This window comes from Streptococcus sp. DFI.7.26, from assembly GCF_022240605.1.
Lineage (GTDB): Bacteria > Bacillota > Bacilli > Lactobacillales > Streptococcaceae > Streptococcus > Streptococcus xiaochunlingii.
Map to the genome: position 1 here is coordinate 1 of NZ_JAKOGN010000005.1, position 92,472 is coordinate 92,472.

Genomic DNA, 92,472 nt, shown 5'->3' on the forward strand with positions numbered 1-92,472 from the left:
GCTCGATAATCCAAAGACAATTGAGAGGCTAGGACTTTTGTCCCAGCCTCTTTTATAGTTTGTTGTTAAATTTCATAGCCGATTAAGAGGCCACCTTCTTCAGCGTAGAAGCTGCAGAGGCCAGAGGTCGGAAGAACTTCGATATCCGCATTGGCAAATTTTTCATGGACCAAGGCAGAGAGTTGTTCTACGAATTTATCGTTGCGACGGTGAGCGATGGTGATGTGTCCACCTTTATAGCCGGCTTTGAGCATTTCTTCAAAAGTAGTGAAAATAGCTTTCTTTTGGCCACGGGCTTTATGTAGGAGCTCAAGGGTTCCAGTCTCGCTAGCTTGGCCGACCATACGGATGTTTAAGAGGCCGACAACCGTTCCGATAATTTTATTGAGTCGACCATTTTTTACCAAATTATCGACCTTAGCTAGGACAAAGATCAGTTTGGTTTTTTCTTGGTATTTAGTGATGACTTCGACCACTTGATCAAAGTCAAGGTCTTGAGCGATGAGTTGATGGAGTTTGCGGACGAGTAGATCCACTTCACCACCAGCTGATAAACTATCAATCACATGGATATTGGTTGCAGGATGTTCTTCTAGATAAAGTTTTTTTGCAACCTGAGCACTATTGTGGCTACCAGACAAAGTACCAGTGATGGTAACAACGATGATATTATCAGCACCCTCAAAGGCTTTCATATAGTCATCGGGACTAGGACAAGCCGATTTGGAAGCAGTAGTAGTAGCATACATATCTTCCATCATTTTATCTGTATCAAGCTTGGCGTCGTCTGTGTAGATGGTCTCACCAATCTGAATGGTAAGGGGAACTGAAACAAAGCTAGTATCTGGTGCAGCACTTTCATAAGTACGATAATCACAGCCAGAATCTGCAATAATTTTCCATTTCATTTTTATTACCTCAAAATGTAAAAAATTGTACATTGACAAGTAGTTAGTCTTTTTTTACAATTATATCATGAAGTTGCATTCTCTGAAAGCAGATACATTCAGATGATACAGATAGAAAGTAAGTGTTATGGCAGAAAGAAAGATATCAGAAAAATCCTTAGCAAATCTAAAGCGATCCAATCAAGAAAGCAATGCCATCACACGAGAATCCTTGGAGATTTCCTTGCTTCAGTTGTTGGATAAAAAGGACTTGAAAAAGATTACCATTTCAGAATTGGTGGAGAGAGCAGGCGTTTCTCGTGCAGCTTTTTACCGAAATTATGAGTCAAAAGAAGAATTGCTCGAATCCATCTTCCAATCAACTGTTTCGAAGATTACCAAGTCTCTGGAAGGCTATAATTTTAAGACCGATTTGTACCAGATTTGGGTCTATCTCTTTAAAGAGGCCAAGAAGGAAGCCCGCATTATCAGCTTGGCCGTCGATTATAATTTTGAGAAACTGCTCACCAAGGCTGTTTATGAATTTCTTGAAAAGAGGAGTAAAAGTCAGAAATCCTCACAAGGGCCAGCTAGTTATTTGAATTCCTTCCTCAGCTCAGCCATTGTCTCTGTCCTGGCCAAATGGATCAAGGATGGCATGAAGGTGCCGGCGGAGAAGATGGCTTCCTTAGGTCTTCCCTTGTTTCCTCAAAAGAAAAGAAAATAAGAAAAATGATCTACTAGATCGAGTGTTTACTTCGATTCCAGTAGATCATTTTTTACGTTATCTAGAAAACAGTCCAGTTCCTTTTGATTCTTGAGCGAGATAAATTTGTCTGGATAGGTTTGGCCGATAGTCTGATAGCGTGTGACCTGTCTGGCTTGGCGACCGTCCCAGAGAATCCAACGGATGAATTCCCAGTCAAAGCGTTCAGGGCAGCCTGCTGCCATACTCTCACGGACGCGGCCTTTATAACGGCGGTATCGTTTCCAGGCTCTAAAGAGGGAGTTCCAACGAGAGAAGTTGAGAAAGATAATCTGGTCGGCTTGCTCCATTCTCTCCTCATAGCAACACCAAGAGTAATTGCCATCAATGACCCAGTCTCTATGATCTCTGAGAAACTGTTTCATCTCTTTCTCCATCCAATCCCGGTCACTGTCTATCCAACCCGGTTGAAATTGAAGGGTATCCATGTGGAGCTTTGGAATGGAGTAGTAACGGGCTAGGTTTTCAGCCAAAGTTGACTTGCCGGATCCTGAATAGCCGATAATCATAATTTTCATGTCTTCTCCTCATTTGGAAGCAACAAAAAAAGCTCCGAGGAGCTCATTTTGTATGCAATGCTTGATTAGCCAAGTTTTGCTGCAAGACGTGCTTTATCACGGCTAGCTTTGTTTTTGTGGATCAAACCTTTAGTTTCTGCTTTATCGATAGCTGAGCTAGCAGCGCGGTAAAGTTCTTCAGATGGGTTTGCTTCAAAAGCTTTGATTGCAGTACGCATAGCTGATTTTTGAGCTGAGTTTTTTTCGTTTTGTTTAACGTTCAATTCAGCGCGTTTGATAGCTGATTTAATGTTTGCCAATTTTTTCACCTCCAATGATAATCTAACTCTCTTATTATATCTGAAAACTTTTCTTTTGACAAGCCCAAACTAATTTTTCTTCGAATCGCTATTTTTTTAAAGATTATTTTGTCTTAAAACTCTTATCTCTTGAGATAGATTTCGTCGATCTCATGGTTGGCAGATTTGTGCAGGATCAGTTCGGCTCGGTTCCGGGTGGGCTCGATATAGTCTTTTAGATTTAAGAGGTTGATTGACTCCCATACCTGATGAGCGAAAGTGAGGACTTCTTCTTCAGGTTGCTTGGTAAAGCGGTGGTAGTAGTTGTTTGGATCATCCTTTGCACGGTCCAACAACTTTTTAAAGCGATCGATATACCAGGATTCAATATTGGCAACCTCAGCATCCACATAGATGGAGAAGTCAAAGAAGTCTGTCATATAGAGCCGATCATTTTGAGGATTCTGAAAGACGTTGATTCCTTCTACGATAATGAAATCCGCAGCTTGGATGGTTTGCTTCTGGTCAGGGACGATATCATAAATCTCGTGAGAATAGACGGGGATTTGATAGCTTTGACCATTTTTGAGTTGGTTGAGGAAATCCAAAAGGAGCTCCATATCATAACTTTCAGGGAAGCCCTTGCGATTGAGAATGTTTTGTTCAATCAAGGTGGCGTTGGGATACAAGAAACCATCGGTGGTCACCAATTCAACAGTGGAACCAGAAAAGGTCCGAGAAAGAAGGATTTGAAGGAGACGACTAGTCGTTGATTTGCCGACAGCCACGCTCCCTGAAATTCCAATCATAAAAGGCTGTTTTTTACTTTCCTGTTGGAGAAAAATGCCTTTTGAGAATGCTAAATCCTCTTTCGCTTTTTTGTAGATTTGAATCAGATGTGTCAAGGGTAAGTAGATATCTGTTACATCTTGCAAGCTAATGAGGTCGTTAAAACTCTTGATTGAATTCAATTCCTCTTCAGACAGAGGAGGGGTTGATTTCCGGTGGAGATTTTGCCAAGTTTGTCGATTGATCTTTTCGAAGTGTAGAAATTCTTTATCCATTGCAAGCCTTTCCTCCATAGTGACCTTTAGTATATCAGTTTTGAGATCTTCTGTAAACGATTTAAAAATAGGTTAAATTATGCTATAATGCTAATATGAGTAAAATGTACTATGACGAACATCCAGATGCCCAACATGATATCCATGAGTTAGATGTGGTTCTTTTAGGGGAGCGGATGAAATTTCTGACGGATGCCGGTGTTTTTAGTAAGAAAATGATCGACTTTGGTAGCCAGGTCCTTTTATCTTGTTTGTCCTTCCAGCAAGGAGAGATGGTTTTGGATGTTGGTTGCGGGTATGGTCCACTTGGTCTCTCTTTGGTTAAGGCCCAAGGGATCCATGCGACTATGGTAGACGTCAATACACGGGCTTTAGATCTAGCTCAGAAAAACGCAGATTTAAATCAAGTTGAAGCAAAGATCTTCCAATCCAATGTTTATGATCAGGTTGAGGGAAGTTTTGATCATATTATCAGTAACCCTCCCATTCGGGCTGGGAAAAAGGTAGTCCATGAAGTACTTTCTGGAAGTTTTGACCATTTGAATCCTGGGGGAGACTTAACCATTGTTATCCAGAAAAAGCAGGGTGCTCCTAGTGCGAAAGCTAAAATGGAGGAAGTCTTTGGAAACTGTGAAATCCTCAAAAAAGACAAAGGTTATTATATTTTAAGGAGTGAAAAAGTCACATGAGAGCTGTAGATATCATTCAGAAAAAACGTGATGGCATTGAGTTGAGTAAAGATGAGATTCATTGGTTGATCGAAGGCTATGTGGCTGGAACAGTACCTGATTATCAAATGGCTGCCTTTGCCATGGCGGTTTATTTCAAGGGGATGACGACCCGAGAAATTTCAGATTTGACCATGAAGATGGTGGAGACAGGGGAGCAATTCGACCTTTCCGCTATTAAAGGCATCAAGGTGGACAAACACTCAACAGGTGGTGTAGGGGACAAAGTAACAATTGTACTGGCACCTCTAGTGGCTAGTTTTGGCGTCCCAGTTGCCAAGATGAGCGGTCGTGGTCTTGGACATACAGGGGGGACCATCGATAAGCTAGAATCTATTAAAGGATTCCAAATTGAGCGGACCCAGGAAGAGTTCATTAAACAAGTACAAGAGATTGGCCTTTCTGTCATTGGACAGTCGGACCAATTGGTCATGGCGGATAAGCTTCTCTATGCACTTCGGGATGTAACAGCGACGGTTGATACAATTCCATTGATTGCCAGCTCGGTCATGAGTAAGAAGATTGCGGCTGGAGCGGATGCCATCCTTCTCGATGTCACCGTTGGAGAAGGGGCCTTTATGAAGACCATTGAAGAGGCGCGTGAACTGGCTCGTACCATGGTAGATCTTGGTAATGCTGTTGGTCGTAAGACCATTGCTGTTTTGACAGATATGAGCCAGCCTTTAGGAACCAGCATCGGGAACCGTCTCGAAATTCTTGAAGCCTTAGATATTCTTCAAGGCAAAGGCAGAGAAGATGTGACTCACTTCATTTGTGAATTGGCTCAAATTATGCTGGAACTCGGCGGGGTAACGGCCAGCTTGGAAGAAATCAAGCAGCATCTGACAGCCGGCAAAGCACTGAAGAAGTTTGAAGAAATGGTCCTTGCTCAAGGTGGAGATTTAGACGATCTCTATCGTCCAGTTCAGGTAAAAGAACAAGTGCCTGTCTATGCAGAAGAGGATGGCTATATTGCAGCCTTGCCTGCGATGGAACACGGACTCTTCGCTATGCGTCTTGGGGCTGGCAGAGCAGTCAAATCAGATGATTTAGATTATGAAACAGGGATTGTTTTTGCTAAGAAAGTTGGGGATCCTGTTCAAAAAGGCGACCTTGTTGCAACTATTTATACAAATTTAGAAATTAGTCAAAAAACCATTGCAGAATTCCAAAAAAATGTTAAAATACTAGACAAGGTTGTAAGCGTTTCAGAAATTATTGAAATTGTTTCGTAATTCATTTGGGGGAGATTTATTAATGAAATTAAACAAATATATTGACCACACATTATTAAAACCTGATGCACAACAAGAACAAATCGAGGCTTTGATCGAAGAAGCGAAAGAATATGATTTTGCAAGTGTTTGTGTCCAACCGACCTGGGTCAACTTCGCTGCAGAAGGACTTCGAGATTCAGATGTAAAAGTGTGTACAGTGATTGGTTTCCCTCTTGGCGCAAATACACCAGCTGTTAAAGCATTTGAAACTCAAAATGCCATCCAAAATGGAGCCGATGAGATTGATATGGTCATCAATATCGGTGCCTTGAAATCAAAAAATCTGACATTAGTAGAAGAGGACATTCAGGCTGTTGTAGATGCAAGTGGTGATCGCTTGGTAAAAGTGATAATCGAAACCTGCTTGTTAACTGAAACTGAAAAAGTAGTGGCTTGCCAGATTGCCAAATTGGCAGGAGCAGACTTTGTCAAAACTTCAACTGGTTTCTCTACTGGAGGAGCAACTGTTGAGGATGTTGCCCTCATGCGCCAGGTTGTTGGACCGGATATGGGAGTGAAAGCATCTGGAGGTACTCGTAGCTATGAGGATGCACAAGCCATGATCCAAGCGGGTGCTAACCGAATCGGCACTTCCTCTGGAGTAGCCATCATGAAGGGAGAAGTAGCCCATGGCGACTACTGAGTTGATTGACCTAGCTGTAAAAACAAGTGAGAATGCTTATGTACCTTATTCTCATTTTCCAATTGGAGCTGTTCTTGTGACAGATGAGGGGAAGATTTATACAGGCGTCAATATTGAAAATGCGAGCTTCGGCTTGACCAATTGTGGCGAGCGGACAGCCATCTTTAAGGCTGTTTCAGAAGGAGAGCGTTCATTTAAGGAATTAATTATTTATGGTCAGACGGAAAAACCAGTTTCACCCTGTGGTGCTTGTCGCCAGGTGATGGCTGAATTTTTCGAGCCAGACCTACCGGTTACTCTGGTAGCCAAAGATAAATCGACGGTCGTGATGACGGTCAAGGAATTGCTTCCATATTCCTTTACAGATCTTACCTAGTAACATCTGTAAAGGCGGTCTATTGACCCTTTCATTAATCCGCAACTTAGTTGCATATCTTATTTAGGAGGTTCAGAAATGAACAAGAAACAATGGTTAGGCCTAGGTCTAGTAACTGTCGCTGCAATCGGACTTGCTGCATGTGGAAATCGTGCGTCTCGCAAAGATTCTTCAGATGCAAAAACTGATTTAAAAGCTGCTATCGTTACTGACACAGGTGGTGTTGATGATAAATCATTCAACCAATCTGCATGGGAAGGTCTACAAGCTTGGGGTAAAGAAAACGGTCTTTCTAAAGATAACGGATTCACTTATTTCCAATCTACAAGTGAAGCAGATTTTGCGAATAACTTTAGCCAAGCTGCTACAAACGGCTACAAATTAGTGTACGGTGTTGGTTACAAACTTGCTCCAGCTGTTACAGCTGCTGCAGATGAAAATGCTGATATCAACTACGTTATCATTGACTCTGTTGTAGGAGATAAAAAGAACGTAGCATCTGCTGTTTTTGCGGATAATGAAGCTGCTTACCTTGCAGGGGTTGCTGCTGCCAAAACAACTAAGACTAACAAAGTTGGTTTCATCGGTGGAGCACGTGGTGAAGTTATCACTCGTTTCGAAAAAGGATTTGAAGCAGGCGTGAAGTCTGTAAACAAAGACATTTCAGTAGACGTACAATATGCTGAAGACTTCAACAACCCTGAAAAAGGAAGAACTATTGCAGCGACACAATACGCTGCAGGAGCTGACGTTATTTACCAAGCTGCTGGTGGTACAGGAGCTGGTGTCTTCAAGGAAGCAAAAGACTTGAACGAGAAGAAAAATGAAGACGAAAAAGTTTGGGTTCTTGGTGTAGACCGTGACCAAGTTGACGAAGGTAAATACACTTCAAAAGATGGTAAAGAATCTAACTTCGTATTGGCTTCAACTTTAAAACAAGTTGGTAAAACTGTTCAAGAAATCGCAACTCAAACTGCTGATGGCAAATTCCCAGGTGGAAAAGTGATCACATTTGGTTTGAAAGATGGTGGTGTTGATTTGACAACTTCTAATCTTTCTGAAGATGCTAAAAAAGCAGTAGAAGATGCTAAAAAACAAATTATCGATGGTAGTGTAAAAGCACCTGAGAAATAAAACCTTCCGGAAGCGATCCATCCTTCTTGGGTCGCTTTTTTATGAGGTGTTGGGACATTTTGTCTCAATAGAACTTACTAACTCGTTTAGCAGGTCCTACTGAAATAAAATATAGTTTTCTAGAAAGGAATATTCGAATGGCACACGAAAACGTCATTGAGATGCGTGAAATTACCAAAATCTTTGGTGAATTTGTCGCAAACGACAAAATCAACCTCGAATTGCGTAAAGGTGAAATTCATGCACTTCTTGGTGAAAATGGAGCTGGGAAATCAACCCTGATGAATATGTTGGCTGGTCTTTTGGAACCAACGAGCGGAGAAATTGTGGTCAATGGGAAGTCTGAAAAACTAGATTCTCCTTCAAAGGCTGCTTCTCTAGGGATTGGGATGGTTCACCAGCACTTCATGTTGGTGGAAGCTTTCACTGTTGCAGAAAATATCATTCTTGGTAGCGAAGTCACTAATAAAGGCGTATTAGATTTGAAAAAAGCTAATGCAGATATCCTTGAATTGTCAGAACGCTACGGCTTGGCTGTGGACCCTACAGCAAAGGTTGAAGATATTTCTGTTGGGGCTCAACAACGTGTAGAAATCTTGAAGACACTCTATCGCGGAGCTGATATTCTGATTTTCGACGAGCCTACTGCAGTGTTAACTCCTGCTGAAATTTTGGAGTTGATGGAAATTATGAAAACCCTTGTTAAAGAAGGGAAATCTATCATCCTTATCACTCACAAACTAGATGAAATTCGTGCCGTTGCAGACCGTGTCACAGTTATTCGTCGTGGGAAATCCATTCAAACCGTTGGTATCGAAGGTGCTACCAATAAAGATTTGGCAGAAATGATGGTTGGGCGCTCAGTTTCTTTCGTAACAGAAAAAGAAGAAGCACAGCCTAAAGAAGTGGTTCTTGCAATTTCTGACTTAGTCGTGAATGAAAACCGTGGTGTTCCTGCGGTCAAAGAGCTATCTCTTGATGTTCGCGCAGGCGAAATTGTCGGGATTGCAGGGATTGATGGCAATGGTCAGAGTGAATTGATCCAGGCTATTACCGGACTCCGTAAAGTCAAATCAGGTAGTATCAAAATTAAGGGACAAGAAGTTGTTGGCCTTTCCCCACGTAAGATTACTGAAATGAATGTCAGCCACGTGCCTGAAGATCGTCATCGTGATGGTCTTGTGCTTGAAATGATGCTTTCTGAAAACATCGCACTTCAAACTTACTACAAAGAACCACTTAGCAAAAATGGTGTATTAAATTACAATCAAATTAATTCCTATGCCCGCCAGTTGATGGAAGAATTTGATGTTCGTGCAGCCAACGAGATTGTGCCAGCAAGTGCTCTATCAGGAGGAAATCAACAAAAGGCCATTATTGCTCGTGAAGTTGATCGGAATCCAGATTTGTTGATCGTTAGCCAACCGACACGTGGTTTGGACGTTGGTGCGATTGAGTACATCCATAAACGTTTGATTGGTGAACGTGATAAAGGGAAAGCCGTCCTCGTTGTCAGCTTCGAATTAGATGAAATTCTAAATCTATCCGACCGGATTGCAGTTATTCATGATGGAAAAATCCAAGGTATTGTGAAGCCATCTGATACCAACAAACAAGAGCTTGGTATTCTTATGGCTGGTGGAGAAATCAAGGAGGCTTCAAATGAATAAAAATACAAGACAAATTGCTATTCCTTTTATTTCTGTAATCCTAGGAATCGTCCTCGGAGCCATTATCATGTGGATCTTTGGTTATGATGCTCTTTGGGGTTATGAAGAACTCTTCAAGACAGCTTTTGGTTCCATTAAAAATGTGGGTGAAATTTTCCGAACTATGGGGCCGCTGATTTTGATCGCTCTCGGATTTGCGGTAGCCAGTCGAGCTGGATTTTTCAATGTCGGCTTACCAGGACAAGCCTTAGCTGGTTGGATTGCGGCAGTATGGTTTGCTTTGTCCTTCCCAGATATTCCGCGTATCCTAATGATTCCTTTGACGGTCCTTGTGGCTGCAATTGCCGGTGGTCTCATTGGTTTAATTCCAGGACTTCTGCGAGCATTTTTGGGGACGAGTGAAGTCATCGTTACTATTATGATGAACTACATCGTACTGTTTGCTGGAAATGAAATTATCCGGAATTTTCCTAAAAAGTTCATGGTCGATTCTGAATCCAGTATTACAGTTGGGGCAAATGCAAGTTATCGTTTAGGCTTTCTGACGGAATTGACTAAGTCACGGATGAATATCGGTATCTTTATCGCCTTGATTGCTGTTGCAGTTATTTGGTTCATTATTAAGAAAACAACACTTGGTTTTGAAATCCGTTCCGTTGGTCTTAACCCCAATGCTTCAGACTATGCAGGGATGTCAGCTAAACGTACCATCATCCTTTCCATGGTGATTTCAGGTGCCCTTTGTGGGATTGGAGGGGCTGTAGAAGGAATTGGTACCTTCCAGAACGTTTATGTTCAAGCTGGTTCCTTGGCTGTTGGATTTAATGGGATGGCAGTGGCTCTCCTTGCTAGCAATTCCCCTATTGGGATTGTCTTTGCGGCCTTCTTGCTTGGAACCTTGCAAACAGGCGCGCCAGGTATGACCACAGCGACTATTCCACCAGAACTTGTCAATATTGTGACAGCTTCGATCATCTTCTTTGTAAGTGCTCACTATATTATCGAAAAATACATCAAGCCTAAAAAACAAATGAAAGGAGTAGAGTAAGGATGAATATTGTTGCTATACTAACGATTCTTGTATCGAATATGCTAGTCTATGCTGCTCCCCTCATTTTCACTAGTATCGGAGGTGCCTACTCCGAACATGCTGGTGTCGTTAATGTCGGTTTGGAAGGAATCATGGTTATGGGAGCTTTCACAGGAGTCGTGTTTAACTTGACTTTTGCTGGCTCTCTTGGAGGCATGACAATCTGGCTTTCTCTCCTTGCAGGAGGTTTGGTTGGTCTTATTTTCTCTGCCATCCATGCGGTAGCGACTATTAACTTCCGTGCTGACCATGTGGTGAGTGGTACGGTATTGAATTTGTTGGCTCCTGCCTTAGCCGTCTTCTTGGTAAAAGCCATCTACGGAAAAGGTCAAACCAACAATATCGATTTATCATTTGGTAAATTTGATTTTCCTTTCTTGTCTGATATTCCTGTTATTGGCGATATCTTCTTTAAGAATACTAGCTTAATGGGATATGTAGCGATTGCATTTTCATTTGTAGCATGGTTTATCATGTTTAAAACGAAATTTGGTCTTCGCCTTCGCTCAGTTGGTGAACATCCTCAAGCTGCGGATACTCTCGGTATCAATGTTTACCTCATGCGTTACTATGGTGTGCTCATCTCTGGATTCTTAGGAGGAGTTGGGGGTGCCTTGTATGCACAATCTGCTTCTGTCAATTTCTCTGCCACTACCATTGTGGGACCAGGATTTATCGCCCTAGCGGCAATGATCTTTGGTAAATGGAGCCCAATCGGTGCCATGCTATCCAGTCTATTCTTTGGACTTTCACAAGCCTTGGCAGTTGTATCAACGCAGATTCCTTTCCTTGCCCATATTCCAGGAGTTTACCTTCGTATTGCTCCGTATGTATTGACCATCATCGTACTAGCAGCCTTCTTTGGTAAGTCGGTTGCACCGAAAGCAGATGGTGTGAACTACATCAAATCGAAATAAAAGCCTCCATTATGGAGAAAGAAAGCACGAGTCATTCGGACTCGTGCTTTTTACATGTTTATGGATTGGTTTGCATTTCTGCAAGTAGGTTTTTTGCTGTCGTAGTCGGTAAGATCCGCAGGCGTTTTAGTGAGTAAAGGCCATCATCTAGACTGGCTAGTCCATTATTGGTCGTTAAGCCCATTTTGTAACCATTGTTTTCTGCTAGTTCCATGGTGAGATTAGAGTAGCGGCCGGAAGGGTAAACAATGGTGGTAGTGGTTTGATGGAGTTTCTTGTCTAATACTTGTTTGGAATTTGCGAGTTCAGTTTCCTGACGAGAGCTATCTGATTGGGCCAAATCTGGGTGAGATACCGTATGACTCTCAAACGTCATACCTTGATCTTTCATTTCTTTGATCTGATCGAAGGTTAAAACACTGGGTCTTTCTTCGTCAGAAAAAGAAGTAATGATATTGTTGGTTGCGGTCATTTGGTATTTTTTTAGGAGAGGATAGACAATGGAATAAAAGTCTGCAATTCCATCATCAAAGGTCAACCAAACGACTTTTCCCCCTTCAGGCAGTTCATTTTTAGTGAGTGCGCGATAGGCTTCTTCAGGCGTCAAGGTGTAGTAACCGGCCTCTTTTAAGGCTTTGAGATGACTTTCAAAAGTTTCTGGTGCCACGATGAGATTGGCATTGGCTTCTTCCGAAGGAGCCATCGTGTGAACAGCGTGGTACATGAGAATAGGGATTTTCACAGGTTGATCTTGTTTCACCCATTTAGTGGTGGAGCCTTGCTGATTCACAGTCCGACTTGTATTTGTTTCTTGCTTGTCTATAACGGGAGTACTAGCAGCTCGTTTTAATAGGAGAAAGCCTAAAATGAAGATGCAAGATAGGAGAAAAGCATTTAAAATTAGTAGCAATCGTATTTTCTTTGGGACACGTCTTTTTCGGTGATTCATAGAGACCCCTTTCTTATTCATTATCATTATATCATAGGGGCAGGAAATCTCTTCAAGACAAAGTTACAAATGGACTAAAATTTTGGGGAATCTCCTTGACTTTTGAAGGAATGGCTTGCTAGTAGGTTTAGTGAGAAGATATAAATCTGAGAAAGTGGAGTTCTTGTAGAGGAAGAAGGCCATAGAACTAGTCAGAAGGGGCTAGTTTTTGATATAATAGACTATATTAGATTTTTAAGGAGACCAACATGTCTGTAAAAATTGCCTTACTAGGATTTGGGACGGTAGCAAGTGGTGTGCCGTTTCTATTAAAAGAAAATGGTGATAAGATCTTCCAAGCTGCTCAGTCTGAAATTGAAGTAGCTAAAGTTCTTGTCAAGGATGAAGAAGAGAAAGCCCGCTTATTAGCTGCAGGGAACGATTTTAACTTTGTAACAAATATTGACCAAATTATTGAAGACGCAGAAGTTTCAATCGTTGTTGAATTGATGGGTCGAATTGAGCCAGCTAAGACCTTTATTACACGTGCTCTTCAAGCTGGAAAACATGTCGTAACAGCTAATAAAGATTTGCTTGCGGTTCATGGAGCTGAGTTGATTGCGATTGCCAAAGAGCATGGCGTTGCCCTCTATTATGAAGCAGCAGTAGCTGGAGGCATTCCAATTCTTCGGACCTTGGTAAACTCTCTCGCTGCTGATAAAGTGACTCGCGTCCTCGGTGTGGTCAATGGAACCTCCAACTTTATGATGACCAAGATGGTCGAAGAGGGCTGGTCTTATGAAGATGCTTTAGCTAAGGCTCAAGAGTTGGGCTATGCGGAAAGTGATCCAACCAATGACGTAGATGGGATTGATGCAGCCTACAAGATGGTGATTTTGAGCCAGTTTGCTTTTGGGATGAACGTTCAGTTTGACCAAGTAGGTCATAAGGGAATCCGCAACATTACTCCTGAGGATGTTGCTGTGGCTCAAAGTTTAGGCTATGTAATCAAATTGGTGGGATCTATCGAAGAAACTCCTTCTGGTCTCTCAGCAGAAGTAACTCCAACCTTCTTACCAAAAGCACATCCACTAGCTGGCGTGAATGGTGTCATGAATGCCGTTTATGTGGAGTCTATTGGAATCGGGGAATCCATGTACTATGGTCCTGGAGCAGGTCAAAAACCAACAGCCACTAGTGTAGTCGCTGACATTATTCGCATTGTTCGTCGCCTCAATGAGGGAACAATTGGAAAAGCCTTTAACGAATACAGCCGTCCTGTGCAGTTGGCTAAACCAGAAGATGTGAAGAGTGATTATTACTTCTCTATTCAAACTCCAGATATGAAGGGACAATTGCTCAAGTTGGCACAAATTTTCAACCAAGAAGATGTTTCCTTTAAGCAGGTTCTCCAAGCAGGTGCCAAAGATTCTGTGGCTCGTGTTGTGATTATCACTCACCAATTGAATCAAACACAATTGCACCATATCATTGAGAAAATTGATGCCGAAGCTGACTTCACCTTGTTGAATACCTTTAAAGTATTGGGAGAATAAGATGAGAATTACAGTACCAGCGACCAGTGCCAATGTCGGTCCAGGATTTGATTCTGTTGGGATTGCCGTGACTCGCTATTTGACCATTGATGTGCTAGAAGCGCAAGAAAACTGGTGGATTGAACATGACTTGGGGGAGGAGATACCAAGCAATGAAGAGAATCTCTTGCTTCAAACTGCTCTCCAAGTTGCGCCAGATATGGCTCCTCATCGTCTCAAGATGACCAGTGAAGTGCCTTTGGCGCGTGGTTTGGGGTCATCCAGCTCTGTTATCGTAGCGGGGATTGAGTTGGCCAATCAACTGGGCAAATTATCCCTAAGTGATGAAGATAAACTAGAAATTGCGACAAAAATCGAAGGCCATCCAGATAACGTAGCGCCAGCCATTTTTGGAAATCTGGTCGTAGCGAGCTATGTGGATCAGCAGACCAATCATTTGGTCCTTCCCTTCCCTGAATGTGCTTTGGTAGCCTTTGTTCCGAATTACGAACTCAAGACCAGTGATAGCCGAAATGTCCTTCCAAGTGAGTGGACTTATAAGGAGGCTGTTGCAGCTAGTTCAATCGCAAACGTGGCCATTGCTGCCCTTGCTAAGGGAGACTTGAGAGTCGCAGGAAAAGCTATTGAAGCAGATCGCTTCCATGAACGCTACCGCCAACAGTTGGTTGCAGAGTTCCCTCAGGTGAAAGAAGTTGCACATCAACACGATGCTTATGCCACTTACCTTTCTGGTGCAGGTCCAACTATTATGACCTTGCTCCCTGTTGAACATGCAGAAGCCTTTGCCAAAGACTTAAAATCTAAGGGCTTAAATGGTCAGGTCTTTTCTTTAAATATTGACACAACTGGTGTGAAGGTAGAGAACAGCGAATCTTGATTTAATAAAAAAATGATTAGATAGGCTAAATTAGTCTATCTAATTTTATTTATCTATGATAAAATAGTTCTATAAATCATTTGTCTATCAAATTATTTTAGGATAATAAACAATTATTCGAAAGATAGATAGAATTGTAAAGGAGATTGTAATTCTAATGAAAGACTTTGAACGTCATCAACTTGCTACGGAACTTGGATTCCAGTATGATCCTGAAACATCATCTATTTATGGGGAAAACTCTGGCTATTTCTTCTTACTGAGAGAAACAGACACAAAAAATGTTTTTACCATTGCGCTTTCTGTGTCGCGTGATGATGCAGAAGAAGCAGCTGCTCAATTGCATCAAATGGTGAAAGACTCTTCTGTTTTGAAGAGCATTAGCCTCAACCAATATGTCACAACTTTCACTGCTAAAGCTGGAATGACTAAAGCAAAAACAATTGAAAACATTCGTCAAGCCTTAACAGAAATATTGCAATTCTTACAAACCAATGGATTCTACACTGTTTGTGGCTACTCTGGTGAAAAAGGACCGGTTGGTCTCTACCAAATCGATGACTCCCTCTTCTTGATGAACGAAGAATGCTTTAAAGAGTTAAGTACTCAACTAAAGATCGAAACCGATTCGTATAATAGTCAGAAAGAAAATGTTCTTATTGGAACAGTAGGAGCTTTTATTGGGGCCATTATTGGAGGGGCAGTAGCACTATTTATCGCTCGTATGGGCTATGTATCCTATATCGCTGGCCTGGTTCTGGGTGTCTGCGTTGTCAAAGGTTATGAGATCTTAGGAAAGAAATTTAGCAAAAAAGGTGCTGTGATCTCAACAGTTCTGATGTTGTTGACCATTGTATTAGTTCACCAATTTGACTATACTCTACATCTTATGAGTGAATATGAATTGAGCTTCGCTGATTCTTTTGATGCGGTTAACGCGACAGTCTTAAATGGGGATGCTCCACAAGAATATTTCATTAACTTCCTCTTGCTGGCTGTATTTACGGGTATTGGAGCATGGGGAGCGATTAGCTCAGCCTTGTCTACTCAAAAATCACGTGGCATTGCACGTAAGATTGGCTAATAAATTAACAATTGTTTAAAAAAATTAAAACAGAATCGGTCCTTTGACTGCTTCTGTTTTTTTACTTCTGAGTCGAAAAGTGAGCTGGTTTTTGTTATAATGGATAAGATAACGTATAGAAGAGAGTTGTGAGATGGAAATCCTAAAGCAAATCAAAGAGGAGTTGGCTGGTATTGAAATTTTGTTCAATGAGCCACTTAAACAATATACCTATACCAAGGTTGGAGGAGCGGCAGATTATTTAGCCTTCCCTCGCAATCAATATGAATTAAAACGAATTGTCACCTTTGCTAATGCTCAGGAAATTCCTTGGATGGTCTTGGGGAATTCTTCCAATATTATCGTCCGTGACGGTGGGATTGAAGGTTTTGTGATCATGTTTGATCATTTCCATGACATCCGTGTCAATGGCTATGTGATTGAAGCAGAGGCAGGAGCTAAGCTCATCGATGTGACTCATGTAGCCCGCTACCATAGCTTAACAGGCTTTGAATTTGCTTGTGGGATTCCAGGTAGCATCGGTGGAGCAGTCTATATGAATGCTGGCGCCTATGGTGGTGAGATTGCCCATATTCTCCAATCGTGTAAGGTCTTGACGCCAGAAGGAGAAATTAAAACCTTAACAGTAGAAGAATTAGCTTTTGGCTATCGCCATTCCAAGATCCAAGAGACTGGTGACGTGGTGATTTCGGCTAAGTTTGCCTTAGCACCTGGCAATTATGATCAGATCGATCAAGAAATGGCTCGCTTGACGCATTTGAGAGAGATGAAACAACCCCTGGAATACCCGTCTTGTGGCTCTGTCTTTAAGCGTCCGGTCGGGCACTTTGCGGGACAGTTGATCAGTGAAGCTGGACTGAAAGGGCATCGAATTGGTGGTGTGGAGGTTTCTGAAAAGCATGCTGGCTTTATGATTAACGTCGATCATGGTACTGCCAAAGATTATGAAGACTTGATTGCCCATGTCATCGCGACAGTTGAAAAATCAGCTGGGGTGACCTTGGAGCGCGAAGTCCGTATTATTGGGAAAGATTAACGGTTCGAGATGGAATAGGGGCTACTCTAGGGTAGACCCGTCCTACTTTAGAAGGGGGGTGAGTGCCTATCGATACTGAAAATAGGTGGGGCAGTCTTATAAGTCCCCGAGAGGTGTTGGTGGTCTGACGGGTTCGCTCGTCAGCCTATGAGACTAGTTGGTTGGTCTCAGAAGGAAACGCATGAAAAAGAAGGAATTTATGTGAATTGAAAAAACCAATTATTGAGTTTAGAAATGTCTCAAAAGTATTTGAAGACAGTGATACAGTGGTTCTCAAAGACATCAACTTTGAGTTGGAAGAAGGGAAATTCTATACCCTCCTCGGTGCTTCAGGTTCAGGTAAATCGACAATTTTGAACATCATTGCCGGTTTGCTAGATGCTTCGACAGGGGATGTTCTCTTGGATGGAGTTCGGATCAATGATGTACCGACCAACAAACGGGACGTCCATACCGTCTTCCAATCCTACGCCCTTTTCCCACATATGAATGTGTTTGAGAATGTTGCCTTCCCCCTTCGTTTGAAGAAGGTAGACAAGGCTGAAATCGAGAGACGAGTGACAGAAGTCCTCAAGATGGTGCAATTAGGAGGCTTTGAGAAGCGTTCCATCCAGAAACTTTCTGGTGGTCAACGCCAGCGGGTAGCCATTGCACGGGCGATTATCAATGAACCGCGAGTAGTCCTCTTGGATGAGCCCTTGTCTGCCCTTGACTTGAAGTTACGGACTGACATGCAGTATGAGCTCCGTGAATTGCAACAACGCTTGGGTATTACCTTTGTTTTTGTAACCCACGACCAGGAAGAAGCGCTAGCGATGAGTGACTGGATCTTTGTCATGAACGAAGGAGAAATCGTCCAATCAGGAACGCCAGTTGATATCTACGATGAGCCCATTAACCATTTTGTTGCGACCTTTATCGGTGAGTCCAATATCCTTCCAGGGATCATGATTGAAGACTACTTAGTAGAGTTTAATGGTAAACGTTTTGAGTCAGTCGATGGAGGGATGAGACCAAACGAACCGGTCGAAGTCGTCATTCGTCCCGAAGACTTGCGAATCACCCTGCCCGAAGAAGGTAAGCTCCAGGTAAAAGTGGATACCCAACTGTTCCGTGGGGTTCACTATGAGATCATCGCCTATGATGAATTGGGTAATGAGTGGATGATTCACTCAACCCGTAAGGCTATCGTAGGAGAGGAAATCGGTCTGGACTTTGAGCCAGAAGATATCCACGTCATGCGTCTCAATGAAACGGAAGAAGAGTTTGATGCTCGGATCGAAGAGTACGTCGAAGTGGAAGAGCAAGAAGCTGGATTGATCAATGCCATCGAGGAGGAAAGAGATGAAGAAAACAACCTCTAACCTCTTTGTGGTTCCCTACTTTCTCTGGATCCTCCTCTTTGTCTTGGCTCCTGTAGTTTTGATTATTTGGCAATCCTTTGTCAATGTCCAAGGACAAGGTTCCTTAGAGAACTACCAAACCTTTTTTACAGCGCAGAATTGGACCTACCTCAAGATGAGTTTTAACTCCATTCTCTATGCTGGAATCGTCACCTTTGTGACGCTCTTGATTTCTTATCCGACAGCTTATTTTTTGACCCAGCTCAAACATCGCCAACTCTGGCTCATGCTGATTGTCCTTCCGACCTGGGTCAACCTCTTGCTCAAGGCTTATGCCTTTATCGGGATTTTTGGTCAAGGGGGATCTATTAACCAATTCTTGAGCTTCATCGGAATCGGTCCGCAACAGATCCTTTTTACGGACTTTTCTTTCATCTTTGTTGCTAGTTACATTGAGTTGCCTTTTATGATCCTTCCTATCTTCAATGTCTTGGATGATTTGGATCCAAACCTCATCAATGCTAGCTATGACCTAGGAGCTAACAAGTGGGATACCTTCCGTCGAGTTGTCTTCCCACTGTCTATGAACGGGGTTCGCTCCGGTGTCCAATCAGTCTTTATTCCAAGTTTGAGTCTCTTCATGTTGACGCGTTTGATCGGAGGAAACCGGGTCATTACCCTTGGGACTGCCATCGAGCAGCACTTCCTTACGACGCAAAACTGGGGAATGGGATCCACCATTGGGGTGGTCTTGATCCTTGCTATGCTCTTAGTCATGTGGGTAACGAGAGAAAGGAGTGAACGATGAAAAAGATTTCACGTATCTATTTAGGATTGATTTTCTTGCTCCTTTATCTACCAATCTTTTACTTAATTGCCTATGCCTTTAATGCTGGCGGGGATATGAATGCTTTTACAGGCTTTACCTTGGAGCATTTCCAAAGTCTCTTTGAGGATACGCGTCTCATGTTGATCCTCTCACAGACCTTCCTCTTGGCCTTCTTGTCAGCCTTGATTGCGACCATTATTGGGACCTTTGGGGCAATCTACATTTACCAGTCTAAGAAGAAGTTTGAAGGACCATTTTTGTCCGTCAATAATATCCTTATGGTGGCACCTGACGTTATGATTGGGGCTAGCTTCCTGATCCTCTTTACGACCATCAAGTTCCAGCTGGGCTTTGCTTCTGTCTTGATGAGTCACGTGGCCTTTTCTATTCCAATCGTGGTCTTGATGGTCTTGCCGCGCTTGAAGGAAATGAACCGTGATATGGTCAATGCGGCCTATGACCTAGGAGCTACTCAGGTACAGATGTTGAAGGAAATCATGCTTCCTTATTTGACACCTGCCATCATTGCTGGTTACTTTATGGCCTTTACCTATTCCTTGGATGACTTTGCGGTGACCTTCTTTGTTACAGGAAATGGGTTTACGACCTTGTCTATTGAGATCTACTCACGGGCTCGTCAAGGGATTTCGTTGAATATCAATGCCCTTTCTGCCTTGGTCTTCCTCTTCAGTATCTTACTGGTGGTCGGCTATTACTTCATCACTAGAGAGAAGGAGGAGACAGTATGAAAAAACTCTATTCATTCTTGCTAGGGATTGTCGTGGTCATCCTCGTGTTAGCGGGACTAAGTGCCCGTCTTGAAGCCAAGACCAATCCAAAAGACAGTGACAAGCTGGTCATCTACAACTGGGGAGACTATATCGATCCAGAATTGCTCAAGGAATTTACCAAGGAGACAGGTATTCAAGTCCAATACAATACCTTTGATTCCAATGAAGCCATGTACACCAAGATCAAGCAAGGGGGGACGGCTTACGATATAGCGATTCCAAGTGAATACATGATCGCCAAGATGATGGACGAAAACTTGCTTGAAAAGTTGGACAAGTCTAAACTGAAAGGCTTAGACAATATCGACCCACGCTTCTTGAACCTGGATTTTGATCCGGACAATCAGTACTCAGTTCCTTACTTCTGGGGGACCCTTGGTATCATATACAACACCAAGATGGTCGACAAGGCTCCAGAACACTGGACTGATCTATGGAGACCAGAGTACAAGAATGACATTATGATGTACGATGGGGCGCGTGAGGTCATGGGGGTTGGACTCAATAGCTTAGGCTACAGCCTCAACTCCAAGGATCCTCAGCAATTACAAGAGTCTGTTGATAAGCTCTATACCTTGATGCCCAATATCAAGGCTCTTGTAGCCGACGAAATGAAAGGCTACATGATCCAAAACAATGCGGCTATTGGGGTGACCTTCTCCGGTGAAGCCAGTCAAATGCTAGAGGCCAATGAGGACCTCCGCTATGTCGTCCCATCAGAAGCTAGCAACCTTTGGTTTGACAACATTGTCATTCCAAAGACCGTGAAGAATAAAGAAGCAGCTTATGCCTTTATCAACTTCATGCTTCGCCCAGAAAATGCATATAAGAATGCTCTCTATGTCGGTTATTCCACACCGAACAAAGAAGCTAAGAAGATGCTACCAGAAGAGGTCCAAGAGGACCAGGCCTTCTACCCAAGTGATGACACGCTAAAGAACTTAGAAGTTTATGAACAACTTGGTAAGAAGTGGTTGGGAGTCTATAACGACCTCTACCTACAAGTGAAGATGTATCGGAAGTAGGATAAAATTCTACAAAAGCTAAAGCAAGTTTTTACCGGTAAAAACCGGATTAAAACTTGCTTTTTTGTGTGAAAAGAAGAAAATTATTATAGGAAAAATTTTGAAAAATTTTTTTAATTGTGGGATAATGGAAAAAAGTTGATTCAGTCGGGAGATAGATTACATGCAGCATAAAATATTAGTAACTGGTGGAGCGGGTTTTATTGGTTCCCACACTATTATTGAATTGGTCAATGCAGGTCATGAAGTTGTGATTATAGACAATTTAGTAAATAGTAATGAGAAAAGTATACAAGAAGTAGAAAAAATCATTGGAAAATCGATAACTTTTTATCATGAAGATATTCGAAATAAATCAAAACTTCTAGAAATTTTTCTAAAAGAAAAACCGACTGGTGTGATCCATTTTGCTGCATTAAAAGCGGTTGGAGAATCAGTACAAATCCCACTCACTTATTATGAAAATAATATTAGTGGAACATTGACTTTACTTCAGGTCATGAAAGAAGTTCAATGTAAAAATATCATCTTTAGTTCATCAGCAACTGTTTATGGAGATCCACATACAGTTCCTATCTTGGAAGATTTTCCCTTATCTGTTACAAATCCATATGGTAGAACAAAACTTATGATTGAAGAAATCCTTCAGGATATTTACAAAGCGGATTCTACATGGAATATTGTATTGTTACGTTATTTCAATCCAATTGGGGCTCATGAAAGCGGGAATATTGGTGAAAATCCAAATGGTATTCCTAATAACCTATTACCATATGTAACACAAGTAGCAGTAGGAAAGTTAGAGTCTGTTAATGTATTTGGGAACGATTATCCAACACCTGATGGAACTGGTGTACGCGATTATATTCACGTAGTTGACCTGGCAAAAGGCCACGTTGCTGCTTTGAAAAAACTTTCCAACGACTCTGGGTTAAATATTTATAATCTGGGTACGGGTCGGGGCTACTCTGTATTAGAAATTATTCAAAATATGGAGAAGGTTGTAGGAAAAACAATTCCATTCAAGATTATTGATCGACGACCAGGGGATATCGCAACCTGTTATGCAAATCCATCCAAAGCACGTAAAGAACTAGGATGGAGTGCCCAATTTGATATTCATCGGATGTGCCAAGATGCTTGGAGATGGCAGAGTAAGCATCCAAATGGATATTGTTAGTCACAATTATTCTGATCGTATTTTGTATGGAGACATGGTTCTAGTAGGGAAGGAAAAGTATGAATAATAGGATTTATAAAGATTGAAAAGAGTAGGTACAAGTCAATATACTTGATTCAACTATACCTCATCTTCTTGATTGGTTTGCTATCTATATTTGTACGTTATCCAATGTCATGGTATGACGAACAAGTTCATTATGCTCGAGTTCTTACCTATTCGAATAATTTGAGTTCCAAAAGTGAGGGATATATTACTAAAAGCGAACAAGACTTTATTCATTTATCAATGACAATCATTTCTAAGTCATTAGCGCAGGAGAGTCAAAAGATAATAAGTATAGATTGGAAGAGTGACTTTAATAATCTAACAGATAGCAAAGAAAAAGTACTCACTAAGGATGGATCTACGGCAGCAGTGTATTCTCCTTTAGTATATTTCCCGTATATTATAACTGCTTGGACTTCGAAGTTACTTAACCTAAGTACTATCAATACATTTTTACTCTTAAGGTTAGTTGGATTTTTATCAGTTTTTTGGTTATTCTTATTAGCGATTCGAAAAATACCATTTGGGAAGGCGACTCTTTTAATCATCGGGTCCATCCCAACTGTAATTTTATCCTTTACAGCTATATCTGCTGATACGCTTACTTATGGCCTTATATTCCTATTTGTTTCATAAATTATAAGCTTATATCAAAAATTAGCTCTTAACAGTGAAATTAAAAAGAGGGAATTTGTTTCTTTAATCTTGTGCTCCATTCTAGTTGTCATGTCTAAAATGCCGGCATTAGCTATCCTAGCGCTTTACTTACCGTTAATTTACATTGGTGTTAAAAGGGTTATGTTATCAAAATCCCAGATTTATTTGTTAAGTGGAAGTTTAATTTACTGTGCCTTATTGACAGTTTTATGGTATTTGAATATCAAAAATATAAACGGGAATATAATTTACTATGGGGCAAAGAATATTGATCAAGGCAGACAGTTGAGTTTTATATTTGCTCATCCGTTAAAAGCGATGAAAACTTTTTTTGAAAGCATCATAAATTTTCCATATTTTGAATTCCAGTTAGGTTATTCCGATCTTTTAAAAATGATGCATGTTCCAATTACAATTTCATTCTTTTCTATATTTTGTATTTTTACTAGTTTTAGAATTCAAGAAAAAGATAGTATTGTGATTGAAAAATCATATCGCATGATTTATAATCTTTTCTCTAATTTGGTATTTTTAGGAATTTTATTATTAATTTTTATTTGCAGGTCACAGAAGTGGGGGCTGATGCAATTAATTGTGTTCAAGGGCGGTATTTCTTTTCTAATTTTACTGATTCCTTTTTCAAATGGTAAGAGTCAATTAGATGAAAAATCTGCAAGACGAATTCTATATTTATCATTACTCCCGTCTATCTACTATATTTTAATCATGTTTTATCAATTGAGAACATAATCATAATAGGATTGAAATAATAAAAAACTAGGGTTTATTCTAGTTTTTTGTTACAATAGAAGGTGAAGAAATCAAGGAGAGAGTTAAATGACCATATCAGTTGTAGTCCCATGTTTTAACGAAGAAGAATCGATTCCATTATTTTATGAAGAGATGGAACGAGTTCGGATCTCCATGGGAGAAGAATTTGAATATATTTTTATTAATGATGGGTCTTCTGATAAAACCTTAGATGTTTTACGTGAACTCAATCTCTTGAATCCTTGTGCCCATTATCTATCTTTTTCACGTAACTTTGGAAAGGAAGCTGCTTTATATGCTGGCCTTCAATATGCTACAGGAGATTATGTGACCGTTATGGATGTGGACCTACAAGATCCGCCAGAGTTATTGATTGAAATGAAGCAGAAATTGGATCAGCAGTCAAATCTGGACTGTGTCGGAACCCGTCGGGTGACCCGTGATGGGGAACCACCGATTCGTTCTTTCTTTGCACGGATGTTTTATAAATTGATCAATAAGATCAGCCAAGTGGAAATGGTCGACGGAGCGCGTGATTTCCGTTTGATGCGTCGTCCGATGGTCGATGCGATTCTCGAATTATCTGAGTATAATCGATTTTCTAAAGGGATTTTTGCTTGGGTTGGATTTGAGACTGAGTATTTAGAGTATAAAAATGTCGAGCGAGTGGCCGGAGAGACCTCTTGGAATTTTTGGTCTCTCTTCAAATATTCTATTGAGGGGATTGTTAATTTTTCAGACGCACCTTTAAATATTGCCTTTATCGGTGGACTTTTGTCATGGATTTTAGCTTTTATAATGATGGTCTTGATCGTAATTCGAACTCTAGTATTTGGAGATCCAACTTCTGGATGGCCCTCCCTCATGACTGTAATTCTCTTTCTTGGAGGATTCCAATTGCTAACCATTGGAATTTTGGGTAAATATATTGGTAAAATCTTTTTAGAAACTAAGAATCGACCAGTCTATGTCATCAAAGAGAAAAGCAAGTAAAAAGCAGAAAACTTCTGCTTTTTTTGCTATAATGATAGGGATAAAGCAATTGAAAGGAATCTACCATGATTTTAATTACAGGAGCAAATGGGCAACTTGGTACAGAGCTTCGCCATTTGTTGGATGAACGAAATGAAGAATATGTAGCCGTTGATGTGGCTGAAATGGATATCACAAATGCAGAAAAAGTAGACGAGGTATTCGCAGAAGTGAAGCCAACCCTAGTCTACCACTGTGCTGCCTATACAGCTGTCGATGCTGCTGAAGATGAAGGAAAAGAGTTGGACTATGCCATCAACGTGACTGGTACAGAGAATGTAGCAAAAGCGTCTGAAAAGCACGGGGCAACCTTGGTCTATATCTCAACGGACTACGTTTTTGATGGTGAAAAACCAGTTGGACAAGAATGGGAAGTAGACGATCAACCGGATCCACAGACAGAGTACGGTCGTACCAAGCGTATGGGAGAAGAGTTGGTTGAAAAGTATGTTTCTAACTTCTATATCATCCGTACAGCTTGGGTTTTCGGGAACTACGGTAAAAACTTTGTCTTCACCATGCAAAACCTTGCCAAGACTCACAAAACACTTACAGTCGTTAATGACCAACATGGTCGTCCAACCTGGACACGTACCCTTGCTGAATTCATGACATATTTGGCTGAAAACCGTAAGGAATATGGTTATTATCATTTGTCAAACGATGCAGCAGAAGATACAACTTGGTATGACTTTGCAGTTGAAATCCTCAAAGATATGGATGTAGAAGTGAAGCCAGTGGATTCCAGCCAATTCCCAGCTAAGGCGAAACGCCCACTTAACTCAACGATGAGCTTGGCAAAAGCGAAAGCAACAGGATTTGTCATTCCAACTTGGCAAGATGCCTTAAAAGAATTTTATAAACAAGAAGTGAAATAATTAAAATGGAAAGATGGTGCGAAACCATCTTTTCATTCGGTAATACAATAAGGGGATTTATGAAAGAGCGAAAACTAAATATAGATATACTAAAATGTATTGCAATAGTATTTGTAGTATCTGTGCATTTTTTTCTTCATACCAATTATTATGGTCGTTCCTATACTTATAAAAGTATATTTTTATCATCTTTTATTTGGATGATTTTTATGACCTGTGTTCCTATATTTATCATGACTACAGGTTATTTAATGAAAGATAAGACTTATAGTAAAACTTACTTTATAAAATTACTACCAGTAATTGGAATTTACTGTCTTGCTGCTTCTATCTATACTTTTTTCGACGTTAGAGTTATTAATATAGATTATCTTGGTAAGTTACTAGTAAATATATTTTCCTTTAGCCACTATGCATGGTATGTAAATATGTATATTGGGTTATATCTAATAATTCCATTTTTAAATGCAGGTTTCAAATCATTTAATAATCGTAGAAATCAAGCTATTGCATTAGGTGTTCTAGTATTATTAACTGTTATCCCGGCTACTCTTTCATTGTTTAATAACAATAAGCAAATTTTTATGATTTTATCGCACCTAATTCCTGATTATTGGAAAGGACTCTGGCCTATTACATATTATCTTGTTGGTGCTTTTATTGCTTCTTTTAAGAAGAGGTCGACCATTAAAGAACTTTTTGTAGTCATTTTAATTCTTGATGTATTAAGCGTTTTGGGATTATCAGCGATATCAGAATCTAGTTTTGGGATAGAATACGGTGTTCTTCCAGTATTTCTATTGTCTTCATTAATCTTTTATTCAGTTATTCAACTACGAGTCGATATTAAAAATGAGTGGCTACAAAAAGTTGTTTTATTTATCTCTAAGAACACTCTTCCTATTTATTTACTATCTGTGATAGGAGATTTATATTGGTATCCTAAAATAGTTGAGAAATGGGGAGATTTTGCAAGCATCTTACCAAAATTTCCTTTGATTGTTTTCTTTTTGTTATGTCAATCCATATTAATAACATACTTATTATTAAATGTTCTAAAATATATACAAACTTTATTTAACAATCTAACAATTAAAAGTAGTAAATAAAATGCTAATTGAAAAAAATCTATGTATATTCTTTATTAACAATGTAGTATCAAAGTATTTTTTTCGATATAACTATAAGCCTTCTCTCTTTAAAAATAGTATTATATAATGAAGAGAAAGTAATTTGTAGGAGAAATTATGATTTCAAAGGATAAAGTTTCGGTTAAAAGTAGTAGACTTAAAAAAATTAATATTTCAAATCAAGACTCATTAAATGTTTCTACAAAACAAAATTATGTTTGGAACTTATTTGGAACAGCTTCTTCGTCGTTAATTTCAGTTATACTGTTACTTTTTGCTTCAAGATTACTTGATTCACATAATTCAGATATTTTTAGTATTGCATATGCTTTGGGGCAACAATTTTTTGTTTTAGGATATTTCCAGATACGTAATATGCAATCTACTGATATTCAGGAAAAATATTCATTTAGGTCTTATCATAATACGCGGATTGTAACAATAATAATGATGATAATAGCTTCTGTTGGATATGTATTTATTCAGGGGTATGATTTTTATAAATCTGCAATAATATTACTGTTGGTATTATATCGTGCAATAGATGCTTATTCTGACGTTTTCCAAGGATACTTTCAGCAAAAAAATCGTTCTGATCTTGCAGGGAAAGTCCAATTTTATCGAAGTTGGATTTGTATAATAGTCTTTGGATTTAGTTTGTTACTGACGAAATCATTAATGATTTCTAGTATCGTTATCTGTTTGATAAATTTATTACTTACAGTTATCTTAGATTATAGAATTTCAATTAGGAATTTCAATACAAGTTTTTCCCCTTCATTAGCAAAAGATTTGAGTAGTATATTTTCTATTTTAAGAGAAGCATTTCCTTTATTTCTAAATGGTTTTTTAATTACCTACGTCTATAATGAAGCTAAGATTGATATTGATTTGCTTTTAACCCAGGGACATTTTTCCAATGGTATTCAGCGAGACTTTAATGTGTTGTTTATGCCTGTCTTTGTTTTATCCCTTTTATTTTTTATTTTAAGACCTTTGACGACGCAATTATCGATTTATTGGTATGAACAGAAATATGAGTTGTTTTTTAAGCAAATTCGTCTCTTGTTTGTTGTTATGACAGCTTTAGGGGTAATCATTATTGGTCTAGGTTATCTAATAGGTACAGAGATACTAGGTATAGTCTACGGAACATCCCTGGTAGAATATAAAGTGCCTTTTGCAATTCTTCTGGCGGGAGGTATTCTTAATGTGTTGGCACTTGTTATTGATATCGTTATGACAATTTTTAGAAAGCAGGCCTATCTTGTCATTGCATACATTGCTACCTTTATTGTGGCCAAATTTATCACAATACCATTTGTAAAGGGAGAAGGTATTTTGGGTGCATCATTGTCATTTTTTATTTCAATGATTATCTTTTTTAGCACTAGCATAATAATTTATATTTGGGTAAACAATAACGATAAAAGAAAGAGAAGTTAATGAATATTCTATTTACGTTAAATAACGCTTTTGTTCCTCAAGTTGCAACATGTATGTGTTCAATTTTTGAGAATAATAAATCAATGGATGAGATTAATATTTATTTACTAAATACCGATATATCTGAGGCTAATAAATCAAAACTACAAGAATTCACTAAACTTTATGGTCGTTCAGTTCATTTTATTACTCTACCTAATCTGAGGAGTCTGATAGATTTTGATTTTGATACAAATGGTTGGTCCCCAATTGTGTTATCACGCCTTTTAGTTGACAAGCTTTTACCAGAAGATATCGATAGAATTTTGTATTTAGATGGTGATACTTTGGTATTGGAGAGTCTGGAATCTCTTTGGAAATTAGATATGGGTAACCGTTCAATCGGAATGGGGCCGGAATCTACAGTTGACGCAGGACGAAGAGAATTTTTAGGTTTGGAAAAACAAATGTATTGTAACGCTGGGGTCCTACTTATTAATTTGGAGAAGTGGAGAGAGCGTAAACTCGGAGAGAAAGTTCTAGAATATTATAAAAAACATGATGGTAATCTTTTTGCTAACGATCAAGATGCAATTAATGGATCTTTAAAGGATGACATTTATGTTTTTTCTCCAAAATATAATTTCTTCAATATTTACTTCTTTTACCCTTATAAGGTGTTAAAAAAACTTTCTTTACCTGCTGAGTTTATTAGTAAAAAAGAGTTGCAAGAATCTATTAAAGAGCCAGTTATTGTTCATTATCTGGGAGAAGAACGTCCTTGGAGAAGGGGAAATACCCATAAACTAAGAAAGCAATATCTTTATTATTTTGAAAAGACACCTTGGTCTGAAACTCCTATGGAAACAGGTTGGGAATTATACTTTATTTGTTTTAGGACATTTAATATAATTATGAAACCTTTTCCAATGTTGAGATATAAGATTATTAACTCGCTGATACCGGCATTTATGAAATACCGAAAAAAACAGCTCAAAAAAAATAAAAGATAGACGTTAAAAACAGAAAGAATTAGAATACATGAAAGTATTAATGATAATTCCTGCCTACAATGAGGAGGAAAGTATTTTCGATACGGTAACGAGCATCTTGAATTACCGCAAGAAGGTTGATTTTGATTTGGACTATGTGGTTATCAATGATGGATCAACAGATATGACAAAACAAATTCTTGAAGAGAACCATTTTAATGCTGTTCATCTCGTGATGAATCTTGGAATCGGTGGTGCGGTTCAAACAGGATATAAATATGCACTGGCGCATGATTACGATGTTGCTGTTCAGTTTGATGGTGATGGTCAGCATGATATCGAATCCCTGTCAGATTTGCTAGAACCAATTAGAAAAAACGAAGCAGACTTAGTTATTGGATCTCGTTTTGTTGGTGATGTTAAATCAGAATTTCAGACAACTTTTATGAGACGCTTTGGTATAGGAGTTATTTCTAACTTGATTAAGTGGACAACAGGTCAAAGGGTCTTAGATACAACTTCGGGATATCGATTAGCTGACAAAGTTGTGATCAAACAATTTGCTAGACGTTACCCAATCAAGTATCCAGAACCTGAAACAATTGTTCATATTTTGAAACGTAAATATAAAGTTGTGGAAAAACCTGCTAATATGTTTGAACGGACAGGTGGCGTATCCTCAATCACCCCTATCAAGTCTATTCGTTACATGCTTGAAGTATGTTCATCAATTTTAATCGCAGCCTTTATGAGGGAGAGTGAATAATGTCAGTATTATCTATTGTTATGTTGGTAGCTTCAATCTTTTTCCTTTATCTAGTCATCAGAAATATCAACAAAAATAATATCCTATTTGAACAGGCATTCATGTGGATTGTAATCAGTTTTTTCATGATTATTATTTCCATTTTCGATGTCATTCCTGATTATTTTGCTAGATTACTTGGGTTTGAATTGACATCGAATTTTTTACTATCGCTAGCTATATTTTTCCTTTTAGTTATTTCTTTTTTACAAACTATGACCTTATCGAAACAGAAAGAGAAGATGAAACATTTGGTTCAAGAGTTGTCTATTTTAAAAAGCCATATAGAAATGAAAGAGGAGAAGAATGAAAGATAATCACACCTGGGTGATTTGTGCATATGGAGAAAGCGAATACTTAGAAGCCTGTATTCAATCCTTGAAGAAACAAACCCTCCAATCACAGATTATCTGTTACAGTTCAACACCACTGAATTCGATACAGGAACTTTGTCAGCGTTATGATATTCCTTTTTATACGAAGCAAGGTGGAGGAATTGGCAAGGATTGGAACAATGCTATGTCTTTTGTAGAGACAAAGTTTGCTACCATTGCACATCAAGACGATTATTATGAGCCAGAGTATGCTGAGAAAGTTTTGGCTAAGATGGAAAAGCATACGGATGTACTAATTGGGTATTCTGATTATTTTGAAGAAAAAGATGGCCATAGAATTCCTGCGAATACAAATCTGAAGATTAAGTCATTAATGTTAAAAACCATGAATCTTTTTCCAGCAAGTCATTTCTGGCGTAACCGTGTGATGGCCTTTGGAAATCCGATTTGTTGTCCAGCAGTTACTTATAATCGAGAAAATTTGAAGAATTTTTATTTTGATGAAGCAATGAGGGTGAGTTTAGATTGGTACGCATGGTATAAGATTAGTGAGTATAATGGTCGTTTTGCTTATGTATCTGACAAACTTATGTGCCACCGTATCCATGAAGAGTCTGAAACATCAAAAACCATCGCTGACAATACTCGTAGTAAAGAAGACCTATACATGTACCAACTCTTCTGGCCTAATTGGATCGCCAAGTTGCTAATGAGACAATATGTGAAGAGTCAAAAGACGAATAATTGATGGAGAAATAAAAATAGATGAAAAATAATATCGTTAATAGAGTCAAACCTTATTTGATCATGATAGTGTTTTCACTTGTTTTTATTTTTCCTTTTTTGTTTTCAAAAGGAAGTTTATATGGTGATAATTTACATTTTCACTTGGATAGAATGCTAGGCTTGTCAAATATTTTTGATAGTCCAATTAATTTTAAAACATTCTACAATAGTGGTCAGGGGATTAATTTCTTTTACCCATTTTTAATCTACTATCCTTTTTATATAATTTTTAGTTTTGTTCATAGTATATGGTTTTCGTGGTACATTTATCTGTTTATCATAACATTTATAACATTATCTATTTCTTTTTACTCAGCAACTAGTGTTTCAAATTCAAAAATTGTCGGTTACTTATTTGCAATTATATATACATTTAGTACATATCGTAGTTATAATATTCTAATTAGGTTTGCCACAGGTGAAATTTTAGCTATGGCGTTTTTACCCCTGATATTTGCAGGAGCATACCAAGTTTTTAAAGGTGATTATAAAAAATGGCCGATGCTATCTATTGGTATGACTTTGCTTGTTTACTCTCATTTATTATCTGTTTTTATAGCTACCTTTTTACTTACAATTTTCCTTTTCATTTTTTTGATTTGTGCTGATGAGAGAAAAAAGCGAATAATTGCTCTTATAAATTCAGTATTATCTTGTACTTTGATGTCATTATTTCAAATAGTTCCTCTGATTGAACAAATTCTATTTACGAAGTTGTCTTCCCCAGTTACTTTTCCATTAAATAATCAACTGTTTAATTTTAAACAGTTGATTATGGTTAACTTAGCCAATCAATTAGATAAGCAAGTTGGGCTTGTTCTTTTTATTTCTGTAGTGGTTATCTGTATTAGATTTCGATATATAGAAAAAATGTGGCGTATACTTTTTGTAATTAGCTTATGTTTACTTTTAGTTACTACTTGTTTAGTGAATTGGGAGAAATTCCCTTTAGCCTTGCTCAAAGTAATACAATTTCCGTGGCGTTTAAATGGCTTTACAACAGTATTTTTATCTTATTTATTAGCTGTTGTTCTTTTAAAATTAAAGAAATATATTTATGTTTCGTTTATTATTCTAGCCATATTTATGAATACTTTTAGTGTGATGAAGACATGTAACTTTCTTGCTGAAGAGCCAGTTAAAGTTGCTTTTAGAGAATTATCAAAGAGGAATGATTATTATAAATTAACACATTCTGTGTTTGTTCCGGATTATACAAATGAAATAAGTGAAGGAACTAAAACAAATATTATGCCAGAGGATCCAAGGTGGAGAGTTGTTCAACACGAAATCTATCTAGGTAAACAGTTGGTTAATAGTGAACAGAGTATTTATTCAGCTAGTACCGCTACCTTCCAGTTTACTAATAGTCAAAACAAAACAGAAATAGCTTACCTTCCAGTTTATTATTATAAAGGTCAAAAAGTATATTTAGATGGTCAAAAAGTATTGAGTTCGTTAAGTGAATGGTCTTCGACTGCTGTAGAAGTCCCACCGGGAACTCATATCTTAAGAGTGACTTATTCCTATACTTTGTTAGCTAAACTTTCATTTATTATTTCACTATTGTCGACATTTATATTTTTATTAATTTATATAAGGACTAAAACAAAAAAATATTTTATAAATGAATGACACAGAAAATCAATATAAAGCAGAATCGATCTGCTTTTTTTACTCAATATTAAGAGGACTTTTTCTTTTTTGAATAAACTATAGTATAATTAAAGTAGTATGCACTTTCAAAGATTAATCTAACTAATAATCTTTGAAGCTTAGTAATATTAGTAATTATCAGATACTAATTGAAATTTTATTAAACAAACTGGATGGAAAAATGAATGATTTAATATCAGTAGTTGTAACATGTTACAACCATGAAAATTATATTGAACAATGTTTGCGAAGCATTTTTAACCAAACCTATCGAAACATTGAATTAATTGTTCTTGATGATGGTTCGACAGACAGTTCTAACCAAATTATCCAAGAGGTTTTGAAGGAATCACCTTTTGAGACAAGATTTGAAACTCATGAAAATCTTGGGGTAGTAAAGAATCGAAATTTAGGACTCGAGCTTATTCGAAGTGATTACTTGCTATTTGTAGATAGTGATAATTACCTTGATGAAGATTATGTGGAACAGTTGTACAGTAAGTTGGTGGAAACAAATGCTGACATCGTTTACTGTGATCTTTTTAACCCAGAAAAAGAAGAGTTCTACCTCAAAAGCCGTGAATTTGACCTAATTGCATTTCTAAATGCTAGTTTTATTGATAACTGTTCTTTGATTCGTAGAAGTATTATTGGAAAAGCTTGTTATGATGAGAAGTTAAATCGAAAAAAGCTTGAAGATTATGACTTCTTATTGAACTTGATTATTAATAACGGTGCTAAAGCAATTTATAAGCCAAATACTAAGCTTAATTATCGTGTCTTTGAAACAGGATCAATTTCTGGACGTGACTCCGTTCGCTACCATTATGAAATCTATCTTGACATTCTAGAGAAATATCTTGATAAGATTCCTCATGAAATATACAAAGCAGTTTGTGATAACCTCATGGTTTTGGAAGAGCGGTTGGATAGCTTGATTAAACATCACGATGAAGTAACAGACTATGTTAACCGCTTGAAAAAAGAACGTGATCAACTTGAACGAAGAAAATATACGCAGTCTAAACAACTGAAAGACGCTCAAGAAGAAATTGAGCTTATCCGAAGTTCGCTGTCATATCGTTTGGGGAACGCCCTTATTACTCCAATCAAGACAGTAGGAGTAATTGCTAAGAATCCCAAAGCTATTAAAGGTTATTTGAGAGCTTTAAAAGTCAAAGTTGTGCAGCTACGTCGTCGTATGACACCACTTAAGGTTCGTCAGTTACGCCGTCTTAGAAATAGTCAACGCTCTGCCTTATCATATAATGGTAAAAAAGTGCTGGTTTATGTTATTTTTGAGTCTGAAGCTCGTCTTCAAGAATATAAATTACGTTTCTTGCAAGCCCTGTCTCCATTAGTAGATGATGTTATTATTGTTGTGAATGGCCACCTTCATGAAGATGACATCAATACTCTCGATACTTATGGTCGAGTTTTAACTCGTGACAATAAAGGATACGACACTGCAGCCTTTAGAGAAGGAATTTTTGCCTTTGGTAAGGACAAGCTTAAGGATTACGACCAGCTCCTCTTGGTGAATGATACCAATATTGGTCCGATGAGAGATTTGTCTCAAGTATTCAAGGAAATGGCTGATAAGCAACTAGATTTCTGGGGGATTTCCTTTGGCGAAGAACAAGAAGATGTTACTAAGGAGAATCCTTATGGTTATATTCCTAAACATCTTCAATCTTATTTCTTAGTTATTGAAAAGCTTATGCTAAATGATGATGCCTTTTATGAGTACTGGACGCATTTGACGGATACAGATTCTCGTGATAAGGCGATTGGTCGACATGAGACACGTTTTACCAAGCATTTTGCTGATTTGGGTTATCGTTTCGATGCGGTCGTGCAAGAATACGAAGATTCTGCCATGTATATTCACCCACTTAAGATGCTCAAAGCAGGTAGCCCTTTGGTGAAATACACAGCTCTGAAAAATTATGATGAAGACCAGTTCTTGTGGCAAGGTCTGGATCGTGATTCAGAAGTCCCTGACTTGTTGGACTTTGTTGCAGAAAAAACGGATTACCCTGTGGCAATCTTGGAAGATATTGTAAATAAATTTAAGACTGTTCCACGTGATCAATATATTCTATTGATTGATGGGGTTGAAAATATTATTCCGCAATGTACCCGTTATCGTGTCTTGAACAAGGCAGAACAATTACGCAAACATGGCTTTGCAGTCAAAGTTGTTAACCTATCTGATTTCCAATTATCGGTGGCTCAAAATGCTAGTCACATCATTATCTACCGTTCCCCAATATCACCTGAACTTTTGCGTCTCTGTCATTTGGCTAAGGAATATGGAAAACCTGTCTTCTTTGATATTGATGATTTAGTCTTTGATACGGTTTATACAGATCAATTGAGTTATACGCAGGGGTTGAATTCGGTTGAAAAAGGAAACTATGATGCAGGTGTTCGAAATTATGGCTATATGCTAGAAAACTGTGATGGTGCCATTACTTCAACTAACCAGTTGCAGGAGGAGTTGTATAAGTACCAAAGTAAGGTTTTACTTAATCGTAACTTGGCTTCTGATGAATTAATCGCTATTAGTAGTCAATATATCAAAGATTACTCTCAAACATCTAATATTGTTAAGATTGGTTATTTCTCTGGTTCAATTAGTCATAATGAGAATTTTGAATTGATTAAACCAGCTATTAAGCAACTGCTTACAAAATATAGCAATGTCCAATTACATATTGTCGGGATTCTCGATATCCCTCAGGATATGAAGCCCTTTGAAAATCAAATTGTAACTCACGATTATGTGGACTGGGATAAATTGCCTGCCTTGATTAGTGAGGTTGATATTAACCTAGCACCGCTTGTAGATTCTATCTTTAACCGTGCGAAGTCAGAGATTAAGTGGATTGAAGCTGCCTTGGTGAAGGTACCAACAGTAGCAAGCAAGATAGGAGCTTTCTCAGATACGGTTGTTGATGGTGAAACAGGATTGTTGGCTACTGATGAACAGTGGTTCGACAAGCTTGAAGACTTGGTTTTATCTCCAGAATTAAGACAGAAAATTGCAGATGCTGCTTATCGGGCTGTTCTTGAAAACTGTACCTTAAGCAAGAAAGATGATATGGTGACTTATTTTGAACAAAAATAAACAAATAAAAGTTGAAAATTTATTTTTCATCTTAGCAACGATTTTTATTTTTTCATTTATGTTAGTATTTCCAATTAATCGTGTGCCAGACGAAACAAACCACGCGCGTATGACTTGGGAAACTGTCCACAAACCAACTCTACAGTCCTTTAAATGGATGAACGAGATTTCGAGTGATGCTCATGTAAACCCTACTGACTATGAAAAGGTTCTTAATAAAAAACTTGATATGGAAAAAGAACCGTATCAAGTCACTCTAAACCTTAAATCTCTTTCCTTCCTTCCTCAGTTGGTTGGTATGACATTGGGAAGTTTGATAAAGCCAACAGTAGGCATGATAATCTATATGGGCAGAATTTTTAATGCCTTAGCTTATATTATAGGTGTTTTTTGTTTAATTAAATATTTTAAATATGGTAAACTAGCTCTATTCTTTATTTCGTTACAACCAATAATGGTTCAACAAGCATCTTCTTTATCTTATGATGTAATGAATTATTTAGAAATCATGCTAGCAATCGGTTTTATAACGAATCTAGCATACAAAAAGACTTTTTCAAATAAAGATGGATTTTTATTAGTACCTATATCGTTATTGCTTTTAGCTACTAAACCAAATAACTTTTTATTACTATGTCTTATTCCGTTTATACCATTAAATTTTGAAGGTGTCTTTAGTTTTTTAAATACGCCCTTAAGAGTGATTAAACAGACTATTTCAAAATTTAAGTATGTGTTTTATTTAGTTCTATTACTTGCAATCTTCGCTGTTCTATATTATTTAATGAGAGATAACGGTGGAGTAATCCACTACATTCGAGTGTTGTCGAATACATTATTAAAACAACATATGAACGGTGACCTAAATACTATTTTGACAATAGGTATGTTTGGTTATTTTGGGAATTTCACTATTCAGCTTCCATTATGGCTTATTTTTGTAAATATTTGCGTATTATTTCTTATATTTTTATCAAGCGAAGAATACTTCTTCACTAAAGATTTTGCAACGGTCTCTTCATTATTGTTTCCAATACAAGTGCTTGCCACTGTAACGGTCATGTATCTACAATGGACACCTATAGTGTTAGGAAAAGGGGCGAATATTTCTGTTGGAAGCCAGGGGAGATATTTCACTCCATTTCTCATCTTATTTTTGCCCATAATTGCAAATTTAGGTAACCTTAAAATGAAACAGCATAAGTTGCTAACTATTACTGTAGTTACCTTATTATTCAATTATCTGATTTCTCTTTACTTATTAATTCCATTTTATTGGGTATTTTAGGAGTTGCGATGACTAAAACAATTTTATTTATTTCACCTACTGGAACAATGGATAATGGCGCCGAAATTTCAATTTTTAATTTAATGAAATTTTTAGTTAGTAAAGGCTTTCGAGTCTTAAACGTTTTCCCTGATTATCGTGTACCAGTTCAAAAAAATTATTTGGAGCAGATGAAGAAAGCTGGAATTCAAGCTATTGGTATTCCAGCAGTTAAGTGGTGGTGGGAAGAAGCTCCAGGTGGATTACCTGGGACACATTATCAGCGAGTAAAAAGTTACGAGGATAATATTAAAAGAATTCGAGAGATTTTGAATCAGAATAAAGTTGATTTAGTTATTAGTAATACAGCTAATGTCTTCCAAGGAGCTTTAGCTGCAGCTGAAGAAAATATTCATCATTTTTGGTTAATTCATGAATTCCCTGAGGGAGAATTTGGTTATTATAAAGAAAAACTTGAATTTATTGAATATTATTCTGATCAAATTTTTGCTGTGTCTGGTTCTTTGCAAAAGGAATTATCACAATTATTAACTGATAAGAATATTTTAAGTTTTATACCATACTCTGAAATAAGTGGTACAAATTTAAAAACCTCTAATTCTCATAGGATTATTCAGATTGGAAGAATAACTGAGAATAAAAATCAGTTGGAATTAATCAAAGCTTATCACAATTTAAATATTTCAAATATTCCATTGATATTTATTGGTGCAGAAGATGAAGAATATGCAAAAAGATGTAAAGATTATGTAAAAAATAATGGCATTCAAAATGTTCATTTCATAGGTTTTCTTGAAAAACCTTGGGAATTTTTAACAGATAAAGATATATGTGTATTTACATCAAAAATAGAAACGTTTGGAATGGTATATATTGAAGCACTAATAAATAGCATTCCAACAATTGTATCGAATAACAAGGGATATAGATCTGTTAAAGACCTCTTTATACAAGGAGAAATGTACTGCTTGGGTGATATACCTGATTTATCAAGACATATCTTAAATTTATTGACAAATTTTTCTATGAAGAAAAATGAAATGGTACAAAATAAAGAAAAAATAACAGCAATATATAATTTAGAAACTGCTTATAAGTGTATATTGAAACATGTAAATGAGGATGTAGAGATTAATGTAAAGGAAAAAGATAAATTTTTAAATATTAAGGGTGTAAAATCATCTAAAATTGATGTATTTAAAAATTTTATTAAAAAATTATTTGTATTAAAAAAGTTATAGAATGATTGCAGACAAATACCGTCACTACAAATGGTTATACAAGCTTTCCTTAAAATGGTATAATTGAACAGACTGTAAATTATTAGAAAGGGAATATTATGCAACACGTTTTTATTATCGGAAGTCGTGGTCTTCCGGCTCAATATGGCGGTTTTGAGACTTTTGTGGACCAATTGGTCTCCCATCAAGTGTCTTCGGAAATCCAGTACCATGTTGCTTGCCTTTCTAATGATCAAGCCTATCATCATTTTGACTACAAGGGTATCGATTGTTTTACGATTAAAGCCCCGAAAATTGGGCCTGCGCGTGTCATCGCCTACGATATGATGGCCATCAACTATGCCTTGAAGGTCGTTAAGAAACAAGGAATTGAACAGCCGATTTTTTATGTTTTAGGCAATACAATTGGAGCTTTTGTGGCGCCTTTTGCGCGTAAGATCCATAAGATGGGTGGACGATTCTATATCAATCCAGATGGACTGGAGTGGAAGCGGGCCAAGTGGGCTAAACCGATTCAAGCCTATCTCAAGTATTCTGAAAAAATCATGACACGCCACGCTGACTTGGTAATTTCAGACAACCCAGGTATTGAGTCCTATATCAAGGAAGCCTATCCTTGGTCCAAGACGACCTATATTGCCTATGGGACGGACTTGTCTCCGACCAGCCTGACCAGTCAGGATAATAAGGTCCGAGAATTCTATCAGAAATGGCAGACACAGGAGAAGAACTATTACTTGATCTTGGGCCGCTTTGTGCCAGAAAATAATTATGAGACTGCCATTCGTGAATTTATGACCTCTTCCAGCAAGCGGGATTTGGTGATCATTTGTAATCATGAAGGCAATCCCTATTATGAAGAACTCCGTGCTCGAACAGGATTCGATCAGGATCCTCGCGTTAAGTTTGTAGGAACGGTTTATGACCAAGACCTCTTGAAGTATATCCGTAAAGAAGCCTTTGCTTATATCCATGGTCATGAAGTGGGCGGAACCAATCCGGGTCTCTTAGAGGCTCTTGCTCACACGGATCTGAATTTAGTTTTAGGAGTCTCCTTTAACCAAACAGTTGCCAAGGACACAGCTCAATATTGGACCAAAGAAGCTGGGAATTTGGCGCATTTAATCAACCAGGTTGATTCTTTAGAAGATGTATCTGAATGGGGTCAATTAGCTAAAACCAATATGAAGCAAAACTTTACCTGGGAAAAAATTGTAGGTGAGTACGAGGAATTATTCTTATCATGAAAGTAAATATCTTGTTGTCCACCTATAATGGTGAACAGTATCTAAAAGAGCAGGTCAAAAGTATTCAAGACCAGACTTATCAAGACTGGCAACTCTTGATCCGAGATGATGGGTCAACTGACGATACGGTAAAGATTATTCAAGAATTGGTGGCCCAGGATGAGCGTATCTGCTTTGTCAATCAAGGAGCCATCGTAAATCTGGGTGTCATCAAGAGCTTCCATGCCCTCTTGAAATATGAAAAAGCTGATCTTTATTGCTTCAGTGATCAAGATGATGTCTGGCTTCCTGAAAAAATTGCTCTTCAAGTAGCAGAAGCGTCCAAGCACCCTCAAGAAGTCCCTTTGCTGGTCTACACAGATTTAAAAGTGGTCGATGAAAACTTGAACGTGCAACATGAGAGTATGATTCGCACCCAGTCTGATCATGCCAATACAGAACTGATTCAAGAGCTGACGGAAAATACGGTAACTGGTGGTGTAGCCATGATTAACCACGCGTTGGCTGACTTATGGACAGGCCAAGAAAAACATGCGCTTCTCATGCATGATTGGTATTTAGCCTTGCTGGCAACTGCTTTTGGAAAGCTCATCTATATCGATCAGCCGACAGAATTGTACCGGCAGCACAGTAGCAATGTTCTGGGTGCTCGAACCCTTAGGAAACGGTTTAAAAATTGGGTTCGCCCTCATATTCTGTTTGCTAAGTATTGGAAGCTCATTGAATCCAGTCAAGAACAAGCAAAAAATTTATTGGAACTGCCAGTCAGCCCCCAAAATAAAGAAATTATTGAAAACTTTGTGACCATTATGGACGTTCCACTGAAAGAACGTCTGAGACGGATTCGTCAGTATGGTTATCGCAAGAACAGGGCTTTTCACACGTGTGTGTTCACGACCTTGATTTTAACAAAGTTTGCATTTAGAGGTGGAAAATAATGTTTGATGTTTTTAGTCAGAAAAATCGAATTTTATTACGAGAATTAATCAAAACAGACTTTAAATTACGCTATCAAGGCTCAGCTATTGGCTACCTTTGGTCAATTCTGAAACCCTTGATGATGTTTAGTATCATGTATGTGGTATTTGTTCGATTCTTAAGATTTGATGATGGAACTCCGCACTACGCAGTTGGATTGCTTTTGTCGATGATTTTTTGGAGCTTTTTTACAGAAGCGACAAATATGGGGATGTTGTCTATTGTTTCAAGAGGCGATTTGTTGAGAAAGTTGAATTTTCCAAAACAGACTATTGTTGTTTCATCGGTACTAGGAGCAGCTATCAACTTCTCGATTAATTTATTAGTTGTGTTCACTTTCGCCTTGATTAATAATGTCTCATTTGGGATTCATACTCTTGTTATCATTCCTTTATTTATTGAGATTTTGTTTCTTTCCTTAGGCTTTGCTTTTATCCTATCGGCTCTATTTGTTAAATACCGTGATATAGGTCCAGTTTGGGAAGTAGTGCTACAGGCTGGAATGTATGCGAGTCCAATTATTTATTCAATTACATATTTATTACAACGAAATCATACTGATGTTGCAAAACTATTGATGATGAACCCAATTGCACAAATTTTGCAAGATATGCGTCACTATATTATTGATCCAGTCAACCCTCGAGGTTGGGAGTTATTTGATAATAAGTTAATTGCATGTATTCCATATTGTATTCCAATAGTTGTATTTATTATTGGAGTTATTGTATTTAACAGAAATTCTAAACGATTTGCGGAGATTTTATAATGTCAAGTAATATTGCAGTTAAAGTTGACCATGTCAGCAAATACTTTAAGTTACCAACTGAATCGACTCAAAGTTTACGAACAACTTTAGTAAACCGATTTAGGGGGATTAAGGGTTACAAAAAACAAGAAGTTTTACGTGACATTTCTTTTGAAGTTGAAAAAGGAGATTTCTATGGTATTGTAGGACGAAATGGTTCTGGAAAATCTACTCTATTAAAAATTATTTCTGAAATTTATGTGCCAGAAAAAGGCACAGTCACTATCGATGGGAAACTGGTGTCCTTTATTGAGCTTGGAGTGGGCTTTAATCCAGAACTGACAGGTCGGGAAAATGTCTATATGAATGGAGCCATGCTGGGCTTCTCAACAACTGAGATTGATGCCATGTATGATGACATTGTAGACTTTGCCGAGTTGCATGAATTCATGAACCAGAAACTCAAGAACTACTCATCAGGGATGCAGGTTCGTTTAGCCTTTTCGGTTGCCATTAAGGCTCAAGGGGATATCTTGATTTTGGATGAGGTTCTAGCGGTTGGAGACGAGGCTTTTCAACGTAAGTGTAATGATTACTTTATGGAACGCAAAAAATCAGGTAAGACGACAATTCTTGTTACCCATGATATGAATGCTGTAAAAAAATATTGTAATAAGGCTGTTTTAATTGAAAATGGGTTAGTTAAAGTAGTTGGAAATCCTGATGATGTTGCAAATCAATATAGTTATGATAATGCAGCAAATCAAAAAGTTTCAAATGATGATGTTACAATTGAGGATGTAGCTGTAAGCAATTTAAATATAAAATTGCTTTCGAATAAAATGTCAAGTCCTGAAGATCCCATTGAGTTTGAGGTGTCATATGATGTTAATCAGGACATAAAAACTTACATAGCTTTCTCGCTAACTGAAATTGATCGCGGTCTTTGGGTATATAATGATAATTCTTTAGATTTATTAACTGATGGAAAAGGGAGGAAGAGTTTCCGCTATTCTTGTAGTTTATCAAGCTTGAATGATATCAAATTAAAACTTCAAGTTTCAGTAAGAGATAGTTCGAATACAATGCTTGCATTTGCAAAGGGAGATAATTCACCTATAATTTTATTAAATCGAACAGATATTTTAGATGATGATTTGTCAGCGAAAGATTCTGCTACCGGATTATTGCAAAGGAATGGGAAATGGGAGACGATGTAGATGAATAGAATTCTACTTTATGTTCACTACAATAAGTCTGATGATTTAAGTAGTCATGTTTTATATCAATTGGAAAAACTTTCCCCACTTTTTTCGCGTATTCTATTGATATCGAATAGTTGCTTATCAACTGAACATTTAAAATCCCTACGAAAAATTGGCATTAATGAAGTTGTTCAACGAGAGAATATTGGGTATGATTTTGCTGCCTGGCGAGATGGTATGAATTATATAGGATTTAATTCCTTGGTAGATTATGATTCGGTTACCTTGATGAACGATACATGTATTGGTCCCTTGTGGGATTTAAAAGAGTATTTTGAAAAATTTGAAAAACAAGTAGATATTGATTTTTGGGGAATGACTAATTTTAGAAAAACAAAGTATTTTAAGGAACATCTTCAGAGTTATTTTGTTTCTTATTCCCGTCAAGTTGTGTCGTCAAAAGTTTTTCAAAAGTTTTGGACAAGTATTAGGGATTATGAAAATATAAGAAGTGTGATTGATCGTTACGAGACAAGATTTACTGGTATTCTAACTAAATCTGGATTTAAATACGGTGTGGTTTTTAATACTATAAATGAAGACGCAGGTAATCTAATTCACCCTGATTTTTCTTATTATAGGCCCGAAGAAATTCTTAATCAACAAGTACCATTTATAAAAGTTAAGGTATTTCAAGTTAATTCTGAACAGACTAATTACATAAAGAGTCAAATCAATAATTTAACTGATTTTCCTATGTCGGTTTTAAATGAACAATTGATTTCAAATGTATATTGTATAACTGATGCGACGGTAGAAAATAAAGATTTTATTTCCAGAATAAAAAAGTTAGTTAGGAGAATATTTAGAAAATAAGATGCTTAACTTTATTAAAAACCAATACATTAAATTATGCTTATTCTTAGTGAGCTTTATTTTATTGTTAATTGTCAATTTTAATTATTTTCTACCTTTCAATTCCACTCATTCAATTTTATATTTTTCGTATTCTCATTATGCTCCCTTACTCTTTTTTATAAGTATTAGTTTTATATCCGTTGTCCTTTCGAAAATTTGGTCAAGATACTTTTTTATTAAGAGTGCTATTATATACTTATTATACTTATTAGGGTCGTATATTATTGAATGTAGTAGAAATGTAAATGTTTTAAAATATAATATTTTTTCTTTTAAAGCGAATGACTTTTTTCAAGTTAATTTTCTCCTATTTCTTTTCTCTATATTTTTAATTGCATTTATTTATCATTATGTAATCTCAATTTATTGCCCTATTTTTGAGAATAGGCTTATTAAAATTTCTGAGTACAAGGAATATTACTCAATATTATTCCACAGCTTCATGTTAATAGGTTTTTGTCTAACTGATTCAAAAATTTATAAAATATTACCGGAAACTGGTTATTTAAGAGATTTATTTACAGACGGTCTGATTAAAAACCAGTTTTCATATTTAATGGAATTAGATAAATTTATTATTCTTTTAATTATCATACTTTTTCCTTTTGTTTTTTGTAGTATTATTGGTATTGATGAATTATACAGAAATAGACCTAAATTCGGTGCTGCCTTAGTCTGTAGTTCTTTTTTTGCTATCACCTTTAATTATACGATTCAAAATAGTATTAGAACAGATGTTACTATTTTAGGTAGAAATTTATTTCCTGGTGCAACCGCCTTTCAAGTACTTGTATTTTTTGCATTATTTTTACTTATTTATTGTTTATTTAATGAGTTTTTATTAAGTACTCTATTAAGTGTATTTTTAATCATTGGTATATCAATAGCTAGCTATTTTAAGTTTCAATATAGGCAAGAGCCTATTTTGCCAAGTGATTTAAGTTGGTTGATGCATCCAGGTATTATGTTCGATTCGCTTGGGCCTCAATCGTATTTTTATGTGTTTTTAATAGTTGCAGTATTTTTGGGTTTGTACTTGTTTTGTAGAAAAATATTACTTTATGGGAGAGTATTGGAAAATTATTATCTAAGAGGAATTGTAATAATTTCTATCTTTTCATTCTTCATTGGTATTTATAGTGTTTTTAAACAGAGAAGAGATGGTAAGGTTGATGACAGTATACCTGTAATTGGTATTTTAAACAATCAACATGATATTTCTTGGTTTGGAAATACAACGAATGCTCAAGTTAAATCATTATCATATGTTTGGTTTTCTCATTTAACATCAGAAGTTATGATAAAACCAAAAGACTATAGTAAAAGTTCTATTCAAAAAATTGAAGAAAAGTACAAAAAAGTTGCGGGTGATATAAATCTAACCAGAAAAGAGAATATAAACGAACAAACAGTCATTTATGTATTAAGTGAAAGTTTTTCTGATCCTTCGCGTATTGAGGATGTGAAAGTATCATCTAATCCAATTCCTAAAATCCAAGAAATAAAAAAACGTACGACAAGTGGTTTAATGAAATCGGATGGCTATGGAGGTGGAACTGCTAATATGGAGTTTCAAACCTTAACTGGTTTACCTATGTATAACTTATCTCCTTCCATTTCTATATTATATACACAAGTTGCTCCAGTCATGAATTACTTTCCTTCAATAAGTAATTCTTTCAATTCTAATAATCGGATTGTTATACATATAGCTAGTCCTAGTAATTATTCGCGTAATATTATTTATGGAAACCTTGACTTTGCTAAATTTATTCATTATGGTAATAAAGGAAAAGAGGGTTACAATATTGGTGGGAATTATAGTGATGAGTCCACTTACCAATTAGTACTAAAAAATATGAATAAAGATAGTCAATTCTTTTCAGTAATGACGATGCAAAATCATACACCATGGAATGAACCTAATCCAATTGATATGAACGCATCTTATCCAGGATTTTCTGATAATGCAAATAATCAATTATCTGCATACATCAGAATGTTATATCATACTGACAATGCCACCCAAGACTTCCTAGAAAAGTTATCCAAAATTGATAAAAAGATTACGGTTGTCTTCTATGGAGATCATTTGCCTGGTTTGTATCCAGAATCTGCCTTTAAGAACTATCCAGAAGGTCAGTACCAAACGGATTACTTTATTTGGAGTAATTTTGAGACTCCTAAATTAGACTATCCTTTAGTCAATTCAAGTGATTTCTCTGCTATGGTCTTTGAACAGACCAACTCTAAAGTCTCACCTTACTATGCTCTCTTGACGGAAGTTTTGAAGAAAGCAAGTGTAGACAAAAAAGCTTTAGAAGGAGAAGCGAGGGAGATTGCTGAAGATTTGAAGATGGTGGAATATGATTTGATCAGTGGTAAAGGCTATCTATCCAAAGATTTCTTCGAGGTACCATCGGCGAAAAATTAATGGAAAGAGACCAGCTTTCATCAATCTGTCATTCAGTGATTTGATCACTAAAATTATTAAAAATAGAACAGGCTTTCCTGTTCTATTTTTGTTGATTTTATGCTAAACTAGTAGAAGGGGGTTCCGCATATGATTAAGATTTTTGGGAAAATCCGATACCATTGGCAGCCTGATTTATCCATGCTAATTACCTATTGGTCTTTATCGGTTATACCCGTCTTTATTGGACTAGCTCTGATGTATGAGAGTTCCAGTATCCCGACGGTGGTACTCTTTTCATTCTTTCTCTTTATGGCCTTGCTGGCTGTAGGAGTTCATCGCTATTTTACCATATACGATGATGGGTTTTTACGGATTATCACGGCGAATCCATTGACTCCTATAAAAGTTCCGATTTCATCGATTGAAAAAGTGGAAGTTACAAAGAATTCCATCAAGTTGATTTTCAACGATGGATCAAGAAGTCGGACCTTCTGTATGCGTAAGTGGCCCAAAAAATACTTTATCAATGCCTTAGCCTTGAATGATTATTTCAAAGGTGAGATTGAGTTGACAGATAACTTTATCCATGTGGACTATTATCAACTCTACTATGCAGATAATGAAAAAAGCTCTTAATCTTTGATAAGAGCTCGGGTTGGACAATTTTTAACCGCTTCTTGGATAGCAGCATCGGTAGGAAATTCCTTTTCCAATCGTTTATCCTCAGAGGCGAACTTAACGATACCATTATCGTGATAGTCGAAAATGTCCGAATATGTTTGGCAAAGGCCACATGCGATACAACGTTCAGGTATTAAGGTTATTTTCATATCTATATTGTAATGATTTTTAGTGGAAAATACAAGGAGGAAGTCATGGCAAAAGAACCATGGGAAGAAGAGATTTATGATGATGGAGAAGAAACATTGAAACGAACAAACAAATTAAATGGGATAAAAGCTGATCGCTTGTTGACCATCTTGGCGATTATTTTCTTTATTATTATTGTAGCGATGGTCTGCTTCTTAGTTTACCTTTCTACAGGTGGAAGCGATAAGAAGAAACAAATGAGCGGTTTCTACAATGGTGAAACAACAGTCGTTTCATCTAGTAGTGCAGCTCCTGTAGCCAAAAGTTCAGAAGCTTCAAGTGATGACGAGTCAGGAGAAGAGACTATCACAGTTCTTGCTGGTGAAGGAGAGGCAGCGATTGCGGCACGTGCTGGAATTTCGATCGCCCAATTGGAGCAATTGAATCCATCTCACATGTCTACTGGTTCCTGGTATGCGAATCCAGGTGATGTGGTCAAAATTCGATAAAGGATAGACTATGAAACAAATTCAAATCGCAATTGATGGTCCTGCATCCAGTGGGAAATCAACTGTTGCTAAGATTATTGCTAAAAATTTAGGCTACACTTATCTCGATACAGGTGCCATGTATCGTGCAGCGACCTATTTAGCTCTTCGTCATGATCTGACTGAAGCAGATGTTGACCAGTTGGTTGATTTGCTGAACCAATATCCTGTGAGCTTTGGGCGCTCTGAAGACGGGCAACAATTAGTCTTCGTAGCTGATGTCGATGTGACTCATCCAATTCGTGACAATGAAGTGACCAACAATGTCTCTTGGGTATCTGCCTTGGCTCCTGTGCGTGAGCGCTTGGTTGCCCAGCAACAACAGATTGCTGCTCAAGGGGGAATCGTCATGGACGGTCGCGATATTGGGACGGTTGTCTTACCAAATGCAGAATTGAAGATTTTCCTAGTGGCTTCTGTAGAAGAACGTGCAGAACGCCGCTATAAGGAAAATTTGAGCAAGGGCATTGAAACAGATTTAGAAGTATTGAAAAAAGAAATTGCTGAGCGGGACTATAAAGACAGTCACCGAGAGGTTTCGCCATTAAAACCAGCAGCAGATGCCATTCATTTTGATACGACTGGTGTCGGGATTGATCAAGTGGTTGCATTTATTGAAGAAAAAGCAAAAAAAATCCTTGACAATCCATCATAAACTTGATATCATATAAAAGTTGAGAAAAGCAGAAGTGAGAACTTCTCGCCTTGCAACTAACGTTGTCTGGCCCCTACGGATCAAGTTTCAGAAATGAAATATAATCATGTAGTGCGGGTTTGCGTTAGCAAGTCCGCTCTTGTTTTTCTCTAAAATAAAAAAAGAGGTGAAAACCATAGCAAAGCAAGACTTATTCATCAATGATGAAATTCGTGTACGTGAAGTTCGCTTAATCGGTCTTGAGGGCGAACAATTGGGTATCAAACCACTTGGTGAAGCGCAAGCACTTGCGGACGACGCTAATGTGGACTTGGTTCTCATTCAACCTCAAGCTAAACCTCCTGTTGCGAAAATTATGGACTACGGTAAGTTCAAATTTGAGTACCAGAAGAAACAAAAAGAACAACGCAAAAAACAAAGCGTTGTGACCGTGAAAGAAGTTCGTTTGAGCCCAGTTATTGACAAGGGTGATTTCGATACAAAACTTCGCAATGCTCGCAAGTTCCTTGAAAAAGGGAACAAAGTGAAGGTTTCCATTCGCTTTAAGGGTCGTATGATCACCCATAAAGAGATTGGGGCAAAAGTTTTAGCCGACTTCGCTGAAGCAACTCAAGATATTGCTATCATCGAACAACGTGCTAAAATGGATGGTCGTCAAATGTTCATGCAGTTGGCACCAGCAACTGACAAGAAATAATCTGTCAGAAAGTTAAAAAAAGGAGAAAATATCATGCCAAAACAAAAAACACACCGCGCATCAGCTAAACGTTTCAAACGTACAGGTTCTGGTGGACTTAAACGTTTCCGTGCTTACACTTCTCACCGTTTCCACGGAAAAACTAAGAAACAACGTCGTCATCTTCGTAAAGCATCTATGGTGCATGCAGGAGATTTCAAACGTATCAAAGCAATGCTTACTCGCTTGAAATAATCGCGTATTTGTAAGTAAAGAATTCTAGGAAATATTGGAGGAAATATAAATGGCACGTGTTAAAGGTGGCGTTGTATCACGCAAACGTCGTAAACGTATTCTTAAATTAGCTAAAGGTTACTATGGAGCTAAACACATCTTGTTCCGTACTGCAAAAGAACAAGTAATGAACTCTTACTACTATGCATACCGTGACCGTCGTCAAAAGAAACGTGACTTCCGCAAATTGTGGATCACACGTATCAATGCGGCAGCTCGTATGAACGGACTTTCATACTCACAATTGATGCATGGTTTGAAATTGGCTGAGATCGAAGTTAACCGTAAAATGCTTGCTGACTTGGCTGTTAACGATGCAGCGGCTTTCACAGCTCTTGCAGATGCAGCTAAAGCAAAACTTGGTAAATAATTAATAAAGAGATCCGCATGGATCTCTTTTTCTTTGAGTGAAGGAATCGGCTGTGACAGTGTCATCTTTTTTTCTTGCTGATTTCGTGCTATAATGAAAAAAATTAGAAGGTTTTTGAAGGAGGACAAGACTGTGGGACATAAACGATTAGCTTGGGATGAGTATTTTGCGGCACAGGCTTTGTTAATATCGAATCGGGCAACCTGTAAGCGGGCCAAGGTGGGTGCTGTATTGGTCAAGGATCATAAGGTGGTTGCGACGGGCTACAATGGCTCTGTCTCTGGTACAGAACATTGCTTGGATCATGACTGTCTCATGGTGGAAGGGCATTGTGTCCGGACCCTCCATGCAGAGGTCAATGCTATTTTACAGGGAGCGGAACGGGGGATTCCCAAAGGTTTCACAGCCTATGTGACCCATTTCCCTTGCCTCAATTGTACCAAGCAGCTACTTCAAGTTGGTTGCAAGCGGGTTGTTTATATCCATCAATACCGCATCGATGAGTATGCCGAGTATCTCTACCGTGAAAAAGAAGTAGAGCTAGTCCATCTTCCATTGGAAGTGGTCAAAGAAGCTATTGCAGAGGCAGACTTTATTTAAGAATGGCTTGTTGTCTCACTAGCTACAATTAAAAAGAAAGCTCGTTTTTGAGTTCACGCTTCACTGATTCGTCTAGAGGAAGGAGATTTTGATGAACCGTAAAATTTGCTACCTCATTCTCTTACTAGTCCAGGTTCTTGGAGCTCTTTTTCAAGTATTTATGATCTTATCCGGAGAGCCTGGAAATGGAGAGAATCCCTCTATCATCTGGTTGTCAATCCTTCAGATTCTTTTATGGCTACTTATTCAAGTCTTTCTCACAGTAAAAATCTGGAAAGACCAGGGGAAGCAGGAAGGGCTTCTTATATATGCTCTCTTCCTAGTTCTCAGCATCTTTTGGCCACAAGAGGTTCCTATTGCTTTGTTTGGTACTGAGGTGGTGATGAGACTTTCTCAACTTCCAACCTTAGCGATTGTCTTGATCATGATTAATAAGGTGGAGTGGCCTCGTCTTCATTCTTTGGTTGGTCAGGAAGGAACCTGGTATCCAATCGTTCCATTGGTTTCCTTGGGGATCAGTGTCTTACAATTGGTAGATCGGATTCCTGTTGTCCTACGCTTGTGGAATATATTGGATCATTCAAAATCTGACTTTTACTGGAGATTATTTGAAGGTGTGGATCAAGAAGTCCTGCTTATCATCTTGTTGTCTAGTTTCCTCATCATTAAGAATCAGAAGGTCCTATTTGTGCTCAGTTGCCTTTATGGTTGTTACTATCTCCCTTCTGTCATGCTAGACCTGCTCGTTTTAAAGACGACTGCACCCATTCCTTTTTACCATTCTGTCATTTCCGTTTACCTGATTTATAAACAGAAGGAAAGTTTGCAGAAGCTCTTTGGGGCTCGGTCAAGCGCCCTTTCGGACCAAGAAGGTGTTGCAAGTGGAGATGAAGAAGAGGTAGCTGAGCGGTTAGAAAGTCAAAGAGGTTCGGATGAAGTGAGCTCCGGAAATAAGGAATCTTCTTCCTTATTATCCGATTTACTTTCTTACCCAAAACGATATGGCTATCCTAATGTATTCGTCTTGATGAAAGAAAAATTAGTCATCGCTCCTCTTGTTATGTTATTTGGGAACCAATCGAGTGATAGAAGTGAAAGAGTAGTAACAAAGGGCTTAGTGGCTGGGCAAGAAAGGCCTACAGTGGATGTGACAGTTGAGCAAGACAACAATAGCAAGCAGTCACTTGAGACATCCAGAGAGCCTGTTAACGGTGAATTAAGCAAGGAAGAAAATGCATCGTCTCCTAATTCCTATCTCTTTGCTCTTCCAAAATGGCTCGGTCTTACTTATTATGGCTTGGGCTTCGTCGGACTCATCTTGACCGGCCCTTTTGCCTTCATGATTTTTTATGCAACGAGTATCCATTTGATCCTATTCACCATCGGCTTTGTCTCAACCCAGTTCGCTTTGGCGATAGATTCTCGACTACTTTGGGCATCAGCATGTATTTTCTACGGTCTATCAGCTGTTTATGGCTTGCTGTGGCCACTACAGCTCCTCTCTGTCTGTTTAGCCATCGATGTCCTACTAGGTACTTTCTTTTGGGTGAAACGACCAAAGGATACTAGGGAAAATAGTTTTTGACAAGAAAAAAAGGCTCTATCATTGCGATAGAGTCTTTATTTGTTATTTCACTTCGCCACCTTCAACAACGAGGTCATCTGCTTTTGCAGCATCGCCGTAGGTTGGGTGAAGAGTTTTTTCATAAGCTTTGTGGAAGAAGTTTTCTTTTCCAAGCTTTTGAATGTCATCGTTAATGAAATCGAGGAGTTCTTTGTTTCCTTTTTGAACCGCTGGTGCGATCGTATCTGGATCACCAAGTGATGTAATTCCAACTTCGTATCCTTTGTTTTCAAGAGCCCAAGCAAGGACTTCTGTGTTGTCTGTTGAGAAGGCATCGCCACGTCCATCTAGGAGAGCTTGATAGGCATCGCTGTATTGGTCATATTTTTGAAGTTTCACTTCTGGATGGTTCTTTTCGAAGTAAGTTTCAGCAGTAGTTCCCTTGGTTACGATCAAGGTCTTTCCTTCCAATTGTTTCACATCAGTGATGACTTTATCCTTAGGAGATACCACACCGAGTGAAACCTTCATGTAAGGAAGGGCGAAGTCTACTTGTTTCTTCCGCTCATCAGTAACGGTAAAGTTAGCTAATGTGATATCCACTTTATTGGAGATCAAGTATTCCGCACGGTTAGCCGCATCCACTGATACATATTTCGGTTTGACACCAAGGTCTTTAGCTAATTGGTTTCCTAGTTCGATATCGTAACCTTGGTAGGATCCATCATTATCAACATAACCAAAAGGTTTTTTGTCTCCAAAGACTGCGATACGAAGCTCGCCACTTTTCTTGATTTCTTCAATGGTACGTGCTTTAGAGCCGGTAGAAGAAGTTGATGACTTGCTAGAGCCGCAAGCAGTGATAAAGATCAAAGCGAGAGCGAAGGTAAAAAGAACTAAAATTGGTTTAATGAATTTCATAAAAATCTCCTTTATAGATATGAGCCAAATTGGCTAAAGTCAAATACATTTAAAAATTCTTGTGCTCGTTGGGTTTGTGGGTTGGTAAAGAAGGAGTGAGCACTTCCTTCTTCGGCAATTTTGCCCTGATCCAAGAAAATGATCCGATCGGCAATGGCTTGTGCGAACTGTAACTCGTGGGTCACCAGAATCATGGTCCGTCCTTCTTGGGCCAGGTCGTTGATGAGTTCTAGGACTTCCCGGACCATCTCAGGGTCTAGAGAGGCTGTCACTTCATCGAAGAGGATAATTTCTGGATGCATGAGGAGGGAGCGGACGATGGCTACCCGTTGCTTCTGTCCACCAGACAATTGCCTTGCGTAGCTATGTTTCTTCTCCAAGAGACCGACCCGTTCCAGTAACTCTTCTGCTTCCTTGATGACTTCCTCTTTAGCTCGTCCTTGGGCTTTTGTAGGACCAAGAATCAAGTTTTGGAGAACGTCTAAATGGGGGAAGAGTTCATAACTTTGGAAGACCATCCCAATCTTTTGGCGGACCAGATGGAAGTCTTTTTGGTTTTTGGTTATGGATTGACCATCCAAGAGGATATCGCCAGCTTGGATAGTTTCTAAGCCATTGATACAACGAAGGAGGGTACTTTTACCACAACCAGAAGGCCCCAAGACCACCACGACCTCCCCTTTTTGAACCTTGAGCGAAAGGCCTTGGAGGATAGGAGTGTCTCCAAAGGATTTTTTTAGGTCCTTGATTTCTAAAATGGTTTCAGACATATTAATTCCTCCAGTGGTTTTCTAACTGTCCTGCTAATTTGGAAATAGGGAAGCAAACGATAAAGTACAAGACTAAAATGGTTCCATAAATCCAAAAAGAAGCGGTTGGGATGGTCAGGCGGTTGCTATCGATGATTTGTTGGCCGACCTTGGTAACTTCTACAACCCCGATGAGGACCACTAAGGAGGTTGTCTTAATCATACGGGTAATCAGGTTAATAGCTTGTGGAAGCAATCGTCTGAGAACCTGTGGGATGATAATGTAGTGGTATAGTTGAACCTTGCTTAATCCTAAGGCTTGTCCACTTTCAAACTGGTGTTTTGGAAGAGAAGTGATGGCCCCTCGAACCAAATCCCCCATCTCAGCTGTTCCCCAAAGGGTAAAGACGATAATGGCTGAACTTTCACCAGAAATGTTTATGTTGAAATTTCGGGCCAAACCGAAGTAAACAATAAAGAGCAAGACCAACTGGGGCATGATTCGAATAAATTCGAGATAAAAGCGAGTGAGTAGACGAATGACTTTTGAGTGAGAAGTCATCACGATGCCGAGGAGGGTTCCAAGGATCATGGATAGGAAGACAGAGATAATGGAAATCCCAATGGTCACACCCAAGCCCTGGAGTATTCGAAGGAGATTATTTCCCTGAAAGAGTACCTGAATTCCCGAATCCTGCATGGCGTAATCTCCTTTCTATCCAACTAAAGAGAAGTGAAATCGGTAGTAAGAGGAGCAGATAGGCAATGACCAACATGGCCAAGGCGATGTCTGTCTCGTAATAGAGTCCGATCAAATCTTTTGCTACATACATGAGGTCAGCTAAAGCGACTACAGAGAATACAGAGGTCTCTTTAATCAGGAAAATGACATTGGCGCTAAAGGAAGGCAGAGCCACTGCGGTCGCTTGTGGTAGGATCACATAGCGAAAGACCTGTCTGGGTGTTAGCCCAATGGAGAGACCGATTTCATGCTGGGTTTGACTGACAGCTTCTAGACCGCTTCGGAAGGACTCAGCCATATAGGAACCACCTAAAAAGATGAGACCAATGGTTGCACAAATCTCTGAAGAAAGGACGATTCCTATCCTTGGCAAGCCAAAGTAGAGGAAGAAGAGCTGAATCAAGAGCGGTGTATTTCGAGAAAGTTCGATGTAACAACCAGCTAGTTGACTTAAAATCGGTAGACGATAATGTCGGATGATACTGACAATCAGTCCTAAAAGAAATGAACCTAAAATTCCCCATAGAGCAATGTGGAAGGTTAAGAAAAAGGCTTGCTGGTAGAGTGGAAAATATTGTTCAACAATTGACCAATCCAAAAATGATTTCCTCCTCTCTAATGAGTAAGGAAAAAAGAAATGCTCCCTTACTGATTAGAAAATAATACAGTCATTGTAACACGAAAAAAATAATTTGAATAATATGGATAATTTATCAACTTGATAGAAAAAATTTATCACTCATCATAGCCGATGCAATGGATCATCAAAAGGTGTATAATAGGAGTAAGAAACACCAAATAACGTAACTTTATAAAAGAGGAGGAATAGCGATGACAGACCAAGGTCCAAAGTATGAATCAAACCAAGGGCATCAAGGTCTGCCTGAGGGGGCTGTTCAGCCACCAATGGCGACGCCAGTTCCAGAAAATGCTATTCAGCCATCAACGATGGGGCCAAATCCAGAAAATCCAGCTCAGTGGCCAATGATAGAGCAAGGTTCAGAAAAACCTGTTCCTAATACAGGGCTTCTAACTTTTGTATTTTTCCTAAACATCGGCTATCTTGGACTGTTTATAGGCAGTGCTCTGATGGTAGGAGGATGGGCAATTGCCTTCCTATTCTTTTTGGGATTACATCTGATTTCTTATATTATTGCCACAGTCCTGCTTGGCATTGGAAGGATATTCGCCAGTAAGGAGATTCTATTTGTCTCTGTAGCTTTCTTTTTCATCTCCATGTTTTTGGCTGGTGATCCGGATTGGTTCCTATTTCGAATTCCATCTATCATTTCCACTATTCTTGTCTTAATAGGCACTTTGCTATTGTAAGGATTAGAGTTGGATAGCAGTTAAGTTCAAAAGATATAGTTTCAAACTATATCTTTTTCTTTTAATAAAAAAAGGAATACTTGTGCAAAATCGTGTTATAATAGTTAGGTTATATGGTCCCGATAAGGTGGTAGAAAGCATCTACCAGTTCTTTGTAACTCTATAACGATTATTTTTTAAGGGGGGACATTTTTATGTCAGAACGTAAATTATTCACGTCTGAATCAGTATCTGAGGGGCATCCAGATAAGATTGCAGACCAAATTTCAGATGCTATTTTGGATGCTATTATAGAGCAAGATCCAGAAGCACACGTGGCTGCAGAAACAGCTGTTTATACTGGTTCCGTTCATGTCTTTGGAGAGATTTCAACGACTGCTTATGTGGATATCAACCGTGTGGTTCGTGATACCATTGCAGAGATCGGCTATACCAATACTGAGTATGGTTTCTCAGCGGAGACGGTGGGAGTTCACCCATCACTTGTTGAACAGTCACCTGATATCGCTCAAGGGGTTAATGAAGCCTTGGAAGTTCGTGGGAATGCGGATCAAGATCCACTTGACTTGATTGGAGCTGGTGACCAAGGTCTCATGTTTGGTTTTGCGGTGGATGAGACAGAAGAACTCATGCCATTACCAATTTCACTCAGCCACAAGTTGGTTCGTCGTTTGGCAGAGCTACGTAAGTCGGGTGAAATTAGCTACCTTCGACCAGATGCCAAATCGCAAGTTACGGTTGAGTATGATGAAAATGACCAGCCAGTGCGCGTGGATACAGTCGTTATTTCAACACAACACGATTCAGAAGTGAGCAATGAACAAATTCACCAAGATGTGATCAACAAGGTCATCAAGGAAGTGATTCCAGCTTCTTATCTTGATGATGAGACAAAATTCTTCATCAATCCAACCGGTCGTTTCGTTATCGGTGGACCTCAAGGTGACTCTGGTTTGACTGGTCGTAAGATTATCGTAGATACCTATGGTGGTTACTCACGTCACGGTGGTGGTGCCTTCTCTGGTAAGGATGCGACTAAGGTTGACCGTTCCGCTTCTTATGCAGCTCGCTATATCGCTAAAAACATTGTTGCTGCAGGTCTTGCTAAGAAAGCAGAAGTGCAATTGGCTTATGCGATTGGGGTGGCTCACCCTGTATCTGTTCGTATCGATACTTTCGGTACAGGAACAGTTGCTGAAACCAAATTAGAAGCAGCAGCGCGTCAAATCTTTGACCTTCGTCCTGCAGGGATTATTCAAATGTTGGATCTCAAACGTCCAATCTACCGTCAAACAGCGGCTTATGGACATATGGGACGTACTGATATCGATCTACCATGGGAACGTTTGGACAAGGTAGAAGCCTTGAAAGAAGCAGTTAACTAATGAGATAGAAAGGAGGCTGGGACAAAAGTCCTAGCCTCTCAATTATCTTTGGATTGTCGAGCAAGACGCAGTGGTTGAGTGGGCTCTACTACGCTGATTTCATCAGCTTTAACGGCCCTACTCAACTGTGCGGAGGTGGGACGGCGAAATCGAATTCTAACGAATTACCGATTTCTGTCCCACTATCTTTTTATGAAATTAATCTACAAATGTAAACAAAATGATTGACAAGCAAAATGGAAGGTGTATAATAAAACTACAAATGTAAATCAATTGTTCTTGATGAGAGCTAGAAAGGTAAAAGAATGGCAAAGATTTCAAGTGCGGAATGGGAAGTCATGAGAGTTCTCTGGACCAAGGGGGGAGCGACTTCTACTGAAATAACCAAGATTCTCTCCACCAAGCAGGACTGGTCAGCTTCGACGGTGAAAACCCTCTTGGGACGGTTAGCAGATAAGGGCTATTTGACAAGCCGAAGAGAAGGTCGGACCTATTTGTATCAGGCCATCCTCAATGAAGAAGAGGCAAATTTAACAGCTGTCCAAGAAGTCTTAAGCAAGATCTGCTTGACCAAGCATGGTCACATATTAGAACGATTAATCCAGCAAACTCCTATGACCGAGGAGCAAATGAAGGGGTTGCAAGACCTCCTGGCTTCGAAAGTGAGCGTGGAGCGGGTTCAATGTGATTGCCAACCTGGCCAGTGTCACTGTGCCAGTCATGTGGAGGAAGAGATATGAAAGAAGAAACTTTTGTTGTCAATGGGATGACCTGTGCATCCTGTGTCATCAATGTTGAGAAAGCTGTCAACCATCTGGACGGTGTTGAAAAAGCGACAGTGAACCTAACCACTGAAAAAATGACGGTTGAATATCAGGGGAAACCTTTGAGTCCAGAGGCTATTTCAAAAGCGGTAGCGGATGCCGGTTATGAGGCAGTAGTATACAATCCAGATACAGCTAAGAGCCAAGAAGAGCGAGAAGGTGACAAGCTACAATTGATCCGAAAACGCCTCTTTTGGTCTTCCGTCTTCACCCTGCCTCTCTTTTATCTAGCAATGGGGCCCATGATTGGCCTACCGGCACCTGCATTTGTTTCACCTGATCAAGCACCAGTGGTTTATACTCTTGTTCTTTTGGCCTTGACCATCCCTGTGATGGTTTTCGGTCGAGCCTTTTATCAAAATGGCTTCCGAACCCTTCTAAAAGGCCATCCCAATATGGATGCTTTGGTGGCTTTAGCGACTAGTGCAGCATTTCTTTATAGTCTTTATGGGACTTATCACATTTTGCTTGGCCACCACCATCACGTGCACCAGCTTTATTTTGAATCTGTAGCCGTGATTTTAACCTTGATTACTTTGGGTAAGTATTTTGAAACATTATCAAAAGGGCGTACTTCTCAAGCTATCAAAAAGCTCATGCATCTGGCGGCTAAAGAGGCAACAGTCCTACGTGATGGAAAGGAAGTGAAACTACCTGTAGAAGACTTGGTCATTGGAGATCATATCCTAGTCAAACCTGGTGAAAAAATAGCCGTTGATGGTCAAGTGGTTTCCGGACAATCAGCCATTGATGAAAGCATGCTGACGGGTGAATCTATCCCCATCCAAAAAACGGAAGGCAGTCAAGTTTACGCAGGTTCCATTAATGGACAAGGTAGTTTGGTTTATCGGGCTGAGAAAGTTGGTCGGGATACCTTACTAGCACAAATCATTCAACTGGTGGAAGATGCCCAACAAACCAAAGCACCGATTGCTAAGATTGCTGATCAAGTGGCAGGGGTCTTTGTCCCTGTAGTCATGGGGATTGCCCTCTTATCAGGCCTCTTTTGGTACTTCATCATGGGTGAGACCTTCACCTTTGCTATGACGGTAACGATCAGTGTCTTGGTCATTGCCTGTCCATGTGCGCTAGGCTTGGCGACTCCGACAGCCATCATGGTGGGGACAGGATTAGGAGCAGAGCATGGGATCCTCTACAAGAGAGGGGATGTCCTTGAGTTAGCTCACCAAGCGCAAGTATTGGTCTTCGATAAAACGGGGACCATCACTCAAGGTAAACCTCAGTTGTCATCTTCCTATATCTATGGTCAGAAGAACCATGCCTTACAACTCCTAGCTTCTCTGGAAGCCAAGTCCGAGCATCCACTAGGACAAGCTATTTTGGAAGCTGCGAAAGAAGCACAGGTAGACTTGTTAGAGATGGAACACTTCTCTAGTCTAACAGGAAGAGGACTCACTGCTAGCTATGGTGGGAAGGTTTATCTGGCTGGGAATCAAACGCTCATGGAAGAGGAAGGGGTCGATATTCAACTTGCCAAGGCTGACTTGGAAGATTTAACTCAGGATGGACAAACCCCGATTTTCATAGCTGAAGATGGACAACTCATGGCCTTATTTGGGGTAGCAGATCGGATCAAGGAAGATAGTTTAGAAATGGTCGCTAGTCTAGAAAAAATGGGCAAGGAGGTCATCATGCTGACTGGGGATAATGAACGGACTGCTCAAGCGATTGCCAAGAAGGCTGGAATCCAGCAGGTCATCAGTCAAGTCCTTCCTCAAGAAAAATCACGGGTGATCCAAGATTTGCAAGCAGAAGGCAAGTCTGTAATCATGGTGGGAGATGGAATCAACGATGCACCAGCTCTTGCAACAGCGGATATCGGGATTGCCATGGGATCTGGGACAGATATCGCCATGGAAAGTGCCGATATCGTCGTCATGAAACCGCAATTAATGGATGTTGTCCGAGCCTTGGAAATTAGTCGTTACACGATTAAGACCATCAAGGAAAACTTGTTCTGGGCCTTTATCTACAATGTTTTAGCCATTCCGGTGGCGATGGGGCTTCTCTATCTCTTTGGTGGCCCGCTCTTAAACCCGATGTTAGCAGGTCTAGCCATGAGTTTTAGTTCAGTATCGGTTGTACTGAATGCTCTAAGATTAAAGAGAAAAGAATTGTAAGAACAAGGAGAAAAATTGCCTCCTCGAGTAAAAGAAGGGAAAATAATTATGTCAAAAACATACGAAATTAGTGGAATGAAATGCCAAGGTTGTGCCAATGCTGTCACTGAAAAATTATCCGCAGTAAAAGGTGTGGAAGAAGTAAGAGTCGATATAGAAAAAAATCAAGTAACCATTGAGGGGAAATCTTGGAAATGGTCCTTGAGCCGAGCTCTAAAAGGCAGTAAATACGAACTAGGAAATGAAGTGAAATAAACTCAGGAAAGGCGGTCCGAAAAGGGCTGCCTTTTTTAAAAAACAACAATTGAACACATAAATAAATTAGTCTTGCAAGCAAAAATATAAAAAAATAGTAAAACATATAGTTGAGGTTTTCTAAGGATTGGATTGACCGATCAAAAGATAAGAAGTAGTGGAAAATGAAGCGTTTTTATGATATAATAGATGCGGTAATTTTTTACCGAATGATTGAAAGAGCTTATACAAATTTACATGAAAAAAATTATAATTAATGGTGGTCGCCCTTTAAAAGGTGAGGTGACCATTAGTGGTGCAAAAAATAGCGTGGTGGCCCTTATTCCAGCGACTATTTTAGCAGACGAAATTGTGACCCTTGATGGTGTTCCAGATATTTCAGATGTGGCTAGCTTGATTGACATTATGACCCTCATGGGGGCAAAGGTGGAGCGAGATGGGGAGACTCTTATTATCGATCCACGTGGTGTACAAGATATGCCAATGCCATTTGGTAAGATCAATAGTCTTCGCGCTTCTTACTATTTCTACGGAAGTCTTTTGGGACGTTATGGCCAGGCAACTGTCGGTCTACCAGGTGGATGTGATCTAGGTCCACGTCCCATTGATCTGCATTTGAAAGCCTTTGAGGCGATGGGTGCTAAGATGACTATGGATGGTTCGAGTATGAACCTTTCCACAAATGGACAGCGTCTTCGTGGCGCAGCTATCTATATGGATACGGTTAGCGTTGGAGCAACTATTAATACCATTCTAGCAGCTGTTAAAGCGGAAGGTCGTACTGTTATTGAAAATGCTGCTCGTGAACCTGAGATCATTGACGTCGTGACCCTTCTCAATAATATGGGAGCACACATACGTGGTGCGGGTACAGATATCATTACCATTGAAGGAGTGGACTATCTCCATGGGACGCGTCACCAAGTGATCCCCGATCGCATCGAAGCAGGGACTTATATCGCTCTTGCTGCTGCTGTGGGAGAAGGGATTCAAATTACGAATGTCCTCTACGAACACCTAGAAAGCTTTATCGCTAAGTTGGAAGAAATGGGCGTTCGGATGACGATTTCTGAGGATAGTGTGTTTGTTGAAAAGCAAGAAAATCTGAAAGCTGTTCACATTAAAACCTCTCCTTACCCTGGCTTTGCAACGGATTTGCAACAACCCTTGACTCCTTTGCTCTTGACCGCTAATGGAAAGGGAAGCATCGTAGATACCATTTATCAAAAGCGGGTCAACCATGTGGCTGAACTGATGCGCATGGGAGCGACCATTGAAACAGTTGGTGATCGCATTGTTTACCAAGGACCAAACCAATTAACAGGAGCTCCAGTTAAGGCGACAGACCTGCGTGCAGGTGCTGCCTTGGTAATTGCCGGTTTGATGGCTCAGGGTAGAACGGAGATTACCAATATTGAATTTATCCTTCGCGGCTATTCGCATATTATTGAAAAATTGCAACAATTGGGAGCTGACATCGAGCTGATTGATGAAGCATAATGAACGATTTTTATGAACATTTGGACGCAACTAGCAGCATTTTCATGTTTTGAAACAGAGCGCCTCTTCTTGAGGCCCTTTCTATATAGTGATGCCGCTGACTTTTATACCATATCCTCCAATCCAGAGAATTTGCCTTTTATTTTCCCAGCACAAACGTCCCTAGAGGAATGCCAGTATGTCTTGGCGAATTATTTTCTAAAGAATCCTTTAGGAATATGGGCGATTTGTGACAAGGGAACAGACCGTGTGATTGGATCGATTAAGTTTGAAAAATTGGATGAAATTAAGAAAGAAGCTGAACTTGGTTATTTCTTACACAAGAACTATTGGGGTCAAGGACTCATGACAGAGGTTGTCAAAGAGATTACCTTTTTGTCCTTTCAGGAATTTCATCTCAAACAAGTCCGAATCATTACCCATGTTGAAAATATTGCCAGTCAACAGGTGGCTTTACATGCCGGTTATAGTTTGAAACGGCAATTCAAGGGGAGTGACCGCTATACCCGAAAGATGCGGGATTATTACGAGTTCTGCATAGATAGAGGAGATCTCAATGAGTAAACACCAAGCGATCTTAGATTATTTGGAGAAACTACCAATTGGCAAACGTGTCAGTGTGAGAAGTATCTCGAACTATTTGCAGGTGAGTGATGGGACTGCCTATCGGGCCATTAAAGAAGCTGAAAATCGTGGAATTGTTGAAACGAGACCTCGTAGTGGGACTGTTCGTGTCAAGTCCAAAAAGGCTGTCCTAGAACATCTGACTTTCCGAGAGATTGTAGAGATTACCGGTTCAGAAGTCTTGGCAGGAAAAGAAGGGCTGGAACGAGAGTTCAACAAGTTTTATATCGGGGCCATGACAGAAGAGCATATTTTAGATTATGTCTCTGAAGGTGGACTCCTCATTGTGGGAGACCGGACCAATATCCAACGTCTGGCCCTCCAACACGACAATGCTGTTCTTGTAACTGGTGGTTTTGACGTCGATCCTTCTATTTTGGAACTGGGTCGCAGTGGTCAAACTCCTATCTTACGTACCAAGCATGATACCTATACCGTGGCGACCATGATCAACCGTGCTCTCGCCAACATGCAAATTAAAACGGATATTTTAACGGTCGAACAAGTCTATTCGCCCATGCATGAATATGGTTTTTTACGGGAAACAGATACCGTACGAGATTATTTAGATTTGGTAAGAAAGAGTCGGTTTAGTCGTTTTCCTGTCGTCAATCAACACCAGATGGTTGTTGGGGTAGTGACCATGCGAGATGCCGGAGACAAGACACCCCAGACAACTCTGGACAAGGTCATGTCCCGTAGCGTCTTTACGACAAACCTATCCTCTAGTATCGCCAATGTCAGTCAACGCATGATTGCAGAAGATTTTGAGATGATCCCTGTTATTCGCAGCAATCAGACCCTATTAGGGGTTATTACTCGTCGTGCTGTCATGGACCGGATGAGTAAGGAGCAATTGTCGGGCTTGCCAACCTTCAGTGAACAAATCAGTCAAAAAGTAGTTCTGCAAGCCAATCATTTTGAATTGACGGTTGAACCGAGTATGTTAGAAAAGAGTGGTGTTCTCTCGAATGGCGTTCTCACTGAAGTTCTAACAACAGTCACTCGCCAGCTCATGATGAATTCTGGGAAAAATTTAATCATCGAACAGCTCTTGGTCTATTACCTCCAAGCTGTTCAAGTGGACGATACCTTGCGGATTGAAACGCGTATTGTCCGACAGACTAGACGATCGGCTATTATAGATTTTGATTTGTATTTGAATTTACAGTTAGTTACGAAGGCCACCGTCACTTTGAAAATTAATTAGAATGGAAGTAGGAAATAGATGATTACATTGAAATCACAGCGTGAAATCGAAGCCATGGACCGTGCAGGAGACTTTCTTGCTAGTATCCATATTGGCCTTCGGGATTTGATCAAACCAGGTCTCGATTTGTGGGAAGTAGAAGAGTATGTTCGACGTCGCTGTAAAGAAGCCAATGTCTTGCCCCTTCAGATTGGTGTAGAAGGAAGCTTGATGGACTATCCCTATGCGACATGTTGTGGGATCAATGATGAAGTGGCTCACGCCTTTCCTCGCCACTATGTCTTAAAAGACGGTGACCTCTTAAAGGTGGATATGGTCTTGTCTGAACCCTTAGACAAGTCTGTTGTTGATGTCTCAAAATTAGACTTTGATAATGTTGCACAGGTGAAAAAGTATACAGAAAACTACTCTGGTGGTTTGGCTGATTCTTGTTGGGCCTATGCAGTTGGGAATGTTTCCCAAGAGGTCAAAGATCTCATGGATGTCACCAAGGAATGTCTCTATAAGGGGATTGAACAAGCGGTTGTCGGAAATCGTCTGGGTGATATTGGAGCAGCGATTCAAGAATATGCTGAAAGCAAAGGCTATGGTGTAGTACGTGATTTGGTCGGTCACGGCGTAGGACCAACCATGCATGAAGAACCAATGGTACCTCACTACGGACGTGCAGGACGTGGCTTGCGCTTACGTGAAGGGATGGTCTTGACTATTGAACCGATGATTAATACCGGAACTTGGGATATCGATACAGATATGAAGACAGGTTGGGCCCACAAAACCCTTGACGGTGGACTTTCTTGTCAGTACGAACATCAGTTTGTTATTACGAAAGATGGACCGGTTATTTTGACCAGTCAAGGCGAAGAAGGAACCTATTAAAACAAGTAGAGAGGAAAGAATGGAGCTGAAGATAAATAACGGTTTCGCTCTTTTCTCTTTTTATGACTTTGTTTAGGGGAGGATAGATATGAAAAAGTTTCTAAAATGGCTAGGCCAACGACCGTTTATTAAGGGGTTCTTGCGCTTTTATATGGCCTCTGAATCGGACATCACAAGTATAGCAGTGGCCTATTATTTATTGATTTCCATTCTCCCTTTATTGTTGATTGCAGCCAATATCCTTCCTTACTTCCAGATTCGTCCGACTCAGATTTTGCTGACCTTGCGTGAAGTATTACCCGCCTCCATGTACCGCATTGTCTTGCAAGTTATTTCATCGGTGCTTACTAAGCCGTCTACTGGTTTGCTGAGTTTCTCCATCATTTCGGCTTTATGGGTCTCCTCACAGTGTATCGCTTACCTGCAGAGAGCTTTCAATAAAAGTTATGGAGTGGAGAAGGAGAGGGGGATTATCTGGGCGAGAATCTTCAGTATTTTGATTAGTTTTGCTCTGCAAGGTCTGTTCGGTCTATCTTTGGTTCTTACCATGTTTGGCCGGATGATTATTCGTTCTGTCTATGAGATTTTTAAGTTTGATGAAAGTATCTACCTTCGCCTCTTAAATATTTCAGGACCTTCGGTTTACTTCCTGCTCTTTTTAACCTTGCTCTTGCTCTATTACACTCTTCCCAATATCAAAATTCCTAAGTTTCGCTATGTCTTTCCGGGAGCCATCTTTGTGACAGCAGTCCTTTATTTGACCTTGAATATTTTCTGGAAATATGTCGACCACTACATCACGAGTTTCTTAGATGCACGTTTCTTCGGGTCAGTCCTTTTAGCGGTCATTATGTTCTGGTTTATCCTGGTAGCTAAAGTATTGATTATTGGCTGTATCTTAAATGCTAGTATTCAATATGCGATTGAAGCGAAATTTGAAACAAAAGATGGGGATGTGGTAGCCAAGTACAAGTCTTCTAAGGTAGCTTTTCACCAAAAGGAAGCTTCTCTCAAGCGTCGTTTCCATCTTAAAAACTTGAGAAAAAATCAGGACTGATGTTAAAGAATAAAATAGGAACAAGCCGGTTTTCAGCCGGCTTTTTGTTTTATATAAATTTAGTTGCATTTGCAATAAAAATGTGATAGACTCCTTATAAAGGAAAGGAGGAGCAGATGAAGGTTCTAAGAGAGATTGGCATCATAGCCCGAGCCTTAGATTCGATTGCCAATATTGAGTTCCGAGATTTGGAACTGGCAAGAGGCCAATACCTATATTTAGTACGGATCGGGGAGCAACCAGGCATCATTCAAGAGGAGTTATCCGATCTATTAAAAGTGGATCGCTCAACAGTAGCCCGCTCTGTTAAAAAATTAGCTGATAAAGGTCTCATCCGAGAATTAACTGATCCTTCAAATCAAAAGATAAAAAAATGGATTCTAACGGAAAAGGGACAAAAGCTTTATCCTTTTATCCTTTCTGAGCATGCTTATTCTGAGAACACTGCCTTAAAAGGTTTTTCAAAGGCAGAAATCCTTCAATTAGAAGAATGGCTTGCTAAAATGAGAGAAAACGTAGCAGCGGATTGGGAGCTAGTGAAAAAAGGTCAAAAAAGAAACTATAGTGAGGTAAAGAAATGAAATTTACAGTAGATCAAGCATTTTGGGATTTGTTTCCCCAAGCAAAAGTAGTGGTGATGACAGTAGAAGGTATCGACAATCATGTTGACGAGAGCAAGGATCCTTATTTTAAGGATCTGCTCGACAAGGGAGTCGCACGATCAAAAGAATATATTGATGAAGATCAGTTCACTGCTAGTCCAGTCGTTCAGGAATGGCGTCAGGCTTTTACCAAATTTAAGACCAAAAAAGGTGCACGTTCGTCAATCGAAGCCTTATTGAAACGTGTGTCGCAAGGACGGGAGTTTTATCCCATTAATCCTTTGGTTGATCTCTACAATAGTGTTTCGCTAGCCTATGCTATCCCCTGTGGTGGTGAAGATATGGAAAAGTTAGCTGGAGGCTTATCTTTAGGAAAAGCCAAGGGGGGAGAGCCATTCTTCCCGCTAGGAGCTGAGGAAGACGCTCCTGCTTTGCCGGAAGAAATTATCTATTATGATCAAGAGGGAGCTGTTTGCCGTTGTTTAAACTGGCGGGAAGCTCAAAGAACCATGCTGACAGAAGAAACGCGACAGGCTATTCTTGTGATGGAGGCAGTGACTGAAGAGCAAGCAGGACGGGCCAAAGAAGCAATGGACGAATTAAAAGGCTTGGTCAAGGACTACTTTGGTGTGGAAGGAAAGATTGCATATTTGAGCGCCCAAGTATCTAGTCTAGAAGTATAAAAAAATACCGTCAGAGACCATATGAGTTCTGACGGTTTTTCTTAGTTATTTGGAACTTATTTCTTATTTCGGAAGACAAAAAGTTTACTGAAAACATAGTTCAAAATGACGATCATAAATTGGGCGGCAAACGTTTCGATGGTATTGATAGCCGTCCGATTCATATTGACAAACTGACCGATGATTTGCGGATACTGGGTTACAAAGATGGTGGTCATCAAGAGGTCAAGCACCAGAGTTCCCATTCTAGCAAAAGAGAAAACAATCAACCGTTTCAACCAGCCTTTTCTTTCTTGTTTAAAGACAATCGTATCATTGGTAGCAAAGGCAAAAAGAATTCCTGCAATATTTCCAATTAAGGTAGCTAGTTGTTCTTGGTCTGTCAGTTGGAAAACAATCAGCCGAGTAGCAACAGAAACAATCGTTGTAGCAACACCAAAGATCAGGTAGGCTAAAATTTCATTATCAAAGATTCGATTAAGTAGTTTTTTCATACAATTAGTCTATCATAATTTCCTTATTTATGCTATACTTATAAAGTTGATTTGTTGCTTTGAAATCTATTAGTTTGGGTCATCGGCAAAGATCAACCCTTGGTGCTTAGCTTCTTTCACCAAGCATATTAGACGCGGTAAAACCGCTAAAGGAGAAAACGATGAAAAACTATACTGTTCGTGACTTGGCACAGATTGCCCTAGTTGCAGCTCTCTATGTGGCCTTGACCATTACGCCCCCGTTGAATGCCATCGGAAGCAACGAGATCCAATTCCGTGTTTCTGAAATGCTCAACTTCATGGCTTTCTACAATCGGAAATACATTTGGTCTGTTACCATTGGGTGTATGATTTCTAACTTCATGAGTTATGGAATTATCGATTTGATCGTTGGTGGTGGATCTACCTTGGTCTTCGTAACACTTGGGGTTTACCTATTTAAACGATTTGAAAAGGAAGAGCTCTTTAATGGATGGATTCGCAAGGATCATTTCTTATTTTCAATTTTCTTTGCCCTCTCTATGTTTACGATTGCCTTAGAATTGCATATTATAAACGAAACACCATTCTTCTTGAATTGGTTGACTACTGGTTTGGGTGAATTCGCTTCTCTGATTGTCGGAGCGATTCTGATCAAACGAATTTCAAATCATATTGATTTAACTCAATAAATTAAGAGTCTGAAGCCTTGCTTCAGGCTTTTTTTGCTAATTGAAGTAGGATTTCGGACGGGTAGTAAAAAAATGCTTTTTTTTCTAGTGGGAAGTAGTCAGACAGGCCACAGTAAAGCGTTTTTATGGTAAAATAGAAGTATGGAAACCAGAATAAAAGAGTTAGTAAATCTACTCAACCAATATGCGGAAGAATATTATACCAAAGATGCTCCCTCGGTATCTGATCAAGAATATGATCGTCTATACCGAGAACTTGTAGAATTAGAAGAAGCCTATCCAGAACTAGTCCAACCCAATAGTCCAACTCATCGGGTCGGAGGAACCATTCTCAAAGGATTTGAAAAATACCAGCATACTTACCCGCTTTATAGCTTGCAGGACGCCTTTTCTTATGAAGAATTGGTGGTCTTTGACCAACGGGTTCGAAAGGAATTTCCATCTGTCACCTATGTATGTGAGTTAAAAATAGATGGTCTATCTATTTCACTTTCTTATGTGGATGGCGTCCTCGAAACTGGTGCTACGCGGGGGGATGGGAGTGTTGGAGAAAATATTACCGAGAACCTCAAGCGAGTTCGCGATATTCCTCTAGTTTTACCGGAACCTCTTACATTAACCGTTCGCGGAGAATGTTACATGCCCCGTGCGTCTTTTGATGCTGTAAATTTGTCCCGTCAAGAAAATGGGGAAGCAGAGTTTGCGAATCCTCGAAATGCTGCAGCCGGTACTCTAAGACAGTTGGATACGAAGATTGTTACGGAGCGCAAGCTCGCGACCTTCCTCTATCAGGAAGCTAGTCCTACTGACCAAGCGACCCAAGAGAAGGTATTAGCCAAATTAAACGGACTCGGTTTTGTCGTCAATCCTCATCACAAGATAGCGACTAGTATCGAGCAAGTTTGGACCTATATTCAAGAAGTGGCAGCCATGCGAGACCAGCTTCCTTATGATATCGACGGGGTCGTGATTAAAGTAAATGATCTAGCTGTTCAAGAAGAACTTGGTTTTACCGTCAAGGCTCCCAAATGGGCAGTGGCTTACAAATTCCCAGCTGAGGAGAAGGAAGCAAAACTCTTGTCAGTTGATTGGACTGTCGGTCGGACAGGAGTGGTGACACCAACGGCTAATTTGACTCCCGTTCAGCTGGCAGGGACGACTGTTAGTCGTGCTACTCTCCATAATGTGGATTACATTGCTGAGAAAGATATCCGCAAGGACGATACGGTTATTGTTTATAAGGCCGGGGACATTATCCCCGCTGTCTTGCGTGTTGTCATGGATAAGCGCATATCGGAAGAGAGATTAGAGATTCCGTGTCACTGTCCGAGTTGCGAGAGCGAGCTCCTTCATTTTGAAGATGAAGTGGCCTTGCGTTGTATCAATCCTCGCTGTCCGGCTCAAATAAAAGAAGGACTCGCTCACTTTGCCAGCCGTGATGCCATGAACATTACAGGCTTGGGGCCAGCAGTGGTCGAAAAACTGTTTGCTAAAGAACTGGTTCAAGATGTAGCAGGTATTTATCGGCTAACCGTCGATGACCTCTTGCAATTGGATGGTTTTAAAGAAAAATCTGCCCAAAAATTAGTAGATGCGATCCAGACATCGAAGGGAAATTCTGCTGAAAAACTATTGTTTGGTCTGGGAATTCGTCATGTGGGAAGTAAGGCTAGCCAGCTCTTGCTCCAGGAATTCCATTCCATTCCAGCTATAGCAGATGCAAAGGTTGAAAAGATTGCGGCGATAGACAGTTTAGGAATGGTGGTTGCTGAAAGTCTTAAGCGTTATTTTGCCCAGGAAGGCTCTCAACTTCTTTTAGAAGAGCTTAAGGATGCTGGGGTAAACTTAGATTACCTTGGACAAAAGGTTGCAGCAGATGCTCCTTTGTCCGGTAAAACAGTTGTCTTAACTGGTAAACTGGAACGTCTGACACGTTCGGAAGCCAAGGCTAAATTAGAAGCCTTAGGGGCTAAAGTCACAGGTTCCGTGTCCAAAAAAACTGACCTATTAGTAGCAGGTAGCGATGCGGGAAGTAAATTAAGCAAAGCGCAGGAATTATCGATTGAAATACAGGATGAAGCCTGGCTTGAAAGTTTATAGAGGCATGTATGGAAAATAAGATTAAAAAAGCACGAGTGATATATAATCCGACCTCTGGTCAGGAAATCATTAAAAAGAATATCGCAGAAGTTTTGGATGTGTTAGAGGATGTTGGCTACGAAACAAGTGCCTATCAGACCACTCCAGAGCCCCTTTCAGCTCAATTAGAAGCAGAACGAGCTGCAAAAGCTGGTTTTGATTTGATAATTGCTGCTGGAGGAGATGGAACCATTAATGAGGTTGTCAATGGGGTTGCTAGCTTGGAACACCGTCCAAAGATGGCTTTTATTCCAACTGGAACAACCAACGATTATGCTCGTGCACTGAAGATTCCAATGGGAGACCCAGTCGCAGCTGCACGGATCATTGAGAAGAACCAAACTATTCAAATGGACATTGGCCGTGCTTACGGAAGTAAATATTTTATCAATATTGCTGCAGCAGGAACCTTGTCCGAATTAACCTTTAGCGTTCCAAGTGAAGTGAAATCACGCTATGGCTACTTTGCTTATGTGGCCGAAGCTGTGAAAAAATTTCCTAAAAATAAAACCCGCAAGGTACGGATTGAACACGACAATGGGGTCTATGTTGGACCAGTTTCTCTTGTTTTCGTAGCATTGACCAATTCAATCGGTGGCTTTGAAAGTGTGGCACCAGATGCTAAACTTGATGATGGGAACTTTACCTTGATCTTAGTCAAAACAGCTAAATTATTTGAAATGCTGTCTCTCATTATGCAAGCTGTAAATGGTGGGAAACACGTTAATGATTCAAATATTGAATACCTCAAGACCTCTAAATTAAAAATTGAAGTTTTGGATCAGAAAGAAGAGTTCAAGATTAATTTAGATGGCGAATACGGCGGAGATACACCGGTAGAACTGGAAGTTTTCCACAATCACTTAGAATTTTTTGCCAACATCGATGAAATTAATGACGATGCTCTGGTCCGTTCAGAATATAAATCAGAAGAATAATGGAGAATCATTGCTGAGAGTGGGTAATGCCAGTTTCTTCATACATAGTTAATTAGGAAATAGGAAATACAATACGATGCATCAGTATCAAGTGAAAATCCACTACCATCATCCCGTAGGTGATTATTTCGCCCGTGATATGTGGAAGTGGCATGAAGGAGTATGGGGAGAGGAAGTCTCTTTCTCCAAGCTCGATTATTTTGGAGTTGAGGGGCTCCTAGTTTATAACTGTGAGACACCTCAACACATTGGCCATGTCATCATCAAGGAAGGAAACTGGCTTAGTCAGTCGGATGAATACCATATTGAGCTTTTACCAGAAGGGAAAGTGCGGGAAGTCTGGTTGATTCAAGGAGATGACACCGTTTATTATTCCTTGCAGGCTGCAATGACCAGTCATGAATACAGCCGTCGGAAGCCACGCGCTTTTGATATGGCGACGCACTATCAAGAATTTGATGCCAAATGGGGCTATCAGGGTTGGTTGGGATATCGCCAGCAAGATGATGATTACCGCTTTAAACTTTGGGCGCCTACTGCCAATAAAGTAGACCTTCTCATCTATGATTCTGTAGCCAATGACAGCAAGGTCTGGAAGATTGTCCCAATGGTTCGTGGTCAGAGAGAATCTAGCGACCATGTTCGCAATAACTGTGGTGTCTGGTATGCGGATGTCATGGGAAACCTCAGTGGACTAGCCTATCAGTATAAGGTTTATTTTGATTACCATACAGAGATTGCGCGTGATCCTTATACGATCGCTACCAGTGAAAATGGGAAAAAGTCTGCCATTCTTTCTCATCAGGATTGCATCTTCCCTGCCTTTCAGTCAGAAGCTTATGAAAAGGCTGACTGGCGTCTGGATAATCCTTGTCAGGCGGTTGTCTATGAAATGCATGTCCGGGATTTGACCATCTCTCCGACTTCCGGGGTGGATGATGCCTATCGAGGAACCTACCGAGGAGCTCACCAGACTGGGACGAAGAACGCCCAAGGAGATGCCACAGCCTTTGACTATATCAAGGAATTAGGGGTCAATGTGGTCCAACTGCAACCAGTGACCGACCGCTATAAGACCTATGATGAAGACGGGAATGTCCTCTACAATTGGGGCTACGATGTGCAGAATTACTCTGCTCCAGAGACTAGTTACTCGACCAAACCTCACGATCCTAAGACCACCATGCGTGAGTTAAAAGAAATGATACACGCCTATCATGAAGCGGGTATTTCGGTAGTCATGGATGTGGTCTATAATCATATCTATTCGACAGAAGATGGAGCTTTCCAAACAACCGTTCCTGATTATTACTACCGGATGAATCCAAATGGATCCTTCCAAAATGGTACAGGAGTTGGGAATGAGACGGCCAGTGAGCATGAGATGTACCGCAAATTCATGATTGATTCCTTGACGTATTGGGTAAAAGAATATAAGATTGACGGTTTCCGCTTTGACTTAATGGGGATTCACGATGTGGATACTATGAATGAAATCCGTGAAGCCATGGACGCAATTGATCCACGGATTCTCCTTTATGGAGAAGGTTGGGATATGGGGTCAGGATTGGCTCCGGAAGATAAGGCCAAAAAGGACAATGCTTATCAAATGGCCCAAGTCGGTTTCTTTAATGATACCTCTCGAGATGCCATTAAGGGAGCTGAGGTATTTGGTTCCATCAAACGTGGCTATGTTAGTCGCAAGTCTACAGAAGATATCATTGCGCGCTCCGTACTTGGAAGTGCAGAGTTGGGATCCTTCCTAACGCCAAGTCAGGTCCTCAACTATGTAGAAGCCCATGACAACTACAACCTCTACGATTTACTTTCTTATGTCCATCCAAATGATTCTCAGGAAAAAATTAAGAAGCAGGTAGAAATGGCGACAGCCATGAATCTCCTCTTCCAAGGGATGGCCTTTATGCAGGTTGGACAAGAGTTCCTACGAACCAAACTAGTTGCAACGGGCGAAGATGGAGAAGTGACACCTCAAGATCGAGAACGGGCCATGAATTCCTATAATGCGCCAGATGCTGTCAACCAAGTCGATTGGGATTTAGTATCTGTCAATAAGGATACAATCGAATATGTGCGTCAAATCATTCATTTGAAGAAGACCCTACCTGCCTTGTCCCTCGAATCTTATGAGGAAATCTACCAACATGTCTTCGTGCATACAGCAGATATGGGCAGTGGTGTTGTTGTCTTTGAATTGACCTGGGATAAACACTATTATGTTATCTTTAACACCAGTGGACTACCATTCTATCTCCAGAACGCAAATCATCTTGAGCTCCTTGTTGGAAATAGCCGAAACAAACGTCCATTCTATGTAGAGAATTTAACAGCTTCCATATTTGAATGGAAGAAATAAATAAAAAAAAAGATTGGGATTTCCTAATCTTTTTTCAAATAGAAGATAATGTCCTCTTAAAAACTTTCCTTAGGTGAGTACGGACGTCAGCGAACTTCTCTGAAGTTCCAAGACTTAGTTTTGAACCTAAAGTTTCAAAACTCCCGAGTACTTGAAACACTATGTTTCAAGTACTTTTCTCACAGCGGAAAGTTTTAGATTTGCTTTAATAATCCAAGGTAAAAGAAGTGTTTTTTGAAAAACAGTCCAGCTTCCTTAAAGTAAAAACAGTTTGTCTATATTCAAAAATAAGATTGGGAGGTCCCAATCTTATTTTTTCTCTGATGAAGATGAGCTTGAGCTACTTGAGCTGGAATCCTCACTCGAAGAAGAAGAACTGAACTGTTCAGGGTGGAGATCTTTATAGCTTGGTGCTTTGAAGAGATCAACCGTTGATTGATTGCCTTTTTGGCTATAGAGGCTGGTTGAGGAATTCCCTTTTTCTTTTTCAATTTTCTTCAATGCTTTCATCGAGTTGTTGTAGGAGTAGTCATCCGGGTTGACTTTACCAAGATCATTTCCAGTGTAGAATCGTAAGAGGTCCCCCGTTTGGATACTATCACTAATCTTGAGTTGTAAATTAGCTGCCTCACGGATTTTATCCAGTTGCTCTTTCGTTGATTCGTCTGGATTGGTGATTTCTTCACCAGTCTTGGTGTAATAGGTCCGCCCACTGTAACTTGTATACTCAGGAGTCACAAAGTAGTTAGCAGAACGGAAAGCTACGATTTGGCTATGATTTGGAGATAACAAGTCTTGACCCACTTGAAGGAAGTTCTTAGAATCAATTCCTAACAAGTGTTCCAATGTTGGAAGCATATCAATCTCTCCACCATAGGTCTCAATGACTTTCCCCTTGTTCATGCCAGGCACGACCACCATATAAGGTACCCGTTGCAACATAGCATTATCATAACTTGACCAAGTCTCAGAGTTCTTATCAAGCAAAGGAGCTAGAGCTGGATTGCGAGAATTAGAAATACCGTAGTGGTCTCCATAAAGAACGATAATAGAATTTTCGTATAAGCCAGATGCCTTTAGATAATCGAAGAAGGCCTTGATGGATGAATCAAGATAATTGGCTGTTGCAAAATAGCCATTAATCGTTTCATCCTGGGTTTCTGCAAGAGGGAAGCCAATTTCGTCACCAATCAGACTCGTCGTATAAGGATAGTGGTTGGAAACGGTAATGAACTTAGTATAAAAAGGTTGTTGCATGTGTTCCAAGTACTTGATAGAATCCTTCAACATAATCTTATCATTAAGTCCATATTGGAAGGAGTTGGTATCATCTTGCTTGGTAAAATAGGAGGCATCAAAGAAGTAATGGTAGCCCCATTGTTTGTAAGCAGTATTACGGTTCCAGAAGCTTCCGGCATTTCCGTGGAAAACAGCACTGGATTGGTAGCCATTCTTTGAAAGAATGAAAGGAGCTGCTTGCTGGGTATTGGTCCCACCGTAGTTCACCATAAAGGAACCTTGGTTCAAACCGAACAAGCCCGTTTCAATCATGGTCTCTGCATCCGATGTTTTACCAGCTTTTACCTGGTTGAAGACATTGGAAAATGCAAAGGTTTCGTTTGAATGGTAGAGCGAGTTGATAAATGGGGTCACTTCGTATTCTTTGCCATCGACTTTCAATTTATAGTCGATCAAGAATTGTTGGAAGCTTTCCAAATGGATATAGATAACATTACGACCTTTAGCAAGTCCAAAGGTTTCAGGGTTTGGTTGAGCATAATGGCTAGCAACATACTCTTCAACTGGTTTCAGGTCAACTTCAGAAGCCTTTGAACGTTCTTTATTGGCCATGTAAGTCTGGTTGGCACTGTAACCCAAAAAGGCAGGTAAACCAAGCGCACGAACCACATAGTAGTTGGAGAAGCCACGCGTTAACAATTCCGGACGGTCAATCTCTGCCAAGAAAAGGTTGGCAGAGAAGAGCATAGCAGAGAGCGAAGTCACTGCAAAACTTGCCCGTTTGTTAAAGGGACGGTGATCTAGTTTGACCAATTTCTTTAAGAAGAGGAAAGCTAGAATCGGGAAGTCTAAAATATAGATAATATCCCAGGGACGGAATAATTCTAAGGCTGCAGCTCCAAGACCAGCGGAAACCTTACTAGAGGCCAGCATGGTATTAACCGTTACGAAGTCAGTAAACTCACGATAATAAATCGAGTTGGAAATCAACCAGATAAATAAAATGACATAGATGCTAAAAGATAGCAAATAAAAGAGTTTGGTTCTCTTAATATAAAAAGCGAGACCGATGAATAAGAGGCTGAGTGGAATCGGGTTAATGACTGCGAGAAAAACCTGATAAAAGCCTTGAATATCTAGATTAAAGTCTACTGCATAGGCCCACATGGTTTTAAACCAATAAAGCAACAGTAGGGTAAAGACAAATCCTAGTCTGGTACTCATAGCATCGAGTATCGTTTTGGTAATTTTTTTCACAAAAATATACTTCCTTGCCTTATTTCCTAAAAATTTTCTTACAACAGTATACCATAATTTAAAACGTTTTGAAAATAAAGCAAGTAAATAATAATGTTAAAAAAGAGTATGGTTGATATTGGTAATCATTAGCTAAACAAAAGAAGTGAGATTGTTTAAAAAGATGGTGAATACTTCCTTGATAATAGGATTCTTAAGTAGGAGACTTTGTGAATTTTTGAAAATTTTGATACAATAGAAGTATGAAAAAGCTGACAATTAACCGACAAGTTGAGAAAAAAATCCATAAAGGTTATAAGATTTTAGAGAAGAGTGATTTTGAACAACTCCCTTTTGACAATGAGGTGGTCGAGCTGGTCACAGCTTCGGGCCATTTTCTTGGGACAGGCTATCTATCAGAGCAAAACAAGGGACTTGGTTGGGTCATTTCTACGAAGAAAATCAACCTGGATCAGGCTTACTTTAGTCATCTATTTGCTAAAGCTAAGTCAAAACGTCAGTCTTACTATCAGTCGGAATTGGACACAGCTTTTAGAATTTTTAATCAAGAAGGCGACGGATTTGGTGGCTTGACTATTGATCTCTATGGAGATTATGCCGTCTTTTCCATCTACAATGCCTTTGTTTATCAAATCAGAGAGCTGCTTGTTACGGCTTTTCAAGAAGTCTTTCCAGAGGTCTTGGGAGGATATGAAAAAATCCGTTTCAAGGATCCAGGTTATGAGTCAGCCCATCTTTTTGGTCAAGAAGCTCCAGACCAGTTTTTGATTTTGGAAAATGGCGTTCGCTACCAAGTCTTTTTGAATGATGGCTTGATGACAGGGATTTTCTTAGACCAACACGATGTGCGTGCTAGCTTAGTAGATGGCTTAGCTGCAGGTAAATCCTTACTCAATATGTTTTCCTACACGGCGGCTTTTTCGGTAGCAGCGGCTATGGGAGGAGCAGTAGAAACGACTTCTGTAGATCTGGCAAAGCGGAGTCGCGAACTATCCGAAGCCCATTTTGTGGCAAATGGTTTAGAACTGGATCACCACCGCTTTATTGTGATGGATGTTTTTGATTATTATAAGTATGCCAAGCGTCATGGTTTGACTTATGATGTGATCGTTCTAGATCCTCCGAGTTTTGCTCGCAATAAGAAGCGTACCTTCTCAGTTGCGAAGGATTACCACAAACTGATTGAGCAGTCCCTAGAGATTTTAAATCCAAATGGTATTTTGATTGCTAGTACGAATGCTGCCAATGTCAGTCGGGATAAATTTAAGAAAGAAATTGAAAAGGGCTTCAAAGGCCAAAAACATCGCTATATCAGTGAAGTTGGACTTCCAGCTGATTTTCGATACAATGAAAGGGAAGAAAGTAGTAATTACTTGAAAGTATTTACAATTAAGGTGGATCAATGAAATTAGTCGTTTCTGTAATGCCAAGAAATTTTGAAGAAGCACAGGCCATTGATGCCAGTCGTTATCAAGATGCAGATGTGATTGAATGGCGTGCGGATTACTTGGACAAAAATGATATTTTACAGGTTGCGCCTGCCATCTTTGAGAAATTTGCAGGCCGTGAAATTTTATTTACGCTACGGACACGGGAGCAGGGAGGAGAAATTGAACTTTCTGGTGAAGAGTACGTAGCCCTTATACATGATATCAACAACATCTACCATCCGGATTATGTTGATTTTGAGTACTTTGGTCATCAGGCCGAGTTTAATCAGATGATGGATTACTCCAATCTTTGCTTAAGCTACCATAATTTCCAGGAAACCCCTGAAAATATGATGGAAATTATGTCTGAATTAACCAGCTTTACACCGAAATTGGTCAAGGTATCTGTGATGGCTCATACCGAGCAGGATGTTCTGGACCTAATGAACTATACACGTGGCTTTAAGACGCTAAATCCAGAACAAGAGTTCGTTACCATTTCTATGGGGAAAATCGGCCGAATCTCTCGCATCGCTGCCGATTTAACCGGTTCTGTTTGGTCCTATGCCAGTGTTGGAGAGCAAAGTGCACCAGGTCAAATCAGCTTGTCCAGCATGCACAAGATTCGGGAGATCTTAGATGAAGATTGATGGCTATACGCGAATGGCGGCCGTGATTGCCAAGCCCATTCGTCATAGTATCTCACCCTTTATTCACAACCGGGCTTACCAATTAACCGCGACCAATGCAGTCTATCTTGCTTGGGAAGTGGAAGAAGAACAAGTCGAACAAAGTCTTCAACAGTTACGGGTACTAGATATGTTGGGTGCTAATATTTCCATGCCCTACAAGAAAAAGGTCTTGCCATTTTTAGATCAGGTAGATGGAAGCGCGCAACTCATTGGTTCGGTCAATACAATTGTTCAGAAAGATGGTCGTTTAACAGGCTACAACACAGACGGTCTTGGTTTTCTAAAGAGTCTCCCTAAGACTTTTTCGATAAAGAATAAGAAACTTGTCCTTTTAGGAGCGGGTGGTGCTGCGACTGCTATTGTTGTAGAGGCTATTCGGCAAGGAGTTGGCGAGATTCATTTATTTGTTCGTCCAGAAAGCTTAGATAAATATCAGGCTATCTTTGCTCCACTATCCGAAACTCTTGCTGTTTTAATTGTCCTTCATGACTTATCCAGTTGGGATCAGTTGAATGCAACGATAGAGGGGACGGATTTATTGATCAATGCTACAGGACTTGGAATGGACGGGTTTTCTCTCCCTATTCCGAAAGACTTTATCTTTCCTAAAGGTTGTCTAGTGGCTGATTTAGCTTATTTTCCTGTCAAGACACCATTTCTTCAATTAGCAGAAGAACAAGGGGCAAAAACCTTAAATGGCTTGGGAATGCTCTTCCATCAAGCTGCCGTTGCCTTCGAACTGATGACGGATAAAACTTTCCCGGAAGAGGAAGTCTGGCAAGCTTTGAAATTGGAATACCCAGATTATGTATTAGAAAAATGATGGAAGAAAACAGAAAAACTTAATCAAGTATGCTCTGTTTTCTATTTTTATACAATAGTGAAATTGTAATTTTTTTCACATGGATTTGAAAGGAGATCCTTATGAAGGTGAATGTTGATCTACCAAAGAATGGTTATGAGATTGTCATTGAGAATGGAGCGATCCAAAAGGTTGGAACCTGGCTCAGTCATTTATGGGAAGCTCAAAAAGTAGCAGTCATTACAGACAACCATGTAGGATCTCTTTATGCAAGTCAGGTGGTAAAAAACCTTGAAAGTGAAGGATTTACAGTGATTAGCTATGAGTTCCTAGAAGGAGAAGCTAGTAAAAATCTGACGACCGTCCAGAAAGTCTATGAATTTTTAGCGAAAAATGGGATGACACGATCAGACGGCATTCTCGCTCTTGGTGGTGGCGTTGTCGGTGATCTAGCTGGCTTTGTAGCTTCCACCTATATGAGGGGCATTCATTTCGTTCAAGTACCGACTAGTTTGACAGCGCAGGTTGACTCCTCTATCGGAGGTAAGACCGGAGTCAATACACTCTATGCTAAAAACATGGTAGGAACATTTGCCCAACCGGATGGGGTATTGATTGATCCTGAAGTGCTGCTGACTCTTGGCAAGCGCGAGTTGATCGAGGGCATGGGAGAAGTTATCAAGTACGGTCTCATAGAAGATCAAGTCTTATGGGAAGAGCTGGATCAAATGGATGGCTCCGTTGAGTCTATTTATGAGCATGCAGAATCCCTGATTGCCCATTCCTGTCAAGTCAAGCGCAAGATGGTCGTCGAAGATGAGCTAGACCAAGGCATTCGCCTATATCTGAATTTTGGTCATACCCTTGGCCATGCGATTGAAGCAACAGCCGGTTATGGCCAGATTATGCACGGAGAAGCCGTAGCGATTGGAATGGTGCAAATCACTAAGGTGGCAGAAGCTAAGGGATTGGTCCAAGCCGGTTTAACGCAGGCTATTCGTCAAATGTGTCAAAAATTTGGCTTACCAGTAGAATTCCATACTTGGGATAAGGAAAAGCTTTATCAGGCCTTAACCTTGGACAAGAAGGCGAGGGGCAATCAATTGAAACTCGTTTTGGTACCTGAAATTGGAACTTGTCAGATCCATCCAGTCCCATTGGAAGAAATGAGAGACTTCTTAAACTAGAAAGCGACAAAGGAGATACCATGCGTTATTTAACAGCAGGAGAATCACACGGACCACGACTTACAGCTATTATCGAAGGAGTGCCAGCAGGTCTCCCTTTGACAGCTGATTATATCAACGTCGAATTAAAACGCCGCCAAGGAGGCTACGGTCGTGGAGCACGGATGAAGATTGAAAGCGATCAGGTCGAGATCACCTCTGGTGTTCGCCATGGCTTGACCATGGGAGGTCCTATCACCTTGAATGTCACCAATCTAGACCATCAAAAATGGCTAGAAATCATGTCTGTTAGTGATGTGGAGGAAAAGAAGAAGGGGCTCCGGAAAATTACCAAGCCTCGTCCAGGCCACGCCGATTTGGTCGGTGGCATCAAGTACCGTTTCGATGACTTGCGAAATTCTTTGGAACGGTCATCGGCTCGGGAAACAACCATGCGGGTAGCAGTAGGTGCAGTAGCCAAACGTTTATTGGAAGAGATTGGGGTTCAAGTAGCCAGCCACATCGTCAATTTCGGTGGCATCGAAGTAGAGGTTCCGGAAAATCTAACAGTTTCCCAAATCAAGGAAGCGGTTGCTCAGTCAGAAGTTTCCATCGTCAATCGAGAGCGAGAAGAGGAAATCAAGGCCTATATCGATAGTGTGAAGAAAGAAGGGGAAACCATCGGAGGGATCGTCGAAACGATTGTAGGTGGTGTGCCTGTCGGTCTGGGATCTTTTGTCCAATGGGACAAGAAATTGGATGCTAAGATCGCTCAAGGGGTTGTCTCTATCAATGCTTTTAAAGGTGTAGAGTTCGGGCTAGGCTTTGAAGCAGGCCGTCGAAAAGGCAGTCAAGTCATGGACGAAATTCTCTGGTCTGAGCAAGATGGGTATACTCGTCGAACCAATCATTTGGGTGGATTTGAAGGCGGTATGACCAATGGAGAGCCGATTATCGTTCGTGGTGTTATGAAACCAATCCCAACCCTTTATAAACCCCTCATGAGTGTCGATACTGAAACGCACGAACCGTATAAGGCAACGGTGGAGCGGAGTGATCCAACAGCACTTCCGGCTGCAGGGGTTGTCATGGAAGCTGTGGTGGCAACGGTTTTAGCCACAGAAGTCTTGGACAAGTTCTCTTCTGATAATCTGGAAGAATTGAAGGAGGCTGTCGAGAGTCATCGGGCCTATACCAAAGCTTTCTAACTGGAGAAATAGATGGAAGAAAAGGTTGTTTATATCGTCGGTCTAGGACTGATTGGTGCTTCGTTAGCCATGGGGATCCGGAAAGCTCATCCGCAAGTGACTTTACTAGGCTATAATCGCAGTCAGGCCTCACGGGATATTGCACTTAAGAATGGCATAGTGGATGAGGTGACGGCTGATCTTGAAGCATTTGCTAGTCGAGCTGATGTCATTATCGTCTCCTTACCTGTCAAGCAAACCATTCAAACCTTTCAGCAACTGGCGAGAATGCCACTGAAAGAAGGAGTCATTGTGACAGATGTGGGCTCTACCAAGGGGGCCATTGTAGAAGCTGGTCAAGAAGTTTTTAATTATCTGCCAGTCCGTTTTGTCGGCGGACATCCCATGGCAGGGAGTCACAAGACAGGAGCTGCGTCAGCTGACTCTACTCTCTTTGAAAATGCCTACTACATTTTTACGCCAACAACTGCGACTGATCCCAGTGCGGTCTTGGAATTGAAGGATCTCCTCTCAGGGCTTAAAGCCCGTTTCATCGAGGTAGATCCAATAGAACACGATCGGGTCACTTCTCAAATCAGCCACTTTCCTCACGTATTGGCAGCTACCCTGATGGGACAAGCAGCTGCTTATACAAAAGAGCATGCCTTAGCAGGTCGCTTTGCTGCAGGAGGATTTCGTGATATGACGCGGATTGCGGAGAGTGAGCCCAGCATGTGGACCTCCATTTTGCTATCCAATCCAGCTGCTGTTCTCGATCGGATAGTAGACTTTCAGGCTCGCCTTGACCAAGTTGCTGATATGATTCGCCAAGGACAAGAAGAAGCGATTTGGTCCTTCTTTGACCATAGTCGAGAGCAACGGCAACATATGCAGATCCATAAGAGAGGAGGGGTGGAAAGCACCTTCGATATTTTTGTGGATGTTCCAGACGAAGAAGATGTCATTCTTCGAATCCTGGAGTTGCTTCGTGGTACCTCCTTGGTCAATATTCATATCAATGAGGAAAACCGAGAAGATGTCTACGGGATTCTCCAGATTTCCTTTAAGACGGCTGCAGATCAAGCGCGGGCTGAAGCCCTGATCACCGAGCAAACGGATTATAGTGTGGTAATCAAATAGGTCCTAAGTAGGATTTTTACAAAAATAGCAGTTTCTAACACAAGATGTACCAGAATCTTTGTATAATAGAACAAAACCAAATTGTTAAGGAGAAATTACATGTCAAATATTTATGATCTAGCCAATGAATTGTCACGTGGAATTCGTGACTTACCAGAATACAAGGCTGTTCTTGCTAGTAAGGAAGCCATTGATGCCGATGCCGATGCAAAAGCGTTATTCGGAGACTACCTGGCTTTCCAACAAGAAATTCATGGAGTCATCCAGTCTGGACAAATGCCAACTGAAGACCAACAAAAGAAAATGCAGGACTTTGCTGGGAAGTTACAAGGAAACCCAATTGTTAATGAGTTTTTCACCAAACAACAGCAATTGTCTGTTTATCTAGGAGATATTGAACGGATTATTTTTGATCCAGTTCAAGATTTATTTAAATAAGGGAGAGGTGGAGAGCCCACCTCTTTTTCTCTCCCATCTTAGAGGACCTTCCAAGTGAACGTTGAAAATGGCTGTTTTTTATGGTAGAATTTTTAGAAAAGCTTGAAGGGGTAAGCCATGAAATTACAAACGAATTGTAAGGGTTTAAATGGAATCATTCGTGTTCCAGGTGATAAATCGATCAGTCATCGTTCGATTATCTTTGGTAGCCTTGCGCATGGAACCACTAAGGTCTATGATATCCTACGTGGTGAAGATGTCTTATCCACTATTCAAGTATTTAGAGACCTAGGCGTCTCTATCCAAGATGATGGTCAAGTGATCACCATCGAGGGAAAAGGCTTCGAAGCTTTTCAACAACCTAAGAATAATCTGGATATGGGGAACTCAGGCACCTCCACTCGATTGATAGCGGGTGTCTTAGCAGGAAGTCCTTTTCCAGTCACCATGGTTGGAGATGACAGCTTGTCCAAACGACCAATGGATCGAGTGGCGATCCCCCTTCGAGAGATGGGAGTCACTGTCCAGGGTCAAACAGATCGAGACATGTTGCCCCTTCGCCTTCATGGAACAAAAGAGTTACAACCAATCCACTATTCATTACCGGTAGCCTCTGCTCAGGTCAAGTCAGCTCTTCTATTTGCTGCCATGCAAGCAGAAGGGGAGTCGGTTATTTTGGAGAAGGAGCTAACGCGGAATCACACCGAAGATATGATCCAGCAGTTCGGTGGCCATATCAGCGTGAAGGGCAAAGAAATTCGCCTACGTGGGCCTCAAAGCTTCCAAGCCTGTGAGGTGACGGTACCAGGTGATATTTCCAGTGCAGCCTTTTGGTTGGTAGCTGGTTTGATTGTCCCTAATAGTCAGATTCGTCTAGAGAATGTCGGGATCAATGAGACTCGTACAGGTATCCTAGAGGTTATTGAAAAAATGGGTGGCAAGCTTCAAATATTGGATGTTGATCCCCTTGCTAAGGCTGCGACGCTTGTCGTAGAGACTTCCGACCTCCATGGAACAGAAATTTCGGGTGATTTGATTCCTTGCTTGATTGATGAGCTTCCAATCATTGCCCTTTTGGCTACCCAGGCTTCTAGCCAAACCATTATCAAAGATGCTGAAGAATTGAAAGTCAAGGAAACAGATCGCATCCAAGTAGTGGCAGAGAGTCTAAATGCCATGGGGGCTAACATCACCCCAACAGAGGACGGGATGATTATTGAGGGGAAAACGCCCTTACATGGTGCTAGCCTGCAAACCTTTGGTGACCACCGGATCGGCATGTTGGGAGCTATTGCAGCCCTGCTTGTAAGAGATGGTGAAGTGGAGCTTGCGCGTGCTGAAGCAATTAATACCAGCTACCCTTCCTTCTTTGAAGACTTAGAAAAGGTGTCTCATGCCTAAAATATTACTTGGCTTTATGGGAGCAGGGAAAACGACCATTGGTCGTTTGTTGGATCCAGCTTTTACTGATATGGATGCACTCTTAGTTCGACGCTTAGAAATGCCGATTTCTGACTATTTTACTCGCTATGGTGAGGAGAGTTTTCGCTTGCAAGAGTCACTTTTATTGCAAGAGTTGCTCGATGGACAGAGTTCTGTCATTGCAACTGGTGGAGGCATTGTCCTGAAGCCAGAAAATCGCGAGCTCCTCAAAAAGAATTCTTGTAATATTTATTTGCGGATTGATTTTGAGCGGCTTTATCAAAGATTGGCCGCTGATCCTGCAACTAAGCGCCCTCTCTTTCTTGCTAAGAACCAAGAAGAGTTTCGTGCTTTGTATGAACAACGCCTGCCCTTATATGAAGAAGTAGCCACACATGTGATTGATGTTACTGATAAGACACCTGAAAAAATTGTGGAGATGATCCGATGTTTGTAGCTTATCTCGGTCCTAAGGGATCCTTTACCCATCATGTAGCTCTGGAAAGTTTTGAAGATGGTGAATTGCGCCCTTATGACTCCATTACAGAAGTGATGAAAGCCTATGAATCCGCTCAAGTAGAGTATGCGGTCATCCCTGTTGAGAACTCCATCGAAGGCAGTGTCCATGAGACGATTGACTACCTCTTTCACCAGGCTCGTTTCCAGGCTATTGCAGAAGTGGTTTATCCCATTAAGCAACAACTTTTGGCAGTTAAGCAGGATCAAGCCATTGAAGTGATCTATTCACATCCTCAAGCATTAGCTCAAGGGAAAGCCTATGTTCTGGAGCATTTCCCTCAAGCTAGACTAGAGATGACAACTTCGACTTCCTATGCAGCTCGATATGTCTCTCAACATCCAGAGCTTCCTATTGCAGCCATTGCGCCTTTGGAGGCCAAGGATGAATATGGTCTGGAAGTTGTAGCGAGGAACATTCAAGAGATGGATCAAAATTATACCCGCTTTTGGATTCTTGGTCAGCGACCTTTTAAAGGTAGTCGCTCCTTAAAGAAAGTTTCCTGTAAGAATAGTCTGGCCATTACCTTACCAAGCAATATTGCAGGCTCCTTATGCCAGGCCCTATCTACATTTGCTTCAAGAGAATTAAATTTAACAAAAATTGAGAGTCGTCCTTTAAAGACGGTCCTAGGGGAATATTTTTTTATTATCGATGTGGTGGATGCTGACGAATCACTGTTTGCTTCTGCCTATCAAGAACTGGAATCCCTAGGAGCATCTATCAAAACCTTGGGCCACTATTCGGTCTATGTGCTAAACGACAATGAAACGGAGAACGTATGAGTAGAGAATCAGAAAACCTATCCTATCATGAACAAAAGAGATTGGATTATCTTTATTCCAACTATCATTATCTGAATGAGAAAGAACAGTTGGAATACAAGTATCTAAAAAATAAATCAGAGGGACAATTCCAAGATGACCCCGTTTCAGCAAGTACAGAAGAGTCTGTGGTTTCTTCAAGTAGAAGCGAAAACGAGTCTGATGAATTACCAGTCTATCCATCACGGAGCCGAAAGGATAAACCCAAAACCAATAAAAAGAAACGAGAGGAAGTAGTAGCTCTTCCCAAACGTAAGAAGGGAAAAAAAATCCGCATCAAACGTATTTTAAAGTGGATTGCCATTTTCCTCTTGTTGGTCCTTGGTGGAATGGTCTTTATGTTTATTAAAGGCTTGAATAGCAAACCTGGTGGGACCAACGCCCAACCAGCTGTTAAAGAGTATTTCAACGGTCAGAAGACCAAAGACGGGGTCAATATCCTGATCTTGGGAACAGATGGTCGAATAGGGGAAAGCTCGTCTGAGACGCGAACGGACTCTATCATGGTCGTCAATGTCAACAACAAGGACGGTAAGGTAAAATTGGTCAGCTTCATGCGGGATACTCTGGTACATATTGATGGCGTGAGCCAGCAAACAGATCCAGAATATCAAGATTATTATGACCAGAAGTTGAATACGGCCTTTACCATTGGAGAGCAGAATAACAACCAAGGGGCGGAATTGGTCCGTCAGATGCTCAAGGATAACTTTGACATTAATATCCAATACTACGCCATGGTCGATTTCCAAACCTTTGCGACAGCCATTGATACCCTCTTCCCAAATGGGGTCGAGATGAATGCGCAGTTTTCCACTATTGATGGTGAAAAGGTCAGTGAAGTGGAAGTGCCAGACGATTTGAACATGAAAGACGGTGTCGTTCCTCAGCAAACCATCAAGGTCGGAAAACAACGGATGGATGGCCGGACCCTCCTCAACTATGCTCGTTTCCGTAAGGATGATGAGGGCGACTTTGGCCGGACAAGACGCCAACAAGAAGTTATGTCTGCCATTGTTCACCAAATCAAGGATCCAACCAAGCTCTTTACTGGATCTGAAGCACTAGGAAAGGTCTTCGCTATGACCTCAACCAATGTACCCTTCTCCTTCTTGTTGACAAACGGGATTGGCTTAGTCGGAAGTGCCAGCAAGGGGATTGAACGCATTACCATTCCAGAAAATGGTGATTGGGTCGATGCCTATGATATGTATGGCGGACAAGGCTTGCTGGTCGATTTCGATGCTTATAAAAAGAAATTGTCCCAAATGGGCCTAAGATGATATAATTAAGGGATAGGAGTCTGTAAACTCCATCCCTTTTAATTTGTAGAAAGATTGAACACCATGTTAAAGAAAAATGATATTGTAGAAGTTGATATTGTCGATTTGACCCATGAAGGAGCAGGAGTGGCTAAGGTCGATGGCCTGGTCTTTTTTGTGGAGAATGCCCTGCCAGGAGAAGCCATCCGCATGCGCGTGCTTAAAGTCAACAAAAAGATCGGCTACGGTAAAGTAGAGGAGTACCTAGAAAAGTCCCCTCACCGCAATGAAGAACTAGACCTGGCTTACTTACGAACTGGAATTGCTGACTTGGGTCACCTAGCTTATCCGGAGCAACTGAAATTCAAGGCCAAGCAGGTCAAGGATAGCCTCTACAAGATTGCAGGAATATCTGATATGGAAGTACCCCTGACCTTGGGGATGGACCACCCTGTCCAATACCGCAACAAGGCCCAAGTCCCTGTTCGTCGGGTCAATGGTCAGGTCGAGACAGGCTTCTTTCGAAAGAACTCTCATGATTTGATGCCGATTGAAGATTTTTATATCCAAGATCCAGTCATTGACCAAGTGGTCTTGGCGCTTCGGGATTTGATTCGTCGGTTTGACCTCAAGCCTTATGATGAGAAGGAACAGTCTGGCCTGATTCGGAACCTTGTCGTCCGTCGAGGCCACCATTCTGGAGATATTATGGTCATTTTGGTCACTACTCGTCCCAAGGTTTTCCGTGTAGACCAGTTGATCGAGCAGTTGATCAAGCAATTCCCAGCCATCAAATCTGTCATGCAAAACATCAATGACCAGAATACCAATTCCATTTTTGGGAAAGAATGGCGGGTTCTCTATGGTCAAGATTACATTATGGACCAAATGTTGGGGAATAGCTTCCAAATCTCTGGACCAGCCTTTTATCAGGTCAATACCGAAATGGCAGAGAAGCTTTATCAAACAGCTATCGACTTTGCGGAGTTAAAAGAAGACGATGTGGTGATTGATGCCTACTCAGGAATCGGGACCATTGGCCTATCAGTTGCCAAGCATGTCAAGGAAGTTTATGGCGTTGAAGTCATCCCCGAAGCCGTAGAGAATAGCCAGAAGAATGCTAGTATAAACGGCATCACCAATGCCCACTATGTCTGTGATACAGCTGAAAATGCCATGAAGAATTGGCTCAAGGAAGGCATCCAACCAACTGCCATCCTGGTCGACCCACCACGCAAGGGCTTGACCGAAAGCTTTATCAAAGCAAGCGCTCAAACAGGAGCTGACCGTATCGCCTATATCTCCTGTAACGTCGCCACCATGGCGCGTGATATCAAACTCTATCAAGAGTTGGGCTACGAATTAAAGAAAGTCCAGCCGGTGGATTTGTTTCCACAAACGCATCACGTGGAGTGTGTAGTGTTGCTACAACGAAAAAAAGGGTGAAAATCCTTGATTTTAAGCTATTTTACAAGCATTTTGTCTTTGTAGATAAAGGCAATTTTGACGTCAAAAAAGTTCTAAAAAGGCACATAGATGTATATGTATTTGTAGATGTTGTTTGCGCATCTGAAAAATGAATACAACAATAAATATTTATCTAAAGAGAGAACAATTGTATATTGTTCTCCTTTTTTTATTTTCTGGAGGGAAAATGACAAAAGAATTACAATCATCACGCTATATTGTCATTTCATTTTTAGTACGTGAAATGGGAATTGACATTGTTGAAGCCATATCTCTTATGGCTGAATTAGAAAAAAGTGGCTTGGTTCGATTGGAATCAAGTGGAGATTTAATACTCAAAGAACTTGGAGGAGCGCTATGAAGCGAATTACCGCAAATCAATACCAAACTTCAGAACGGTATTATAAATTACCTAAAATTCTTTTTGAGGATGAGAAATATATGGATATGAAACTAGAAGTAAAGGTGGCTTATTCTATTTTAAAAGATCGTTTAGAATTATCTCTTAGTCGTGGTTGGATAGATGAAGAAGGAGCAGTCTATTTAGTATTTTCTAATTCTAAACTGATGAAGCTGTTAGGTTGTTCGAAGTCAAAATTATTGTCCATCAAAAAAATTCTTAAAGAATATGACTTAATTGATGAAGTCCAACAGTCTTCAAGTGAGAAAGGAAGACTAGCTAATAAGATTTATTTAGGGGAATTATCTTCTACCCCAGTAGCTAATTCAAACAGGCCTAGTGTTAAAAAAAGACTAGGGCAGGATGAAAATGAAACGGCCCCCGTCTCACATTTAGCCCCTAGTGAGACTGAAGTTAGTGAGACTAAATATAGTGAGACTGATTCTTTATTTACTGAGGATGAGGAGGATAGGAATACTCATCCTATCTTGAAAAGAAAAGTAGAAAAGGTCACAAAATATGATCGAGATTATATTTGGGGATTGGTACAAGATCAATTTAGACGAGAAGGTTTTTCTGAAACAGCCAGTGAAATTGCTATGACTGATTTTGAGAGAATCTATCAGTATGCTCTTGACAATGTTCGCTTTGTTAGACGAGCGGAAGCACTTGCTGAATTTGTGTTTAACGGCTTGTATTCTGTTTGGAATAACCGTGTTAGAAAAGGAGGTGGTTAGATGTCGTCAATCGAGTGGATATTAGTTTTGCTCATTTTAATTTCAAGCGGTATGACTCTTTGGGCATTGATAGTCGATCAGAAAGGGGTGATAAAGAAATGAGATTTATTGATTTATTTTCAGGTATCGGTGGCTTTCGACTTGGAATGGAAAGTGTCGGACACGAGTGTATTGGATTTTGCGAGATTGATAAATTTGCTAGAGAATCTTATAAATCCATTTTTCAAACGGAAGGAGAAATCGAATTTCATGACATACGAGATGTTTCAGATGACGAATTTAAAAAACTTAGAGGGAAAGTCGATATCATCTGTGGGGGATTCCCTTGTCAAGCATTTTCAATCGCAGGAAGACGATTGGGATTTGAAGATACTAGAGGAACTTTGTTCTTTGAAATTGCTCGGGCGGCCAAACAAATCCAACCACGTTTTCTTTTTCTTGAAAATGTTAAAGGCCTACTCAATCACGATAAGGGACGGACGTTCACCACAATCCTTACCACACTTGATGAGTTGGGGTTTGATGTTGAGTGGCAGGTGCTTAACAGTAAGGATTTTGGCGTTCCCCAAAACAGAGAGAGGGTGTTTATTATCGGACATTCTAGAAAGAAAGGTACCCGACTCCTATTTCCTTTCAGACGAGAAGGTCAAGCAACTAACTCTGAGACTTTAAAAACACTAGGAAATTTGAATCCATCAAAAAGTGGCATGAGCGGTAAAGTCTATTATTCAGAGGGGTTAGCGCCAACATTAGTTCGTGGAAAAGGAGAAGGATTTAAAGTTGCGATTCCTTGTATGACACCAGACAGATTAGAAAAAAGACAAAATGGTAGACGATTTAAGGAAAACCAAGAGCCAATGTTTACTTTGAATACTCAGGATCGCCATGGTATTGTTGTTGTTGGAGATTTACCAACTAGCTTTAAGGAGACTGGTCGCGTATATGGAAGTGATGGGTTATCTCCAACACTAACTACGATGCAAGGTGGAGATAAAATTCCCAAAATACTGATCCCAGAACCAATCAATTTTCTAAAAATCAGGGAAGCAACTAAAAAAGGGTATGCTCAAGCAGAGATTGGAGATTCAATCAATTTAGAAAGACCAAGTTCTCAGTATAGGCGTGGTAGAGTTGGAAAAGGTATAGCTAATACTTTGACAACTAGTGGTCAAATGGGAGTAGTAGTGGCTAGCTATGAAGGAGAAGATAAGCAAGTTTACCATGTAGCTGGTGTCTTAGTAGATGGACAATTTTACCGTTTGAGAATACGACGAATCACCCCTAAAGAGTGTTTTCGCCTGCAGGGATTTCCTGATTGGGCTTTTGAAGCTGCTAGAAAAGTCTCTAGTAATAGTCAGCTCTATAAACAAGCTGGTAATAGTGTAACCGTACCTGTGATTGCTGCAATCGCAAAGAAATTAAAAGAAATAGAGGAAAAAGATGAAAGCTTTAAATAAAGAGTCAATACTAGATTGTGACGAATTAGAAACAGAATTACATGATGCAGAAATCAAACAGCTGGATGAACAAATATTTTTAATGCCCAATTATCCATGTGAGTTTGAAGTGACATTTTTAGATGATTACCATAAAAAACACAACTATCCACTATTTTATGAATCCTATCTTCAAAACGTTATGGAATTCCTCGAAAGTCAGGATATAAAGAACGGAGCTGATGCCTTTGTAGATGATAATCAGAATCTTGTTTTTGTTTTATATGGACAAGGCTATCGAGCCGAGGGAAAAGAGGGAATACTTACAACCCAAGTAACTGTAAAAGCTTATGATGAAGACAAGCAACCGATTAACTTCGCAAATTTATTAGAATCCTTAATCGTATCAGAATATCAAATGGAACCGAATCTTTGGGAGGTCTCCCATGATTGATCTCTATCTAAGTAAAAATAGCCAAAGAAATCAACTTCTTTTAGACTTCTTCCAAAACTATGGCATCGAGGTATCTTGTCATTCAGTTTCTGAAATGACAAAGGACAAATTAATTGAGATGATGAGCTATTCTTCAGATTGTTTTGAATTTTTATCTCCCAATTTATTACGATTTAAGAACCGTGACAATCTAAGATTAACGGATTTCATTGAAATGATATTAAAAAATCCTGAACTAACCATCAGGCTTCCTCTTGCGGTTTCAAATAAGCGAGTTTATCCAAATCTGAATCTAGAGGAGGCTAGAGCTCTATTGCCAAGAGATACGAAACAATTGATTTACATGGCACAAACACATTATTTATCTAACTAAAGGAGAAGCAATATGGCTGAACGATTTTGGGAGAACTTGTCCATTATTTTGGCTGAAAGAAATATCAGCTGGATTGAGTTAACCAGAAAAATGTTTGCGGGAGAGTTTCACTATCCAAGTGAATTGAATCGTTTGTATCAAAAGATTCGGCACTACAAGATGGAACAACGAATGCCTCAAAGTCCATGGGTAGAAAGGATTGTGCAGGTATTAGATTTAGATTATGAAGATTTATTTCGGAGGTAACTATGAAAAGAATAATTCCAGTTTATATATTCCAACAAGTAAATGTCCTATTTGTATCTCTATACTTACTGAAATTTCTTTGTATCGGTGAGTTAACTATACTACAGATTCTCTATTGTGGGTCGCTCATTTCTTTTTTATGGATGTATGATCAACGAAAACAAGTGGTCAAAGTCAATATGAAAACTAGGATGAAATGGCTTGGTATTGGATTTGTTAGCCTACTGATTATAAGTCTATGTTTTAGTCTAATCCATGCTCAAGGCACTACGAATCAAGCAAACTTAATTGGCCTTCAACATCAAGTTCCTTGGTTTTCATTTTTATTGTTCTTAATCAATGCGAGTATGGTTGAAGAATTTTTGTATCGAGAAATTTTATGGAACTTGGCTAGAAAATTAGATATTCGAGTTGCTTTGACAAGTGTTTTATTTGCCTTAGCACATCATCCAGGAACCATTCTAGCTTGGTGTTTATATATTTCACTTGGGATGTTTTTAGGGCTTGTACGCTACAAATCGGACTTATGGGGCAGTATGGGGCTACATTTGGTGTGGAACCTACTAGTTTATAGTTTGCTGCTTTTTTAGACCAAATTAGCTTGTTTTAGGGAAATGAAATGCTAACGTTATGTAACTATGTTAGTCTTTTATTTCAAAATCTTTGTTTAGTATGAATTTAGCTCTACAGAAAAATAAAAAATGTGATAAAAATTTCAACTACTCTTATCTATAATAAAGCTACCTGTTCTTTGAAAATTGAATCCACTCCGTCTTGATTAGCGTGCCTGTGTAAGTAGGGACTGAGAGTATTTCCCTGTGAAGGGCAACTGGCACAAGACGTGTGTGAGAATTTTCTAACAGACACGGAGTTTATCGTTACCAGACTTAAACGATGCGACAAACTAGATAAAGGAGTTAATCATGAAGGTAGTAAACTTATATGATTTGAAACAAATGGGAAATAAAGGTGGTTGTACCATCCAATTGATTCATCACTTTCCCTTTGGTATGGGCTTAGGACATCTCAAAAAAGACTACATTGAATTTAAACGTGTTGGTATCTTTGATGGGAAGGCAGTAGAAGTTACTCTTCGAGAACCTTATTCGAGAGATCTACTGCAGGTTGTCAAGTCAATTAAGCAACATCAGAAATTGATAGCTTATCGCTATAAAGAAGGAAAACTGCTATTTGTTAAGAAGGAGGTGTCAGATGTCCTCTGAACAACAGGAACGAATGGCAGTTCAATATGCTGAGCGTAGT

General features: G+C 39.8%; 92 protein-coding genes, 1 pseudogene, 1 riboswitch and 1 other annotated feature. Of the genes and pseudogenes, 81 read left to right on the plus strand and 12 right to left on the minus strand.

The genetic code is table 11. The features are described from left to right. Positions 1-65: 65 nt before the first annotated feature. On the minus strand, positions 66-908 hold the full coding sequence (locus tag L0M85_RS05815) for a DegV family protein (RefSeq protein WP_238656655.1): 843 nt from the start codon (positions 906-908) through the stop codon (positions 66-68). A gap of 127 nt (positions 909-1,035) precedes the next feature. On the opposite strand from L0M85_RS05815, the gene L0M85_RS05820 reads away from it, so the two are divergent. After that, complete coding sequence (locus tag L0M85_RS05820; RefSeq protein ID WP_048687917.1) at positions 1,036-1,614, plus strand: TetR/AcrR family transcriptional regulator; 579 nt, start codon at positions 1,036-1,038, stop codon at positions 1,612-1,614. Between the two features lie 26 nt (positions 1,615-1,640). Here L0M85_RS05820 and L0M85_RS05825 read toward each other — a convergent pair whose 3' ends face one another. The 3 genes from L0M85_RS05825 to coaA all read right to left on the minus strand — a co-directional run bounded on the left by L0M85_RS05825 (position 1,641) and on the right by coaA (position 3,513). After that, complete coding sequence (locus L0M85_RS05825) at positions 1,641-2,171, minus strand: DNA topology modulation protein (protein ID WP_061564126.1); 531 nt, start codon at positions 2,169-2,171, stop codon at positions 1,641-1,643. A 65-nt stretch (positions 2,172-2,236) separates the two neighbouring features. After that, a complete protein-coding gene (rpsT, locus tag L0M85_RS05830) occupies positions 2,237-2,485 on the minus strand; it encodes a 30S ribosomal protein S20 (RefSeq protein ID WP_023023719.1) in 249 nt (82 codons plus the stop codon). 107 nt (positions 2,486-2,592) lie between these two features. Beyond that, positions 2,593-3,513 carry a type I pantothenate kinase gene (gene coaA, locus L0M85_RS05835; RefSeq protein ID WP_195347948.1) on the minus strand — a complete coding sequence of 307 codons (921 nt, stop codon included), beginning with the start codon at positions 3,511-3,513 and terminating at the stop codon, positions 2,593-2,595. A gap of 95 nt (positions 3,514-3,608) precedes the next feature. Between coaA and L0M85_RS05840 the strand changes: the two genes are divergently transcribed. From L0M85_RS05840 to L0M85_RS05875, 8 genes are all read left to right on the plus strand, one after another. Further along, complete coding sequence (locus tag L0M85_RS05840) at positions 3,609-4,202, plus strand: class I SAM-dependent methyltransferase (RefSeq protein ID WP_238656656.1); 594 nt, start codon at positions 3,609-3,611, stop codon at positions 4,200-4,202. After that, positions 4,199-5,476, plus strand: coding sequence for a pyrimidine-nucleoside phosphorylase (locus L0M85_RS05845; RefSeq protein ID WP_125335879.1), 1,278 nt, complete (start codon positions 4,199-4,201; stop codon positions 5,474-5,476). The genes L0M85_RS05840 and L0M85_RS05845 overlap by 4 nt, the downstream gene beginning before the upstream one ends. A 22-nt stretch (positions 5,477-5,498) precedes the next feature. Continuing rightward, positions 5,499-6,161 (plus strand): deoxyribose-phosphate aldolase, encoded by a 663-nt coding sequence (gene deoC, locus L0M85_RS05850; RefSeq protein ID WP_061564122.1) that lies wholly within the window; start codon positions 5,499-5,501, stop codon positions 6,159-6,161. Beyond that, a complete protein-coding gene (locus L0M85_RS05855; RefSeq protein ID WP_048687941.1) occupies positions 6,148-6,537 on the plus strand; it encodes a cytidine deaminase in 390 nt (129 codons plus the stop codon). The genes deoC and L0M85_RS05855 overlap by 14 nt, the downstream gene beginning before the upstream one ends. A gap of 78 nt (positions 6,538-6,615) precedes the next feature. Further along, positions 6,616-7,671 carry a BMP family protein gene (locus L0M85_RS05860; protein WP_006596011.1) on the plus strand — a complete coding sequence of 352 codons (1,056 nt, stop codon included), beginning with the start codon at positions 6,616-6,618 and terminating at the stop codon, positions 7,669-7,671. 137 nt (positions 7,672-7,808) lie between these two features. Then, positions 7,809-9,341: an ABC transporter ATP-binding protein gene (locus L0M85_RS05865; protein WP_238656657.1), complete on the plus strand. Its 1,533-nt coding sequence runs from the start codon at positions 7,809-7,811 to the stop codon at positions 9,339-9,341. Next, on the plus strand, positions 9,334-10,389 hold the full coding sequence (locus tag L0M85_RS05870; protein WP_048716841.1) for an ABC transporter permease: 1,056 nt from the start codon (positions 9,334-9,336) through the stop codon (positions 10,387-10,389). Before L0M85_RS05865 ends, L0M85_RS05870 begins: the two co-directional genes overlap by 8 nt. Positions 10,390-10,391: 2 nt before the next feature. Then, complete coding sequence (locus L0M85_RS05875; RefSeq protein ID WP_048687951.1) at positions 10,392-11,348, plus strand: ABC transporter permease; 957 nt, start codon at positions 10,392-10,394, stop codon at positions 11,346-11,348. A gap of 58 nt (positions 11,349-11,406) precedes the next feature. Here L0M85_RS05875 and L0M85_RS05880 read toward each other — a convergent pair whose 3' ends face one another. Then, a complete protein-coding gene (locus L0M85_RS05880) occupies positions 11,407-12,324 on the minus strand; it encodes a polysaccharide deacetylase family protein (RefSeq protein ID WP_238656658.1) in 918 nt (305 codons plus the stop codon). A gap of 221 nt (positions 12,325-12,545) precedes the next feature. On the opposite strand from L0M85_RS05880, the gene L0M85_RS05885 reads away from it, so the two are divergent. The 29 genes and pseudogenes from L0M85_RS05885 to L0M85_RS06025 all read left to right on the plus strand — a co-directional run bounded on the left by L0M85_RS05885 (position 12,546) and on the right by L0M85_RS06025 (position 46,322). Next, the gene (locus L0M85_RS05885; RefSeq protein ID WP_061564119.1) at positions 12,546-13,832 is read left to right on the plus strand and encodes a homoserine dehydrogenase; all 1,287 of its coding nucleotides are present in this window, start codon (positions 12,546-12,548) and stop codon (positions 13,830-13,832) included. 1 nt (position 13,833) lies between these two features. Next, positions 13,834-14,709 carry a homoserine kinase gene (gene thrB / locus L0M85_RS05890; RefSeq protein ID WP_238656659.1) on the plus strand — a complete coding sequence of 292 codons (876 nt, stop codon included), beginning with the start codon at positions 13,834-13,836 and terminating at the stop codon, positions 14,707-14,709. Between the two features lie 157 nt (positions 14,710-14,866). Next, positions 14,867-15,793, plus strand: a complete 927-nt coding sequence (locus L0M85_RS05895) for a hypothetical protein (RefSeq protein ID WP_048687963.1) — start codon at positions 14,867-14,869, stop codon at positions 15,791-15,793. 133 nt (positions 15,794-15,926) lie between these two features. Further along, positions 15,927-16,829, plus strand: a complete 903-nt coding sequence (gene murB, locus L0M85_RS05900) for a UDP-N-acetylmuramate dehydrogenase (protein WP_238656660.1) — start codon at positions 15,927-15,929, stop codon at positions 16,827-16,829. A 206-nt stretch (positions 16,830-17,035) separates the two neighbouring features. Next, positions 17,036-18,193, plus strand: a complete 1,158-nt coding sequence (locus L0M85_RS05905; RefSeq protein WP_238656661.1) for an ABC transporter ATP-binding protein — start codon at positions 17,036-17,038, stop codon at positions 18,191-18,193. Then, positions 18,174-18,980 carry an ABC transporter permease gene (locus L0M85_RS05910; RefSeq protein WP_048687974.1) on the plus strand — a complete coding sequence of 269 codons (807 nt, stop codon included), beginning with the start codon at positions 18,174-18,176 and terminating at the stop codon, positions 18,978-18,980. Before L0M85_RS05905 ends, L0M85_RS05910 begins: the two co-directional genes overlap by 20 nt. After that, positions 18,977-19,750, plus strand: a complete 774-nt coding sequence (locus L0M85_RS05915; RefSeq protein ID WP_238656662.1) for an ABC transporter permease — start codon at positions 18,977-18,979, stop codon at positions 19,748-19,750. The genes L0M85_RS05910 and L0M85_RS05915 overlap by 4 nt, the downstream gene beginning before the upstream one ends. Beyond that, positions 19,747-20,817 (plus strand): ABC transporter substrate-binding protein, encoded by a 1,071-nt coding sequence (locus L0M85_RS05920; RefSeq protein WP_238656663.1) that lies wholly within the window; start codon positions 19,747-19,749, stop codon positions 20,815-20,817. The genes L0M85_RS05915 and L0M85_RS05920 overlap by 4 nt, the downstream gene beginning before the upstream one ends. Before the next feature lie 163 nt (positions 20,818-20,980). Next, on the plus strand, positions 20,981-21,997 hold the full coding sequence (galE, locus tag L0M85_RS05925) for a UDP-glucose 4-epimerase GalE (protein WP_195612039.1): 1,017 nt from the start codon (positions 20,981-20,983) through the stop codon (positions 21,995-21,997). Between the two features lie 144 nt (positions 21,998-22,141). Beyond that, positions 22,142-23,452 (plus strand): annotated as a pseudogene (locus L0M85_RS05930) (DUF2142 domain-containing protein). Positions 23,453-23,539: 87 nt separating this feature from the next. Next, positions 23,540-24,466 (plus strand): glycosyltransferase family 2 protein, encoded by a 927-nt coding sequence (locus L0M85_RS05935; RefSeq protein ID WP_023023673.1) that lies wholly within the window; start codon positions 23,540-23,542, stop codon positions 24,464-24,466. Between the two features lie 65 nt (positions 24,467-24,531). Next, entirely contained in the window at positions 24,532-25,383 is an 852-nt protein-coding gene (rfbD, locus tag L0M85_RS05940; protein WP_048789147.1) for a dTDP-4-dehydrorhamnose reductase, read from the plus strand. 59 nt (positions 25,384-25,442) lie between these two features. Then, the gene (locus L0M85_RS05945) at positions 25,443-26,492 is read left to right on the plus strand and encodes an acyltransferase family protein (RefSeq protein WP_048789146.1); all 1,050 of its coding nucleotides are present in this window, start codon (positions 25,443-25,445) and stop codon (positions 26,490-26,492) included. Positions 26,493-26,630: 138 nt separating this feature from the next. Further along, a complete protein-coding gene (locus L0M85_RS05950; RefSeq protein ID WP_048789145.1) occupies positions 26,631-27,959 on the plus strand; it encodes a transcriptional regulator in 1,329 nt (442 codons plus the stop codon). Continuing rightward, positions 27,959-28,951, plus strand: coding sequence for a glycosyltransferase family 8 protein (locus L0M85_RS05955; protein WP_238656664.1), 993 nt, complete (start codon positions 27,959-27,961; stop codon positions 28,949-28,951). The genes L0M85_RS05950 and L0M85_RS05955 overlap by 1 nt, the downstream gene beginning before the upstream one ends. Before the next feature lie 28 nt (positions 28,952-28,979). Next, the gene (locus L0M85_RS05960; RefSeq protein ID WP_048789143.1) at positions 28,980-29,696 is read left to right on the plus strand and encodes a glycosyltransferase family 2 protein; all 717 of its coding nucleotides are present in this window, start codon (positions 28,980-28,982) and stop codon (positions 29,694-29,696) included. Beyond that, positions 29,696-30,052: a DUF2304 domain-containing protein gene (locus tag L0M85_RS05965; RefSeq protein WP_048789142.1), complete on the plus strand. Its 357-nt coding sequence runs from the start codon at positions 29,696-29,698 to the stop codon at positions 30,050-30,052. Before L0M85_RS05960 ends, L0M85_RS05965 begins: the two co-directional genes overlap by 1 nt. After that, a complete protein-coding gene (locus L0M85_RS05970) occupies positions 30,042-30,818 on the plus strand; it encodes a glycosyltransferase family 2 protein (RefSeq protein ID WP_125335863.1) in 777 nt (258 codons plus the stop codon). The genes L0M85_RS05965 and L0M85_RS05970 overlap by 11 nt, the downstream gene beginning before the upstream one ends. A 17-nt stretch (positions 30,819-30,835) precedes the next feature. Beyond that, entirely contained in the window at positions 30,836-32,491 is a 1,656-nt protein-coding gene (locus tag L0M85_RS05975) for a hypothetical protein (RefSeq protein ID WP_238656665.1), read from the plus strand. A 202-nt stretch (positions 32,492-32,693) separates the two neighbouring features. Then, entirely contained in the window at positions 32,694-35,645 is a 2,952-nt protein-coding gene (locus tag L0M85_RS05980; RefSeq protein ID WP_238656666.1) for a rhamnan synthesis F family protein, read from the plus strand. Then, a complete protein-coding gene (locus L0M85_RS05985) occupies positions 35,632-36,933 on the plus strand; it encodes a DUF2142 domain-containing protein (RefSeq protein WP_023023656.1) in 1,302 nt (433 codons plus the stop codon). Before L0M85_RS05980 ends, L0M85_RS05985 begins: the two co-directional genes overlap by 14 nt. A gap of 8 nt (positions 36,934-36,941) precedes the next feature. Continuing rightward, positions 36,942-38,174 carry a glycosyltransferase family 4 protein gene (locus L0M85_RS05990; RefSeq protein ID WP_048789138.1) on the plus strand — a complete coding sequence of 411 codons (1,233 nt, stop codon included), beginning with the start codon at positions 36,942-36,944 and terminating at the stop codon, positions 38,172-38,174. 98 nt (positions 38,175-38,272) lie between these two features. Next, positions 38,273-39,421: a glycosyltransferase family 1 protein gene (locus tag L0M85_RS05995; RefSeq protein ID WP_048789137.1), complete on the plus strand. Its 1,149-nt coding sequence runs from the start codon at positions 38,273-38,275 to the stop codon at positions 39,419-39,421. Then, positions 39,418-40,359: a glycosyltransferase family 2 protein gene (locus L0M85_RS06000; RefSeq protein WP_048789136.1), complete on the plus strand. Its 942-nt coding sequence runs from the start codon at positions 39,418-39,420 to the stop codon at positions 40,357-40,359. Before L0M85_RS05995 ends, L0M85_RS06000 begins: the two co-directional genes overlap by 4 nt. Then, positions 40,359-41,168 (plus strand): ABC transporter permease, encoded by an 810-nt coding sequence (locus tag L0M85_RS06005; RefSeq protein WP_048789135.1) that lies wholly within the window; start codon positions 40,359-40,361, stop codon positions 41,166-41,168. The genes L0M85_RS06000 and L0M85_RS06005 overlap by 1 nt, the downstream gene beginning before the upstream one ends. Then, positions 41,168-42,367, plus strand: a complete 1,200-nt coding sequence (locus L0M85_RS06010; RefSeq protein ID WP_048789134.1) for an ATP-binding cassette domain-containing protein — start codon at positions 41,168-41,170, stop codon at positions 42,365-42,367. The genes L0M85_RS06005 and L0M85_RS06010 overlap by 1 nt, the downstream gene beginning before the upstream one ends. Further along, complete coding sequence (locus tag L0M85_RS06015; RefSeq protein ID WP_023023650.1) at positions 42,368-43,228, plus strand: rhamnan synthesis F family protein; 861 nt, start codon at positions 42,368-42,370, stop codon at positions 43,226-43,228. A gap of 598 nt (positions 43,229-43,826) precedes the next feature. Next, positions 43,827-45,704 carry an LTA synthase family protein gene (locus L0M85_RS06020; RefSeq protein ID WP_238656667.1) on the plus strand — a complete coding sequence of 626 codons (1,878 nt, stop codon included), beginning with the start codon at positions 43,827-43,829 and terminating at the stop codon, positions 45,702-45,704. A 129-nt stretch (positions 45,705-45,833) separates the two neighbouring features. Then, a complete protein-coding gene (locus L0M85_RS06025; RefSeq protein ID WP_238656668.1) occupies positions 45,834-46,322 on the plus strand; it encodes an EbsA family protein in 489 nt (162 codons plus the stop codon). Here the strand turns inward: L0M85_RS06025 and L0M85_RS06030 are convergent. Further along, positions 46,319-46,516: a ferredoxin gene (locus tag L0M85_RS06030; RefSeq protein ID WP_156676542.1), complete on the minus strand. Its 198-nt coding sequence runs from the start codon at positions 46,514-46,516 to the stop codon at positions 46,319-46,321. The genes L0M85_RS06025 and L0M85_RS06030 overlap by 4 nt on opposite strands. Before the next feature lie 45 nt (positions 46,517-46,561). Here L0M85_RS06030 and L0M85_RS06035 point away from each other — a divergent pair, with 45 nt between their 5' ends. From L0M85_RS06035 to L0M85_RS06065, 7 genes are all read left to right on the plus strand, one after another. Then, positions 46,562-47,005: an SAG1386/EF1546 family surface-associated protein gene (locus tag L0M85_RS06035; RefSeq protein WP_156676541.1), complete on the plus strand. Its 444-nt coding sequence runs from the start codon at positions 46,562-46,564 to the stop codon at positions 47,003-47,005. A 10-nt stretch (positions 47,006-47,015) separates the two neighbouring features. Continuing rightward, the gene (cmk, locus tag L0M85_RS06040) at positions 47,016-47,699 is read left to right on the plus strand and encodes a (d)CMP kinase (RefSeq protein WP_156676540.1); all 684 of its coding nucleotides are present in this window, start codon (positions 47,016-47,018) and stop codon (positions 47,697-47,699) included. Between the two features lie 20 nt (positions 47,700-47,719). Then, positions 47,720-47,850: a sequence feature (ribosomal protein L20 leader region), on the plus strand. A 15-nt stretch (positions 47,851-47,865) separates the two neighbouring features. Next, positions 47,866-48,396 carry a translation initiation factor IF-3 gene (infC, locus tag L0M85_RS06045; protein ID WP_006597373.1) on the plus strand — a complete coding sequence of 177 codons (531 nt, stop codon included), beginning with the start codon at positions 47,866-47,868 and terminating at the stop codon, positions 48,394-48,396. A 33-nt stretch (positions 48,397-48,429) separates the two neighbouring features. Then, the gene (gene rpmI, locus L0M85_RS06050) at positions 48,430-48,630 is read left to right on the plus strand and encodes a 50S ribosomal protein L35 (protein ID WP_003003453.1); all 201 of its coding nucleotides are present in this window, start codon (positions 48,430-48,432) and stop codon (positions 48,628-48,630) included. A 49-nt stretch (positions 48,631-48,679) separates the two neighbouring features. Then, the gene (gene rplT, locus L0M85_RS06055) at positions 48,680-49,039 is read left to right on the plus strand and encodes a 50S ribosomal protein L20 (protein WP_000124834.1); all 360 of its coding nucleotides are present in this window, start codon (positions 48,680-48,682) and stop codon (positions 49,037-49,039) included. Positions 49,040-49,171: 132 nt separating this feature from the next. Next, positions 49,172-49,639 (plus strand): cytidine/deoxycytidylate deaminase family protein, encoded by a 468-nt coding sequence (locus L0M85_RS06060; RefSeq protein WP_023023644.1) that lies wholly within the window; start codon positions 49,172-49,174, stop codon positions 49,637-49,639. Positions 49,640-49,730: 91 nt separating this feature from the next. After that, positions 49,731-51,224: a hypothetical protein gene (locus L0M85_RS06065; protein ID WP_236127907.1), complete on the plus strand. Its 1,494-nt coding sequence runs from the start codon at positions 49,731-49,733 to the stop codon at positions 51,222-51,224. Positions 51,225-51,266: 42 nt separating this feature from the next. Here the strand turns inward: L0M85_RS06065 and L0M85_RS06070 are convergent, their stop codons facing one another. Genes L0M85_RS06070 through L0M85_RS06085 form a run of 4 tightly spaced genes read right to left on the minus strand, consistent with a single transcriptional unit; the run spans position 51,267 to position 54,213 of the window. Beyond that, positions 51,267-52,124 (minus strand): cysteine ABC transporter substrate-binding protein, encoded by an 858-nt coding sequence (locus L0M85_RS06070; RefSeq protein ID WP_125330057.1) that lies wholly within the window; start codon positions 52,122-52,124, stop codon positions 51,267-51,269. 11 nt (positions 52,125-52,135) lie between these two features. After that, positions 52,136-52,894, minus strand: coding sequence for an amino acid ABC transporter ATP-binding protein (locus tag L0M85_RS06075; RefSeq protein WP_048688064.1), 759 nt, complete (start codon positions 52,892-52,894; stop codon positions 52,136-52,138). A gap of 1 nt (position 52,895) precedes the next feature. Then, positions 52,896-53,573, minus strand: coding sequence for an amino acid ABC transporter permease (locus tag L0M85_RS06080; RefSeq protein ID WP_238656669.1), 678 nt, complete (start codon positions 53,571-53,573; stop codon positions 52,896-52,898). Then, positions 53,533-54,213, minus strand: coding sequence for an amino acid ABC transporter permease (locus L0M85_RS06085; protein ID WP_238656670.1), 681 nt, complete (start codon positions 54,211-54,213; stop codon positions 53,533-53,535). The genes L0M85_RS06080 and L0M85_RS06085 overlap by 41 nt, the downstream gene beginning before the upstream one ends. Before the next feature lie 233 nt (positions 54,214-54,446). Here L0M85_RS06085 and L0M85_RS06090 point away from each other — a divergent pair, with 233 nt between their 5' ends. The 12 genes from L0M85_RS06090 to L0M85_RS06145 all read left to right on the plus strand — a co-directional run bounded on the left by L0M85_RS06090 (position 54,447) and on the right by L0M85_RS06145 (position 66,104). Next, positions 54,447-54,944, plus strand: coding sequence for a hypothetical protein (locus L0M85_RS06090; protein WP_238656671.1), 498 nt, complete (start codon positions 54,447-54,449; stop codon positions 54,942-54,944). Positions 54,945-55,138: 194 nt separating this feature from the next. Further along, on the plus strand, positions 55,139-56,329 hold the full coding sequence (gene metK / locus L0M85_RS06095; protein ID WP_238656672.1) for a methionine adenosyltransferase: 1,191 nt from the start codon (positions 55,139-55,141) through the stop codon (positions 56,327-56,329). Between the two features lie 305 nt (positions 56,330-56,634). Beyond that, complete coding sequence (locus L0M85_RS06100; RefSeq protein ID WP_156676534.1) at positions 56,635-57,069, plus strand: CopY/TcrY family copper transport repressor; 435 nt, start codon at positions 56,635-56,637, stop codon at positions 57,067-57,069. Next, positions 57,066-59,294, plus strand: coding sequence for a heavy metal translocating P-type ATPase (locus tag L0M85_RS06105; RefSeq protein WP_238656673.1), 2,229 nt, complete (start codon positions 57,066-57,068; stop codon positions 59,292-59,294). Before L0M85_RS06100 ends, L0M85_RS06105 begins: the two co-directional genes overlap by 4 nt. Before the next feature lie 48 nt (positions 59,295-59,342). Next, positions 59,343-59,549 carry a copper chaperone CopZ gene (copZ, locus tag L0M85_RS06110; RefSeq protein WP_048688240.1) on the plus strand — a complete coding sequence of 69 codons (207 nt, stop codon included), beginning with the start codon at positions 59,343-59,345 and terminating at the stop codon, positions 59,547-59,549. 237 nt (positions 59,550-59,786) lie between these two features. Next, entirely contained in the window at positions 59,787-61,049 is a 1,263-nt protein-coding gene (locus L0M85_RS06115; protein ID WP_061564092.1) for a UDP-N-acetylglucosamine 1-carboxyvinyltransferase, read from the plus strand. A 12-nt stretch (positions 61,050-61,061) separates the two neighbouring features. Continuing rightward, a complete protein-coding gene (locus tag L0M85_RS06120; protein WP_238656674.1) occupies positions 61,062-61,613 on the plus strand; it encodes a GNAT family N-acetyltransferase in 552 nt (183 codons plus the stop codon). Continuing rightward, on the plus strand, positions 61,606-62,883 hold the full coding sequence (spxR, locus tag L0M85_RS06125; RefSeq protein ID WP_006596063.1) for a CBS-HotDog domain-containing transcription factor SpxR: 1,278 nt from the start codon (positions 61,606-61,608) through the stop codon (positions 62,881-62,883). The genes L0M85_RS06120 and spxR overlap by 8 nt, the downstream gene beginning before the upstream one ends. Before the next feature lie 18 nt (positions 62,884-62,901). After that, positions 62,902-63,762: a methionyl aminopeptidase gene (locus L0M85_RS06130; protein WP_238656675.1), complete on the plus strand. Its 861-nt coding sequence runs from the start codon at positions 62,902-62,904 to the stop codon at positions 63,760-63,762. An 88-nt stretch (positions 63,763-63,850) separates the two neighbouring features. Next, positions 63,851-64,819 carry a YihY/virulence factor BrkB family protein gene (locus L0M85_RS06135; RefSeq protein WP_048688100.1) on the plus strand — a complete coding sequence of 323 codons (969 nt, stop codon included), beginning with the start codon at positions 63,851-63,853 and terminating at the stop codon, positions 64,817-64,819. A 116-nt stretch (positions 64,820-64,935) separates the two neighbouring features. Further along, positions 64,936-65,400 carry a MarR family transcriptional regulator gene (locus tag L0M85_RS06140; protein ID WP_238656676.1) on the plus strand — a complete coding sequence of 155 codons (465 nt, stop codon included), beginning with the start codon at positions 64,936-64,938 and terminating at the stop codon, positions 65,398-65,400. After that, positions 65,397-66,104, plus strand: coding sequence for a phenylalanine--tRNA ligase beta subunit-related protein (locus tag L0M85_RS06145; RefSeq protein WP_238656677.1), 708 nt, complete (start codon positions 65,397-65,399; stop codon positions 66,102-66,104). Before L0M85_RS06140 ends, L0M85_RS06145 begins: the two co-directional genes overlap by 4 nt. Before the next feature lie 56 nt (positions 66,105-66,160). Here the strand turns inward: L0M85_RS06145 and L0M85_RS06150 are convergent, their stop codons facing one another. After that, the gene (locus L0M85_RS06150) at positions 66,161-66,598 is read right to left on the minus strand and encodes a GtrA family protein (RefSeq protein WP_048688108.1); all 438 of its coding nucleotides are present in this window, start codon (positions 66,596-66,598) and stop codon (positions 66,161-66,163) included. Positions 66,599-66,626: 28 nt separating this feature from the next. Continuing rightward, a riboswitch (PreQ1 riboswitch) is annotated at positions 66,627-66,762 on the plus strand. Here L0M85_RS06150 and L0M85_RS06155 point away from each other — a divergent pair. From L0M85_RS06155 to pulA, 4 genes are all read left to right on the plus strand, one after another. Continuing rightward, complete coding sequence (locus L0M85_RS06155) at positions 66,760-67,269, plus strand: QueT transporter family protein (RefSeq protein WP_048688111.1); 510 nt, start codon at positions 66,760-66,762, stop codon at positions 67,267-67,269. (Overlaps the previous riboswitch by 3 nt.) Before the next feature lie 141 nt (positions 67,270-67,410). Next, positions 67,411-69,369 carry an NAD-dependent DNA ligase LigA gene (gene ligA / locus L0M85_RS06160; RefSeq protein ID WP_238656678.1) on the plus strand — a complete coding sequence of 653 codons (1,959 nt, stop codon included), beginning with the start codon at positions 67,411-67,413 and terminating at the stop codon, positions 69,367-69,369. Between the two features lie 8 nt (positions 69,370-69,377). Next, entirely contained in the window at positions 69,378-70,346 is a 969-nt protein-coding gene (locus L0M85_RS06165) for a diacylglycerol kinase family lipid kinase (RefSeq protein WP_048688118.1), read from the plus strand. Between the two features lie 76 nt (positions 70,347-70,422). Next, entirely contained in the window at positions 70,423-72,720 is a 2,298-nt protein-coding gene (pulA, locus tag L0M85_RS06170; protein ID WP_238656679.1) for a type I pullulanase, read from the plus strand. 309 nt (positions 72,721-73,029) lie between these two features. On the opposite strand, the gene L0M85_RS06175 is transcribed toward pulA, so the two are convergent. Beyond that, positions 73,030-75,216: an LTA synthase family protein gene (locus L0M85_RS06175; protein ID WP_048688124.1), complete on the minus strand. Its 2,187-nt coding sequence runs from the start codon at positions 75,214-75,216 to the stop codon at positions 73,030-73,032. Positions 75,217-75,458: 242 nt separating this feature from the next. Here L0M85_RS06175 and L0M85_RS06180 point away from each other — a divergent pair, with 242 nt between their 5' ends. The 20 genes from L0M85_RS06180 to L0M85_RS06275 all read left to right on the plus strand — a co-directional run bounded on the left by L0M85_RS06180 (position 75,459) and on the right by L0M85_RS06275 (position 92,432). Further along, positions 75,459-76,622: a class I SAM-dependent rRNA methyltransferase gene (locus L0M85_RS06180; RefSeq protein ID WP_238656680.1), complete on the plus strand. Its 1,164-nt coding sequence runs from the start codon at positions 75,459-75,461 to the stop codon at positions 76,620-76,622. After that, positions 76,619-77,296, plus strand: coding sequence for a type I 3-dehydroquinate dehydratase (aroD, locus tag L0M85_RS06185; RefSeq protein WP_048688131.1), 678 nt, complete (start codon positions 76,619-76,621; stop codon positions 77,294-77,296). The genes L0M85_RS06180 and aroD overlap by 4 nt, the downstream gene beginning before the upstream one ends. Further along, complete coding sequence (gene aroE / locus L0M85_RS06190) at positions 77,286-78,161, plus strand: shikimate dehydrogenase (RefSeq protein WP_048688134.1); 876 nt, start codon at positions 77,286-77,288, stop codon at positions 78,159-78,161. The genes aroD and aroE overlap by 11 nt, the downstream gene beginning before the upstream one ends. Before the next feature lie 101 nt (positions 78,162-78,262). Beyond that, positions 78,263-79,327, plus strand: coding sequence for a 3-dehydroquinate synthase (gene aroB / locus L0M85_RS06195; RefSeq protein WP_238656681.1), 1,065 nt, complete (start codon positions 78,263-78,265; stop codon positions 79,325-79,327). 20 nt (positions 79,328-79,347) lie between these two features. Next, positions 79,348-80,514: a chorismate synthase gene (aroC, locus tag L0M85_RS06200; protein WP_048688143.1), complete on the plus strand. Its 1,167-nt coding sequence runs from the start codon at positions 79,348-79,350 to the stop codon at positions 80,512-80,514. A gap of 12 nt (positions 80,515-80,526) precedes the next feature. Further along, a complete protein-coding gene (locus L0M85_RS06205; protein ID WP_238656682.1) occupies positions 80,527-81,633 on the plus strand; it encodes a prephenate dehydrogenase in 1,107 nt (368 codons plus the stop codon). 99 nt (positions 81,634-81,732) lie between these two features. Then, complete coding sequence (locus tag L0M85_RS06210) at positions 81,733-82,071, plus strand: YlbF/YmcA family competence regulator (RefSeq protein WP_061564079.1); 339 nt, start codon at positions 81,733-81,735, stop codon at positions 82,069-82,071. A gap of 117 nt (positions 82,072-82,188) precedes the next feature. Continuing rightward, positions 82,189-83,472: a 3-phosphoshikimate 1-carboxyvinyltransferase gene (gene aroA / locus L0M85_RS06215; RefSeq protein ID WP_238656683.1), complete on the plus strand. Its 1,284-nt coding sequence runs from the start codon at positions 82,189-82,191 to the stop codon at positions 83,470-83,472. Then, positions 83,465-83,950, plus strand: a complete 486-nt coding sequence (locus L0M85_RS06220; RefSeq protein ID WP_238656684.1) for a shikimate kinase — start codon at positions 83,465-83,467, stop codon at positions 83,948-83,950. The genes aroA and L0M85_RS06220 overlap by 8 nt, the downstream gene beginning before the upstream one ends. Continuing rightward, complete coding sequence (pheA, locus tag L0M85_RS06225; RefSeq protein WP_238656685.1) at positions 83,941-84,795, plus strand: prephenate dehydratase; 855 nt, start codon at positions 83,941-83,943, stop codon at positions 84,793-84,795. The genes L0M85_RS06220 and pheA overlap by 10 nt, the downstream gene beginning before the upstream one ends. Beyond that, on the plus strand, positions 84,792-86,117 hold the full coding sequence (locus L0M85_RS06230; RefSeq protein ID WP_238656686.1) for an LCP family protein: 1,326 nt from the start codon (positions 84,792-84,794) through the stop codon (positions 86,115-86,117). Before pheA ends, L0M85_RS06230 begins: the two co-directional genes overlap by 4 nt. A gap of 63 nt (positions 86,118-86,180) precedes the next feature. Then, entirely contained in the window at positions 86,181-87,542 is a 1,362-nt protein-coding gene (gene rlmD, locus L0M85_RS06235) for a 23S rRNA (uracil(1939)-C(5))-methyltransferase RlmD (RefSeq protein ID WP_238656687.1), read from the plus strand. Between the two features lie 208 nt (positions 87,543-87,750). Continuing rightward, positions 87,751-87,924: a hypothetical protein gene (locus L0M85_RS06240; RefSeq protein ID WP_000159607.1), complete on the plus strand. Its 174-nt coding sequence runs from the start codon at positions 87,751-87,753 to the stop codon at positions 87,922-87,924. Continuing rightward, positions 87,921-88,700, plus strand: coding sequence for a replication initiator protein A (locus L0M85_RS06245; protein ID WP_238656688.1), 780 nt, complete (start codon positions 87,921-87,923; stop codon positions 88,698-88,700). The genes L0M85_RS06240 and L0M85_RS06245 overlap by 4 nt, the downstream gene beginning before the upstream one ends. Before the next feature lie 98 nt (positions 88,701-88,798). Further along, positions 88,799-90,157, plus strand: a complete 1,359-nt coding sequence (gene dcm / locus L0M85_RS06250; protein WP_238656689.1) for a DNA (cytosine-5-)-methyltransferase — start codon at positions 88,799-88,801, stop codon at positions 90,155-90,157. Further along, a complete protein-coding gene (locus L0M85_RS06255) occupies positions 90,141-90,590 on the plus strand; it encodes a hypothetical protein (protein WP_135782425.1) in 450 nt (149 codons plus the stop codon). Before dcm ends, L0M85_RS06255 begins: the two co-directional genes overlap by 17 nt. After that, positions 90,583-90,963 (plus strand): arsenate reductase family protein, encoded by a 381-nt coding sequence (locus tag L0M85_RS06260; RefSeq protein WP_000566546.1) that lies wholly within the window; start codon positions 90,583-90,585, stop codon positions 90,961-90,963. The genes L0M85_RS06255 and L0M85_RS06260 overlap by 8 nt, the downstream gene beginning before the upstream one ends. 12 nt (positions 90,964-90,975) lie before the next feature. Then, a complete protein-coding gene (locus L0M85_RS06265; RefSeq protein WP_000840776.1) occupies positions 90,976-91,209 on the plus strand; it encodes a hypothetical protein in 234 nt (77 codons plus the stop codon). Between the two features lie 2 nt (positions 91,210-91,211). Then, a complete protein-coding gene (locus L0M85_RS06270; protein ID WP_238656690.1) occupies positions 91,212-91,799 on the plus strand; it encodes a type II CAAX endopeptidase family protein in 588 nt (195 codons plus the stop codon). A 333-nt stretch (positions 91,800-92,132) separates the two neighbouring features. After that, positions 92,133-92,432, plus strand: a complete 300-nt coding sequence (locus L0M85_RS06275; RefSeq protein WP_195412014.1) for a hypothetical protein — start codon at positions 92,133-92,135, stop codon at positions 92,430-92,432. Positions 92,433-92,472 lie beyond the last annotated feature (40 nt).

Bases quoted from the DNA above. Each gene is read 5' to 3' on its own strand.
- L0M85_RS05815 (WP_238656655.1), bottom strand. From the start codon at position 908: ATGAAATGGAAAATTATTGCAGATTCTGGCTGTGATTATCGTACTTAT.
- L0M85_RS05820 (WP_048687917.1), top strand. From the start codon at position 1,036: ATGGCAGAAAGAAAGATATCAGAAAAATCCTTAGCAAATCTAAAGCGA.
- L0M85_RS05825 (WP_061564126.1), bottom strand. From the start codon at position 2,171: ATGAAAATTATGATTATCGGCTATTCAGGATCCGGCAAGTCAACTTTG.
- coaA (WP_195347948.1), bottom strand. From the start codon at position 3,513: ATGGATAAAGAATTTCTACACTTCGAAAAGATCAATCGACAAACTTGG.
- L0M85_RS05840 (WP_238656656.1), top strand. From the start codon at position 3,609: ATGAGTAAAATGTACTATGACGAACATCCAGATGCCCAACATGATATC.
- L0M85_RS05845 (WP_125335879.1), top strand. From the start codon at position 4,199: ATGAGAGCTGTAGATATCATTCAGAAAAAACGTGATGGCATTGAGTTG.
- deoC (WP_061564122.1), top strand. From the start codon at position 5,499: ATGAAATTAAACAAATATATTGACCACACATTATTAAAACCTGATGCA.
- L0M85_RS05855 (WP_048687941.1), top strand. From the start codon at position 6,148: ATGGCGACTACTGAGTTGATTGACCTAGCTGTAAAAACAAGTGAGAAT.
- L0M85_RS05860 (WP_006596011.1), top strand. From the start codon at position 6,616: ATGAACAAGAAACAATGGTTAGGCCTAGGTCTAGTAACTGTCGCTGCA.
- L0M85_RS05865 (WP_238656657.1), top strand. From the start codon at position 7,809: ATGGCACACGAAAACGTCATTGAGATGCGTGAAATTACCAAAATCTTT.
- L0M85_RS05870 (WP_048716841.1), top strand. From the start codon at position 9,334: ATGAATAAAAATACAAGACAAATTGCTATTCCTTTTATTTCTGTAATC.
- L0M85_RS05875 (WP_048687951.1), top strand. From the start codon at position 10,392: ATGAATATTGTTGCTATACTAACGATTCTTGTATCGAATATGCTAGTC.
- L0M85_RS05880 (WP_238656658.1), bottom strand. From the start codon at position 12,324: ATGATAATGAATAAGAAAGGGGTCTCTATGAATCACCGAAAAAGACGT.
- L0M85_RS05885 (WP_061564119.1), top strand. From the start codon at position 12,546: ATGTCTGTAAAAATTGCCTTACTAGGATTTGGGACGGTAGCAAGTGGT.
- thrB (WP_238656659.1), top strand. From the start codon at position 13,834: ATGAGAATTACAGTACCAGCGACCAGTGCCAATGTCGGTCCAGGATTT.
- L0M85_RS05895 (WP_048687963.1), top strand. From the start codon at position 14,867: ATGAAAGACTTTGAACGTCATCAACTTGCTACGGAACTTGGATTCCAG.
- murB (WP_238656660.1), top strand. From the start codon at position 15,927: ATGGAAATCCTAAAGCAAATCAAAGAGGAGTTGGCTGGTATTGAAATT.
- L0M85_RS05910 (WP_048687974.1), top strand. From the start codon at position 18,174: ATGAAGAAAACAACCTCTAACCTCTTTGTGGTTCCCTACTTTCTCTGG.
- L0M85_RS05915 (WP_238656662.1), top strand. From the start codon at position 18,977: ATGAAAAAGATTTCACGTATCTATTTAGGATTGATTTTCTTGCTCCTT.
- L0M85_RS05920 (WP_238656663.1), top strand. From the start codon at position 19,747: ATGAAAAAACTCTATTCATTCTTGCTAGGGATTGTCGTGGTCATCCTC.
- galE (WP_195612039.1), top strand. From the start codon at position 20,981: ATGCAGCATAAAATATTAGTAACTGGTGGAGCGGGTTTTATTGGTTCC.
- L0M85_RS05935 (WP_023023673.1), top strand. From the start codon at position 23,540: ATGACCATATCAGTTGTAGTCCCATGTTTTAACGAAGAAGAATCGATT.
- rfbD (WP_048789147.1), top strand. From the start codon at position 24,532: ATGATTTTAATTACAGGAGCAAATGGGCAACTTGGTACAGAGCTTCGC.
- L0M85_RS05945 (WP_048789146.1), top strand. From the start codon at position 25,443: ATGAAAGAGCGAAAACTAAATATAGATATACTAAAATGTATTGCAATA.
- L0M85_RS05950 (WP_048789145.1), top strand. From the start codon at position 26,631: ATGATTTCAAAGGATAAAGTTTCGGTTAAAAGTAGTAGACTTAAAAAA.
- L0M85_RS05955 (WP_238656664.1), top strand. From the start codon at position 27,959: ATGAATATTCTATTTACGTTAAATAACGCTTTTGTTCCTCAAGTTGCA.
- L0M85_RS05960 (WP_048789143.1), top strand. From the start codon at position 28,980: ATGAAAGTATTAATGATAATTCCTGCCTACAATGAGGAGGAAAGTATT.
- L0M85_RS05965 (WP_048789142.1), top strand. From the start codon at position 29,696: ATGTCAGTATTATCTATTGTTATGTTGGTAGCTTCAATCTTTTTCCTT.
- L0M85_RS05970 (WP_125335863.1), top strand. From the start codon at position 30,042: ATGAAAGATAATCACACCTGGGTGATTTGTGCATATGGAGAAAGCGAA.
- L0M85_RS05975 (WP_238656665.1), top strand. From the start codon at position 30,836: ATGAAAAATAATATCGTTAATAGAGTCAAACCTTATTTGATCATGATA.
- L0M85_RS05980 (WP_238656666.1), top strand. From the start codon at position 32,694: ATGAATGATTTAATATCAGTAGTTGTAACATGTTACAACCATGAAAAT.
- L0M85_RS05990 (WP_048789138.1), top strand. From the start codon at position 36,942: ATGACTAAAACAATTTTATTTATTTCACCTACTGGAACAATGGATAAT.
- L0M85_RS05995 (WP_048789137.1), top strand. From the start codon at position 38,273: ATGCAACACGTTTTTATTATCGGAAGTCGTGGTCTTCCGGCTCAATAT.
- L0M85_RS06000 (WP_048789136.1), top strand. From the start codon at position 39,418: ATGAAAGTAAATATCTTGTTGTCCACCTATAATGGTGAACAGTATCTA.
- L0M85_RS06005 (WP_048789135.1), top strand. From the start codon at position 40,359: ATGTTTGATGTTTTTAGTCAGAAAAATCGAATTTTATTACGAGAATTA.
- L0M85_RS06010 (WP_048789134.1), top strand. From the start codon at position 41,168: ATGTCAAGTAATATTGCAGTTAAAGTTGACCATGTCAGCAAATACTTT.
- L0M85_RS06015 (WP_023023650.1), top strand. From the start codon at position 42,368: ATGAATAGAATTCTACTTTATGTTCACTACAATAAGTCTGATGATTTA.
- L0M85_RS06020 (WP_238656667.1), top strand. From the start codon at position 43,827: ATGGAATTAGATAAATTTATTATTCTTTTAATTATCATACTTTTTCCT.
- L0M85_RS06025 (WP_238656668.1), top strand. From the start codon at position 45,834: ATGATTAAGATTTTTGGGAAAATCCGATACCATTGGCAGCCTGATTTA.
- L0M85_RS06030 (WP_156676542.1), bottom strand. From the start codon at position 46,516: ATGAAAATAACCTTAATACCTGAACGTTGTATCGCATGTGGCCTTTGC.
- L0M85_RS06035 (WP_156676541.1), top strand. From the start codon at position 46,562: ATGGCAAAAGAACCATGGGAAGAAGAGATTTATGATGATGGAGAAGAA.
- cmk (WP_156676540.1), top strand. From the start codon at position 47,016: ATGAAACAAATTCAAATCGCAATTGATGGTCCTGCATCCAGTGGGAAA.
- rpmI (WP_003003453.1), top strand. From the start codon at position 48,430: ATGCCAAAACAAAAAACACACCGCGCATCAGCTAAACGTTTCAAACGT.
- rplT (WP_000124834.1), top strand. From the start codon at position 48,680: ATGGCACGTGTTAAAGGTGGCGTTGTATCACGCAAACGTCGTAAACGT.
- L0M85_RS06065 (WP_236127907.1), top strand. From the start codon at position 49,731: ATGAACCGTAAAATTTGCTACCTCATTCTCTTACTAGTCCAGGTTCTT.
- L0M85_RS06070 (WP_125330057.1), bottom strand. From the start codon at position 52,124: ATGAAATTCATTAAACCAATTTTAGTTCTTTTTACCTTCGCTCTCGCT.
- L0M85_RS06075 (WP_048688064.1), bottom strand. From the start codon at position 52,894: ATGTCTGAAACCATTTTAGAAATCAAGGACCTAAAAAAATCCTTTGGA.
- L0M85_RS06080 (WP_238656669.1), bottom strand. From the start codon at position 53,573: ATGCAGGATTCGGGAATTCAGGTACTCTTTCAGGGAAATAATCTCCTT.
- L0M85_RS06090 (WP_238656671.1), top strand. From the start codon at position 54,447: ATGACAGACCAAGGTCCAAAGTATGAATCAAACCAAGGGCATCAAGGT.
- metK (WP_238656672.1), top strand. From the start codon at position 55,139: ATGTCAGAACGTAAATTATTCACGTCTGAATCAGTATCTGAGGGGCAT.
- L0M85_RS06100 (WP_156676534.1), top strand. From the start codon at position 56,635: ATGGCAAAGATTTCAAGTGCGGAATGGGAAGTCATGAGAGTTCTCTGG.
- L0M85_RS06105 (WP_238656673.1), top strand. From the start codon at position 57,066: ATGAAAGAAGAAACTTTTGTTGTCAATGGGATGACCTGTGCATCCTGT.
- copZ (WP_048688240.1), top strand. From the start codon at position 59,343: ATGTCAAAAACATACGAAATTAGTGGAATGAAATGCCAAGGTTGTGCC.
- L0M85_RS06115 (WP_061564092.1), top strand. From the start codon at position 59,787: ATGAAAAAAATTATAATTAATGGTGGTCGCCCTTTAAAAGGTGAGGTG.
- L0M85_RS06120 (WP_238656674.1), top strand. From the start codon at position 61,062: ATGAACATTTGGACGCAACTAGCAGCATTTTCATGTTTTGAAACAGAG.
- spxR (WP_006596063.1), top strand. From the start codon at position 61,606: ATGAGTAAACACCAAGCGATCTTAGATTATTTGGAGAAACTACCAATT.
- L0M85_RS06130 (WP_238656675.1), top strand. From the start codon at position 62,902: ATGATTACATTGAAATCACAGCGTGAAATCGAAGCCATGGACCGTGCA.
- L0M85_RS06135 (WP_048688100.1), top strand. From the start codon at position 63,851: ATGAAAAAGTTTCTAAAATGGCTAGGCCAACGACCGTTTATTAAGGGG.
- L0M85_RS06140 (WP_238656676.1), top strand. From the start codon at position 64,936: ATGAAGGTTCTAAGAGAGATTGGCATCATAGCCCGAGCCTTAGATTCG.
- L0M85_RS06145 (WP_238656677.1), top strand. From the start codon at position 65,397: ATGAAATTTACAGTAGATCAAGCATTTTGGGATTTGTTTCCCCAAGCA.
- L0M85_RS06150 (WP_048688108.1), bottom strand. From the start codon at position 66,598: ATGAAAAAACTACTTAATCGAATCTTTGATAATGAAATTTTAGCCTAC.
- L0M85_RS06155 (WP_048688111.1), top strand. From the start codon at position 66,760: ATGAAAAACTATACTGTTCGTGACTTGGCACAGATTGCCCTAGTTGCA.
- ligA (WP_238656678.1), top strand. From the start codon at position 67,411: ATGGAAACCAGAATAAAAGAGTTAGTAAATCTACTCAACCAATATGCG.
- L0M85_RS06165 (WP_048688118.1), top strand. From the start codon at position 69,378: ATGGAAAATAAGATTAAAAAAGCACGAGTGATATATAATCCGACCTCT.
- pulA (WP_238656679.1), top strand. From the start codon at position 70,423: ATGCATCAGTATCAAGTGAAAATCCACTACCATCATCCCGTAGGTGAT.
- L0M85_RS06180 (WP_238656680.1), top strand. From the start codon at position 75,459: ATGAAAAAGCTGACAATTAACCGACAAGTTGAGAAAAAAATCCATAAA.
- aroD (WP_048688131.1), top strand. From the start codon at position 76,619: ATGAAATTAGTCGTTTCTGTAATGCCAAGAAATTTTGAAGAAGCACAG.
- aroE (WP_048688134.1), top strand. From the start codon at position 77,286: ATGAAGATTGATGGCTATACGCGAATGGCGGCCGTGATTGCCAAGCCC.
- aroB (WP_238656681.1), top strand. From the start codon at position 78,263: ATGAAGGTGAATGTTGATCTACCAAAGAATGGTTATGAGATTGTCATT.
- aroC (WP_048688143.1), top strand. From the start codon at position 79,348: ATGCGTTATTTAACAGCAGGAGAATCACACGGACCACGACTTACAGCT.
- L0M85_RS06205 (WP_238656682.1), top strand. From the start codon at position 80,527: ATGGAAGAAAAGGTTGTTTATATCGTCGGTCTAGGACTGATTGGTGCT.
- L0M85_RS06210 (WP_061564079.1), top strand. From the start codon at position 81,733: ATGTCAAATATTTATGATCTAGCCAATGAATTGTCACGTGGAATTCGT.
- aroA (WP_238656683.1), top strand. From the start codon at position 82,189: ATGAAATTACAAACGAATTGTAAGGGTTTAAATGGAATCATTCGTGTT.
- L0M85_RS06220 (WP_238656684.1), top strand. From the start codon at position 83,465: ATGCCTAAAATATTACTTGGCTTTATGGGAGCAGGGAAAACGACCATT.
- pheA (WP_238656685.1), top strand. From the start codon at position 83,941: ATGTTTGTAGCTTATCTCGGTCCTAAGGGATCCTTTACCCATCATGTA.
- L0M85_RS06230 (WP_238656686.1), top strand. From the start codon at position 84,792: ATGAGTAGAGAATCAGAAAACCTATCCTATCATGAACAAAAGAGATTG.
- rlmD (WP_238656687.1), top strand. From the start codon at position 86,181: ATGTTAAAGAAAAATGATATTGTAGAAGTTGATATTGTCGATTTGACC.
- L0M85_RS06240 (WP_000159607.1), top strand. From the start codon at position 87,751: ATGACAAAAGAATTACAATCATCACGCTATATTGTCATTTCATTTTTA.
- L0M85_RS06245 (WP_238656688.1), top strand. From the start codon at position 87,921: ATGAAGCGAATTACCGCAAATCAATACCAAACTTCAGAACGGTATTAT.
- dcm (WP_238656689.1), top strand. From the start codon at position 88,799: ATGAGATTTATTGATTTATTTTCAGGTATCGGTGGCTTTCGACTTGGA.
- L0M85_RS06255 (WP_135782425.1), top strand. From the start codon at position 90,141: ATGAAAGCTTTAAATAAAGAGTCAATACTAGATTGTGACGAATTAGAA.
- L0M85_RS06260 (WP_000566546.1), top strand. From the start codon at position 90,583: ATGATTGATCTCTATCTAAGTAAAAATAGCCAAAGAAATCAACTTCTT.
- L0M85_RS06265 (WP_000840776.1), top strand. From the start codon at position 90,976: ATGGCTGAACGATTTTGGGAGAACTTGTCCATTATTTTGGCTGAAAGA.
- L0M85_RS06270 (WP_238656690.1), top strand. From the start codon at position 91,212: ATGAAAAGAATAATTCCAGTTTATATATTCCAACAAGTAAATGTCCTA.
- L0M85_RS06275 (WP_195412014.1), top strand. From the start codon at position 92,133: ATGAAGGTAGTAAACTTATATGATTTGAAACAAATGGGAAATAAAGGT.